70 protein-coding genes and 1 pseudogene (1 of these 71 running past the window's edge) are annotated in these 83,603 nt (G+C 70.6%); 27 read left to right on the top strand and 44 right to left on the bottom strand.

Annotation, left to right across the window (positions count from 1 at the left end):
- The 3 genes from D458_RS0106685 to D458_RS33095 form a co-directional block, all read right to left on the bottom strand.
- Positions 1-868 (bottom strand): aminoglycoside phosphotransferase family protein (locus tag D458_RS0106685; RefSeq protein ID WP_017585951.1); only part of this gene is annotated, 868 nt, incomplete at its 3' end.
- A 133-nt stretch (positions 869-1,001) separates the two neighbouring features.
- A complete protein-coding gene (locus tag D458_RS0106680) occupies positions 1,002-1,196 on the bottom strand; it encodes a DUF397 domain-containing protein (RefSeq protein ID WP_017585950.1) in 195 nt (64 codons plus the stop codon).
- A gap of 15 nt (positions 1,197-1,211) precedes the next feature.
- Positions 1,212-1,691 carry a DUF5753 domain-containing protein gene (locus D458_RS33095; protein ID WP_338036971.1) on the bottom strand — a complete coding sequence of 160 codons (480 nt, stop codon included), beginning with the start codon at positions 1,689-1,691 and terminating at the stop codon, positions 1,212-1,214.
- 90 nt (positions 1,692-1,781) lie between these two features.
- Between D458_RS33095 and D458_RS0106670 the strand changes: the two genes are divergently transcribed.
- Positions 1,782-3,839 (top strand): acyltransferase family protein, encoded by a 2,058-nt coding sequence (locus D458_RS0106670; protein WP_017585948.1) that lies wholly within the window; start codon positions 1,782-1,784, stop codon positions 3,837-3,839.
- 141 nt (positions 3,840-3,980) lie between these two features.
- Here the strand turns inward: D458_RS0106670 and D458_RS0106665 are convergent, their stop codons facing one another.
- The gene (locus tag D458_RS0106665; RefSeq protein WP_017585947.1) at positions 3,981-5,573 is read right to left on the bottom strand and encodes an MFS transporter; all 1,593 of its coding nucleotides are present in this window, start codon (positions 5,571-5,573) and stop codon (positions 3,981-3,983) included.
- Positions 5,574-5,812: 239 nt separating this feature from the next.
- Between D458_RS0106665 and D458_RS0106660 the strand changes: the two genes are divergently transcribed.
- A complete protein-coding gene (locus D458_RS0106660; protein WP_026119057.1) occupies positions 5,813-6,673 on the top strand; it encodes an alpha/beta fold hydrolase in 861 nt (286 codons plus the stop codon).
- A gap of 101 nt (positions 6,674-6,774) precedes the next feature.
- On the opposite strand, the gene D458_RS0106655 is transcribed toward D458_RS0106660, so the two are convergent.
- The 4 genes from D458_RS0106655 to D458_RS33090 all read right to left on the bottom strand — a co-directional run bounded on the left by D458_RS0106655 (position 6,775) and on the right by D458_RS33090 (position 15,329).
- The gene (locus D458_RS0106655; RefSeq protein ID WP_017585945.1) at positions 6,775-11,838 is read right to left on the bottom strand and encodes a DNA repair ATPase; all 5,064 of its coding nucleotides are present in this window, start codon (positions 11,836-11,838) and stop codon (positions 6,775-6,777) included.
- Between the two features lie 11 nt (positions 11,839-11,849).
- Positions 11,850-13,895: a flotillin family protein gene (locus tag D458_RS0106650; protein WP_026119056.1), complete on the bottom strand. Its 2,046-nt coding sequence runs from the start codon at positions 13,893-13,895 to the stop codon at positions 11,850-11,852.
- 234 nt (positions 13,896-14,129) lie between these two features.
- Positions 14,130-14,768 carry an OB-fold-containig protein gene (locus tag D458_RS0106645; protein ID WP_017585943.1) on the bottom strand — a complete coding sequence of 213 codons (639 nt, stop codon included), beginning with the start codon at positions 14,766-14,768 and terminating at the stop codon, positions 14,130-14,132.
- Positions 14,769-14,930: 162 nt separating this feature from the next.
- Positions 14,931-15,329: a nuclear transport factor 2 family protein gene (locus tag D458_RS33090; protein WP_239647903.1), complete on the bottom strand. Its 399-nt coding sequence runs from the start codon at positions 15,327-15,329 to the stop codon at positions 14,931-14,933.
- Between the two features lie 215 nt (positions 15,330-15,544).
- Here D458_RS33090 and D458_RS37395 point away from each other — a divergent pair, with 215 nt between their 5' ends.
- The 3 genes from D458_RS37395 (at position 15,545) to D458_RS37865 (ending at position 21,382) form a co-directional block, all read left to right on the top strand.
- The gene (locus tag D458_RS37395; protein ID WP_017585941.1) at positions 15,545-16,684 is read left to right on the top strand and encodes an AfsR/SARP family transcriptional regulator; all 1,140 of its coding nucleotides are present in this window, start codon (positions 15,545-15,547) and stop codon (positions 16,682-16,684) included.
- Positions 16,573-18,039, top strand: coding sequence for an NB-ARC domain-containing protein (locus D458_RS33085; protein ID WP_338036970.1), 1,467 nt, complete (start codon positions 16,573-16,575; stop codon positions 18,037-18,039). Before D458_RS37395 ends, D458_RS33085 begins: the two co-directional genes overlap by 112 nt.
- Before the next feature lie 457 nt (positions 18,040-18,496).
- Positions 18,497-21,382 carry an AfsR/SARP family transcriptional regulator gene (locus tag D458_RS37865; RefSeq protein ID WP_017585939.1) on the top strand — a complete coding sequence of 962 codons (2,886 nt, stop codon included), beginning with the start codon at positions 18,497-18,499 and terminating at the stop codon, positions 21,380-21,382.
- A gap of 11 nt (positions 21,383-21,393) precedes the next feature.
- Here D458_RS37865 and D458_RS0106625 read toward each other — a convergent pair whose 3' ends face one another.
- Positions 21,394-21,609, bottom strand: coding sequence for a hypothetical protein (locus D458_RS0106625; RefSeq protein WP_017585938.1), 216 nt, complete (start codon positions 21,607-21,609; stop codon positions 21,394-21,396).
- Positions 21,610-21,988: 379 nt separating this feature from the next.
- Between D458_RS0106625 and D458_RS0106620 the strand changes: the two genes are divergently transcribed.
- Positions 21,989-22,555 carry a hypothetical protein gene (locus D458_RS0106620; RefSeq protein WP_017585937.1) on the top strand — a complete coding sequence of 189 codons (567 nt, stop codon included), beginning with the start codon at positions 21,989-21,991 and terminating at the stop codon, positions 22,553-22,555.
- A 112-nt stretch (positions 22,556-22,667) separates the two neighbouring features.
- Here D458_RS0106620 and D458_RS0106615 read toward each other — a convergent pair whose 3' ends face one another.
- A complete protein-coding gene (locus D458_RS0106615; protein ID WP_239647902.1) occupies positions 22,668-25,685 on the bottom strand; it encodes a type 2 lanthipeptide synthetase LanM family protein in 3,018 nt (1,005 codons plus the stop codon).
- Between the two features lie 211 nt (positions 25,686-25,896).
- Between D458_RS0106615 and D458_RS0106610 the strand changes: the two genes are divergently transcribed.
- The 5 genes from D458_RS0106610 (at position 25,897) to D458_RS0106590 (ending at position 31,527) form a co-directional block, all read left to right on the top strand.
- Positions 25,897-26,460, top strand: a complete 564-nt coding sequence (locus D458_RS0106610) for a hypothetical protein (protein ID WP_017585935.1) — start codon at positions 25,897-25,899, stop codon at positions 26,458-26,460.
- 736 nt (positions 26,461-27,196) lie between these two features.
- Positions 27,197-28,552: an MFS transporter gene (locus D458_RS0106605; RefSeq protein ID WP_017585934.1), complete on the top strand. Its 1,356-nt coding sequence runs from the start codon at positions 27,197-27,199 to the stop codon at positions 28,550-28,552.
- A gap of 141 nt (positions 28,553-28,693) precedes the next feature.
- Positions 28,694-29,131 carry a YciI family protein gene (locus D458_RS0106600; protein WP_017585933.1) on the top strand — a complete coding sequence of 146 codons (438 nt, stop codon included), beginning with the start codon at positions 28,694-28,696 and terminating at the stop codon, positions 29,129-29,131.
- A 57-nt stretch (positions 29,132-29,188) separates the two neighbouring features.
- Complete coding sequence (locus tag D458_RS0106595) at positions 29,189-30,442, top strand: RNA polymerase sigma factor (RefSeq protein WP_017585932.1); 1,254 nt, start codon at positions 29,189-29,191, stop codon at positions 30,440-30,442.
- Between the two features lie 98 nt (positions 30,443-30,540).
- A complete protein-coding gene (locus D458_RS0106590) occupies positions 30,541-31,527 on the top strand; it encodes an NAD-dependent epimerase/dehydratase family protein (RefSeq protein ID WP_017585931.1) in 987 nt (328 codons plus the stop codon).
- A 30-nt stretch (positions 31,528-31,557) separates the two neighbouring features.
- Here the strand turns inward: D458_RS0106590 and D458_RS0106585 are convergent.
- The 8 genes and pseudogenes from D458_RS0106585 to dnaK all read right to left on the bottom strand — a co-directional run.
- Positions 31,558-31,974 (bottom strand): annotated as a pseudogene (locus tag D458_RS0106585) (Uma2 family endonuclease); the annotation flags it as partial.
- Between the two features lie 140 nt (positions 31,975-32,114).
- Positions 32,115-33,017 (bottom strand): RNA-guided endonuclease InsQ/TnpB family protein, encoded by a 903-nt coding sequence (locus D458_RS33080; protein WP_239647905.1) that lies wholly within the window; start codon positions 33,015-33,017, stop codon positions 32,115-32,117.
- Positions 33,018-33,022: 5 nt separating this feature from the next.
- Entirely contained in the window at positions 33,023-33,316 is a 294-nt protein-coding gene (locus D458_RS37385) for a hypothetical protein (RefSeq protein WP_017585928.1), read from the bottom strand.
- A gap of 161 nt (positions 33,317-33,477) precedes the next feature.
- On the bottom strand, positions 33,478-36,096 hold the full coding sequence (clpB, locus tag D458_RS0106570) for an ATP-dependent chaperone ClpB (RefSeq protein WP_017585927.1): 2,619 nt from the start codon (positions 36,094-36,096) through the stop codon (positions 33,478-33,480).
- A gap of 82 nt (positions 36,097-36,178) precedes the next feature.
- On the bottom strand, positions 36,179-36,697 hold the full coding sequence (locus tag D458_RS0106565) for a heat shock protein transcriptional repressor HspR (RefSeq protein ID WP_017585926.1): 519 nt from the start codon (positions 36,695-36,697) through the stop codon (positions 36,179-36,181).
- Positions 36,694-37,854 carry a molecular chaperone DnaJ gene (dnaJ, locus tag D458_RS0106560; protein ID WP_017585925.1) on the bottom strand — a complete coding sequence of 387 codons (1,161 nt, stop codon included), beginning with the start codon at positions 37,852-37,854 and terminating at the stop codon, positions 36,694-36,696. Before dnaJ ends, D458_RS0106565 begins: the two co-directional genes overlap by 4 nt.
- Before the next feature lie 140 nt (positions 37,855-37,994).
- A complete protein-coding gene (grpE, locus tag D458_RS0106555; RefSeq protein ID WP_017585924.1) occupies positions 37,995-38,726 on the bottom strand; it encodes a nucleotide exchange factor GrpE in 732 nt (243 codons plus the stop codon).
- Between the two features lie 42 nt (positions 38,727-38,768).
- Positions 38,769-40,631 carry a molecular chaperone DnaK gene (gene dnaK / locus D458_RS0106550; RefSeq protein WP_017585923.1) on the bottom strand — a complete coding sequence of 621 codons (1,863 nt, stop codon included), beginning with the start codon at positions 40,629-40,631 and terminating at the stop codon, positions 38,769-38,771.
- Between the two features lie 562 nt (positions 40,632-41,193).
- On the opposite strand from dnaK, the gene D458_RS0106545 reads away from it, so the two are divergent.
- The gene (locus D458_RS0106545) at positions 41,194-43,413 is read left to right on the top strand and encodes a (Fe-S)-binding protein (RefSeq protein WP_026119055.1); all 2,220 of its coding nucleotides are present in this window, start codon (positions 41,194-41,196) and stop codon (positions 43,411-43,413) included.
- A gap of 90 nt (positions 43,414-43,503) precedes the next feature.
- Here D458_RS0106545 and D458_RS37860 read toward each other — a convergent pair whose 3' ends face one another.
- The gene (locus D458_RS37860; RefSeq protein WP_017585921.1) at positions 43,504-43,857 is read right to left on the bottom strand and encodes a hypothetical protein; all 354 of its coding nucleotides are present in this window, start codon (positions 43,855-43,857) and stop codon (positions 43,504-43,506) included.
- A 111-nt stretch (positions 43,858-43,968) separates the two neighbouring features.
- A complete protein-coding gene (locus D458_RS0106535) occupies positions 43,969-45,195 on the bottom strand; it encodes an alpha/beta hydrolase (protein WP_017585920.1) in 1,227 nt (408 codons plus the stop codon).
- A gap of 74 nt (positions 45,196-45,269) precedes the next feature.
- On the opposite strand from D458_RS0106535, the gene D458_RS0106530 reads away from it, so the two are divergent.
- The gene (locus D458_RS0106530) at positions 45,270-45,869 is read left to right on the top strand and encodes a TetR/AcrR family transcriptional regulator (protein WP_017585919.1); all 600 of its coding nucleotides are present in this window, start codon (positions 45,270-45,272) and stop codon (positions 45,867-45,869) included.
- A gap of 307 nt (positions 45,870-46,176) precedes the next feature.
- On the opposite strand, the gene D458_RS0106525 is transcribed toward D458_RS0106530, so the two are convergent.
- The 3 genes from D458_RS0106525 to D458_RS33070 form a co-directional block, all read right to left on the bottom strand.
- Positions 46,177-46,512 carry a hypothetical protein gene (locus D458_RS0106525; RefSeq protein WP_017585918.1) on the bottom strand — a complete coding sequence of 112 codons (336 nt, stop codon included), beginning with the start codon at positions 46,510-46,512 and terminating at the stop codon, positions 46,177-46,179.
- 128 nt (positions 46,513-46,640) lie between these two features.
- Positions 46,641-47,306 (bottom strand): response regulator, encoded by a 666-nt coding sequence (locus D458_RS0106520; RefSeq protein WP_026119054.1) that lies wholly within the window; start codon positions 47,304-47,306, stop codon positions 46,641-46,643.
- Complete coding sequence (locus D458_RS33070) at positions 47,281-48,663, bottom strand: sensor histidine kinase (protein ID WP_017585916.1); 1,383 nt, start codon at positions 48,661-48,663, stop codon at positions 47,281-47,283. Before D458_RS33070 ends, D458_RS0106520 begins: the two co-directional genes overlap by 26 nt.
- A 113-nt stretch (positions 48,664-48,776) precedes the next feature.
- On the opposite strand from D458_RS33070, the gene D458_RS0106510 reads away from it, so the two are divergent.
- The 4 genes from D458_RS0106510 (at position 48,777) to D458_RS0106495 (ending at position 55,490) form a co-directional block, all read left to right on the top strand.
- A complete protein-coding gene (locus D458_RS0106510; RefSeq protein ID WP_051049608.1) occupies positions 48,777-50,024 on the top strand; it encodes a DUF418 domain-containing protein in 1,248 nt (415 codons plus the stop codon).
- 513 nt (positions 50,025-50,537) lie between these two features.
- Positions 50,538-51,542, top strand: a complete 1,005-nt coding sequence (locus D458_RS0106505; RefSeq protein ID WP_026119053.1) for an ABC transporter ATP-binding protein — start codon at positions 50,538-50,540, stop codon at positions 51,540-51,542.
- 97 nt (positions 51,543-51,639) lie between these two features.
- Positions 51,640-52,491 (top strand): ABC transporter permease, encoded by an 852-nt coding sequence (locus tag D458_RS0106500; RefSeq protein WP_017585913.1) that lies wholly within the window; start codon positions 51,640-51,642, stop codon positions 52,489-52,491.
- A 158-nt stretch (positions 52,492-52,649) separates the two neighbouring features.
- Positions 52,650-55,490 carry a sensor histidine kinase gene (locus D458_RS0106495; RefSeq protein WP_017585912.1) on the top strand — a complete coding sequence of 947 codons (2,841 nt, stop codon included), beginning with the start codon at positions 52,650-52,652 and terminating at the stop codon, positions 55,488-55,490.
- 126 nt (positions 55,491-55,616) lie between these two features.
- Here D458_RS0106495 and D458_RS0106490 read toward each other — a convergent pair whose 3' ends face one another.
- On the bottom strand, positions 55,617-56,375 hold the full coding sequence (locus D458_RS0106490; RefSeq protein WP_017585911.1) for a hypothetical protein: 759 nt from the start codon (positions 56,373-56,375) through the stop codon (positions 55,617-55,619).
- Between the two features lie 148 nt (positions 56,376-56,523).
- A complete protein-coding gene (locus tag D458_RS33065) occupies positions 56,524-56,985 on the bottom strand; it encodes a hypothetical protein (RefSeq protein WP_040702206.1) in 462 nt (153 codons plus the stop codon).
- A 493-nt stretch (positions 56,986-57,478) separates the two neighbouring features.
- Between D458_RS33065 and D458_RS0106480 the strand changes: the two genes are divergently transcribed.
- Both D458_RS0106480 and D458_RS0106475 read left to right on the top strand, forming a co-directional pair.
- Positions 57,479-57,682, top strand: a complete 204-nt coding sequence (locus tag D458_RS0106480) for a hypothetical protein (RefSeq protein ID WP_017585909.1) — start codon at positions 57,479-57,481, stop codon at positions 57,680-57,682.
- A gap of 281 nt (positions 57,683-57,963) precedes the next feature.
- Positions 57,964-58,596, top strand: coding sequence for a helix-turn-helix transcriptional regulator (locus D458_RS0106475; RefSeq protein ID WP_017585908.1), 633 nt, complete (start codon positions 57,964-57,966; stop codon positions 58,594-58,596).
- A gap of 349 nt (positions 58,597-58,945) precedes the next feature.
- On the opposite strand, the gene D458_RS33060 is transcribed toward D458_RS0106475, so the two are convergent.
- The 14 genes from D458_RS33060 to D458_RS0106400 form a co-directional block, all read right to left on the bottom strand.
- A complete protein-coding gene (locus D458_RS33060) occupies positions 58,946-60,754 on the bottom strand; it encodes an ABC transporter ATP-binding protein (protein ID WP_017585907.1) in 1,809 nt (602 codons plus the stop codon).
- Positions 60,751-62,055 (bottom strand): M16 family metallopeptidase, encoded by a 1,305-nt coding sequence (locus D458_RS0106465; protein WP_017585906.1) that lies wholly within the window; start codon positions 62,053-62,055, stop codon positions 60,751-60,753. Before D458_RS0106465 ends, D458_RS33060 begins: the two co-directional genes overlap by 4 nt.
- Complete coding sequence (locus D458_RS0106460) at positions 62,055-63,344, bottom strand: M16 family metallopeptidase (protein ID WP_017585905.1); 1,290 nt, start codon at positions 63,342-63,344, stop codon at positions 62,055-62,057. Before D458_RS0106460 ends, D458_RS0106465 begins: the two co-directional genes overlap by 1 nt.
- Entirely contained in the window at positions 63,341-64,294 is a 954-nt protein-coding gene (locus D458_RS0106455) for an aminoglycoside phosphotransferase/kinase family protein (RefSeq protein ID WP_017585904.1), read from the bottom strand. The genes D458_RS0106460 and D458_RS0106455 overlap by 4 nt, the downstream gene beginning before the upstream one ends.
- Positions 64,288-64,905, bottom strand: coding sequence for a flavoprotein (locus D458_RS0106450; RefSeq protein WP_017585903.1), 618 nt, complete (start codon positions 64,903-64,905; stop codon positions 64,288-64,290). The genes D458_RS0106455 and D458_RS0106450 overlap by 7 nt, the downstream gene beginning before the upstream one ends.
- A complete protein-coding gene (locus D458_RS0106445) occupies positions 64,898-65,893 on the bottom strand; it encodes an LLM class flavin-dependent oxidoreductase (protein ID WP_017585902.1) in 996 nt (331 codons plus the stop codon). Before D458_RS0106445 ends, D458_RS0106450 begins: the two co-directional genes overlap by 8 nt.
- 204 nt (positions 65,894-66,097) lie before the next feature.
- A complete protein-coding gene (locus tag D458_RS0106435) occupies positions 66,098-66,784 on the bottom strand; it encodes an ABC transporter permease (protein ID WP_017585900.1) in 687 nt (228 codons plus the stop codon).
- Complete coding sequence (locus tag D458_RS0106430; protein WP_017585899.1) at positions 66,781-67,644, bottom strand: ABC transporter ATP-binding protein; 864 nt, start codon at positions 67,642-67,644, stop codon at positions 66,781-66,783. The genes D458_RS0106435 and D458_RS0106430 overlap by 4 nt, the downstream gene beginning before the upstream one ends.
- 109 nt (positions 67,645-67,753) lie before the next feature.
- Entirely contained in the window at positions 67,754-67,906 is a 153-nt protein-coding gene (locus D458_RS36915) for an LxmA leader domain family RiPP (RefSeq protein ID WP_017585898.1), read from the bottom strand.
- Positions 67,907-67,976: 70 nt separating this feature from the next.
- Entirely contained in the window at positions 67,977-68,150 is a 174-nt protein-coding gene (locus D458_RS36910; RefSeq protein ID WP_017585897.1) for an LxmA leader domain family RiPP, read from the bottom strand.
- A gap of 25 nt (positions 68,151-68,175) precedes the next feature.
- Positions 68,176-68,328: an LxmA leader domain family RiPP gene (locus tag D458_RS36905; RefSeq protein ID WP_017585896.1), complete on the bottom strand. Its 153-nt coding sequence runs from the start codon at positions 68,326-68,328 to the stop codon at positions 68,176-68,178.
- Positions 68,329-68,395: 67 nt separating this feature from the next.
- A complete protein-coding gene (locus D458_RS0106410) occupies positions 68,396-69,355 on the bottom strand; it encodes a T3SS effector HopA1 family protein (RefSeq protein ID WP_017585895.1) in 960 nt (319 codons plus the stop codon).
- Entirely contained in the window at positions 69,352-70,422 is a 1,071-nt protein-coding gene (lxmK, locus tag D458_RS0106405) for a class V lanthionine synthetase subunit LxmK (protein WP_017585894.1), read from the bottom strand. The genes D458_RS0106410 and lxmK overlap by 4 nt, the downstream gene beginning before the upstream one ends.
- The gene (locus D458_RS0106400) at positions 70,412-71,158 is read right to left on the bottom strand and encodes a class I SAM-dependent methyltransferase (RefSeq protein ID WP_017585893.1); all 747 of its coding nucleotides are present in this window, start codon (positions 71,156-71,158) and stop codon (positions 70,412-70,414) included. Before D458_RS0106400 ends, lxmK begins: the two co-directional genes overlap by 11 nt.
- A gap of 472 nt (positions 71,159-71,630) precedes the next feature.
- Here D458_RS0106400 and D458_RS33055 point away from each other — a divergent pair, with 472 nt between their 5' ends.
- Together D458_RS33055 and D458_RS0106390 are read left to right on the top strand one after the other, a co-directional pair.
- Positions 71,631-72,569, top strand: coding sequence for an ABC transporter ATP-binding protein (locus D458_RS33055; protein WP_017585892.1), 939 nt, complete (start codon positions 71,631-71,633; stop codon positions 72,567-72,569).
- 53 nt (positions 72,570-72,622) lie between these two features.
- Complete coding sequence (locus D458_RS0106390) at positions 72,623-73,540, top strand: ABC transporter permease (RefSeq protein ID WP_017585891.1); 918 nt, start codon at positions 72,623-72,625, stop codon at positions 73,538-73,540.
- 117 nt (positions 73,541-73,657) lie between these two features.
- Here the strand turns inward: D458_RS0106390 and D458_RS0106385 are convergent, their stop codons facing one another.
- Positions 73,658-74,221: a gamma carbonic anhydrase family protein gene (locus D458_RS0106385; RefSeq protein ID WP_017585890.1), complete on the bottom strand. Its 564-nt coding sequence runs from the start codon at positions 74,219-74,221 to the stop codon at positions 73,658-73,660.
- 378 nt (positions 74,222-74,599) lie between these two features.
- On the opposite strand from D458_RS0106385, the gene D458_RS0106380 reads away from it, so the two are divergent.
- On the top strand, positions 74,600-75,886 hold the full coding sequence (locus D458_RS0106380; protein ID WP_026119050.1) for a cell division protein DivIVA: 1,287 nt from the start codon (positions 74,600-74,602) through the stop codon (positions 75,884-75,886).
- 167 nt (positions 75,887-76,053) lie between these two features.
- Entirely contained in the window at positions 76,054-76,503 is a 450-nt protein-coding gene (locus D458_RS0106375) for a GNAT family N-acetyltransferase (protein ID WP_017585888.1), read from the top strand.
- On the opposite strand, the gene D458_RS0106370 is transcribed toward D458_RS0106375, so the two are convergent.
- Positions 76,494-78,242 carry an MDR family MFS transporter gene (locus D458_RS0106370; RefSeq protein WP_017585887.1) on the bottom strand — a complete coding sequence of 583 codons (1,749 nt, stop codon included), beginning with the start codon at positions 78,240-78,242 and terminating at the stop codon, positions 76,494-76,496. The two genes, D458_RS0106375 and D458_RS0106370, sit on opposite strands and share 10 nt — an antisense overlap.
- A 192-nt stretch (positions 78,243-78,434) precedes the next feature.
- Here D458_RS0106370 and D458_RS0106365 point away from each other — a divergent pair, with 192 nt between their 5' ends.
- Entirely contained in the window at positions 78,435-79,049 is a 615-nt protein-coding gene (locus tag D458_RS0106365) for a TetR/AcrR family transcriptional regulator (RefSeq protein ID WP_040702205.1), read from the top strand.
- Between the two features lie 113 nt (positions 79,050-79,162).
- On the opposite strand, the gene D458_RS0106360 is transcribed toward D458_RS0106365, so the two are convergent.
- Entirely contained in the window at positions 79,163-79,483 is a 321-nt protein-coding gene (locus tag D458_RS0106360; protein WP_017585885.1) for a hypothetical protein, read from the bottom strand.
- Between the two features lie 185 nt (positions 79,484-79,668).
- Here D458_RS0106360 and D458_RS0106355 point away from each other — a divergent pair, with 185 nt between their 5' ends.
- A complete protein-coding gene (locus tag D458_RS0106355; protein WP_026119048.1) occupies positions 79,669-80,319 on the top strand; it encodes a class I SAM-dependent methyltransferase in 651 nt (216 codons plus the stop codon).
- A 116-nt stretch (positions 80,320-80,435) separates the two neighbouring features.
- On the opposite strand, the gene D458_RS0106350 is transcribed toward D458_RS0106355, so the two are convergent.
- Positions 80,436-80,816 (bottom strand): RidA family protein, encoded by a 381-nt coding sequence (locus D458_RS0106350; RefSeq protein ID WP_017585883.1) that lies wholly within the window; start codon positions 80,814-80,816, stop codon positions 80,436-80,438.
- Positions 80,817-81,019: 203 nt separating this feature from the next.
- On the opposite strand from D458_RS0106350, the gene D458_RS0106345 reads away from it, so the two are divergent.
- Together D458_RS0106345 and D458_RS0106340 are read left to right on the top strand one after the other, a co-directional pair.
- Positions 81,020-82,618, top strand: coding sequence for an N-acyl-D-amino-acid deacylase family protein (locus tag D458_RS0106345; RefSeq protein WP_017585882.1), 1,599 nt, complete (start codon positions 81,020-81,022; stop codon positions 82,616-82,618).
- Positions 82,615-83,559, top strand: coding sequence for a sugar kinase (locus D458_RS0106340; protein WP_017585881.1), 945 nt, complete (start codon positions 82,615-82,617; stop codon positions 83,557-83,559). Before D458_RS0106345 ends, D458_RS0106340 begins: the two co-directional genes overlap by 4 nt.
- 13 nt (positions 83,560-83,572) lie before the next feature.
- Here the strand turns inward: D458_RS0106340 and D458_RS0106335 are convergent, their stop codons facing one another.
- Positions 83,573-83,603: the 3' end of a hypothetical protein gene (locus D458_RS0106335; protein ID WP_026119047.1), read on the bottom strand. The gene runs 278 nt beyond the window's last position; the window shows 31 of its 309 coding nt (coding positions 279-309); its start codon lies off the right edge, out of view — the gene reads right to left on this strand; its stop codon occupies positions 83,573-83,575.

Raw genomic sequence — 83,603 nt, 5'->3', positions numbered from 1 at the left:
GCCCCGCCCGTCCCGCCGGCCCCCATGCCGGCTTGCCGCCGGGCAGGCCGCGCTCCCCGTTCTGGCCCATCAGCATCAGGAAGAGGCTCTTCAGCGCGGCCAGCCCGCGGGCACGCCGGACCGTCGCCTGGTCGGCCTCCGCGTACACGGCGAAGAAGCGCGCGGCCGCGCCCTCCGGCAGCAGGACCCAGGCGGCAGCCAGGTCCGTGGCCGGATCTCCGACGGACAGGTCGCCGAAGTCGACGATGCCCGCCAGCGTCCCGTCGGCGACGACGACGTTCGCGGGATGCAGGTCGCCGTGCACCCACACGGGCGGACCCTGCCATGCCGGGGCCGCGACGGCGTCCTCCCAGACAGCCCGGACGTCGGCGGCGTCGGAGCCGATCGCGTCGGCGTCGAGGGAGTCGAAGAACTGGTCGAAGCCTTCCGCGCAGTCCTCGGGGTGCGCGCCGCGGCCCGTGACGACCGGTGCGTCGGCGGGCGCCGGTGTGTGCAGCGCCCGCAGGAACGCCGCCAGGGTGTCGGCCGCGTGCTCGCCGCGGGTGATCGAGCCGCGGTCCAGGGGAAGACCCGGCACCCACGTCATGACCGTCCACACCTTGGGGAAACGCGCGGAGGGAGCACCGCTGCGCACCGGGACGGGGACGGGCAGCGGCAGATGCGGGGCGAGCTGCGGAAGCCACCGGCGCTCCTTGAGCTGGAGGCCGGGGTCGGTGTCCATGCGCTGGATCCGCACGGCCAGTTCGTCCCCGAGGCGCCACATCTGGTTGCCCCAACCGCCCTCCACCTCGCGCAGGCGCAGTTCGGCCAGGTCCGGGTGCTGGTCCCGCAGCAGGTCGCGGACGAGCTCCGCGGTGATCTCGGTCATGCGGAGGAACGATACCGGGGTCGGCCGCGACCCGTTTGCCTACGGGTTCTCACCGGTACTGCACTTCAGAGACCTTGAACGTCGACGCCCCCGACCGGTATCGGAGGCCGGGGGCGTGTCCGTTCTGGAGGGCTCAGAACTGGTCGGCGCGGATGGCGCCGAGAGCGGCGGTCCACTCGGCTCCGGCGAAGCTGAGGTGCCCGGCGTCTCTGTTCTGGGTGTCGCGCACCGCAGCGCCGGCGGGGAGGTCGGCGACCTCCACGCAGTTCTGTGTGGTGGAGCCGGAGTAGCTGGACTTGCGGAACGTCAGGTGGGATGTCTCAGGCATGGTGCGCCCTTCACTTCAAAGGGATGCGAGTCGGTCAGTGATCAGCTGGCGTGATTCCGCCACGGACAGGGCCTCGGCCTGCATGTAGTCATACACGTGCTGGTACCGGGTGATCTCCTGCGGTTTCTCCAGGTAGATCTCCTCGGACATGGCTTCAAGGTAGACCACGGGAAGATCCGGCGGCGGAAAGTCCATGATGACGAAGTTCCCGTTCATCGCCGCGTGTGGCCCCCTGCTGATGGGAAGTACCTGGATGCCGATGTTCGGGCGGTTTCCCATCTCCAGCAGGTACTCCAGCTGGCCGGACAACTCCGGGGTTATACGGAGGAGCGCGAGCTCATCGAGCACGGTCCAGAACGTCACCGGGCTCCGCGCCGCTGGAAGGAGTGGCCCGCGGTCGCCGTGAGCGCCACACTCCTGCTCGGACTGGCAGCCGCGGAGACGATCGGTCAGGAGGTCCTCCGGGCAGCCGGACTCCTCTGAACCCCACCCCACCCACACGGGACCCCGTTTTCCTGCGGGTTTCCGTGGACGTCAGCCTTCGTATCCCGGGCCGTCACACGGGGCCGCGAGTCTGGTCTCCTCGTGAATGCGATCAGACCCGACTCGCCCCCCGTCGTCCCCCGCGTCGGCAGCGCCCTTCCTCCGAAGACCGGCCATCGGCAGGAGATCGACGGCCTGCGCGCGGTCGCCGTCCTCCTGGTGGCCGTCTACCACGTGTGGTTCGGACGGGTCTCCGGCGGCGTCGACGTCTTCCTGCTGCTCACGGGATTCCTGGTCACCGGATCGCTGGTGCGGGCCGCCGAACGCGGAAGACTCGACTACGGCGCCTTCCTCGGGCGGCTCGCGGCGCGGCTGGTGCCCACCGCGGCGCTGGTGATCGTGGTGTCCCTGGTGGGCGCGCGCCTACTCCTCCCGGAGGCGCGTTGGCGCGACACGATCTCCGAAGCCCTGGCCGCCGCGTTCTACCACCAGAACTGGCACCTGGCGCTCGGGTCGGTCGACTACCTGGCCCGCGACGACGGCATGAGCCTCTTCCAGCACTTCTGGTCCCTGTCCATCCAGGGACAGTTCTACCTGTTGTGGCCGTTGGTGATCGGCCTGGCCGTGTGGTGGTCGGCCCGGAAGGGGGCGTCCCGGCGCCGGGTCCTGGTCATCGCGCTGGGCGCGGTCTTCGTCCTCTCCCTGGCCTATTCGGTGCTCATGACCCGTGCGGACCAGCCGTGGGCCTACTTCGACACCGGCGCGCGCCTGTGGGAGTTCGCGCTCGGCGGGCTGCTCGCTCTGGTCCTGCCGTACCTGAATCCGCCGCGGGCCGTCCGCCTCCTGCTGGGCTGGCTCGGCCTGGCCGCGCTGGTCCTGTGCGGGGTGCTCCTCCAGGTGTCCACGGTCTTCCCCGGCTACGCGGCCCTGTGGCCGACCCTGGCGGCGGCCGCGATCGTGGTCGCCGGGACCACCGGCTCCCGCTGGAGCGCCGACCGCTGGCTGACCCTGCGCCCGGTGCGCTACCTGGGTTCGATCTCCTACGCCCTGTACCTGTGGCACTGGCCGGTGCTGGTGTTCCACCTGTCGATCACCGGCCGCGATCTGGCCGACCCGCTCGGCGGCGCCGCCGTTCTGGCGCTCTCGGTCGCCCTGGCCGCGGTGACGACACCGCTCTCGGACCGGATCGTGGAGGCCGGCCGCGGCGGGTCGCGGCTGCGCGCTCCGGTGGTCGCCGCGGCCTGCCTGGTGCCCGTGGTGCTGTCCACAGGCCTGTGGACAGCCCGGCTGGACGCCCAGCAGCGCCAGCTGGAGGAGCTGCTCGCCGACCCGACCCGCTACCCGGGCGCGGCCGCGCTGCTCAGCGTCGGTCACGGCGACCACGGCGAGTACCCGGACCCGGTCCACCCGCCTCCGGCCTCGGCGGCCCAGGACGTCCCCGTCACCTACGACGACGGCTGCAACCAGTCCACGGCCGGAGCCGAGGCGATCACCTGCGTCTACGGTTCGGACGACCCGGACCGCACCGTCGCCCTGGTCGGCGGCTCCCACGCCGCACACTGGTTCCCCGCCCTGGAACAGATCGCCGAGCGCCGGAACTGGCAGCTGGTCAACATCACCAAGGGCGCCTGCCTGTTCACCGACGCACCCCAGCTCTACAAGGGCGAGCCCTACACCGCGTGCGCCGAGTGGAACCGCAACGCCATGACCGAACTCCGCGCCCTGCGCCCCGACGCGGTCTTCACCACCGGCACCACCACGAGTCTGGACGCCTCGGCGGGCTTCGGCGAGGAGGTCCTGGTGGACGGCTACGTCGACCGCTGGCACGAGCTGGCGGACCTGGACATCGAGGTCGTCGCGGTCCGCGACACCCCGCGCCTGCCCTTCGACGCCCCCGACTGCCTCTCCGAGTCCACTCCGCGGGAGTGCGCGGTCCCGCCCGCGGAGTCGATGGCCGAGCAGTCACCGCTCGACGGCGTTGGACTCCCCGCCAACACCGTCCCGCTGGACCTCACCGACCTGCTGTGCGAGCCCGACGCCTGCCATCCGGTCGTCGGCAACGTGCTCGTCTACTGGGACGCCGGCCACATCACCACCACCTACATGCGCACCCTCGCCCCGGAACTGGAGAAGCGCCTCCTCGCCGCCACCGAGTGGTAGCCGCCGCCGGGTGGTGACACGAGAGCGGCCGCCGCACCCGTACGGATACGGCGGCCGTGCAGGCGATGTCGAGGGCGGTCCTGACCCGTACGCTCCGGTGCTGTCGTTCCCCTGCTGGGGAGGGCGGCCCGGAGCCCGGCCTCAGACACCGGTCGGCGCGATCTCCCGGCCGGTCTCGCCCGTGTCGGTTTCCGTGCTCCGCCCGGCCGGAGCCCTCTCACCCTCTTCCGCCCGGGGGGTCTGCTTGAGCAGCAGGGCGGCCAGCACCGCCATGATCAGGGCGGTCACGCCGCCGACGGCGGCGGTGACGTGCAGCCCGCTCACGAAGGCCTCCCTGGCCGCGGCGAGCAGTTCCGTTCCGAGCGGGGCTTCCAGGCTCCGAGCGAGGTCCACCGCGGCGCCCAGGGACTCGCGGGCGGTGTGGACGTCCACGCCTTCGGGCGCCCACTCGGAGATCCGGCTGCGGTAGACGCCGAAGCCGATGCTTCCCATGACCGCGATACCCAGGCCGGCGCCGAGCTCGGTCGCGGTCTCGGACAGGGCCGAGGCCGTTCCCGAACGCTCCACCGGCGCCGATCCCACGATGAGGTCGGTTCCCAGAGCAGCCATCGGACCCAGGCCGACGCCCATCAGGGTGGAGGCCGCCACCAGGATCAGCAGACCTCCGGTGGCGTCGACCAGAGTCAGCGCGGACAGGGCTCCCGCGGTCAGCCCCAGGCCTCCCGCGATGACCAGCCCCGGGCGGGTCCTGGCTGCGAGGGCGGGAGCGCTCATCGCCCCGACCATCAGCCCGGCGGCGTTGGGCAGGGACCACAGGCCGGCCTGGAGGGGTGAGAGTCCCTGCACGAGCTGGAGGTACTGCAGCGTGAACAGTTGGGACCCCGCCATGACCATCAGACCCACGGTCAGCAGCGCGGCCGCCGTGCTGAAGGTTCGGTCGCGGAACAGGGTGAGGTCGACGAGCGGGTCGGCGAGGGTGCGCTGGCGGCGGACGAAGACCAGACCCGTGATCAGCCCGAGGGCCAGGAAGGCGAGCGGTGCGGTGCCCGGACCGTGCTCGGCCAGCACCTTGAGGCCGTAGACGAGCGACAGGATCGCGGCGAGGGAGAGCGCCGCGCTGGGCAGGTCCAGGTGTCCGGCGTCGGCGTTCCTGTGCTCGGGCAGCAGGAAGGGGGCCAGGACCAGCAGGAGCAGCATCACCGGCACGCCGAGCAGGAAGACCGATCCCCATTCGAAGCGGCTCAGGAGGAGCCCTCCGAGGAGCGGGCCCAGGGCGCCGCCGACGGCGAAGCACGCCATCCAGACGCTGACGGCGACCGTGCGCTGCGCCTGGTCGCGGAACATCGTCCGGATGAGGGAGAGCGTGGACGGCATCAGGGTCGCGCCCGCGACGCCGAGCAGTGCCCGGGCGAGGATCAGCATCTCGGCGCTGCTGGAGAAGGCGGCCAGAACGGAGGTGGCACCGAACGCGGCGCCTCCGATGAGGAGGAGTCTGCGCCGTCCGATGCGGTCGCCCAGGGTGCCCATGGTGATCAAAAACCCGGCGATGAGGAAGCCGTAGACGTCCAGGATCCACAGCATCTGGGAGGTCGTGGGTCTCAGGTCCGCGGTGAGGGAGGGGATGGCCAGGTGGAGGACGGTCATGTCCATGGCGAGCAGCAGTGTGGGCAGCGCCAGGACGGCGAGACCGGTCCACTCTCGGCGGCCCGCGCGGGGTGGGGAGTTGGCGGCCACGGGGGCCTCCTCATGTTCGGGGGTGATATTGAGGAGGCTAAAAGCTCAACTAATATTGATGTCAATGCGGTGAGGCGCGGGTCACGCCGGGGCGGCGGCCCGGAGGAGGCCCCGCCCCGGGTCCGGCCGGCGACCGGTGGCCCGCAAACGGCAGCAGCCTCCTGGTGAGGGACCCGTGTGGCGTGCGGGGACGGCGGGTAGTGTCCCCGACCACCACACCGCGCGAGACCGGGGGCCCGATGCGATCCGACGAGCGAATGATCCAGGCGGGCGGCGTCGAACTCTGCACGCAGGCCTTCGGGGAGGCCGGGCACCCGCCGATCCTGCTGATCGCCGGGAACGAGACGTCGATGGACTGGTGGGAGGACGGGTTCTGCGAACTCCTCGCCGCCGCGGGGCGCTTCGTCGTGCGCTACGACAGCAGGGACACCGGGCGGTCGACCCGCTTCCCGGTCGGTGAGCCCGGCTACTCCGGAGAGGCCCTCGTCCACGACGCCATCGGTGTACTGGACGGTTGGCGGCTGCCCCGGGCGCACGTCGCGGGGATCTCCTCGGGCGGCGGAATCGCCCAGTACCTCGGTGTGTGGAACGCCGACCGGGTCGCGTCGCTGACCCTGATGTCCACCACGGCGGTGAGCTCCGGGAACCAGCACCAGGAGCTGCCACCGCCGGCCGAGGCGGTCTCGCGGTCGTTCGCCGAACCGCTGCCCGAGCCCGACTGGAACGACCGTGACGCGGTGGTGGAGCACATGGTCGCCACGGAGCGCGTTTTCGCAGGAGGTGCTCCGGTCGACCCGGACCGGATCCGCAGGATCGTGACCCGGGCGATGGAACGCGGCGGCGGCATGGCCTCCGCGGCCAACCACTGGCTGGTCGCCGCGACGCCCCTGGGCGACCGGCTCGGCGAGATCACCGCGCCCACCCTCGTGCTGCACGGGCGGGAGGACCCGCTCTTCCCCTACCCCCATGCCGAAGCCCTCGCGGCCGAGATCCCCGGCGCCCGCCTGCACCCGCTCTCCGGCGTGGGCCACCAGCACCCGCCGCCGGCACTCTGGGACGAGGTGGTCGGGGCCATCGCCGAACACACCGCGCCTCTCTGAGCGCGCGGAGACGGCCGGGACAGCGCGAGGGCCGGACACGCGAAGGGCCGCCGTGCCCTTCACGGGTACGGCGGCCCCCGGCCTTCGAGCGGACCGCGCGGTTACCTCTCGGATCCCCGTTCGATGGCGGTGCCGATCTCGCCGACACGGTCGGCGAGCAGGCCCATCGCACCGATGGCCCTGGTCATGGGGTCGTCGTCGGACCCGCCCAGGGCACGGCCGCGGCAGAAGCCCTCCTTGACCTCGCGCCAGCGCTCCTCCTGCTCGGGGGTCATCACCCCGCGCAGTTCGGCGAGCTTGAGCAGGTTGGCCTCGGCGCCGGAGGTGAGGGTCTGGGCCTCGCCCAGGTAGTGGTCGTCGATGACGGCCTCCACCTCGGCCTCGTTCATGACCGGCACGATCTTCTCCGAGAGCCGGTTCATGTTCCGGTACGAGCCCTGCAGCTGGAACGGCGGTTCGGTCCGGGCGTCCTCGGACTGCGCGGCCGAGGCGATGTAGGCCTGGTTGTTGGCCAGGACCACCTCCTGGACCCGCAGCATCTTCTGGAGCACCGACACGATCCGGTCCACCTCGGCCGCCGAGTAGGGGTGCTTCAACCGATCCGTGCCGACCGAGTCGTCCCCCTGGGCCATCCGCACGAACGTGTACACGTCCTCACGGTCCCGGGTGGACAGCGGCGACAGGGTCTGGTTGGAGGTGAGCGCGTTCTCGATGTAGCTGAGCGCGAACAGCTCCTCCTTGCCGGACAGCACGTCACCCAGGTTGTACACGTCGGCCCGGTTGGCCAGCATGTCCGGGATCCGGAACCGCTTGCCCTGCTCGGTGTAGGGGTTGCCGGCCATGCAGACCGCGAACCGCTTGCCGCGCAGGTCGTAGGTGCGCGTGCGGCCCTCCCACACGCCCTCCATCCGGCGCTGGCCGTCGCAGAGCGAGATGAACTTCTGCAGGAGCTCCGGGTTGGTGTGCTGGATGTCGTCCAGGTACAGCATCGTGTTGCTGCCCATCTCCAGCGCGAAGGAGATCTTCTCGATCTCCTGGCGGGAGGTGGCGTCCGGGGCCTCGGCCGGGTCCAGCGAGGTGACCGCGTGCCCCAGCGCCGGTCCGTTGACCTTGACGAACACCAGCCCGAGACGGCTCGCCACATACTCCATGAGCGTGGTCTTGCCGTAGCCGGGCGGGGAGATGAGCAGCAGCAGACCGCTCTGGTCGGTGCGCTTGTCGTCCCCGGCCGCACCCAGCTGCTTGGCGAGGTTGTCGCCGATCAGCGGCAGGTACGACTCGTCCAGCAGCCGGTTGCGCACGAACCCGCTCATCACCTTGGGCCGGTACTCCTCCAGCCGCAGGCGCTCGCGCTCGTCGGCCACCAGGGCGTTGCGCCGGCGCTGGAAGTCCCGGTAGGCGGGCACCTCGACGGTGCGGAACCGCCGGGTGCGCGGCAGGATCTCGTCCAGCCGCACCTCCAGCGAGCGCTCGCTGATCCGCGGGTGCGAACCCAGCAGCCCGGAGACCCGCTCGCCCACCGCCGCCGAGGACTCGTACCGCTCCACGTCCCCGCCGGTCAGCTCGATCGCCGCGGCCTCGGGCAGGTCGCCCGGGGCGGGCGGCTCCTCCAGCGTGGTGGCGTACGCCTCCAGCCACGCCGTGACCAGCTGGTGCCGGGCAGCCACGTCGCCGCCGAGCCTGCGCAGGTCCTCCTCGAAGGCCTTGCGGGTGGTCTCCCGCGTGCTGCCCAGCGCCCGGTGGAACCGGTCCAGCAGCTGACGGGCGCCGGCACCGGAGACGAACCCGCGCTCGGAGGGCCCGTCCGCGGCCAGTTCCTCGAACAGGTAGTCGCCCACCAGCTCCAGGTCGGTGTCCTGGTACAGGCCGGTCTCGGTGAGGAAGGTGTCCACACCCTCGGCGAGCTCGGCGCGCAGACCGTCGATCGCCGCCGACTTCCGTGCTCCGAACACGCTCCGGGCACGGGCCAGCGAGGACGCCCTGGTCCTCCAGGCCCCCCGCCGCTCCCGCCCGGCGTCGCCCTCGCCCGTGCCGTACGCCCAGAACAGCTGCGCGACCGCCCGGGCCCGCCCGGGATAGCGCAGCAGACCGGCGCCGGCGCGCAGCCGCAGCAGCGAGGAGAGGATGCGGGTGGCGTCGTGGTCGTGCACGCCCCGCTCGTACCCCTCGTCGTACCGGGACTCCGCGACCCCGCGCACCAGGGACTGCAGTGAGTCCCCCTTCTCGGCGTGCAGCTCGGCGTCGCGCAGGGCGTCCAGGCTCAGGCCGTCCGTGCCCTCCTCGGCGGCGGTCAGGATCGACGTGGCCAGGTACTCGGCCCGGTACACCTCCGGGCTCTCCGAGACCAGCAGCCGGTCCCACAGGTGCTTGGTCTCCTGGAACGCCTCGTCCCTGACGGGCGCCCGGAAGTCGGTACCGGTGATGGCCACCGACATGTGACCGTCGTGCGGGGTGAGGGTGAGGTCGATCGGCTGGGTGTTGACCGCGAACCGGTGCTTGCCCAGTCGGATGGTCTCCCCTCCGGCACCGCCCTCGAACAGGTCGGTGCGGTCCTGGAGCGCCCGCCCCGCCTCCTGCCGGGCGGCCAGGATCTGGCCGTCCAGCTCCTCGGCGCGCACGGTGTCGCCGAGCTCGCGCATCTCCTGGGAGGTGCGGCGCAGCCGCGTCACCATCGCGTCCGAGGCGAAGTAGGTGTTGATGTCCTCCAGCGTGGTCAGCGCCGCGACCCGCCGGTGCACACCCTCCAGGACCCGGGCGGCGGAGGACGCCAGCCGGTCGGCCCTGCGGGAGCGCTCGTCGACCAGCGCCTGCTTGCGGGTGGAGAACGCCTCGTAGACGTCCTCGCGTTTGTCCGACAGCTCCTGGAGGAAGTCGTCGAACTCGGCGAAGCGCGACTCCAGGTTCTCCAGCTGGAGCATGATCCGGCCGAGCTGCTCGTCGCAGCGGTCCGGGGTGTCCGCGGCGGCGATCGCCCCGGTGATGGCCTGACCCAGCAGGGCGAACTCGGCGGCGAACTCGGCCCGGCCCTCCAGGGCCAGCAGTTCCCTGCGCCGTGACTCCAGCGTGGCGCGGGCCCGGTTGACCCCGGCCATCACCTCGCTGATCCGCTCCAGGATGCGGGTGCGCACCTGGGCGTCGCCGATGTCGAGGGAGCCGATCACCTCGGTGACGACCTGCAGGCCCTCGGTCTGTTCGGCGATCCGCTCGCCGACCGCGGTGGCGGCGCTGACCGCCTCCAGGGCCTCGGCCTCCTCGACCAGCCGCTCCACCTCGGAGTGGTAGCCGTCGAAGGCGTCGTCCTGTTCGAGGAAGGCCACGGTGCGGCGCCCGGCGGAGGCGATCTCCTCACCGAGGTCCTCCTCCACCGCGTCGATCCGGCCGGTGTCCACGTAGCGCATCTCGCGCAGCGTGGCCGCCTGCCCCTGGGCGCGGCGCAGGTCGGTCAGCCGGGTCACCCACCCCTCGGCCGAACGCGGGGTCTCGCCCCGGGAGCGGCGGATGAGCGCGGTGACCTTCTCCTCGGTCTCACGGAGGTGGCCGGCGGCCTGCCGGGTGAGTTCCTGGACGGTCTCGAACTCGTCCAGGACCCGCTCCGCCGTGGAGCGGACCTCGCCCAGCGGCCCCGCGAGGTCGCCCAGCTCCTCCTCACCGAGCCAGTGGAACCGGTCCAGGACCCGGCGGCAGGAGGCGATGAGCGCCTCGAACACCTCGGTGGAGGGCCGCATGTCCTCGGCGATCCGCGCCACCGACAGGCACTCGGACACACCCTGGACCAGCTCGGCGTTGCCGATCCGCTCCAGCGGCCCGGTGCCGACCGGCTGCGCGGCCGCGTACACGTCGGACACGTACGGGGTCTGCCACACCTGCATGGGGTGCACCCGGGTGGGCTCACCGGAGGTCTCGCGGAAGACCGTCATCGTCCCGTCGTCGAACAGCGAGTAGCCGTGGCAGACGATCGGGTTCGCGACCTCCTTGCGGATGGTGTTGTACGACAGCAGCAGGCTGCGGCCGTCCGCCCTCGAGTGGAAGACGTACAGGACGTCCTCGCCGTTGGGCGAGCGCACGACGCGCTCGAACTCCAGGTCGGTGACGTCGGTGTCGAAGGTCCGCGCCACCCCGGTGGCCAGGTAGTAGCCGCCGGGGAAGATGAGCCCCTGGTCGTCGGGCAGGCGCTGGCAGGACTGGCCGATGCCGTCGAGGCGCTCGACCTCCTTGGTGCGCGTGTTGAAGACCAGGTGGCGCCACGCGGACTCGTTGTACGGCAGGACCTTCAGCAGGATCAGCGCGCCGACCTGCGCGTGGAACACGGACGCGTCGGCCAGGCTCTGCAGCGGCTCGTCGACGGGCTCGCTGTAGATGCCCTCGCCGACCTCGGTGTTGTTCTCGACCTTGATGGTCAGGTCGCCGCCGACCGTCTCCACGAACAGTTCGTCGCGGATCGAGATGTGCGGGTGCCGGCCCGTCACGTGGTTCTCGCGGGTGGCCTCCGTCCACGAGAAGTCGTGCGAGGGCGGGAACACGTGGTCGCGTTCGCCGCGGTCGTCGAGGTAGGCGATCTCGCCGGTGGGCGAGACCGTCCACCGCAGCACCCGCACGTCCTCGGTGCGCGGGCCGATCTGGAACACGGCGAGCAGCCGCTCCTCGACCCGGCGCAGCTGGAGCAGGCGGGCGTCGCGGTAGTAGCGGTAGAGCTGAGCGAACTCCTGCTGGAACCGCTCGTCGGCGAGCAGGCCGGGGACGTCGCCCTCGGCCGCGTCGGTGAACTCGAAGGAGTCACCGCCGTGCTCGTACCGGTGCAGGGAGAACACGTCGGAGACGTGCGTCCGGCTCTGCATGCCGATGTAGACGTTGTAGCCGAAGAGGATCATGTCCCCGTCGGCGTCGGCCCCGACGGAGCGTCCGACGCTCACGATGTCCCGGGGCACGCAGTTGTGTTCGGTCCGGATGCGCTCGGTGCCGCGCAGGGAGAGCTCGGTTCCGCCGAACACCTCCAGACGGCGGTTGTTGAGTTCCTCGGTCCGCCGGGCCAGCTCACCGGTCTGTTCGCGGAGCCGGGCGCGGAGCACCTCGTAGGTGCCCGCGTCCAGCGACCGCGCGTCCTCGGCTTCCGGCCCGGGGCCGTCGGTCTCCCGGGTCTGTGTTTCCTGGGAGTGGGCCTCGGTCACGGAGGACTACCTCACTGCTTCACGGGGGCGAGAGCGTTCACGGGAAGCTGGTCCAGGCCCATGGAGCGGGCCGTGGTGAGCAGGTTGTCGAGCTTGCCCGCCTGGGGGCCGCCCGCCGCGATGAGCTTGAGCAGCAGCGCGGAGACGGTGAGGTTCTTGACGTCCTCGGTGTCGGCCTCGGCCAGGATCTTCTTGATGTCCTCGGCGAAGTTGCCCTCGCCGTTGAGCCAGCCGCTGCCCAGCGCCTGCACGGTGTCGGAGCTGCCGACGAAACCGTCGACGGCCTTGCCCATGCCGATCGAGTTGACCATCCGGTCGAAGAAGGCGCCGTCGCCGCCGACGATGCTGATGTCGGCGCTCTCCAGACCGGCGGCCATCGCCGTGGCCTGGGCCTCGGCGACCTGACGGTGCACGTCGATCCCGGCCAGGCGGACCTCCTTCTCGGCGTCCAGGCGCAGGCGGTACTCCTCGTGCTCGCGGCTGACCTGGTCCAGGGCGGCCATGGCGGCGGCCTTGTCGGTCAGACCGGCGGCCTCGGCGCGCAGCTTCTTCTCGACGGCCTCGGCCTCGACGTCGGCCTTCTCACGGGCCACGACGGCCTCGGCGCGGCCGAGCTTCTCGACGGCCTCGGCGTCCTGCTCGCGGACCTGGACCTCGGCCAGACCGGCGGCCGCGGCCTCGGCCTGCAGGCCCTCGGCGAGACGGATCTTGGCGCGGGTGTCCAGCTCGGCGGCCTGCTGGCGGGCCTCGGCGAGCGTGAGCTCCTCCTGGGCCTTGTGCTTGGCGGCGGCCTCGGCGGCCTCGGCGGCCTTGATGTCCTTGACCAGGTTCTCCTGGGCTTCGGCCTCGGCGTGGATGATGACGGCCTGGCGCTGGCGCTCGGCTTCCTCGACCGTGCGGAGCTTCTTGATCGCCTCTTCCTGCTCGGCGACGGTGCGGTCGACGGCGATCCGCTCGCGGACGACGTCGGCGACCTCGCGCTTCTCGGCCTCGACCTCCTTGTCCTTGGCGATGCGGCTCAGCTCGGTCTCGCGCTCGCGGCCGATGACCTCCAGCAGGCGGTCCTTCTCGATGCGCTCGGTCTCGATCGCGATGACGCGCTCGCGGTTCTTCTCGGCGACGGCGATCTCACGGCGCTGGTTCTCGGACTGGACACCGAGCTGCTCGTCGGTGCGCAGGTTGGCCGTCTGGGCCTTGAGGCGCTCCTCGGCCTGGACCCGGGCGGTCTCGGCCTCCTCCTGCGCGCGGATGATCTCGATCTCGCGCTTGGCCTTGGCGGCCGCCTCCTCGCGGCGCTTCTCCAGCTCGGCGAGGGTCTCGGCGGTCTCCGTGTTCTGGCGGTCGAGTTCCTTCTTGCGGTCGTTCTCGAACTCGTTGGTGCGCTTGTGCTCCTTGGCGGTGCGCTCCGTGATCTTCGAGATGCCCTGCGCGTCGAGGATGTTGTTGGCGTCGTGCTGGTGCAGGGGGGTCTGCTCCAGCTCGTCGATGGCGACGTCCTCGAGGATGTAGCCGTTGAGGTCGGTGCCGATCAGCGACACGATCGCGTGGCGGAACTGCTCGCGGTGGGTGAACAGCTCCTCGAAGTCGAACTGCTTGCCGACCGTCTTGAGGGCCTCGGAGAACTTGGAGTTGAAGAGCTCCTGGAGGGTGTCCTGGTCGCTGGCGCGCTCGGTGCCGATCGCCTTCGCGACCTTCTTGACGTCCTCGGCGGTCTCGTTGACCCGGACGTAGAAGAACACCTTGATGTCCGCGCGGATGTTGTCCTTGCAGGTCAGGCCTTCGCGGCCGCCCCGCTCCAGGGTCAGGCTCTTGAGGGAGATGTCCATGATCTCGGCCTTGTGCAGGACCGGGAGGACGATGGAGCCGGTGAAGGTGACGTGGACGTCCCGCACCTTGGAGATGATCAGGGCCTTGCCCTGCTCGACCTTGCGGAACAGTCTCGTCACCATCAGCAGGAGGGCGATGAGGACGACGATGCCGACGGCCAGGGCGACGCCGACGGTCAGGAAGGCCGCGTCGGCCGCCTCCTGCCCGGTGGAGGATGCACTCAGCAACACGTAGGGGTCTCTTTCTGCGCAGGGAACGGGGGCCGCTCGGCACCGTGGGGGGTCGGGCGGTGGAGGGGCACCGGCCCGAGGGGCGAGGAGCGTTCGTTGTGGGGGTATGACGCGCCCGGAGGGCGAACGGTTCCGGCGGAGACGCAAGGAACGTCCCTGGTCACCGCGGGCGAAGGGGAGCGTGCGTGGTCAGGCGGCCGGGGAGCCCTCCGGAGGCTCTCCGGGCCCCGGGTGCTACTGGCCGGGGTCGAGCGCCGCGTCGAAGGCGGTCACCAGGAAGACGTCGTCGTCCGGGCTGTGGTCGAAGATCAGCGCGGTGCTGCCCAGGGGGAGGACCTCACCGCTGGTGGTGCGTACGGGGATGGAGATCGCGGCGCCGCCCGCGGTGGTGATCTCGGCCTGGCCGAAGTCCTCGCGGGCCTCGCCGATCCGGATCACGCAGGTGCGCCCGACCAGTTCGTGCTTGGAGTCGCTCCTGCGCTTGGGCAGGAAGCGCTGGAAGCCCATGACCACACCGCTGGTGACCGCCCAGGCGGCGACCAGCGCGATGAGCAGGACCACGGCGCCGAGCGCGTACAGCAGCGGTGTGGAGGAGGTGTCGACGAGGCTGGTCAAGATGCTTCCCATCATGCTCACGAACCAGGCGACACAGATCAGCATCGTCAGGGCCACGGTCACGGGAATCCTTCCCAAGCCGGCCTTGCTCAGCACCGCGCTCAGCCCGGCCGCGTCACCGTCGGCGTCGACGCTGTCGAGCATCTCGGTGTCGGCCGCGCCGACGACCACGAAGACCCAGTAGCCCAGCACGACGACGAGCATCGGCGTGAACAGGACCGTGGGGAACCCGAAGGCCGCACCGAGGAAAAGCCCCATCCCGTGCACCCACTCCTACCGTCGCGACCGTGCCGGAACTCTACCGAACGCCCCAGATCAGCCGATGCTTCGGGGCCCGTCCTGACCACTTGTGGACACTGCCCGAGGCTGTCGTCGGGCCGGCGTGCGGGGTAGTCGTGGATCAGGCGTTCCACGGACGGCTCACGCGCGAGGTGTCCGAGAGGAGTCATGGACCCTGTGCCACGAGGAGATCAGCGCGTGTTCGGAAAAACCGAAGAGGTCGGTGAACCCGACCGTGGTCAGGGTGCCGAGGTCGGTGAAGTCGCCCTCCACGACGACGGTCTCCCCGTCCGTGCGCCGTCGACGGATCCGGTGCATGCCCCGGCCGCTGAGGTGTGTGCGGGCGAGCGCGCCCGACTCGGCCTTTCCCCGAGCCGTCCTCCCCAACGGGAGGTGGAAGCTGGCCCCTGTGTCCAGGAGTGACATGCAGCTGTCGAGGTCGCCCAGGTCGAGGTAGTCGTAGAACAGCAGCACGTGCTCGAGTCCGATCCTGGCCACCTGGTCGCTGCGCTGTCGTCGTCCTCCGGCGGTGTCCCGCACGGTGTGCCTCCTCTCGTGATCGCCCTCTGCCTGCCTCCCGTCCCCTGAATGATCGTCCGCGGGCATGTTCATTTCTTATTTCCCGACTATCGTTGTTGCTTTTGGGGTTTTGTGGTCGAATGGTATTTCTTTGTCTGCGAGCCGCTCGTGCGCTGAGTTCCGGGATCCGAGTGTGAGTGTTCCGGGACGGGTGGCCATGAAAGGCGGGGTTCGTCATGGGTGACCTGTTGTCGGAGAAAGTGCTGTTCCGTGCCCTCGGGCCGCTTCTCGTCGAGAGCGGCTCCGGCCCTCTGAAGGTCCCTTCGGGAAGGCAGCAGGCGGTGCTTTCCTCGTTGCTCCTGGAGGCCGGACACGTGGTTTCGACGCACTATCTCCTCGACGTCCTCTGGGAGCACGACCCGCCGGAAACCGCCCGCACCCAGGTGCAGATCTGCGTCTCCCGCCTGCGCCGCCTGATCGTCTCCACGGGCGCGGTCATCGAGACCAGGAGCCCTGGCTACGTGCTGCGCACCCCCGAGGGGACGGTCGACCTCCAGCACCAGCGCCTGCTCGCGCACAGGGCCGACGACCTGCTCGCCCGGGGCGAGGACGAGGACGCGGTCCGGCTTCTGCGCCGCGCGGTCGGGCTGTGGCGCGGGCCCACCCTTTCCGGGGTGGACTGCCGGGCGGTCCAGGCGAAGGCGGTCGAGCTGGACGAGGTGCGGGCGGGCCTGCTGGAGAAGGTGCTCGACGCCGAGCTCCGGCTGGGTCGGCACGCCGAGACGGTGGCCGAGGCCGGCCGCCTGGTGGAGGAGTACCCGTTCCGGGAGGGGATGCGCGCCGGACTGATGTTGGCGCTGTACCGCACCGGGCGGCGGGCGGAGGCCCTGGAGGTCCACAGGGTCGGCCGTGAGCTGTTGCAGAGGGAGCGGGGAGTCGCCCCCGGGGAACGCCTGTGCTCGCTGGAGAGGGACATTCTCGCCGGGGACCCCGGCCTGGCCGCACCGGACCGGACCGGGCGGCGTACGTGGTGGAGGCGGTGGCCGCGGCGCGGCCCGCACCGACCGAGGGCTCCCCGACCGAGGGCTCCCCGGCCGAGGGCTCCCCGGTCGGGGGCCCGGCGCGGAACGGGGCGGGGCCGTCCCGGATCACCTCGGGCGGACCGGTGCCGCGCCAACTGCCCCACGCGATCGCCGACTTCGTGGGGAGGGAGGACGTCCTCGCGGTGGTGGGGGACGCCCTGGTCGGTGACCGCGCCACCGGGGTGGCGGTGCTGGTCGGCAGGCCCGGCGTCGGCAAGAGCTCCACCGCGGTCAGGGCGGCGCACCTGCTCGCCGGACAGAACTATCCCGATGGGCAGCTCTACTGCGACATGAGGGGGACCGGGGGCGAACCGGTGGACTCGGCGGACGCGCTCGGACGGTTCCTGCGCTCCCTGGGAATGGCCGGCCAGGAGGTGCCGGACGACACCGACGAGCGGGCCTCCGTGTACCGGGGGCTGCTGGCCAACCGCAGGGTGCTGGTCGTGTTGGACGACGCGGCTTCCGAGACACAGGTGGTGCCGCTGCTGCCCGGGCACCGGCGCTGCGGAGTGATCGTCACGTCCCGCTCCCGGTTCACCGCTCTTCCCGGTGTCGTCCCGGCCGAGATGGATCCACTGACCGCCGATCAGGCGGTCCGGCTCCTGTGCCGGGTTCTCGGCGAGGAGCGGGTGGCTCGGGAGGAGGGTGCCGCGCGCACACTCGTCCGTATGGTCGGCCGGCTCCCCCTGGCGCTGCGCGTGGCCGCCGCCCGGCTGGCCGCCCGGTCGCACTGGCCGATCGCGGCCATGGTGGAGCGGTTGGCGGACGAGCGCAGCCGTCTGGACGAGCTCACCCACGGGGATCTCACGGTCCGGGCCAGTCTCTCGCTCACGTACGAGAGCCTCGGGGAGGCGGAGAGCCGGGCCTTCGCCCTGCTCGGCATGGTGGCGGGGCGGACGATCCCCTCCTGGACGGTGGGGGCGGTGTTCGACGACCGCCGGACGTGGCCCTCCGACCTGGCCGAGCCGTTGGTCGACGCCTACGTGCTCGATGTCGTCGGCCGGGATCCGGCCGGGGAACCGGTCTACCGGTTCCCCGACCTGGCACGGGCCTACGCACGGGAGAAGCTGTACCAGGCACAGGACGAGTCGGCGCGGTCGCGCGCCCTGGAACGGGTGGCCGGTGGCTGGTCGGCCCTGGTGGAGGCGGCCAACCGGAGGAACGGCGGGGGCGGGCACGACCGTCCCGGCGCCGTCCACGCCCCCTGGAGCCCGCCGGACCTCCTGGTGGAGCGCCTCGTGGCGGACCCGGCGGTCTGGTTCGAGCAGGAGCGCGCCAACCTGTTCCAGACGGTGGAGCACACCGCGCGGGAAGGGCTGCACCGGCAGTGCTGGCGGCTGGTGACGGGGCTTTCCGAGTTCCTGGTCCGGAGCGGGGGCGTCGAGGACCTGCGCGGTGTGTACGAGAGCGCGCTGCCCCTGACGGAAGCCGCTCCCCGGGCCGGTGCGGCGCCGAGGAGCCCCGGGTCCGTCCAGGGACCCGGCCGCGAGATCCCGCGGTCCGTGCACGAGCGGGCTCTGTCGGTGTTCACCGAGCGGGGGGAGGAACAAGGGCGCGCGCTGGTCCTGCGCCACCTCTCCCACCTGGGGACACGGGAGGGGGAAGGGGCGGTCACCGGGTTCCGGAGGGACGCTCACCTCTCCCCCTGAGGCCGGTTCCCGCGGAGGCCGACAGTACGCATCGGATCTCCTCGGAGGTCGGTTCCGTGTGGTCGTGCGGCTGTGGGCCAAGGTAGGGGTCCGCGCTGTCCCCTTCCTATCCCTCCGCTATTCCTACGCTGTTCAAAGGCGGGATCGGCGCCCTCCGGTAGTTGTCTTTGTACGTGGAGTTATTTTTTGGTTGCCGGGCTCGGAGTCCCGGGGTTCTGCTTGGGCCCCTTCTTGTGAAAAGTGGCGGTGAAGGGCGTTCTGTCGAGCTCTCGTCCGGAGAATTTCCCGTTCGGTGATGCGTTCGCGAACGTGAGATGTCATCGCGATTTGTTCGTCTACCTTTGGTTTCTCGCTGGCTGTGGAATTTCCTATTCGCCCGCCAGCGACCCGTGCCGACGCATGGGGTACTTTTATTCGGGAAGCCCGGGCTGGTTCGATCTTGAGTAGGTATGGGGACGTGGCCATCACTTCGGTTCAGAGGTTCCACGGTGACGATGACATCACCTTTCGAGTTCTGGGCCCTCTGGAGGTTCGCGGTCCGGTCGGGCTGATCCGGGTGCCGTCCGGGCGCCAGCAGACGGTGCTCAGCGCGCTTCTGCTGGACCTCAACCGCGTGGTCGCCACCGACCACCTCGTCGACACCCTCTGGGCGCACCAACCGCCCGAGACCGTCCGCACCCAGGTGCAGATCTGTGTGTCCCGCATCCGGGGCCTGCTCCAGCCCACCGGCGTCACCATCGAGACCCGCCCTCCCGGCTACCTGCTGGCGGCCGAGGCCGACACCGTGGACGCCCACGTGTTCCGGGCGCGCGTGCGGGAGGCGACCGACCTGATCCAGGAGGGCTGCCAGGAGGAGGCCGCGGCCGTGTTGCGTTCCTCCGTGAGCCTGTGGCGGGGACCCGCGTTCAGCGGCATCACGGCGGAGGGGCTCAGGGTCCGGGCCACGCACCTGGACGAGGAACGCATGGCGGCCATCGAGTCCTATCTCGGGATCGAGCTGACCCTGGGCCGGCACAACCACCTGATCGGCGAGATCAACACCCTGGTACAGGAGCACCCCCTGCGGGAGGGTCTGCGCGCCCAGCTGATGCTGGCCCTGTACCGGTCGGGGCGCCAGGCCGACGCCCTGGAGGCCTACCGGTCCGGTCGCGAGCTGCTGATCGACGAGCTGGGGCTCGAACCCGGTACCGACCTGCGCGAGCTGGAACAGCGCATCCTCGCGGGCGACGAGTCCCTGAGGGTCGCGCCGCCCTCCGTGGCGCTGGGGAACGCCGGGGGAGCGAGCCGGCAGGCCGAACCGCCCGCGCCCGCCCCGGCAGCCGTCGCCCCCTTCCAGCTGCCCACGGACACCGCGGACTTCGTCGGACGCACGGAGGTCACGCGAGCCGCGGAGCGGACCCTGGTCGAAGACCGCGGGAGGGTCGGTGTCGTCGTCCTGGTGGGGCGGCCCGGCGTGGGCAAGAGCTCCACCGCGGTCCACATCGCGCACCGGCTCGGCCCGGAACACTTCCCGGACGGCCAGCTCTACTGCGACATGCGCGCCATCCGGGACAACCCCCTCACGCCGGCTGACGCGCTCGGGCGCTTCCTGCGCGCTCTGGGGGTCCCCGGCCAGGCCATCCCGGACGACACCGACGAGCGGGCCGCCATGTACCGGGGCCTTCTGGCCACCCGGCGGGTCCTCGTGGTCCTCGACGACGCCGCCACGGAGACCCAGGTCCTCCCCCTCGTCCCTGCGGGCCCCGGGTGCGGAGTCGTCATCACGTCCCGCAGCAACCTCACCGGTGTGCCGGGTGCCTCCCTCGTGCAGATGGAGACACTCAGCGGTGACTCCTCGCTGAAGCTGCTCGAGCGGGTCCTCGGCGAGGAGCGGGTCGCCGCCGAGCCCGATGCTGCCCGTGCCCTGGTCCGGGCGGTCGGCAGACTGCCGCTGGCCCTGCGCATCGTGTCCGCCCGGCTGGCCGCCCGGCGGCACTGGTCGATCGCGTCGATGGTGGAACGCCTGGCCGACGAGAGCCACCGGCTGGACGAGCTCGCCCACGGCGACATGACCGTTCGGGCCAGTCTGTCGATGACCTTCGACGGTCTGGAGGACCAGGGCGCCCGGGCGTTCGGGCTCCTCGGCATGGTGGACGGCCCCACCATCCCGGTCTGGTCGGCGGCGGCCCTCCTGGACGACGGCCGCCCCTTCCCCTCGGACATCGTGGAGCCCCTGGTCGACGCCCACCTGCTCGACATCGTCGGGTCCGGTCTCAACGCCGAACCCGTCTACCGCTTCCACGACCTGGTCCGCGACTACTCCCGCGAACGGCTCCTCCAGGCGGAGGGCGACACCTCCCGCCGACAGGCCCTCCAACGTCTCATGGGGGGCTGGCTGGCGCTCCTGGACGCGGCCAACCGTGGGCTCGTGGGCGGTGACTACCTCCTGGTCCGGGGGGACTCCCCGCGCTGGAACCCGCCGAGGTCCTACGTCGAGCGGGTGACCGCCGACCCCTACGCCTGGCTGGAGGCGGAACGGGCCAACCTGCTGCACACCGTCTCCCAGGCCGTGGACGAGGGGCTGGACCAACACAGCTGGGAACTGACGGTCGGCGTCTCGATGTTCCTCATGCGGCGCGGCTACATGACCGATATCGCCGATCTGTACGACCGGGTCGAACCGCTGGTCCGGCGCGGCGGGGACCGCTTGGGGGCGGCGGCGATCGCGACCCATCTGGCCAGCCTGCTGAAGAGCCGCTACGACGACTCCACCCGCCGCGCCCAGCTGGAATGGGCACTGGGTGAGTACGTGGAGCTCGGCGAGGTGCGCGGTGAGGCGTCGGCCCGCATGCACCTCGCCTTCGCGGACCACCTCGCCGGGGACCACGACACCGCCCTGCGCGGCTGCGAGAAGGCGTTGAAGGGTTTCTCCTCGCTGGGTGACCTGGCCGGCCAGCGGCGCGGTCTGATGCTCTCGGGCTACCTGCGGATGCGGGCGGGGGACGTGGACGAGGGCCGACGCGAACTGGCGGAGGCGCTGTCTCTGGCCAAGGAGTGCGGGGACGTGCGCGCGCAGGCCCAGGTACTGGAGCAGGCGGCCCAGGCCGACACCCTCCTCGGCGACCTCGACCGGGCCGAGGAACGCCTGAACACGGCACTCGACCTGGTCAGGGACCTGGTCGACCCGCTGGGGGAGGCGAAGGTCCTCCTGGAACTGAGCCGCGTCCACCTGGCACGGGGACGGGTGGACGCGGCTCGGGCGGCGCTGGAACGGACCCGGGAACTCGGGGAGCAGCTGCGGCACGAACGCTGGATCCGGGTGGCGGACCGGGCACTGGCGGACCTCTCCGCGCAGAAGATCTGATCCCGGACGTCTTACCCTTCCCACGGGTCGCTGTTGGGGCAGCTGGGGAGAATGTTGCCGACGGTGCCGCAGACGCTCCCCACCACGTCGGGCAGGAGGACCGTGCCGATCCCGGTCGGGAGCGCGTCCACGGCCGAGGCCGAGGCGGGGGACGCCGCCGCGGCGGAGAGCACGAAGGCGGTGGCGAGGGTGGCGACGACGGTGGTGGCCTGCTTGACGATCCGCATGGAGAACTCCTGATGTGGGGGAAGCCTGCTCCCGTGCTTTCGGGATGACCACATCCTGTGGCAGAAGCGTCGAAAAGGTTTATCGTCGAGCTATTCGCCGGATGTCCCGGTCCGCGTTCTTTCCGATAGCCGCCGGGATAGCGGGATAACGGAGCGAAAAGTCCGAGGTGGCGGGGTGTCCGCGGCTCCGCCGGCCGTGCCTGGGATGGCAGGGATCGGTATTTCCCCAGCTCAGGGCGGTATTTCCGGGCCGTTCGAGGGCGGGATAGGGCAGGGATAGCTGTCGGATGTCACCTGCGGCGAGGATCGGGACCAGTCGGAAGCACGAATACGTCCCTTGGTCAGGTAACTACTGGTCGCCCTCGAACGCGGAGTGAAAATGAACGACCTTCCCATGGTGCAGACCCTCGGAGAGTGCCGTGTCGGCGGTCAGCCCGTCCGGCACCGCAGAGCCGTGGAGCTGGCCGCCGCACTCGTGCTCTCGGGCGGATCCGCTCCGCGCGACTGGCTCCTGTCCGTCCTCTTCGAAGGGGAGGCCTCTCCCTCCAGCCTTCCCACGCTGGCGATGAGGGCCCGCAAGCTCGGGGTCGAGATCCAGTACGAACGCGAGATCGGCGCCTACCGGATCGACGAGGACGTCCGCTGCGATGTCGCGGAGTTCCTCTTCCTCCTCTCCCAGGGGTACCTCGCCCAGGCCCTGGAGATGTACAAGGGGCCGTTCATGGCCCGGAGCACGAGCCCGTTCGCCGTCCAGACACGGGCCCAGCTGGAGCGGCACATCGTGCGCTCGGTGGTCGAATGCGACGACATCCGGCTGGTCGAGGCCGCGGACAGGGTGGTCACCTCCCCCGAACTCACCCGGGAGCTCGCGCGCCGGGGAGCGCAACGGGTCTCCGTGTCCGTGACGCGTCGCGCGGTGCCGGCGGCCGCGAAAGCGGTGGGATAGGGACCCGGGTCCGGGTCCGGGGCCGGGCCCCAGGCCCCGGACAGGCGAACGGGCCCACGGATGATCACCGTGGGCCCGGAGAAGGGACAGGGTCTCAGGCTCCGCGACCGGGTCAGGGAGCGCCCAGCATCAGCACGGAGGGGACGCGCTCCGGAAGGGCCAGGCGCAGGAGGTTGTAGCCGATGCCCGAACGGCCGTACATCAGGCCGAGGGAGGCCTGGGTGTCCAGCGGGGCGATCCGCCAGCCGTGCGTCCGGCCGCGCGCGCACAGCGCCGCGACCACACGGCGCAGCCGAACGGTCGCCCCGGTGTCGTTCCGGTGTTCGGCCGCCGCCAGCAGGAACTCCAGGTTCCCCAGGTCTCCGTGGCACAGGCCGTTGTCCCCGGCGGAACGGAAGACGCCGGGGGAGGGGAAGTGCAGGGCGGTGAGCTCGCCCTCGACGACGGCGAGGTCCTCCGTCGCCATGGACCGCGCGGACGGGACGGCAGAGGACTCCAGGAGGGCGATCCTCGACAACCCGATGCCGGTGACGCCCCGGCACCAGGACGGATCCATGGAGGGCGCCCGCCTGAGCAGCCCGTGCTCGTGCCGGAGCAGTTCCTCCAGGGCCTCCTGGTAGCGGGGAGAGGGCGCCGCGGAGTCGAGGCACAGGAGCGCGTGGACGACGCCGGTCGTCCCGGCGACCATACCCGGCCGGAATCCGGAGAGGGGGCCGGTACGGGTCTCGGCCGGTCCTCGCGTGCCGATCCGGTCCAGTGCGCCGAGCTGGTCCAGAAGTCTCGACGCGGCCTGCCGTGCCACGTCCAGGGCCTCGGAACCGGGGTGGACGGCGTGCACCGACAGCGCTGCCAGAACCGTTCCGGCGAGCCCTCCGCCGAGCTCCTCACGGGCGCCCCGGTCGACGCACCGCCGCAGTGCGGTCAGACCGACCTCCATGACGCCCGGCCACTCCCGGGCGCCGTGGACCGCGTAGGCGTGCGCGAGGTGGTACACCGCTCCGCCGATCTGGCCGAGAAGACCCGGATCGGGGGCGTCCGCACCCCCGTGCTCCGTCCGCCGGTCCGCCGAACGGGCCATCTGGAGCACCTGGCGGGCAGTGCTCCGTGCGGAGCGCTCCCCGGCCCTCCCCGCGTCGCGGTCCCCGGTCACCTCGTGGAGCCGGGTCAGGAACAGGCCCACCCCCGCCGAGTCGGAGCACAGGCGGAAGGAGTCCGGCGCGCTCTTGCCGAGGAGCCCGCGGGCGATCTCCAGGGAGGAGGCCACCGACTCCTCCACACCGGCGGGCGGGTCGGTCAGGGCCAGCGTGTGCGCGTCACCGGGGCGGGGTGTCGGCGGCTCGGCGGCGCGCCGCAGAGAGGTGACCCGATCGCTCAGGTCGTGTCCGCTCAGGGAGAGCAGGCGCTGCCGCACCGTCTCCGCCGGCGGTCGGTCGAGGACGTCGGGCAGGAGGTGGCCCCTGCTGTCCTCGAGGTCCGTGGATCCCGCGACCCCGCTGAAATGGGGCAGGTCGCCGTTGCGCAGGTCGGTCATCTCGGAGGGGATCAGGGCCTCCCAGGGCTGGTCGCCGTCCGCGCCCGACGCCACCCGGGCCAGGACCCGGTCCCGGTCCCGCCCGTCCCTGAGGAACTCCGGCCGGTCGCCCTCCGCCAACAGGGCCGTGTACAGCGACTCCGGGTACAGGACCTGCCGCAGCTGCGCGGAGTCCAGGTGGCGCAGGGGTCCCCGCTCGGACAACCAGGTGCTCCGGTCGCCGAAGAGGGACCGGTAGGTGAGGACGAACCCGGCCTCGAAGGCTTCGCTGTGGTCGCTCGGGTCGAACTCGGCGCCGTCGGCGTACGGGCGGTGCCGACCGGGATCGGGTTCGTCGTCGAGTCCCTCGTCGGGGTCCTCCTCGTCGGTCCCCTCGTGGTCGGCGCCCTGATCCCCGGACGCTCCGTCGCGGAGCCCACCGGTTTCCGGACCGGGGTCCGCCGACCGGTCCGGTCCGGTCCACGTCCCCCTGAGGATCTCCTCGGCGTCGACCAGCACCGGGTGGGACCCGGAGGCGATCACGTTCGCCTGGTCCGGAGGACCGCCGCTCAGGGCGTGGGAGAGCGCGTGGACCGCGCCCAGCCGCCAGTAGAAGGCGTCCGCCTCCTCCCGGGGGCAGGGCAGGTGCTCGACGAACTCGGACCATCCGTGGCGCCCGCGCCCCAGGACACGGGGGGCGGTGATGCGGTGGGCGGGGCCGCGGGCGTTGAACCACTCGACGATCCTGCCCCAGGTCTCCTGGGCGTCGAGCGACCACGGCCGGTGCACGAGGCGGGTGTCGCCGAAGGAGGCCACGGCGGTGCGCAGGCCGCCGCGACGGCGGTCGTAACCCGAACCGAAGTCGACCTCGGTGAGCTCGCCGAGGCCGGATCCGTTCAGGGCGTCCAACCCGGTGAGGTCCTCGACCAGGTGTTCGGCGAACTCCGCGCGGGTCCGCGCCCAGCGGTACAGGAGGTCGTCGACGCGGTGCAGCAGCACGACGTACTCCGCCCACAACTCGCGCTGGAAGCCGTCCTCGGGGAGCAGGCGCAGGTAGGCGAGGAAGCGCTCCTCGCTCCGGTCGCCGTCGACCCGCCCGCTGATCTGGGCGACGTTCATCTCCATCATCATGGTCGAGGTCATCGCCAGGCTGAGCTCCTCGACCGGCCAGTCGCGGGCGAGCAGGTGGGGCAGCCGCGCGATCCGGGCGTCGTGCCCGTGCAGGATGAGCTCCACCCTGGCGTGCAGGGCGCGCTGGTAGCCGTGGACCAGGTCCAGGGCGGGCCTGAGGAACCCCATGGAGTCGGCGCGGGCCAGATGGGGCTCGCGGTCGGACGCGGTCTCACGGCCCAACGCCAGGTGCAGGTCGGCCCTGCGCACCCACTCGGGTGTCTCGGCCTCCGGGGGCGGGCCGTCGTTCTCGACGATCCCGCGGAAGTCCTCTGCGGCCAGGCCCAGGGCCGACACGGCACCGCGCACCCCGTTCCGGCCGAATTCCTCCACCCATCTGCGATAGGCGTGCGCGTCCGAGGGGGCGCCCTCGGCACGCGGGTGCACACGGGAGCTGAGGTCCAAGGCGTTGTGCCAGGGAAGCTCGGCCACCGTCCACGTATTTGCCATGATGATCTCCTGCCCTTTCCCGAGCCCTTCCGGCGGGTTCTCCGACGTGGGGCCTTTCTTTGCCACGAATCCTCGCCCCGGCGCTTCACACCGGGCTCACGCGGCGCGGTCGGGGGATAGGCCAGGGATAACCGGGGGATCGCGGCCGGTGCGATGGTCGGGGTCCAGGACCGGTCCAGGTGCGGCTCGGCCCCCGGAAGAGGAGACGGAGATGGCTGAGAGGATCGAGGTCGCGACACTGGGCCGGTGCACCGTCGGCGGGGTCGCGGTGGCGAGCCGGCGGGCGGTCGAGCTGGCGGCGCTGCTGGCGTTGCAGGGCGGGCGCGCCCACCGGGACTGGGCGCTGGTGAGTCTGTTCGAGACCGCCCCGGCGCCGTCGAGCCTGCCGACACTGGCGATGAGGGCTCGGAAGGCGGGGATACCGGTCCGGTACGAGCGCCTCCGCGGCTGCTACCGCCTGGAGAAGGGCGCGGTCTTCGACGTGGTCCGGGTGCTGAAACTCCTGGACCAGGACCGGGTGCGCGAGGCCCTGGACCTCTACAAGGGGCCCTTCCTCCCCAAGAGCGGCAGCCCGTTCGCAGTGCGGACCCGCGCCAACCTGGAGGACCGTATCGTGCGGGCCGTGGTGGAGACGGGGGACGTCTCACTGATGACCAGGGCCGACCGCCTGGTCAAGCATCCCGTGCTGAGCGAGGAGCTGGTGCGCGGGGGCGCTGACACCGCCACGGTGTCGCTGAGCCGGACCTGGCTGTCGGTTCTGAAGGCCGTGGGCTGACCGGGAGCCCCTGACCCGAAGGACACGGGTCACGAAGGACACGGGTCACGAAGGACACGGGCAGGGCCTGAAGGAGCGGCCCTGCCCGTGTCCGCGGTCCGGCTCCGAGCCGAAGCGCCGTCCGGTCCCCCTCCGGTACGGGAACGCCTGAGTGAGCACCTCGGACCACCGTGAGGCGGACCTTCCGGGTGCTCTTCTCAGCGATCTCGGCGCGTGTGCGGCCGGGTGCCCCGGACCGCCGTGAGGCGGACCTTCCGGGCATCCCCGCCAGGTGCTCGCGCCTGTTGGTCATTCGGGGACGCGATGGGCCGGGAAAGCGGTGGGGCAGCGGTGGGCAGGGCTGCACGTGGGTCTCGGGTCGGCGTGGTGGGTGACGGTGCCTCCCCTCCTTCTGGACACCATCCTCGTCGGCCCTCTTCGCATGTCCTTCACACCGCTCGCGGTGTCCGCGAGGTCCCGCCTTCCTCCCCGGCCGCCTGCGGTGACCTGTCCGGATGTGGTCATTTCCGGGGTCGCTCCCACCCTGCGTGACCGGTCGTGAACAGGGCGGAGGCGCCTTCCGGTGGGAGCCGGGAGCGCTGCGGGTCCTGTACCGGAAGGGTTCCGTGACCCGGAGTTGACCACGTCCGGGGAGCCTGGACCCGGCCGGACCGGTTCACACCTTGTGAAAGGGACACCCCCAGTGAACAGTGCACCCCCCGCCCGGGAGACCCCCGGGAAAAAGGCGAGACCCCCGATGGGCCGGGACTTCAACCGGTTCTGGGCGGGCAGCCTGTCCAGCAACCTCGGCGACGGGATGATGCTCGTCGCCCTGCCGCTGGTGGCGGCGATGCTCACCAACGACCCCCTGCTGGTGGCCGGGTTGACCGCGGTCCGGTTCCTGCCCTGGCTGTTGGTCGGCCTGTTCGCCGGCGTGGTGGTGGACCGGGTCGACCGGGTGCGCCTGATGGTGCTGACCAACCTCGGCCGGGGCGGCGCGCTCGTCGTCCTCTCCCTGTTGATCCTCACCGGGAACGCCTCGATCTGGGCGCTGTACGCGGTCATGTTCACCGTGATGGTCTGCGAGGTGTTCTACGACCTCGCCGGGCACGCGATGCTGCCGGACATCGCGCCGGCCGGTGCGATCGACCGGGCCAACAGCCGCCTGGTCGGCGGTCAGACGGTCACGCAGCAGTTCGCCGGCGGTCCCATCGCGGGTTTCCTGTTCGCGGTGGCGGCGTTCCTGCCGCTGGCGGTCAACGCCGGGGCCTACGTCCTGGGCGCGCTGGTCCTGCTCGGCCTGCCGCTCGCGGTGCGCCGCCCCCGGAGCCCCGAGGGTGAGGCGGCCGAACCGGATGGCGGGGCCGGGAAGGGGAACGGGAAGGGCGCGGTGCGCTCGGTCTTCGCCGACATCGGCGAAGGGCTGGCCTTCGTCTTCCGCGGCAGCTCCCTGGGGCCGATCCTGGCGTTCAACGTGGTCATGAACATGGCGTTCGTCGCCCAGTCCGCGGTCATGGTGCTCCTGGTCCGCGAGCACTTCGGGGTGCCCGCCGCCCTCTACGGCGTCTTCCTGGGCACCTCCGCGGTGGGCGCGCTCCTGGGCGCGTCCACGGTGAGCCGGATCGTGGGCCGGATCGGCCGGTTCCGCACGGAGATGGTGCTCTTCACCCTGGCGTCCGTCTCCTGCGTGGCCTTCGGTCTCTCCCCCAACGCCTACGTGGCCGCCGTGGCCTGGACGGTGATCGGCTTCGCGCTGACCTCGTCCAACGTCGTGATGATCAGCGCCATCCAGCTGATCGTCCCCGGCGCGCAGATGGGCCGGGTCATGTCCTGCATCCAGGTGTCCGGTGCGGGGTTCTCCCCGATCGGCGCGCTGCTGGGCGGGATGCTCGGCCGGGTCGAGCTGTACTACGTGCCGGTGGCCGCGGGCGCGGTCGTCTTCGGCGCCCTGCTCCTCTCCGCCTCCGCCCTGCGCCGGGTCACCGCCCAGGCCGACGAACGCGAGGCCGAACAGCTGGCCGCTGCCGCGCGCGGGAGCACGGTCTCCGAGGCCGGTGAGAGCGCCGTCTCCGAAGGGGACGAGGGCGCCGCCGAAGAAGAGAACCGGTCATGACCAGGGTGAACACAGGGATGAGCGGGGCAGGGACAAAGGTGGAAAAAAACTTCGGGAAGGGTGTCGAATCGGCGTCGACCCGTTCGACGTACAGGTGAGAGCGGGGAACAGACCCCGCGCAGCACCCGGAAGAGGACGATCATGCGTTACCTGATGTCGATCATGAGCACCCCCGAGACCGAGGCCCGGGACTGGGGGCCCGCGCCCGAGGTCTACGAGGCGATGGGCGCCTACAACGAGGAGATGGCCAAGGCCGGGGTCCTGCTCACCGGAGAGGGGCTCACACCCACCGCCGAGGGCGCCGAGGTGGTCTTCCGCGACGGTGAGGCCACGGTCGTCGACGGCCCCTTCACCGAGGCCAAGGAGTTCATCGCCGGGTACTGGGTCATCCAGGTGTCCTCGCACGCCGAGGCCGTGGAGTGGGCCAAGCGGTGCCCGCACCCGCCCAAGGGCGACCCGACCGAGATGAAGCTCCAGCTGCGCCGGATCGGTGAGCTGGAGGACATGGAGGGCATGTCCGAGGAGCTCAAGGAGCGCGAGTGGAACCTGCGCGCCCAGCAGGAGAATCTCAACAGCTGAGCCGGGATTCGGCGAAACGCTGTTGCGCGGTGTGGCCCGTGGTGCTGAGATGGTGCCGTGGGCCACACCGGCGTCGAGAGCGAGGTGGAGGCGGTCTGGCGCATCGAGTCGGCCCGCCTCGTCGCCGCGCTCACCAGGATGGTCGGCGACGTCCGACTCGCCGAGGAGTTCGCCCAGGACGCCCTGGTCAGCGCCCTGGAGAAGTGGCCCGAGGAGGGTGTTCCCCGCAGCCCCGGTGCCTGGCTGACCACCGTCGCCCGCCGCCGCGTGCTCGACCGCTGGCGGCGCGACGAACGCTTCCGGGACCGCATGGTGGAACTCGGCCGCGAGATCGCCGAACGCGACGGGCAGGCCGAGTTCGACGCCGTCCTGGAGGAGGACTACGGCGACGACCTCCTCAAACTCATGTTCGTGTGCTGCCACCCGGTGCTGTCCACCCCGGCGCGGACCGCGCTCACCCTGCGACTGCTCGGCGGGCTCACCACCGACGAGATCGCCCGCGCCTTCCTCGTGCCCGAGGCCACCGTCGCCCAGCGCGTGGTGCGGGCCAAACGCACCCTCGCCCGCAAGAAGGTCCGGTTCGAGGTGCCGGTCGGACCGGATCGCGACGCCCGGCTCTCAGATGTCCTCGAAGTCCTGTATCTGGTCTTCAACGAGGGGTACACGGCCACCTCGGGGGAGCGCTGGCTGCGCCCCGAACTGTGCGAGGAGGCCATGCGCCTGGGCCGGATCCTCGCGGAACTGCTGCCCAAGGAGCCCGAGGTGCACGGGCTGCTCGCGCTGATGGAACTCCAGGCCTCCCGGTTCCGCGCCCGAACCGGACCCGACGGCGAACCGATTCCCCTCGCCGAACAGGACCGCTCCCGCTGGGACCGGCTGCTCATCGGCCGGGGCCTGGCCGGGCTGCGCCGCTCCCTGCCGACCGACCCCGCCCGGCCCCGGGGCGTCTACTCCCTCCAGGCGGGCATCGCCGCCGAGCACGCGGTCGCCGTTCGGACCGAGGACACCGACTGGCACGGGATCGCCGCACTCTACGAGGCCCTGGTCCGGCGCACCGGGTCACCCGTGGTCGAGCTCAACCGGGCGGTGGCCGTGTCCATGGCGCTCGGCCCGGGCGCCGCCCTGGGCATCGTCGACGCCCTGCTCGGGGTCAAGTCCCTGGCTGACTACCACCTGCTCCCTGCGGTCCGCGCCGACCTGCTGGAACGCCTGGGCCGCACCGACGAGGCCCGTTCCGAGTACGAACGCGCCGCCGGCCTCACCCGCAACGAGCGTGAACGCGAACTCCTCCTGGAGCGCGCCCGGACCTGAACGGCCAGGAGTGCCCCGCTGCCCTGCGAGCGCAGGGCCGGTTCTGCTGTGGGCAGGCAACCCTGGTGCTCGGTGTCCTCGGACGCCAGACTGTCCGCATGACAAGACTTCTGGTTCTGGGCGGTACCGAGTTCGTGGGGCGCGCGGTCGTGGAGGAGGCGCTCTCCCGAGGCTGGGAGGTCACCGTCTTCCACCGGGGGAGGCACGAGGCCCCCGCGGGGGTGGAGGCCCGCCACGGCGACCGGACCGAGCCGGGTGGCCTGGCCTCGCTGGAGACGGGGGAGTGGGACCACGTCGTCGACACCTGGTCGGGCAAGCCCTCGGCGGTGACCGCCACGGCCCGGCTGCTCGAGGGCCGCGTCGGCCACTACGCCTACGTCTCCAGCCGTTCCGTGTACGTCTTCCCGACCGGACCCGGCCGGGACGAGGAAGCGCCGGTCGTGGAGTCCTCGCTCGACAACGACGGCACCGACTACGCGCGGGCCAAGCGCGGCGGCGAGATGGCCGCCGAGGCGGTCTTCGGCGATCGCGCCCTGTTCATCCGGTCCGGGGCCATCCTCGGCCCGTACGAGAACATCGGCCGCCTGCCCTGGTGGCTGAACCGGATCGCCCGTGGCGGCCCCGTCCTGGCGCCGGGGCCGCGTGATCTGCCGATCCAGTACATCGACGTCCGCGATCAGGCCGTCTGGACCCTCGGCGCCGCCGAGAAGGGCCTGGTCGGGCCGTACAACATGGTCAGCCCGCCCGGCCACACCACCATGGAGGGCCTCCTGACCGCGTGCAAGGAGGCCACCGGCTCCGACGCGGAGCTCCGGTGGACCGCCCCCGAGGTCATCGAGGAAGCGGGGATCAAGCCCTGGACGGAGCTTCCGGTCTGGCTGCCCCCGGGCGAGCTGCACGAGACCCTGTACCAGGGCAACGTCGACAAGGCGCTCGCCACCGGACTGGACTGCCGTCCGGTGGCCGAGACCGTCGCCGACACCTGGAAGTGGCTGCGCTCCCTCGGCGGCGAGGCCCCCCAGCGCCCCGACCGGCCCCAGGTCGGCCTGGACCCCGAGGTCGAGGCCCGCGTCCTGGGCCTGTGACCCCGACCCGTTCGAGCCCTCCCGGGCGGGTCAGCGGCCGTATCGCTTGAGGCCGTCGGTGTTCAGGGTGACCCCGACCCCGGGGATCTCGACGGTGTGCCCGTAGCCGAGCGTGGCGATGCTGCGGTACCTTCCGCCCTCGGGCTCGCTGTGGACCGTGACGCTGTCGTCGTCGCGGTCCACGAGCAGGTAGACGCCGATGCCGCAGGCGGCGTAGGCATGGGCCCTCTCGGCCCGGTCGTGTGCGTTGGTGTCGGAGTCCCATGACGTGACCTCGACGACCACCAGAACCCCTGCCGGGTCAGCCCACTCACCCTGTCCGGCGAAGTGGTCGACCGGTGCGAGGATGCCGTCCGGGCGTGCACGGCCCTTGCGGTAGGAGTCCACCTTCAAGCCCTGGCCGGTGACGTTCAGGTCCAGGTCCGCGCGCTGGACCATGAACTGGCGCTTGACTTCCTCCTCCTCGTGAACGGGGAGGATTCCCACCACACCCCAGCGGGTCTGGTGGGTGCTGTGGGCCTTGCGGCTACAGCTGGTTCCTACTTCGTTGACATGGCATCCCAGAGGTCTCCGTAGGCTGGCACGGTTCACCCGTCAGGGTTAGTCCATCCGCGCTTTTTGGTGTTCTTGGCCGCGTTCACGTCCGCGTGATCTGTGTGTCGGCAGTGGGTGCACCGAAATTTCGCTTGGCTCTCGCGGGATCTCGGGTCCACGTGCTGACACTCGAAGCAGGTCTGCGAGGTGTAGGCGGGGTTGACTTCGACGATCCGGGTGCCGGTGCGGCGGGCCTGGTTCTGACAGGCCACCTTGAAGCCGTACCAGCCCTTGTCCAGGATGGCGCGGTTCAGCCCTGCCTTCTGTCGAACATGCCGCCCCGGCTTGTCGGTGGTGCCCTTGGCCGAGCGGGTCATGTTGGCGGTGTTGAGCTTCTCCAGCACCACGACGGAGTTCTTGGCGCACAGCACATGAGCGGTCTGGGCGTTGAAATCCGTGCGCCGGTCGCGGACCCGGCCGGTGAGCCTGGCCAGCGCGGTTTTGGTCTTGGCCCGGTTGGCCGAACCCTTGCGCTGACGGGACAGGCGGCGCCGCATCCGGACCTCACGCTCGGCTTCTTTGAGGGTGTGGAAGGTGGGGTCGAACAGGTCACCGTCGGAGGTGGCCACCGCGACCATCACGCCCCGGTCCACCCCCACCACCGAGTCGGGTACCTGGTGCTGGTCGGGTGTGTGCTGACCGTCCTCGCACAGCAGGGAGAGGAACCAGTGGGCGCCCTGGCGCGAGAGGGTGGCAGAGCGCACGGTACCGCGTGGCGGGCGGGACCAGCGGAAGCGCACCCACCCGAGCTTGGGGAGTTTCACCTGCCCCCATTTGCGGCCCAGCCGCTCCACCCGGATCTGTTTCGGGTCGGGGAAGCGGAAGGAGGGCTTCCAGCGGCCTTTGGCCCGGAAATTGACCTTGCGGACACCGTGCTCCCGGCAGGCCCGCTCCAGGTCCCTCAGGGTCTGTTGGAGGATGTGGGAGGGAGTAGCTGTGAGCCAGGGCTACGACGTTCGGAGGACAAACGGCTGACACCGCCCTGAAGAACAGGGTCAGCGCCGCCAACAAACCAGATCAACCACATGAGGATCGCGTTGTGGTCGCTGTCGGGCACGGTCCGGGTCTCCATCTGGCCGTTGAGGTACTCGAGCGTGACATCCTCACGGGCAGCAGCCTGGGCGATGACCTCGAACTGTTCGACACTCAGCTTCTCGGCGGCGGGTCTGGGCGAGGAGTGTTCGAGCCCGGTCATGGTGTGCGGCCCGTTCCGGTGTGGGCACGGGTCCCGGAACGCGGCGTCCGGGCACCAGACGACAAGGCTGGCCCCCTCGGCGCCGGGGTTCGTGGCACACCGGTCGTGACACGCCGAGGGACCGTGCCCGGGCGGGCACGGTCCCTCGGCGGTGACCCCGGTCAGACCCCGAGTCGGGGTTCACCGGCCTTCCGGGTGGTCACGGACAGCTTGTCGCGGTCGTCGTCCACGTCCACCAGCACCGTGTCTCCGTCGGTCAGCTCGCCGGAGAGCAGCTCCCGGGCGAGCGGGTCGCCGATCGACGACTGCACCAGGCGGCGCAGCGGGCGGGCCCCGTAGTTCGGGTCGTAGCCGGTCAGGGCCAGCCACTCGCGGGCCCCCGCCGTGACGTCCAGGGTGAGCTGGCGGTCGGCCAGGCGCCGGGCCAGCTTGTCCACCTGCAGGTCCACGATCCGGGTCAGGTCCTCGGTGGACAGCGCGTCGAACATGATCACGTCGTCCAGGCGGTTGAGGAACTCCGGCTTGAACGTGGCGCGCACGACGTCCATCACGCGTTCCCGGCGGGTGGCCTCCTCCAGGGACGGGTCCACGAGGAACTGCGAGCCCAGGTTCGAGGTGAGGACGAGGATGGTGTTGCGGAAGTCCACCTGTCGGCCCTGGCCGTCGGTGAGGCGCCCGTCGTCGAGCACCTGGAGCAGGGTGTCGAACACCTCCAGGTGGGCCTTCTCGACCTCGTCCAGCAGCACCACGGTGTACGGTCGCCGCCGCACGGCCTCGGTGAGCTGGCCGCCCTCCTCGTAGCCCACGTACCCGGGGGGAGCGCCCACCAGGCGGGACACCGAGTGCTTCTCCGAGTACTCGCTCATGTCCACGCGCACGATCGCGCGCTCGTCGTCGAACAGGAACTCGGCCAGCGCCTTGGCCAGCTCAGTCTTGCCCACGCCGGTGGGACCGAGGAACAGGAACGAACCCGTCGGCCGGTCCGGGTCGGAGATGCCCGCCCGGGCCCGGCGCACCGCGTCCGACACCGCCTGCACGGCGTCCTTCTGCCCGATCAGCCGCTGCCCCAGCTCGCTCTCCATGCGCAGCAGCTTGGAGGTCTCCCCCTCCATGAGCCGGCCCACGGGGATGCCGGTCCAGGCGGAGACGACGTCGGCGATCTCGTCGGCGCCCACCTCGTCCTTGACCATGCTGTCCCCGGGGACCGCCTCGGCGTGCTCCTCGGCCTGGGAGGCCTCCTCGATCTGCCTCTCCAGCTGCGGGATGTCCCCGTACATCAGCCGGGAGGCCTCCTCGAAGCGGCCCTCGCGCTCGGCCAGCTCGGCCTTGGTGCGCAGTTCGTCCAGCTGCCCCTTGAGGTCGCCGACCCGGTTCAGCCCGGCCTTCTCCTGCTCCCACCGGGCCACCAGCCCGTTGAGCTGCTCCTGGCGGTCGGCGAGGTCGGCGCGCAGCCGTTCCAGCCGCTGCCGGCTCGCGGGGTCGGACTCCTTGTCGAGCGCCATCTCCTCCATCTTGAGGCGGTCGACCGTGCGGCGCAGCTCGTCGATCACCAGCGGGCTGGAGTCGATCTCCATGCGCAGGCGGGACGCGGCCTCGTCGATGAGGTCGATCGCCTTGTCCGGCAGGAACCGGGCGGTGATGTAGCGGTCGGAGAGGGTGGCCGCGGCCACCAGCGCGGAGTCCGAGATCTGCACCTTGTGGTGCGCCTCGTAGCGGCCCTTGAGGCCGCGCAGGATCGCGATGGTGTCGGTGGCCGAGGGCTCGCCGACGAACACCTGCTGGAAGCGGCGCTCCAGCGCGGGGTCCTTCTCGATCTTCTCCCGGTACTCGTCCAGGGTGGTCGCGCCGACCATGCGCAGCTCACCGCGGGCCAGCATCGGCTTGAGCATGTTGCCCGCGTCCATGGCGCCCTCGGCCGCGCCCGCGCCCACCATGGTGTGGAGTTCGTCGATGAACGTGATGACCTGGCCCTCGGACTGCTTGATCTCCGCGAGCACCGCCTTCAGCCGTTCCTCGAACTCACCGCGGTACTTGGCGCCGGCGACCATCGCGGACAGGTCGAGGCTGATCAGGCGCTTGCCGAGCAGCGACTGCGGCACGTCCCCGGCCACGATGCGCTGGGCGAGCCCCTCCACCACGGCGGTCTTGCCGACCCCGGGCTCACCGATGAGCACGGGGTTGTTCTTGGTGCGGCGGCTGAGGACCTGGATGACCCGGCGGATCTCGCCGTCCCGGCCGATGACCGGGTCGACCTTGCCCTCGCGGGCGCGCTCGGTGAGGTCCACTCCGAACTTCTCCAGCGACTGGTAGGTGTCCTCGGGGTTCTCCGAGGTCACCTTGCCGGTACCGCGCACCCGCTCGAAGGCCTCCAGGAGCGCGTCCGGGTCGGCCCCGGCCCCCTTGAGCAGCCGGGCGGCCTCACCGCCGTCGGCGGCCAGCCCCACCAGCAGGTGCTCGGTGGAGACGTACTCGTCCTCCATCTGCTTGGCGCGCTGGGCCGCGGTGTTGATGGAGACGATGAGCTGGCGTGAGGAGCTCGGCGAGCTGACCGTCGAACCGGCCGCCTTGGGCAGGTCGCCGATCGCGGCCTCGACCTTGTCCTTGAGCTGGTCGGGGCTGGCACCGACCTCCTTGAGCAGCGGCCGGGTGATGCCCTGGGCCTGGTCCAGGAGGGCGTCCAGCAGGTGCAGCGGCTCGGTCTGCGGGCTGCCGTCGGCGGTGGCCTGACGGATGGCGGCGGCCAGCGCCTCCTGGCTCTTCTGCGTGAGCTTGTAGTTCATGTCCGGCTACTCCTTCCACATATGGCGTTACTCAGAGTGACTCCGCCGGGCCGGGGTGCACGGTCGCGGAGTGCGGGGCCCGTCAGTCCCGGGTGGGCCCACCCGTACCGGGCTCCCCCGGGCCGCTCGGACCCGCCGGACCCGCCGGGCCGCCCTGGCCTCTGCCCTGGTCGGGGCGTTCGCCCTCGGCCTCGGCGGTGTTGAAGATCGTGACGCGGGTGCGGCGGACCAGCTCCCCGCGGACCGGCCCGCCCTCGGGGCGGCCCCGCCGGGACACCGCCCGGCGGGCCGCCTCGAGTTCGTTGGCCAGGTGGAACACCTGCTCGCGCAGCTGCTCCACCTCGTGCTGCAACTCCAGGATCCGTTTGATCCCGGCGAGGTTGATGCCCTCCTCCTGCGACAGGCGCTGCACCTCGCGCAGCGTCCGTACGTCGCGCATGGAGTAGCGGCGTCCCCGGCCGGACGTGCGGCCCGGAGACACGATCCCCAACCGGTCGTACTGCCGCAGCGTCTGCGGATGCATCCCGGCCAGCTCAGCGGCCACCGAGATCACGTAGACCGGTGCGTCGGCGCCGAAGGCAGGATCGTTCACGTTGTTCACGCGCCCTTCGCCCGCGCTTCGAGCCCGTCGCGCGGGTCGTAGTCGGAGGTCGCCGCGCGGAACTTCTCCAGAGCCTCGCGGGCGTCGCCGTTGAGTGTCTTGGGCACATCCACCTCGAAGGTGACCAGCATGTTGCCCACGGTGCCGTCCTTGCGGGTGGCACCCTTGCCGCGGACCCGCAGCGTGTGCCCGTTCTGCGTGCCCGGCGGGACCTTCACGGTCACCGGGAAGCCGCTGAGGGTGGGAACCCGGACCTCGGCGCCCAGGGCCGCCTCGGGGAAGGTCACCGGGACCGTGATGGTCACGTTGTCGCCGCTCCTGCCGAACACCGGGTGTCCCTTCACGTGGACGACGACGTACAGGTCACCGTTGGGGCCGCCGTTCTCGCCGGGGGCGCCCTTGCCCTTGATGCGGATGCGCTGACCGTCGCTCACCCCGGCGGGGATGCGGGTCTGTATGGTGCGGGTGCTCTTGCCGCGTCCGCTGCCGGTGCAGGTGGGGCAGGGGTCGTCGACCACGAGGCCGCGTCCCTTGCACTCGCTGCACGGGTCGGACAGCGAGAAGCCGCCCAGGTTGGTGCTCTCGTGCCCGGTGCCGCTGCACTTCGGACACATGCGCGGGGCCGTGCCGGCGCGTGCTCCCGTGCCCTTGCAGGTGGGACACGGGGCCTCGCTGCTCAGCTGGAACGAACGGGTCACCCCGTCCGCGGCCTCGCGGAAGCTCAGTGTGGTCTCGGTCTCGACGTCGGCCCCGCGCCTGCTGCGGGTGGTCGTGCCGCCTCGGCCGCGGTTGCCGAACAGACCGCCGAAGAGGTCGCTCAGGCGTTCGCCGCCAGCGGCTCCGCCGCCTCCGCCTCCCTGCCCGAAGATGTCACTCATGTCGAACCCGCCGGGGCCGGCGCCACCGGGACGGTACGCTCCGCCGAACATGGAGCGCGCCTCGTCGTACTCCTTGCGGCGCTTGTCGTCCGACAGGACGTTGTACGCCTCGGAGATCTCCTTGAAGCGGTTCTCGGCCCCGGGGTCGTCGGTGTTGGCGTCCGGGTGGTTCTCCCGGGCCAGCTTGCGGTAGGACGTCTTGATCTCGTCCTTGGAGGCGGTCTTTGAGACTCCCAGGACCTTGTAGTAGTCCTTCTCCAGGTAGTCCTTGGTGCTCATCGACTGGTGCCTTCTCCCGCTGGTGCCGGTTGCGTCCGATGTTTCCACGTGGCCCCGGACCGCGTGGGTCCGGGGCGACCCGGGGCCGTGACCGACGCTCTCACGTCGGCCACGGCCGGGTCTACGGGTGCGACCCGCTGCTACTTCTGGTCCTCGCCGCTGTCGCCGGCGGCCTCGGTGGAGTCCGCGGAGTCGTCGGAGGACTCGTCGTCCCCCGCGCCCTCCAGCGGCTCACCGACCACCACGCGGGCGGGGCGCAGGACGCGCTCGCCCATCCGGTACCCCGGCTGGAACACCTCGATCACCGTCTGGACGGAGATGTTCGGGACCGGGACCAGGGTGAGGGCCTCGTGGACGTTCGGGTTGAACTCGTCGCCCTGCTCGCCGTACTTCTCCAGGCCCAGCTTGGTGGCCGTGGCCTCCAGGGCCTCACCCACCGCCTTGAACCCGCCGTTGAGCTCGTCGTGGTCACGGGCCCGGCCGATGTCGTCCAGGATCGGCAGGAGTTCGCCGACGACCTGGGAGGTGGCGACCTCACGGACGGCCACGCGGTCGCGCTCGACACGCTTGCGGTAGTTGGAGTACTCCGCCTGGATCCGCTTGATGTCGTTGGTGAGCTCGATGACCCGCTCGTCCGCGTTGATCGCCTCGGTCACCACGGATTCCGGGGTGTCCGGAATCTCGAGGACGTCCTCGATCTCGGCCTCGACGACCTCGGGCTCCTCCTCGGTGGCCTCGGCCTCCTCGGCGGACCCGCCCTCCGGTTCCCGGACCTCACCGGTCTCGGGGTCGACCTTGCGGTTGTCGCGGATCACCGGACCCTGGTTCTCGTCACCGTCACCGGTGTCGGGACTGTTCTTGTCCGACGCCATGTCCGACGTTCCCTCCTTCCTCGGCTCTCACCAACTCGCGGGTCAGGAACCCTGGTTGCCCTTGCCGTTGTCCTCGTCGACGATCTCGGCGTCGACCACGTCCGCGTCCTCGGTGGAGGCGTCGGCGCCGGCCTCCTCGGAGCCGGGCTGGGCGGCACCCTCACCCTGCTGGCCCTGGCTGTAGATCGCGGAACCGATCTTCTGGCTGGCCAGCGCGACCTTCTCGCTCGCGGAGCGGATGGCCTCGACGTCGGTGCCCTCGAGAGCGGTCTTCAGCTCGGCGACGGCGGCCTCGGTCTCGGAGCGCACGTCCGCCGGGATCTTGTCCTCGTTGTCCTTGATGACCTTCTCGGTCTGGTAGACGAGGGACTCGGCGTTGTTGCGGACCTCGGCCTCCTCGCGGCGCTTGCGGTCCTCCTCGGCGTACTGCTCGGCGTCGCGGACCATCTGGTCGATGTCGTCCTTGGACATCGCCGAACCACCGGAGATGGTGACGGACTGCTCCTTGCCGGTGCCCAGGTCCTTCGCGGTGACGCTGACGATGCCGTTGGCGTCGATGTCGAAGGCGACCTCGATCTGCGGGACGCCGCGCGGCGCCGGGGGCAGACCGGTCAGGTCGAAGACGCCCAGCTTCTTGTTGTACTGGGCGATGTCACGCTCGCCCTGGTACACCTGGATCTGCACGGACGGCTGGTTGTCGTCGGCCGTCGTGAAGATCTCGGAGCGCTTGGTCGGGATGGTGGTGTTGCGCTCGATGAGCTTGGTGAACACCCCGCCCTTGGTCTCGATGCCCAGCGAGAGCGGGGTGACGTCCAGCAGCAGGACGTCCTTGACCTCGCCCTTGAGCACACCGGCCTGGAGCGCGGCGCCGATGGCCACGACCTCGTCGGGGTTGACGCCCTTGTTGGGCTCCTTGCCGCCGGTCATCTCCTTGACGAGCTCGGCGATGACGGGCATACGGGTCGAGCCGCCGACCAGGACCACGTGGTCGATCTCGCTGAGCTGGATCCCGGCGTCCTTGATGACCTGCTGGAACGGGGTCTTGGTCCGCTCGACCAGGTCGGCGGTCAGGCGCTGGAACTCGGCGCGGGTGAGCTTCTCGTCCAGGTGCAGCGGGCCCTCGGCCGAGGCCGTGATGTAGGGCAGGTTGATCTGCGACTCGCTGGAGCTGGAGAGCTCGATCTTGGCCTTCTCGGCGGACTCGCGCAGGCGCTGGAGCGCCATCTTGTCCTTGGACAGGTCGACGCCGTTGGAGTTCTTGAACTTCTCGACCAGCCAGTTGACGACGGCCTGGTCCCAGTCGTCACCACCGAGGTGGTTGTCGCCGTTGGTCGCCTTGACCTCCACGACGCCGTCGCCGACCTCGAGGAGGGAGACGTCGAAGGTGCCGCCACCGAGGTCGTAGACGAGGATCGTGGCCTCGTCCTCCTTCTCCAGGTGGTAGGCGAGCGCGGCCGAGGTGGGCTCGTTGATGATGCGCAGGACGTTGAGGCCCGCGATCGTGCCGGCCTCCTTGGTGGCCTGGCGCTGGGAGTCGCTGAAGTAGGCCGGGACGGTGATGACCGCGTCCGTGACGTCCTCGCCCAGGTAGGCCTCGGCGTCGCGCTTGAGCTTCTGCAGGATGAAGGCGCTGATCTGCTGCGGGTTGAAGCTCTTGTCGTCGATCTGCACCGACCAGTCGGTGCCGATGTGACGCTTCACCGAGCGGATGGTCCGGTCGACGTTGGTGACGGCCTGACGCTTGGCCACCTCACCGACGAGCACCTCACCGTTCTTGGCGAAGGCCACGACCGAAGGGGTGGTGCGGGAGCCCTCGGCATTGGTGATGACCGTCGGCTCGCCACCCTCAAGGACCGCGACACACGAGTTCGTCGTACCGAGGTCGATTCCGACCGCACGTGCCATGGTTGTTTCCTCCGTCAAAGTTGAGTCGTTCAGACGTAAGTTTGCTTCGTCGGGTGGGGGCTGTCAAGTCAGTTGAGTCGACCCGACTCAAGTCACTTCCTACGCCCTGACAACGGGCGGCCGAGCGGGGATGTTCCCGACCTGGGGTGATTTCACGAGGGAAATGGGGGAACCCCGGGTCAACTCGGGGACATCCTTGACCCGGAAACCAGGGGAGCCGGCGCGCTCTCGGGGTCGGTTCGGGGTCGGCGCGTCGTGACACGACTGGTGCTCCCACCGATGCCCTGGCGGTCCCTCTTCGCTCCGTTGTCCGCTTACATAGAGGTGAGTGGTGTGTTCGGCGGCGACTCGGGTGTACCCGCGTGATTCTGTTGCGCTGGGGCTGACTACGGTTGGCAGTCGCGCGCTCGCGCGGAAGGGCCCCGCAGCCCGGCCGTGCGGGGCTCGGTCCGGTGAGGCCGAGGGTCGATGGCAGTCGTGCTATTACTCGCTAGTAACATGTATATGGACCACCGGTGTGTGGCGCACCGGATGACACAAGCAGGATGGGAGGCCACGGACGATGCATCCTCTGTACTTGACGCTGGGCATCATCACCTCGGTCTTCGCCGTGGTCGCGCTTGCCTTGTTCGCCCTGGGTGGATACCAGATCTGGCGAACGGTGAGTGTGGGCCGCCCGGTGGAGCCGGAGCGCACGGAGTCTCTGGGCAAGCGGCTCACGATGACGCTCATCGAGATCCTCGGACACACGAGGATGCTCAAGCGGCCGTGGGTCGGCGTGGCCCACTGGTTCGTGATGGTCTCGTTCCCGCTGCTGTTCTTCACGGTCGTCGAGGCCCAGGGCGAGGTCTTCAACCCGCACTTCAAGCTGCCGCTGATCTACGACTGGGCCGTCTACGGCCTGGCCATCGAGATCATCGCCGCGGCCAGCCTCCTGGGCATCATCGGCCTCACGGTCTACCGCCTGCTGAACGGCCCCGGCCGCAAGGGCAAGCAGTCCCGCTTCTACAACTCCAGGACGTGGACCGCTTACTACGTCGAGGCCTACCTGTGGGCCCTGCTGATCTCGATCTTCGTGATCCGCGGCCTCAAGGTCGGCATCGAGGACTTCCCGTTCCCGGTCTGGGCGACCCCGGTCTCGCACGCCTTCGGCGCGATCATGCCGACCGACGCCGCCGTGGCCGAGCCCGCCATCGCGCTGGTCGCCGCGTTCAAGCTGGTCATCAGCTACGCGTTCTTCGTGGTGCTGTACTTCAACCTCACCATGGGTATCGGCTGGCACCGCTTCGTGGCGCCGTTCAACATCTTCTTCAAGCGCAACGCCGACGGCACGCCGACCCTGGGCGGCGCCAAGCAGATGATGGACGCCTCCGGGAAGAAGCCCCTCGACTTCGAGGAGGCCGACCCGGACGAGGACCCCTTCGGTGCGGGCAAGCTCGAGGACTTCACCTGGAAGGGCCTCCTCGACTTCAGCAGCTGCACCGAGTGCGGTCGCTGCCAGTCGCAGTGCCCCGCCTGGAACACCGGTAAGCCGCTCTCGCCGAAGAAGGTCATCCTCGACCTTCAGAAGCACACCTACGAGAAGGCCCCGTACCTCCTCAAGGGCATCACCGAGGAGACCCTCGCCGAGGCCCCCGACAACAGCCACGCGGGCGTCGACGTCCTCGCCCTCCTCAACAGGCCGCTGGTCGGCACCGAGGAGGAGGGTGGCGTCATCCACCCCGACGAGCTGTGGGCCTGCACCAACTGCGGTGCGTGCGTCGAGCAGTGCCCGGTCGACATCGAGCACATCGACCACATCCTGGACATGCGCCGCTACCAGGTCATGGTCGAGTCCAACTTCCCGTCCGAGGCCAACACCCTGCTCAAGAACCTTGAGAACAAGGGCAACCCGTGGGGCATGGCCGAGGACCGGCGCATGGACTGGATCGGGGAACTCGCCTCCCAGGAGAACCCGGTCGAGGTCACGGTCGTCGAGGACAAGATGCCCGAGGACACCGAGTACCTCTTCTGGGTCGGCTGCGCCGGCGCCCTGGAGGACCGCGCCAAGAAGACCACGAAGGCCATCGCCGAGCTGCTGGACATCGCGGGCGTCAAGTTCGCCGTCCTGGGCGGCATGGAGGCCTGCACCGGTGACCCGGCTCGCCGCCTGGGCATGGAGTACGTCTTCCAGATGCTGGCCCAGCAGAACGTGGAGACGCTCAACGAGGCCGGCGTCACGAAGATCGTGGCCAGCTGCCCGCACTGCTTCAACACGCTGGCCAAGGAGTACCCGCAGCTGGGTGGCACCTACGAGGTCATCCACCACAGCCAGCTGCTGGCCAAGCTGGTCGAGGAGGGTCAGCTGACCCCGGTGAACTCGATCGACGAGAACATCACCTACCACGACCCGTGCTTCCTGGGCCGCCACAACAAGGTGTACACGCCTCCGCGCGACATCATGGCGCAGGTGCCCGGCATCAAGACCCAGGAGATGCACCGCCACAAGGAGCGGGGCTTCTGCTGCGGCGCCGGCGGTGCCCGCATGTGGATGGAGGAGCGGATCGGCAAGCGCATCAACACCGAGCGTGTCGACGAGGCGCTGACCACCAACCCGGACACCGTCTCCACCGCGTGCCCGTTCTGCCAGGTCATGCTCGGTGACGCGATCAACGAGAAGAAGTCCGCGGGCGAGGCCAAGGAGTCGCTGGAGGTCGTCGACGTCTCCCAGCTGCTGCTCCGTTCGGTCAAGGGTGAGAACCCGGCCGAGGGCGGCGAGCAGAAGGAGACCGCCGACGCCTAGGCGCACTCACCCGTGAGGTGAGGTACGCGAGGGGCGGGACGCCGAGAGGTGTCCCGCCCCTTTCGTGTGTCCGACGGGGTGCCGGTCCGCTCAGAGGACGACCACCTCCGTGTCCACCGGGCCGTAGACAGCCGGACCGACGGTCGGGCAGCTGATGGTGGTGGTTCCGCTGCCCTCGACGGTCGCGGAACGGGCCGGGAAGCCGCCGTCGTGGAAGTAGGAGAGGCATCGGCCGGTGACGTACCAGCTGATGTCCGGGGTCTGCGTCTCGCAGGTGTAGTCGATGCCCGGGAAGATGACGATGGGGCTGGGTGTGGCGACGCAGGAGATGCGGTCGTCCTCGGCCGCGTGGGCGGTGCCGGGGGCGGCGGCGACGGCCAGGGTCGCGACCGCGGCTGCGGCCAGGGCGGCGAGGGGGCGTGTGGTGGAGCGGACAGAACGCATGGTTCTCCTCGGGGTTCGGGGGTGGGCTGTTCCCTGACCAGAGTCGTCCCCGCCGCTATCCGCGCGGTTTCCCCGCCCTTTCCGAAGGCGCCCCCGGTACGGCCCACGGGGTCAGTGGTGCTCGCGGAGAAACGCGTCGACGGAGTGCCGGGTGATCTGGCTGGCGAGGCCGCCCCAGTTGAGGTCGTACATGTGCTCCGCCCACGGCAGTTCGACGTGGCGGTACGGGACGCCCTGCTCGGCGAGTTCGGCGGCCATGCGCCGGTTGTCCTCGGGGCTGAGGAAGAGGTCGTGGCCGGCGGTGAGCAGCAGGGTCGGCGGGGTGTCCGGTCCGACCAGGCGGATCGGTGACATCGCGGCGTACTCCTCCGGTACCTCCTCGACGGAGCCGCCCATCATCCGCTCCTCCAGTTCGACGAGTTCGTCGTTGACCGGGGAAGCGAGCAGGCGCCGGGGGAAGGCGGCGGCGTCGGCGGTCACATCGGTCCCGGCGTACCAGGCGATCACCGCGTCGACCTCGGGGACCTCGGTGTCGCAGCTGGGCCGGTGGTCGTCGCCGTAGGTGGCGAGCAGGGCCAGCAGGGCCCCGGCCGACTGGCCGCTGACGGCGATGCGCTCGGGGTCGCCGCCGTGTCCGGCCGCGTTCTCCCGCACCCAGCCGAGGGCGCAGCGGACGTCGCGCACCGGCGCCGCCCAGTCGTCTTCGGGGAAGTAGCGGTAGTCCACGTCGAACACCACGCGCCGCTGCGGGTCGGCGTCTCCGCCGCCGGAGGGCCCGGTGGCGGGGTCCCCGCCGTCGGCCAGCCAGGTGTCCCAACGGGGGAGCAGGCTCTGGGGCAGGTCGTCCGCACCGCCGTGGATGTTCACCACCACGGGCAGGGGTTCGTCGGACGGCTCGGCGGGTTCCCAGACGTCGAGGACCAGCGGTACGCCGTCCGCTTCCGCGTACTCCACGGTGAGCGGTTCGCGGTCGGCCGAGGTGGCCGTTCCGGCGGTGTACTCGGTCAGGCTGAGCGTCGCCCCCTCGGCGCGGGCGGCCGACCACAGGGACGCGGCGGGGACCAGGGAGGTGGTCAGCAGGACCGCGTTGAGTCCGGCGAGGGCGAGGGAGGCCCTGCGGCGGAAGCGGTACGCGTACAGCGCCAGGACCAGGCCGAGGACGGCCGGGAGGGTGAGGAACAGGGAGAACTCCAGGGCCAGCAGCGCGTACTGCCACGCGCTCCAGGACACGGGCGGCAGCAGGACCAGCGCGGTGGCCGCGACGCCGGGCAGGGCGAGCAGTCCGGAGAGGACGAGGAGCGCGGTGCGGGGGCGGGGAGCGAACTCGGGCTCGGGCATGGGGGGACCTCTTTTCGATACGGTCGTACCGATACGACTGTATCAAAACGCGGGGGGTGTGCCAGAATGAGCGGGTGCCGAAGGTCGTAGACAGGGAAACCCGCCGAGGTCAGGTCGCCGAGGCGATCCACCGCATCGCCGCCCGGGACGGGCTGGAAGGGGTCAGCGTCCGGCTGGTCGCCGCGGAGGCGGGACTGTCCGTGGGCGCGGTCCAGCGCGAGTTCGCCTCCAAGGACGAACTCCTGCGCTTCGCGCTGGCGGCCAGCGTCGACGAGGTGTTCGCGCGGTTCGGCCGCTTCCGCATCGGCCCCGAGGGCCTCACCTTCACCGAAGGCCTGCGGCAGGTGCTCCTGGACCTGCTGCCCACCGACGAACGGCGCCGCGCGCAGGCGCGCATCTGGGCCGCCTTCTACGCGCGCGCCGCCGTCGATCCGGGCTTCGCCGACGTGCTGGCCGAGCTGGACGTCCGGACCAGGGAACATCTGCGCAGGGCCTTCGAGTACGCCCGTGAACAGGGTGGACTCGCCCCCGGCCACGATCCCGCGGCGCTGGCGGAACTGCTGATCGTGTTCGTGGACGGCCTCTGGCTCACCTGCGCCCGCCTCCCGGAGGACGCGGATCTGGCCCCCCAGCAGGCGGCGATCGAATCGGTGGTCCGCGCGATCACCGGCTGAGAGCGACCGTGTGAAGGCGGTGAGAGGGTCGCCGCCGACGGTGGAGGGGTCCGTGAGAAGCGAACCTGCGAAAGGAACCCCGTGCGCCTTCCCCGAACCCCGAAGACCGGCTTACTCCTGGCGACGACCGCCCTGCTCCTCCTGTTGTCCCCTCTGCCGGTCCTGACCTGTGCTTCGGCGCCCTCCTCTGCAGCAGGGTGACCGTCGTGGAGTGACCGGTGGGGACGGGGCCAGGCGTGCCGATGGCGGGGAGGGCCGGGAGATCCGGCCCCGCGGTCCGCGACGGGGGCCTGCCCGGCCCCGGAGTTCAGCTCAGGACGCTGAGCTGGTGGGAGCGCACCGCCGAGCCGCCGAGCACGTTGCTCGGGCAGGTCATCACGGCTGTCCCGCTTCCCTGGACGATGTCGGAGGAAGCCCCGGTGAAACCCCACGGCAGGGTGCACAGCCCGACGACCCGCCAGCGCAGGTCCTCGCTCTCCGTCTCGCAGGTGTAGGAGACGGACCTGAGCAGGAGGCCGGGGGTGGCGACGCAGTCGTAGCGGTCGTCCTCGGCGGCGGCGGTGCCGGGCGCGAGTGCGAGGGCCAACGAGGCGGCCAGGGCGGTGGCCGCGGCGAGGGTTCGGGCAGGCAGGGGCTTGCGCATGGGGATCTCCGTGAACGGGGGTACGGGGTGCTCCGGACAGCAACCATGGTGCGCGTCCCGGCTATCGCGCGGCTATTGCGCGGCTTTGTCGAACCGGTGCGCCCCTCACCCCGTCCGGCTCGCCCGGGTCACGACCCCTCGAAGGTGTCCGCCCAGGTGGCCAGCCCGTAGCGGTAGGCGTACACGGCGGCCTGCACCCGGCTCTCCACACCGATCTTGGTGAGGATCCGGGTCACGTGGATCTTCGCGGTCCCCGGCGCGATCCCGAGGTCCTCCGCGATCCGCGCGTTGCTGTGGCCCATCGCGACCAACCGCAGCACCTCGCGTTCCCGTTCGGTCAGGTCCGCTGCCCGGGTCGGCGGTGTCCGGGGCGAGGTCTGCGCGAACCGGTTCACCAGCCGCGGCGTCACCTTCGGGTCGATCACCCCCTGCCCCTTGTACGCGGCACGGACCGCCTCGACGTAGAGTTCCGGCTCGCTCTCCTTCAGCAGGAACCCGACCGCCCCGGCCTGGAGGGCCCCGAACAGGTACTCGTCGATGTCGAAGGTGGTCAGCATGACCGTCGGCGGGACCGGGTCCATCCGGGCCAGCTCCCGCATCGCGGTTACCCCGTCCATCCCCGGCATCCGGATGTCGGTGAACACCACGTCCGGTCGCAGCCGCCGCGCCATCGTCACGAGTTCGCGGCCGTGTGCGGCGACACCCACCACCTCCACGTCCGGCACCGACCCGAAGAGCAGCCTCAGCCCCTCACGCGCGGCGGGCTGGTCATCCGCCAGCAGCACCCTGATCACGCTCCGACACCTCCCCGTTCGTCGATCCGCCGAGAAGGGTTCCCTCCGCCGGCGGCGGTTCCGAACGGCCCCCGTCGGCGTTCGGCGCCCCCACGTCGGCCGTCGGCCCCGCTGCGGTGCCGCCCGGCCCGTGCCCGTCCTCGTCCGGCCGCCACCCGTCGAGGGACTCGGAGACCGGCAGCCACGCCCGGACCCGCCAGCCCCGCCCCGGACGGAACCCGGCCTCCAGACGGCCGCCCAGACCCTCGGCGCGCTCGCGCATCCCCCGCAGTCCTGTTCCGGTCGCCTCCGGGTTCCCGAGCGGTGGGGAGCCGTCGTCCTCCACCGTCACCACGAGCTCCCGCACGTCTCCGGCAGCCCTGTTGCGTCGGTGCAGGTGTACGTGCACATGGCGGGCGGAGGAGTGGCGCAGGACGTTGCCCAGGGCTTCCTGCACGATGCGGTAGGCGTCCGCCTCCACCCGGGCGGGCACCCCGTTGCTCACCCCGTGCGGCATGACCAGGACCGCCTCCACCCCGGTTCCGTCCAGCGCCGACACCAGGAGTGAGACGTCGTCCAGGCGTACGCCCGGCGGAGCGGGTTCGTCGAGTCTGTCCTCGCGCAGCAGCCGCAGCAGTTCCCGGACCTCACGGACCGCTCGGCCCGACGCCTCCGAGATCGCCGCCAGCACCGCGTCCGGGTCCGAGTCCGGCCTCTTCAGCGACTCCCGGCCGCCCACGGCGAGCAGCCGGATGGCGCTCAGGTGGTGTCCGGCGATGTCGTGCACCTCGCGGGCGATCCGGGCCCGCTCCCGCGCACGCTCCCGTTGGGCGCGGTCGCGGACCTCGTGCCGCCGCTGCTCCGCCCGTTCGGCCCGCAGCCGCATCAGGTAAGCGAACAAGGCGGGCAGGGCTCCCATGAGGCCGAGGACCAGCTGCTGGGTGAGGGTCCCCCAGGCCAGCATCCGGCCGTGGGTCGTGATGTTGAAGAGCAGCAGGATCCACACCGCCGACAGCGGGGTGACCAGGGCGACCTGCGCCCCGTGCCGGACCGCGGACCAGGCGGCGAAGGCGGCCACCCAGATGGTGAACGGGTCGCTGACGTCCAGCACGACATGCTGGAAGAGGACCGCCGAACCCACGGCCAGCGCGGAGGGGAGCGGGTACCGGCGGCGCCACACCAGCGGTAGGCAGCACAGGACCTGGACCAGGCCCGTGACCCAGGTGGGGAGCGTGTTCGTGCCGTGGGGCCAGGCGAAGACCAGCGCGACCGCCAACAGCGCGGTCAGCACCGAGTCCGACACAGTCACCGGCAGCCGTCGCCACCGCTGCCGGATCGCCCTGACGAGCACCTTCCCGCCCTGCCCCGATGTCTTCATACGTTCCATGGTGCGGCAAGGCCTCACTCCGCTCGTCTGCCGAACGGCATACGGGTCGGGCTCTGCCTTTCGGCAGACGCGCCCGGACGGGGCCGGGCCGCAGGCTGCCCGGTATGGACACCTCACCGACGCCCCCGAACAGGGAACTGCCTCTCCGGCGACCATCCGAACCCGCACCGGCCCCTCCCGCACGGCCCGCCGCTCCCCTCCCGCCACCCCGGCTCCTGCTCCTGGACGTCCTGCGCGGCGTGGCCGTACTCGGCACCCTGGCCGCCAACGTCTGGCTCTTCCACCCGGGGAGCCCGGACGGGTCCGGGGCCCTCCGCTCTCTGCTGGACCCCCTGGTCAACGGCAAGTTCCTGGCGATGCTCGCGATGATGTTCGGCGTGGGTCTCGCGGTCCAGCACCGTACCGCCGCCGCCTACGGGCGGTCCTGGCCCGGCCGGTACCGGTGGCGCCAGGTCTTGCTGCTGGTCGAGGGCGCGCTGCACACCCTGCTGCTGTTCGCGTGGGACGTCCTCATGGGGTACGCGGTCACCGGTCTGGTGGTGATCTGGCTGTTGCGGAGGTCGGAGCGGGTCCGTTCGGTGGTGATGTGGTCGGCCCTGGCGGTGCACACGGTGTTCTTCACAGGTGTCTCGGTGCTGTTCGCCCTGACCGAACCGGGGCGGCCGACCCCGCAGGGGCAGCGCGGGATCGAGGAGGGCGAAACCGTCTTCCTGGAGGGCGGATACCTCGAACAGGTGGCCACGCGCTGGGAGGGCTTCCTCGGTACCCGGATCGAGATCCTCGTCAGCTTCCCCGCCTTCCTCTTCCTGTTCCTGCTGGGTGTACGGCTCTACCGTTCGGGCGTCTTCGGCGACGACCAGCGCGGGCGCGAACTCCGGAAGCCTCTGATGCGCTGGGGTATCGGCCTGGGGCTGCCGCTCTGCGTGCTGGGCTCGCAGGTCCATGAGCTCGGCCAGCTCCACAGGTACGGGTTCGCCATCGTGCTGATGCTGGGCTACGTCGGACTGGCCGGGTGGCTGCTGGACCGGGTCCGAAGGCGCGGGCAGGTGGTCCGGTCCCTGAGCGCGGTGGGACGGACCGCCCTGACCTGTTACGTCCTCCAGAACCTGCTGGGATCGGTGATCTTCTACGGCTGGGGGCTGGGCCTCGCCTCGTACCTGGAGGCCAGGGGCGTCGGGGGGACCGCCCTGGAGGGCTGGGTGCTCGGGGCCTGGCTGGTGATCGCCCTCGTGCTGGTTCTCGGCGCGCGGTTGTGGTTGCGCCGGTTCGACCGCGGGCCTTTGGAGACGGCCGGGGCGCGATTGGTGTCTTTGGTCCCTGAACGCCGGTCCGCTCCGGAGCGGACCCCGTGACCGGCTCGGTTTACCCGGCAACCGATTTCCGTTTTCAGTCCCGCGGGAAAGCCTTTTCCGCTCCCTTCGGGGGTTTGTGAAAGAGGGTTGCCTGAGGCCTTTGGGGTCAGTGTTACCACTGGTCAAAGCGGTTTTTTCTGGCCTCGTGTCGAGGTGGAGCCATCCCCCTCAGGACGATGTTTCCTGAGAAGAAACCAACTCAGCGTCAAGGTGCGTATTCGATCCGTCGGAGAATGGTGCATTTCCCCGGCATGTCCGAGAAAAGTCGTGTAGAACATTGATAACCGCCAAGGGGCCGCGCCCGACGTGAGTAGTGAGGGGACGGGCGCGACCCCGGCCGGCGGCAGCGACCGCGCTCGCACGTGAGGTGACGAAGGGGCACGTACGGGCGCGGTCGCACCCCTTCGTGCCCCCGGGATGACATTTGTCAGCACCACCACCGGGTGAAGCGCACGGGCGACGGGTGACAGCGGCGTCTGTCGGCAGAGGCCCCGCTCACGGGACCCTGGGGGTATGACGACGACAGCGAACACCGGACCGGCCGCAGCGACACAGGACCCCACTTCGAACGCGGGACCGTCGGTGGTCGTCCGCGACCTGCACCAGCGCTACGGCGACTTCGAGGCGGTCAGGGGCGTCTCCTTCGAGATCCGCCCCGGCGAGCTCTTCGCGCTCCTCGGCACCAACGGCGCCGGGAAGACCACCACCATCGAGACGCTGGAGGGCTTCCGGCGGCCCAGCTCCGGATCCGCCCGGGTCTTCGGCCAGGACCCCTTCGGCCAGCCCGCCGTGATCCGTGACCGGGTCAACGCCGTCCTCCAGGGCAGCGGTCTGCTGGAGGACCTCAGCGTCGAGGAGAGCCTCCGACTCACCAGCGACCTCGCCGCCTCCCCGCGCGACGTCGACGAGGTCCTCCGGCTGATCAACCTCGTGGACAAGCGCAAGCTCCGCATCCGCCAGCTCTCCGGCGGGCAGAAGCGCCGCCTCGACCTGGGGTCGGCACTGATGACCCGCCCCGAGGTCCTCTACCTCGACGAGCCGACCACCGGGATGGACCCCGAGGCCCGGCACGAGACCTGGAAGATCATCAACGAGCTCAAGGAGAGCGGGGTCGCGATCCTGCTCACCACGCACTACCTGGAGGAGGCGGAGCGCCTCGCCGACCGGCTCGCCATCATGCACCGCGGTGAGATCCGCGTGGAGGGCACCCTGTCCGGGGTCCTCGCCGGGTGGGGCGACCGGGTGAGCTTCCTGCTCCCCAGCGACGTGCGCACCGCCGACCTGCCCGACGTGGACGGGGCCGCGATCGAGGTGGAGAGCCGCGACCAGGACCTGTGGGCGACCTACACGGTCACCGGCGGCGACGTCACCGCGCGGGCCCACCACGCCGTCGCCGCGCTGATCGCCTGGTCCGCCGAGCAGGGGATCGTCCTCCAGAACCTCCAGGTGCGCGGAGCCTCCCTGGAGGACGTGTTCCTCCAGGTCGCCGACGGCGCCGCCGACCTGATCACGGAGTGAGGGGCGGGTCCGCCGACCCGCCCGGCCCCAGCACCTCTTACCCGCCGGGACCACGCGCCTTCGCGCGACCCCGGCCCCAGAACCCAGGAGAGACACGATGAGCACGACCACCACCCGATCCCCGGCCGCGCAGGCCTCCGCGCGGACCGCACCCGGCCTGCTGAAGCAGACACTGCGCCTGGCCCGGACCGAGTTCACCCTCTTCGTGCGCTACAAGACCGCTCTGATGTACCTGGTGCTCCCTCTGGTCCTCTTCCTCCCGCTGATGTCGACACCCAGCGTGGAGGTCCTCGGGGAGTTCACCAACCGCGACCTCACCTTCGCCGCAGCCCTCGTCAGCATCGGACTGATGCTGGGGATCGGCCACGCCTCCAACGTGTTCGCCGCCCGCCGTGAGTCACTGGTCCTCAAACGGCTCCGGGTGAGCGGGGTCCCGCAGCTGGCGATCTTCGGCGGTATGACGCTGGTCGTCGTCCTCTTCACCCTGGCACTCGCCGTGCTGATCCTCGGCGCGATCGTCGCCCTCTCGGGCACCATGCCGGCCGACCCGGTGCTGCTGATGGTCGCGGTGCTGCTGAGTGCCGTCGCCATGACCCTGGTGGGTCTGCTGATCACCCCCCTGGTGCGCAACGCCGAGTCCGCCCAGATGTTCTCGGTCGTCCCGATGATGGCGCTCCTGCTCACCGGCGGGGTCTTCTTCCCGCTCGACCTGCTGCCCGACCCGGTCCGCACGGTCGTCCAGTTCCTCCCGGTCGCCCCGGCGTCCGAGATGGCCCAGGCCGGCTACAGCGGTTACGACGTGTTCGGCGGGTACGAGGGCGCCGAGGCGCTGGGCACCGCGGCCCTGTGGGCCAACGCGCTGCCCTCCATCGGCGTGATGCTCGCCTGGATCGTGATCCTGTCGCTGCTGGTCCGCCGCTACTTCAAGTGGGACCCCCGCCAGCCCTAGGGCCAACGGCGATCCGGCCCGTGCCCGGTGGAGTGAGTGAGCCGGGAGCGCCCAGGACGGGGCCTCCCGGCCTTTCCGTGCGGAGATCGGGCCTTCGGTGAGAACAGGCCTGTGGACAACGCTCCGGACGCCTTCCGGCGCTCTAACGTGGAGACGACATGGGCGGGACCGAGGAGGCGGACACGGTGGAACACGGTGAGCGCGCGGCAGCCGCGGCGCCGACGGTACCCGGGTCGGGGGCAGGGCCCGGTTCGGCGCCCGTCGCCGATCCCGACACCGGGGGCACGGAGGAGCTCACCCCGCCGGCGATGAGCAAGGGGTTCGCGCGGAGGATCCGCAGAGCCCGGCAGTTCTGCCTGGTGAGCATGGCGGTGTTCGCGTTCCTGATCCCGTTCCTGGCCGGGGCCAACCTCATGACGGATTTGGCCCTCGCCTCGGACATCCTGGCCGACCGGCCCCGGTACCTCATGGTGCTCGCCCTGGTCCGATCCCTGGTCATGTTCGTCGCCTCGATCCTGTGCGCGCTGGCCGCCTTCCGGATGATCCGGGAACGGTTGGACGGCCGGCAGAGCCCGGAGCGGCGGCTCTACTGGTACGCGGCCTCCCTCTTCCTCGTCCTGTGCCTCTTCACGTGGTACACCCCCAACGTCTTCTCCCTCTGCGCCACCGCCTGGGTGCTGGGCACCTTTCTGACACCCAGGGAGCGGATCCCGCACCTCACCGTCGTTCTGGTGGGCCTGCCGTGGCTGAACGCCCTCCTCTCCCCGCTGGAGACCCCGGTGCTCCCCGCTCGGAACAGCGGCGGAAGCACCTTGGCGGCGTTCGACCCCAACCTGCTGGGGCTCACCCTGATCATGGCCGTGTGGTCGGCCTTCCTGTGGATGGGGTGCCTGTACACCGTCTGGCTGTGGGACGGGATCCGGCAGGTGACCGACGGACAGCAGGCCCGCGCGCAGCTGGCGGTGGACGGGGAGCGGCTCCGCTTCACCAACGACATGAGGGAACTGCTGGGGCACAGGCTCGACGCGCTGAAACTCGGTGCCCGGCGGGCCGGAGAGCTCGTGCGGGCCGACCCGCGGGGGGCCGAGGCGGAGATCGGCCAGGTCCACGACCTGGCGCGGACGACGCTGAGACAGGTGCGCTCCATGGTCCGGGGGTACCGGGACATCGACCTCGGGGCGGAGGTGAGCTCGGTCCGCGCGGTCCTGGAGGCCAACGGGACCGCCGCCGCCGTCACCGGTCTGGCGGGTCTGACCCTACCGGCGGACACAGCGGCCCTGGCCGCCTGGGTGGTGCGGGAGGGCGGGACCAACGTCCTGCGGCACAGCCGCGCCCAGAGGTGCCGCATCTCCTTCACGGTGGTGGGCGACCCGGGAGAGGGGTACCGGGAACTGGTCGTGGAGGTGGCCAACGACAGGGCCCGGGACGACGAACCGGAGGGGGCGGAGTCCGGCAGCGGCCTGGCCGGGCTGACCGAGCGGATCTCCGAGGGAGGCGGCGCACTGTCGGCGGACCGGACCAACGACGGCGGCTTCCTGCTCAGAGCCGTCCTCCCCCTGCCCGACGGTCCGCTTCCCCCGGGAGCCGGGGGGAACGGGACCGGCGGGCCCCCGAGCGCCGTGCCCGGACAGCCGGGAGGCGGAACCTCCGTGCCCGCCTCCCCCTCCCAGAGCTCTTCCGGGGCCCGTGCCGCACGACGGTCCGGTGCTGACCGGCCGGGTGCGGGCCCCGCAGAGGGCACCTCGGTGGTTCGGGCGAACGCGGTCCCGGTCGGCGCCGTGCCCGGGGATCCCGGCGCCGGTTCCGACCCGGCCACGGACCGGCCCGACGACCGCCGGGTCCGGATCGCCCGGCGCATCATCACGGCCATGATCGGCTTCAACGGCCTGGTGGTGGTCGCACTGGCCCTCTCGGACCTCGTCGCCGGCCCCGGACTGAACCTGCCGCCGTGGCGTTCGGCGGTCGGTGTCGCCATCTCCGTGGTGGTCGCCGTCCTGCTGATCGGCCTGCTCCGGGAGCGGCTGGACGGCAACCGGCAGCCGAGCCCGAAGCTCCTCTGGTCCTCCGTGGGGCTGCTGCTGTTGTGCGCGGTGTTCCTGAACACCCCGCCCGCGGCACTGATCATGATCGGGTCCTGGTGGGGGACCGGGATCTTCTTCGCCTCACGCCGGGACGGCGTCCTCATCACCGTCCTCCTGCTGCTCTCGCCCCTGCCGCTGCTTCCGACCTTCTCCACCTTCTTCGAGCGGGCCGGGGGGATCAGCCCTCTCGCCTACGGCCTGCTCTGGCTCGCCGCCGTGGTCTTCGCCCTGTTCTTCGTCCTCAGCACGTTCGGCACGGTCTGGCTGTGGGACATCAGCCGTGAGGCGGTCGCCGGAGAGCGGGCCCGGGCCCAGTTGGCGGTGACCCAGGAGCGGCTCCGCTTCGCCCGCGACATGCACGACCTGCTCGGGCACAGCCTCTCCGCGCTCGCGGTCAAGGCCCAGCTCGCCGGGCGGCTCGTGGACCGGGCCCCGGAGCGGGCGTCCACGGAGATCGCCGAGGTCCAGGCGCTGGCCCGGCAGGCGCTCCAGCAGGTGCGGTCCGCCGTCATCGGATACCGGGAGGTCGACCTGGAGGGCGAGGTGGAGGCGGTCACCGCGGTCCTCGACTCCGGGGGGACCCGGACCGTGGTCACCGGCCTCGACGGTCTGGAACTGCCGCCGAAGGTGGCCGGGCTGGCCGCCTGGGTGGTGCGTGAAGGCGGCACGAACGTCATGCGGCACAGCGACGCCGAAGAGTGCCAGATCAGCTTCACGCTCACCAGGGAGATCGGCGACCGGCTGAGGCAGCTGGTCGTGGAGATCCACAACGACAGCGCCCGGGAGGAGAAGGGCGGACGGGGTGACGGCAACGGGCTGGCCGGGCTCTCCGAGCGCGTCGCCATGAGCGGTGGAACCCTTTCCAGGGCCCGGACCAAGGACGGCGGATTCCTGCTCCGCGCGATCATCCCGCTCTGAGCCCTCGCTCTGGGCCCCGGCCCTGTTCCGCGGCGCCCTGGACCGGGGCGCCGCGGAACGTCCGGGGGGCCTGCGCCGGGAGTGTCACTGTCGGAGGAACGGCGCCCGGGTGGCCGGGGTGCCCGGCTAGATCGTGCCGACCGAATCGAAGGCGGCGTCGATGCCCGTGGTGGCCTCGTCGCCGCCGCCGGTGTTGAGACCGAGCATGAACGCCCCCCGGTCCTCGGTGAGCTCGACCACCAGGAAGCGGCCGTAGCCGCTCTCGCCGTCGTCGGAGTTGCTGCCCATGGTGGCGCCGAAGGCGGGCAGGCCGTCCAGGTCGGTCTGGCCGGAGGGTTCGACCCACACGTCGCCGCTGTCGGTGACCAGGCCGCCGACCATGTCCATGGCCAGTCGCGCCCCGGAGACCGCGACGGGCTCCAGGGGACCCAGGTCCTCGGTACCGGTGACGATGATCGCGTCCGGGTCGTCCGCTGACCCGTACACCGCGTACGAGGAGTACTCCGCCGGGACCTGGTCGTCGCCGAGCCGGGCCCAGCCCTCGCCGGGCAGGTCGTAGGCGAGTCCCGATCCGGAGTCGGTCACGGTGCCCTCTCCGCCGGCGGCGGGCTCCGATCCTGTGCTCGTCTCGGCCTCCTCCGACCCGTCGTTCGCGCCGGAGCCAGCGGCCGAGTCGTCCCCGGACAGAGGTCCGCCGCTGGAGAGGAACCAGCCGAGTCCGCCCGCCGTGATCAGGAGGAAGAGGAAGGTCACCACGATGGCGACGGCGAAGGTGACCCGGCGTGCGTTGTCGGGCTCGCCGTCGTCGAAGCGGGGGCGACCGGGGCGGCGGGCGGCGGGGGCGCGCTCTTCCTCGCGTTCCGGCCTGTCGGATCCTGCTTGCATCTCGGCTCCTGAGGGGCGGCTGGCCGTTCTGGGGGCGGTGGGGTCCAGAAGGAGTACTACCCAGTACGGGTGCACGCCGAGCGGGGAGGAAGTGGCCGGATCAGGCCGTTCCACGGCGGGGCCGGGGCGGAGGCCGGACGGAAGGGACTCAGATGTGCCAGGCGCGCCAGGGCATGAACCGGGGCGGGAACGGTCCGCACAGTGAGTGGGCGGCCCGGGTGCTGTCCGCGAGCGCGTTGTGGAGAGGGAGGCCGGCGGTCGTCGGGTCGTGGCCGTTCCGGGCCGGGGGCACGGGGCCGACGATCCTGACCCCGGGGGCGGCGGGGCCGTCGTCGGCGGGGTCGGGGACGCGCCGGGCCTCCTCGTCGGGGACGCGCGGGGCCCCTTCGTCGGGGCGCGCCGTGCCGGGGGCCGTGTCACCGGGGGGAGGGGGTTGCGGGGGGTCGTCCGGCAGGGACCTGGAAGTGAGGCCGAGGACGCGGTCGATCTCGGCGGGGCTGAGCGGGTGGTCGGTGTCGGCCACGGCGATGAGGACCTCAGCGTAGAGCTCGATCTCGTCCAGGGCGACGTGGTCGTGGAGCCGGTCGCGCACACCAGGGCTGTGGGCCACCGCTCACCTCCCGGGACAACGGCGTCGCAGGACAGGACGGTAACCCCGGCGCCGGGGCGGTGTGGGCGCGGGCGCGACGGAACCGATCCCACAGGGAGAGAGGACTTCCAGGGTACGTCCGAGAGGGCCTGGGGCGCATGACTCTTGTGGACCAGTGGGCAGCTCACCCGGGTTAGCCACGCGGTGCGGGATCCGCAGTCCGGAGTGACCCTCCCGCGGAATCCGGTAGATCCTTCCGAGTGGTCATCGGCCTCCCCCGGCGCGGGACCAACGTCCGCGCTCCACGCGATGTCAGGTGCCCCCACCGCTTCCGGGCCCTGTCAAGCCTCGAGTGAGGAACTGAACACTCTGCGTTCGTGTGACGGCGGTGTGAACGGGCCGGGGAACCGTTGGATACGAAACGGAGGGATGACCAGGCAGGGGTTTCGGGAGCCGCTACCTCGACTCATGGGATCCCCTCCCCACAGATGAACCGAAGAAGAGGTGAGGAACCATGTTCGAGAAGAAGAGCACCGCTCACAAGTCCCTGATCGTCCTGTCCGTCGTCCTGCTTGCCGCCAGCTCCGCTGTCGCTTTCCTCGACCCGTTCACCGGTGCCCGGCTGGGGGGCTCGTTGGTCGGGGCCGCTTCCCTTCTCGGATTCGCCATCCTGAGCGTTTCCGGCCAGCGCGGCAAGGTCCAGCAGTCGGCCTCGTGACGGAACCGGAGTGATTGGTGGAAAAGTAGGCACCGCCACCGGTGCGAGCACCCGACTAGCACCGAAGGAACCCCTCCGCTAGGAGGGGTTCCTTCGGTGCTAGTCGGGTGCTCGCTCCTTCCCATGCCCGCCCCGATTTCGGTGCGCGCCGCGTGATGGTCGTGCGACCGGCGTTTGGAATCTTTCCCGTACATCGCCCGAGCTGGGAGACCACACGGATGAGCACTGAGAACCCGAATGAAAAGGACACGATCCGCATCGGCCTGTGTCTCGGAGGGGCCTTGCTGACCCGCCGAATCCGGTCCGTACTGGAGGCCAAGGGGTGGCACACCACCGAACTGGTGGAGGGGTCGGATGATCTGGACACCGACGCACTCGACCGGTTCGACGCCGTCATGCTCGGCAGCGGCGTCGCCCTGAGCATGTCCCTGCCCGAGGGACAACCGTTCGAGGAGCGGAGGCCGAAGTCCGTAGTCCTCCTCAACGGGGAATCCGACCCCCGTTTCGCGGAGGTCACCCAGTGGGGGGCCAACGCGATCGTCGACCGTGACGACCTGGACGGCAACATCGCGCACGCAGTGGAGCAGGCGCTCGGCGGGGCCGTATGGATCTCTCCGACCTTCGCCGCCCGTTGGATGGCGAACATGCGCCCGGTCCTACGCGCACACTTCGGTTCCACCGAACCACTGTTCGGGGAGCAGCTGACCCGGCGCGAACGCGAGGTCCTGGACCTCCTCGTCCAGGGGATGTCCAACGCCCAGATCGCGGGCCAGCTGATCCTCAGCATGGGCGCGGTGAAGTTCCACGTCTCGAACCTGCTCCGCAAGTTCGGTTGCCAGCGCCGTTCCCAGCTGATCGCCCAACGCCAGGGCGGCCCCGTCCGGAACGGGGAGCGCACCCTGGCCGCGGTCTGACGCCTTTCCGCGGGGGACGCCGTACATTGGCGGGCGAACTAGCTCGCCCGGACACCGCGATTTCCCGTTTCTCCGGCCCGCCCCGTAACGACACTCGCGCACGCGTATCCCGCGTGCGCGTTGTCATGTCCGCCTGTTCCACCCGCTCCGCCCACCCTGTTCCGGCCGTCTTGCTGGCCCTGGCCGCCCGGTCACCCGGACCCGGAGTGTGCGACACCGGGCCGCACACTGTCGGTCCGGACGCCACCGGATCGTGTGTTGACGGTCCGGGGAACACCGAAGGGCGCCCGGTGGGGGAACGAGAAGCTCGTTCCCCCACCGGGCGCCCTTCGTCGGGCACGCTGAGGGCTCACCGGCCGGTGGCGGTCTCCAGGGCGGGGGTGCTGGACGCCGGGGAGGCGAACTGATGGGACGACAGCTCGATGTAGAGATCATCCACGGCAAGAAGCTCCTCATGGGTGCCCGCGGAACGGATACAGCCGCGTTCCAGGACGAGGATCTGATCCGCGTCGCGCACGGTGGACAGGCGGTGGGCGATGACCATCACGGTGGTGACGGCGGAGACGGCTTCGATGGTCTCCTGCAGGGCCTGCTCGTTGATCGAGTCCAGCTGCGAGGTCGCCTCGTCCAGGAGGAGGAGCCGCGGTTTGCGCAGCAGCGCCCGGGCGATGGCCACGCGCTGGCGCTCGCCACCGGACAGGGTGACGCCGCGATGCCCGACCTCGGTTTCCAGACCCTGCTCCAGTCGGCTGACCAGCGTGCCCAGACGCGTGCGCTCGATGACGTCGTGCAGCTCGTCCTCGGAGGCCTCCGAGGCCGCCATGAGCAGGTTCTCCCGCAGGGTGCCGGAGAGCACGGGTGCTTCCTGCTCGACGTAGCCGATGCTGTTCCGCAGCTCGGCTAGGGGCCACTCGGCCACGTCCCGGCCGTCGAGGCGAACACTCCCGGCCTGGGGGTCGTAGAACCTCTCCACGAGCGAGAAGATCGTGCTCTTGCCCGCAGCGGAGGGGCCGACGACGGCGGTCATACTGCCGACCGGGGCATCGAAGGTGAGCTCGTCGAAGACCGGCGGTCCGCCGGGGTCGTACCCGAAGCGCACGTTGCGGAAGGACACCGACACCGGACGCGGGTGCCGGGCCAGCTCCGCGCTGGCCAGGGAGACCTGCGTGGACGCGCTCTCCTCGTACTCGTAGGCCTCCACCTCACGGATCCGGTGCAGCGCGGCCAGGCCGGCCTGCAGACCGCTCACCGCGCTGGTCACCTGGGTGGCCGGGCCGGTCAGGTAGAAGAGGTAGAGCAGGAACGCGACCAAAACGGCCAGGTCCAGTCCGCCCGCCGCGGCGCGTGCGCCGCCCACGCCGAGGATCACCAGGAACGAGACCTGCACCAGAAGACCGGTGGACATGCTTCCCGCGGAGAACCAGATGGCCGCCCGCTTGCCCTCGTCCAGGGCCTTCCCGGAAGCCGCGTTGACGGTCGCGATCTCGCGGCCCTCGGAGCCGCTGGCCTTGATCGTTCGCAGCGAGGTGATGGAGCGCTCCAGGGTGCCGCCCATCTCGCCGAGCGCTTCCTGGACGAGCAGGCTGGCCCGCTTGATCCTGGGCACGATCGCGGCGAAGGCGATACCGACGACGACCACCACCGCCAGGACCAGGCCCAGCAGGGCCAGGTCCAGGTAGGCCATGAGGACCAGGATGCCCGCCAGCTGGAACAGGCCGATGACCAGGTCGACCAGGTTCCTGGTCGTGGCGGTGCGGAGCTGGTTGCTATCCGAGACCACGCGGGAGAGCAGGTCACCAGGGCTGCTCCGATCGAGCACCGTCATGCGCAGTCGCATGATTCGCTCGACCATCTGCCGGCGGACACCGAAGACGATGTTCTCCGCCGTGCGCTCGGTCAGGTAGTTGCCGATGGCGGCGAGAACGGTCGCGAACAGCAGCAGGGCGGCCAACAGGACCACCAGGCCCAGATTCGGTCCGCCAGAGGCCATGTCCTCCAAGAAGAACTTCGCCACCAACGGCTGTGCGAGGGTGAGCAGCGCCGCGACGATGGTGATCAGCCCCCCGGTCCACAAGGTCAGACTGTAGGGGCGGGCGTACTGGAGCAGGTGTCTCAACCCGGGCCGTTCGACTCGCGGGTCCGGTGCTTCGGTGTTCATAGGGCCACCTTCTCGATCAGTTCGTTGTCGGGCGTGGGGTTCGGGATCAGAGCCGGGGAACCGAGGAGCGAGGCGTCGCCGCAGACCACGCCGGTGAAGCGCTCGGGGGCGAAGTACTCCCGCGCCACGTCCACGACCTCGTCGTAGGTCACCCGGGAGAGCAGGGCCCCGAACTCGGTCAGCTCCATGGGGTCCGCACCGTTCAGGGCCAGATCGATCAACGCCGAGGCCACCTCGGCCTGCGAAGTGAGCCGGGTCCGCATGCACCCGGCAGCGAAGCGCCGAGCGGCCTGGAAGTCCTCCTCGCTGGGCGGGTGGTCTGCCATACCGCGCAGCTCCTGCGCGATACCGGCGAGGACCTCGTGGGCGGTGGTGATCGACGTCTCGGCCTCGACCGCGATCAGATTCGCCCCGGGGAAGGAGTCGATGAACGCGTTGGCGCCGTACACGTAGCCGTTCTCGTTGCGCAGGTTGCGGGTGAGCCGGGTCGAGACCGCGCCACCGCTGAGCGTGTTCAGGGCCAGGAAGAGCGGCGCGTAGAGCTCGTGGTCGTGCGGAACGGCCTCCGCGCGCAGCCGGACATGGGCGCGAGAGGAGCCCGGGACGTCCATCACGGTGGGCGGGCCCGGGCGCAGCGCGGGCACCTCGGGGACCACCCACCCCGGAGTGGAGCCCTCCCAACCGCCGAAGTGTTCCTCGACGTGCCGGAACACCTCGGCCGGATCGAGGCTGCCACCGACGACCAGGAGCAGGGCTTCCTGCGGACCGAGGCCGCCGGAGGAGGCGACGGAACTGTCCTCGTTCGGGGCGGTGGCTTCGTACCGGGCTGTGCCGGCCCGATTGCCCGCGGCGTGCTCCCCGTAGAGGTGCTGGTAGAGGCCGTCGACCGCGAGAACGTGCGGGTAGGCGGCCGAGGCGCACGCCTGTGCGGCGAAGGTTTCGTACTCCCGGGCGGTGGCCTCGGCGGAGACCACGGAGTACGTGACCGCGCCGGACAGGTAGCGCAGCAGTCGGGGCAGGTCGTCCGCGCCGCAGCTTCCGCTGAGGACGGTGGCCCAGGGCGAGGCGCTGCCGCCCAGGATCACGGCTGACTGCTCCAGGTCGGGGAGGCTGACCGAGGGGTCGCCCTCGTGCAGGGTCACCAGGTGTGCGCGCAGCTGCGCCTCGAAGAGCGCACGGGGGGTCTCGCTCAGTTCGGGGACGACCAGCCGTACCTCCGCCAACGGAGCGTCTCCATGGGGCATGCAGATGGTGCGCAGGCCGTTGGCCAGGGAGCGCTCGTGCAGGTCCGACAGGCGCATCAGGGGGTGTCCTTTCCCTCGGGGGAGAGGTGCAGCAGCGCGCGCCCCTCCCGGGTCAGCCACCGGGCTGCGTCCGCGACATCCTGCTCGGTGGCCTCGGTGAAACCGCGGTGGATGGTGCGGGGCAGGTCGCCGTCGCCGAAGAGGAGCGCGCCGCGGCCCACCACGCGGGTGCGGGCCCCCAACTGGTCGGTTTTACGGTGGAAGGAAGCGAGCCTGCGGGCTCGGGCGCGGGCCAGGTCGAGGCTGTGGACCCCGTGCTCGGCCAGGCGTCGGATCTCGGTGTCCACGAGGTCGAGGACGAGGTCGCCGCTGACCTCCTCCGGGTGGATCGCGGAGAGGATCCACATGTCGGGGTCCCTCGCGTCGAGGAAGTCGAACAGCCCGCTGCGGGCGGAGACGCTGACCGGCTCGCCGGTCCGCTCGCGCGCCACACGTGCGAGCAGGGGGTCGGGCCCGCTGGTGAGGATGTCCGCCACCAGGGACAGCGCGAAGTGCGGGGTGAGGGACAGCGACGCGTCCGGGGCCCGGTACCCGAGGGCGAACCCGGGACGGGTGGCCAGGGGGTCGTACGCGGTGCCGGTACGCAGGCGGTCGGGCACCGGTTCCCACGCGACTCCGGTGTCCGGCGCGGGCAGGGCGGGAAGCGAACCGAAGTGGGTCTCGGCGAGGTCGAGCGCTCGCTCGGGGTCGATGTCCCCGCTGATGGTGAGGACGGCGTTGGACGGTGTGTAGAACCGGTGGAAGAAGTCGAGGCAGTCGGACAGGCCGGCCTCGGCGAGGGCTCCGGTGTCCCCGTAACCGTCGTGGGCGTTGGGGTAGGCGTCGAACAGCACGGGGGAGATGAGTGGCCACGGGAAGCGCCCGTAGGGGCGTCGCGACTTGGCTTCGATCTCCTCACCGATCACGTTGATCTGCGTACGCAGGCCCACCTCGGTGACGCGGGGCTCCCTGATGCGTCGGGCCTCCAGAGACATGACGTCGTCGAGGTGGTCCGACGGGACGATCGTGTAGTAGTCGGTGTAGTCCTGTCGGGTGGACGCGTTGCAGAACCCGCCCATGGCCTCGACCCAGGTGAAGTGGTCGGACTCGCCGGAGCCCGCGCCCTGGAACATGAGGTGCTCCACCAGGTGAGCCATACCGGGATAGGCGACGGGGTCCGAACGGAAACCGACCCCGTAGTGCAGGGCGACCCCCGCGGCGGTGACCGACCCGACCGGGACCGTGCGGACACGGAGGCCGTTGTCCAGAGTGCGGGCGGGGTTGTGTTCCGTTGCTGTCGCGGTCATGGCCGTCGGTCCTTCGGTCGCAGGGGCTGCTTCAGGAGCGCGCTGTCGGCAGCATCGATGGCGTCCGCCAGGAGCGCGAGATGGGTGCGGACGGACTCGTGCCACCCCACGTAGGTCGCGAAATCGTGGACGTGGACGAACATGCGCAGCACGGCGGTCCGGGCGACCGCGTCCAGGTCCGCGGTGGCTCCGTAACCCGTGAGAAGAGCGTTGATCAGCGACTGCTGTTCCTGGCTGTCGCCCGCGGAGACCTCCCGGTGTTCGACGAGCTCACCCGCTATCCAGCCCAGGTCGAACTCGGCGGGACCGGTGGTCAGCTCCTCTCCGGTGAGCAGTACCGCCGAAGAACCGCCGGTCCCCGGTTCCACAGAGGGGATGAGCAGGCCGAGGCCCGGTGCTCCGTGCAGGAGGACACCGGACAGTCGTACGTTCTCGCCCTGCAGGTCGGCGCACCAGAGCCGGGCCGTGCGCATTCGGGATTCGCCCAGGAAACGGACGGCCTCCTCGCGCAGGCGCCCGGACGCCCGGTGCCGCGCGCTTCCGCCCAGCCACCGCGTCAACCGGGCCGGCCCTTGGGGCGAAGGGAGGACGGGCGGTCCGGGAACGACGTGCGCATGCAGTTCGGCCAGGGCGGCCCCGGCCGACTGCAGCAGATCCGCGGTGCCGGAGGTGCCCTCCTCCTGCAGAAGCAGCTGTTTGGCCACTGAACTGGGGCCCGGGGCGGGAAAGACCCGCCAGGTCTCGTGGGTGTGCACGGCCTGGTGCGGCTGGAAGGTGACGGGTCCCTGGATCGAGGCCAGGAGGGGGCGGATCCGGTCCGGCAGCGCACCGATCGGCAGGGGCCGGTCGATCCCGCTGCTGCGGACCCAGAAGAACCCGTCCGTGACGGTGTGCACCACGGTGGTGTGCACGTAACCGGTACCGAAGTCGTCGACGATCTTGGTCAGCACGGCTCGGGCACCTCCGCCAGCTCGGTGCGCAGCCTTTCGACCTCGACGATGACCTCCTGGAGCGGGGCTGCGACGGCGGCGTCGAACTTGCCGGTGTGCGCGCTGAGCCCTGGGACAGGGGTGACCAGGGTCACGTTGGTGCGCTCTTCGAGTGCTCGGACGTGCCTGCGGTAGATCTCGGAGTCCGCCGCGCCGGGCGGTAGGGAGGGGGCGAGGCCGATCACGGCCGACGTGCACTGCAACCCGAGGGTCGCGGGCGTGTCACCCAGCCCCACCGCGAACCGCGCGAGGAAGTCGAAGGTCGCGGGATAGACGATGACGGCGTCGGGCCAGGTGGCCAGGTCCACGTGCAGGGGGCCCGCGGCCGGGTCGTCGGACCAGACGTCCAGCTCCACCGGCCGCTTCTCCATGGCGTTGAGCGCGACGTGCGACACGAACTTCGTTGCGCTCCTGGTCAGCACCAGGCGTCGGTCGATGTGGGGGTAGCCCATCTCCAGCCAGGTGCTCCAGGAGGGCAGATGCGCCGCGGCCATGGAGCCGGTGCCGATGATCAGCAGGCGTTCGGCTCCGAACTCGGGGAAGAGGTCCGGAGAGGGGACCGACTCAGACACGGGTCTCCTCCCACGCTGACACGATGTCCCGGACGTCCGCGACGGCGGCCCGGACGCCCTCGGTGTTGACCACCCCCGCGGGGTTGAGGACGATCTCGCTGACACCGGCCTGCTCGTACTCCAGAAGGCCCTTGGCGATCTCCTCCGGTGACCCGTACAGGTAGACGCCCTTGTCGAGGATGGCCGCGGCGCCCTCCTGCGGGCGGTCCGGGTAGGCGGGGACCCCGGCCTGGCGCAGCATGTCCGTGTAGTGCGGAAGACCGAGGTGGCTTCCGGCTCCCAGCATGGCGAGCTTGCGGGGGTCGCGCGCGGGGCGGGCGACGGCCGCGTGGACCATGGTGGCGACCCGGGGGGTCCGGTCGCGCCCGGCCTGCTCGGCTCCCTCCGCGAGCTTGGGGATGATCGTGTCGCGCACGTAGTTCGCCGGGGTCAGCCAGCTGATGGCGACGTCGGCGGCCCCGCCGGCCTTGCGTGCCATCCCGGGCCGCAGGACGCCCATGCCGACCTCGACCCGGGGCTCCGGGGTGAGGGGCTGCAGGCTTATCCCCTCGCCCAGGTGAAAGGCCTCATTGGTGCGTTCGGCGACCGGACCGCCGTCCAGGAGGTCGCGGACCGCGCGGGCGTACTCCGCCGAGGTGCGCGCGGGCGTCGCGTAGGGCTCGCCGCGCAATGAGGCCACCAGGCCCGGTGTGGCGGGGCCGTAGCCGACCACGATCGGCTTCCCGGTCAGCCTGCCGAGGCTGCGGGCCTGCACGGCCGCGTCGAACGGGTGCCGGAGTGGAACGAGGGTCACCCCGATCCCGGTGGGGATCCGGTAGCCGCGACCGGCGAGGTAGGCGAGCACCTGGTGGGTCTCCGCGTTCAGGGACTGCCCCGTCCACAGGCGGTACAGCGGGGTCTCCTGGACCAGCTTGGCCAGCGGCTCGACCTGTTGGGGGCGCTGGGGCTGTTGGGGCTGGATCACGCTCAGCAGTGCACGGGCTGACATGTGGTTTCTTCCTTCCTATGGGGTGGGGTGCCGCGGTCAGCCGAACGTCCGGTTCTGGGCGTTCTCCTGGCAGCGGGCCAGGTCCGAGCCCGACGCGCGCCGGGTCATCCGTCGGAGCAGGGGGACGGCCACCGCCAGCGCCAACGCCGTCCAGGCGCCGGTGAGCAGCAGCGCGAGCAGGGGGTTCCAGTGGTTGCCGTTGATTTATCCAAGAGGCACGCCTGCGGTGAGGCCCGCGTCGATCCCGTTCACGATCCATTCGAAGGGCAGGAAACGGAGGGCGTACTGGAGGGGTGCGGGGAAGTAGGCGATCGCTCCGGTGCCCGCGGCGGCGGCCACCGCGTACACGCCCAGGGAGGTGTAGCCGATCAGGTCGCCCCCGTCCGGGAGCACCGCTCCCAGAACCAGGCCGAGGGCGATGAAGAACAGGAAGCCGAGGGTGAGGAAGCCCAGGGCCGTCAGCCAGGAGGCGAACGAGGTGTGGGGCGTCATCCCGCCGACCGTGAAGGCCGTGAGCAGCAGAGCGGTCAGGGACACCAGACTCATGCAGAGTACGTGCAGGCACTTCTCCACGACGTAGGCGGCCAGTCCGCCGGGGAGCAGGCGCAGATGCAGCAGGGTTCCGCTCTCCCTCGCCGAGATCACGCTCTGCGCCACGGAGAAGGTCCCGCCCTGGGCCAGCACCAGCATCATGAACGTCATGGCCAGGGTGGAGGGTGAGGTCAGGAACTGATCCGAGTCCGCGTCGGGCGAGGCCAGCAGGCAGGTCGTCACGTAGATGGCGACGAACAGCAGCTGGAAGTTCAGCAGGATGCGGTTGGGGTCGCCCAGGATGATGCGGGTCTCGGTCCGGAAGCGGTCGGCCCCCGCTCGGAGAATTCGGGTGTTCATGCTGTCGAGGCCTCCTTCCGGGACTGGACGTGCGCCAGGTAGCAGTCCTCGAGGTTCTGGCGACGGACTTCCAGGCCGGGCACGTTGGAACCCAGCCGGTTCCGCAGCCCGGTGATCAGGGCTGAGGGGTCCGAGGTGAGTTCCCGGTGGCTTCGGCCCCCCTCCGTCCAGCGGACGGAGGTGTCGCCGGCGCCGTGCAAGCCCGAGAATTCCTCGCGCGTTCCGGTGAAGGTGACCCGTCCGCCGGTGAGGATGGCGATCCGATCGGACAGACGGTCGGCCTCGGCCATGTCGTGCGTGGTGAAGAGTGTCGTGACGCCTTCCTCGGCGGCGACCCAGGACACGACGTCGTGGAAGGCGCGCCGGGCTTCGGGGTCCAGGCCGACGGTGGGCTCGTCCATGAAAAGGATTTCCGGCCGGCCCACGAGGGCCAGTGCCAGGTCCATGCGTCGCCGCTGGCCACCGGACAGGTGACGGATCTTCTGGCCGAGGAAGTCGGTGAGTACGATCCGTTCCGCGAGTTCTTCGAGGTCGACGGGCTTCTCGTGGTACAGGGACGTGTGACGGAGCAGGGACTCGACGGTCCAGTCCCGTTGGTCCCGCCAGGTCTGGAGGACGACGCCGATTCGGCCGCGCCAGGCGTCGTCGGCTGATTCCGGGTCGCGGCCGAGGACTCTCACCGTGCCGGAGCCGCGCCCGCGCAGGCCTTCGAGGATCTCCATCGTGGTGCTCTTTCCGGCACCGTTGGGGCCGAGAAGGGCGAGGGTCTCGCCCTGGCGGACGTCGAGGTCCACACCGTGCAGGATCTCGCGCTGTCCGTAGGACGTTCGGAGGTCTCTGACCTCGATTCGGGGGGACATCCGTGCTCCTTCCTTCGGTGTCCGCGGGGGACCGCGGGGTTGCCAGAGCCTCTCGGCGTCGGCAACCCCGGCGGTTCATCCCGTCATTTGATCGGTGCGATCAGGGTGCTCAGCAGCCCCAGTGTTGGGTCGCGACGATCGAGCCGACGCTGAGGGCGATGCTGGCCGGGGTGGCCTCGGGCTCCTCGACGTCCTGGTCCTTGGTGATCTCGGCCGGGTCGGTGTAGTTGTCGACGCCTTCGAACGGGGTCTTCTCAGCCATGGGGTTTCCTTCTTTCTTGAGTGAATTGCTGGGGTGAATGACTGGTCGGTGGTCTGGTCGCGGTGCCGGATCAGCAGCCGATGCGAACCGTGGCCGTCACCGAGATCGGCGGAATCGTGATCGTGATCGGGCCGGGGACGACGGTGGTGACGACGACCCCCGGCTCCTCGACGTCCTGGTCCTTGGTGATCTCGGCCGGGTCGGTGTAGTTGTCGGCGCCGTTCATCAGGGTTTCGGTGCTCATGGTGTTCTCCTTCGGGTGGAGTTGGTCAGCAGCCCCAGTGTTGGGTCGCGACGATCGAGCCGACGCTGAGGGCGATGCTGGCCGGGGTGGCCTCGGGCTCCTCGACGTCCTGGTCCTTGGTGATCTCGGCCGGGTCGGTGTAGTTGTCGACGCCTTCGAAGGGGGTCTTCTCGCCCATGGGCGTTCCTTTCGGTTGTTTTCTGCATCGGACGCGCCGGGATTGGGCGCCCGAAGTCTGTACGGCCTCAGAGGCCGATGTCGGGGGAGTGGTAGCTCCGGTGCGGGCTTTCTGGCGGAACACCGCTGTCGGCGAGCGCCCGGGCCACCTCGTCCTCGCGGTCGGAACCGTTCTCCTGTGCACGGATCAGCGCCTCGGCGATGATCCGGGAACGGTGCTGGCCGAAGCTCAGGTTGTTCTTGTCGACCTGCGATCCGTCCGGTTCCCAGGCCCACCCGATGCCGGGGGCCAGACGGGCCACGTAGAGCGAGCCCCCGTCCCCCAGGCCTTCGGTTCCGGCCATCCCCTCGACCAGGCCCGGAACGGCCAGCCACGAGGACTGGCCGAGATAGACGACGATCGCGTCGTGCCTCGGATAGGAGGAGCGCGAGGACAGGACCTTGGCCTGGTAGCCGACCCCCGACCCCTCCAGGAGGGTGAGGAGGCGCCCCCAGACCCGGGGGGCCCAGGTGTGCTCGGGGACGCTGAAGTAGAGGCGGAGGATCTCCTGGTCCTGCAGGGAATGCCCGCCCGAACCGTGCACCAGAAGGAACCCGGGGGAGCGCTTGGGCAGGACCGAGGGCACGCGGACCTCGGCGGTCTCCGGACCCATCATCGTGACCAGGTCCCAGGGCACCCGGACCCGGACCCCGCCCAGCAGTGCCAGTGCCTCGTCCGGGGAGTCGGAGCCGGCCACACCGTGTGCGGTCATGACGCTGGTGGAATGGGGGACCGCGGACCGGAGGTCCTTGACCAGGCGCGGGTCGGTGATGGCCGGGGAGCGCTTGCCCTTGCGGGCGGGCTGCCCGGTGTGGAAGGCGGTGTAGAGGGTGTGCGCGAGGCTCCGCTGCAGGAACCTGGGCACATCGCCCTCGAACCTGTGCTCGCCCACCTTCCCGAACCGGAGGTCGGGTGCGAAGGTGACGGTTCGCAGTGCGTCGCGCAGCCTCTCCGACAGGGCCGGGCGTGTTCTCAGCTCCGTGGTCACGGTCGTCCTCCCAGTCCGATGGCGGTGGTGTAGTCCTCAGGCTTCAGCAGGGCCTGGCGGCCCACTCCCGCGGCGGCCTTCTGCAGCGGGGTCAGGTACGAGCTCTGTTGCGAGGCGGCGAGTACCCGGGTGAACAGGTGGTGTCCGACGTGGGCCGTGGCGCGGACGGGCAGCTGGAGGTCCTTACCGGCCTCCGGCCGCGCTGCCAGGTAGGCGGCCCAGAACTCCTCGACGTTGCTGCGCAGGAGCTCGAAGCGACGAGTGCCGCCGGCGACCGGGTCGTCCTCCGCGGTGCTCATGGCGAGGACGCCGCGGTGCAGCCACTCACCGGCGAAGGCGCCGATATCGGCGGCCGGGTCGCCCGGCCTGGCCTCCTCCCAGTCGGTGAGATAGAGGATGTCGCCGTCGCTGAGGAACTGGTCCAGGCGCAGATCGCCGTGGATGAGGGAGGAACGGATCCGCTTCGGTCCACCGATGGGGGAACCCAGAGCGGTCGCCACCTCCTGGTCGTCGTGGAGCAGACGCCACAGGTCCAGCTCCCCGGCGCTCGCCGACGCGTACGTCTCCAGGTCGATGGAGGTGAGCGGGCGGGCCGGCTCGGGTCCGTCGAAGGCGCCGTCGGACCCGAACCCCTCAGGCACGTCCAGGGAGTGCAGTGCGGCCAGGACACGACCGGCGTCGGCGGCCAGTTCCTCCGTGAAGAGGTCGTCCTTGGCCAGTTCGGCGCCGTTGACCACGTCTTCGAGCAGTTCGAAGGCGACGAGGCCGGTCTCGGTGTCCACCGCGTGGCACTTTGGGGTCGGGAGGTCGTCGCGGCCGCTGATCAGCTCATCCACAGCGGCGATGCGCCTGAGGCGGGAGCGCACGTCCGCGGTCGGACCGGTGACGCGCTTGACGAAGACCTCCCGGCCCGACTCGGTGCTGCCGGCCCAGATGTCGTTGCGTCCGAGGTAGGAGGTGAGGGTCTCCTCCACGAACGGGCCGAAATCGATCCGTTCGAGCAGGGCGTTGACCTCCGGTGCGTCCTCCAGCGGAATGGGATCGAAGGAGGTGCGGTTACTCGTCATCGCCGGCCACCTCGTAGACGGAGACGAAGTGGCCGGTGTGGTGGGTGACGGGTTCCTCGCGCCAGCCGGCGTAGCGGCCGCGCAGCCGGAGTCCGACGAGACGGGCCATCAGGTCGAGTTCGGAGGGCCACACGTAGCGGCTGAGCTCGACGACCCGGCCCGGCGATTGGTCGGAGCCGAGGAAGGTCTGGACGACGACGGCGACCTGGGAGGTGCGGTCGACGTAGGTCGTGTAGATACCGACCTGGCCGTCCTGGAGGTGCCGGGCATCGGTCTTGGTGCCGTCGGCGAGGCCGTGGTAGACCAGCGGGTCGTAGGTCTCCAGGATGACCACACCGTGGTCGGCCGTCCGCTCTCGCATCAGCCGGAGGGTGTTGAGCTGCTTCTCCGCGTCGGGGACCATACAGAAGGTGTTGAGCGGATTGACGGTGACGTCGAACTTGCCTTCGGGCAGTTCTTCGGAGAAGTCGCCGAGAGTGCTCTGGACCCGGCCTTCGGGGTCGTTCTCCTTGAGCTTGCGGAGCATTTCCTCGGAAGCCTCGACACCGTGGACCTTCAGGCCGCGGTCCGCCATCGGCAGAGCCACCCGGCCGGTGCCCACACCCAGTTCGAGAACGCTTCCCTGGGGTGCCAGCTTGCTGATGTACTCCGCCGCGTAGTCGGCTTCGGGGGTCGTCGGGTAGATCATGTCGTAGATCCCGGCGAGCGAATCACCGTAAGTATTCACCGTCTGCATCGTTCTCTGGGCTGATGCCCTGTCCCCTATCTCTTCGTTCCTGCCTGCTTCGTTCGATCTGGTTCCCATCTTGTCGGAATTTGCTGCATATGTGCGCTAGCCCTTTTTCTTCTGTTGGCCAATCCAAAGTCGAGGCCGGTGTTGGCTGGAATTCCTGTTGTCGTGTGAAGAGGTTGCTTCGGAGGGCTTCGTGGTTCCTGTATTGGCAGATCATGGCAGGTTTGACCGGGGGTGATTGGTCGCCTCCTGGTCTTGTGTCCAGGGCGAATGCTGGTCGAACGGCTAGTGCGCGAAACCGTTTTCGATGGTATTTGTGCGGCCGATCACAAGAAAGAGTTCATTTTTCCTGGGTGGCTTGTTTTCGGTTGATTTTGTCATTTCCGTGGGTAATCATTGGGTCATGATCACAGCGCGCAGGAAAAACGAAACGAACGATGTCTCGGCAGGTGGAAAGGGCGTCTCCGGCCCCGTCGTGGAAGTACGCGATCTACGTCAGCGCTACGGCGACTTCGAGGCCGTCAAGGGCGTGTCCTTCGAGATCGCTCCCGGAGAGCTGTTCGGGCTGCTGGGCACCAACGGCGCCGGCAAGACGACCACCATCGAGACCCTGGAGGGTTTCCGCAAACCCAGCGGTGGAACCGTCCGGGTCTTCGGGGTCGACCCCTACAAGCAGCCGCGTGAGCTGCGCGAGCGGGCCAACGCCGTCCTGCAGAGCAGCGGCCTGTTCGAGGACCTCAGCGTCCAGGAGGCCCTCGACCTCTCCATCCGGCTGGCGTCCCGCCCCCGCCCCCTCGACGAGCTGTTGGAGGTCGTGGGGCTCACACACAAGCGCTCCACACTGGTCCGACAGCTCTCCGGTGGTGAGAAGCGCCGCCTCGACCTCGCGTCGGCCCTGGTGACCAGGCCCCAGGTGCTCTACCTCGACGAGCCGACCACCGGGATGGACCCCGAAGGCCGTCGGGATACTTGGCGCATCATCGACGACCTCAAGAAGCAGGGTGTGGCGATCCTGCTCACCACTCACTACCTGGACGAGGTCGAGCAGCTGGCCGACCGCTTGGCGATCATGCACCGGGGCGAGGTCCGGGTGGAGGGCACCATTCAGTCCGTGCTCGCCGAACGCGGCGACGAGATCGCCTTCCGGGTGCCGGACAGCGTCCGCCGCGACGACCTGCCGTCCCTGGAAGGGCGCGAGCCAGACTTCGCGGTGCGTGACGGCCACCCTCGGGCCAGCTACACCGTCCTCGGTGAAGAGAGGAGCTACCGGGCGCACCGCGCGGTCCGCCAGCTCATGGATTGGTCCGATGAGCAGGGGGTTGAGCTCGCCGGGCTCCAGGTGCGCGGCGCGACCCTCGAAGACGTCTTCCTCCGGATCGCCGACGGCAGCACTGACAACAGCACCGCCGAGTAGAGAACCCGAACCCTCCCAGCGCTCGCCCCTCAGACAGGATTGGCACGATTCAGATGGCACACACTCTGACCTCGACGAAGAACACCCCCGACCTTCAGCCGGATGCCGCGGCGGAGTCCGCGCCCACCGTCCCCATCGCCCCCGCTGAGTCGGCCGCCCCGGCCTACGCCCCTCGGAGCTCTTTCAGCCAGGCACTGACGCTGCTGCGGACCGAGTTCACCCTCTTTGTCCGCTACAAGACCGCACTGCTCTACCTGATCCTGCCCGCGGCTTTCATGATCCCCTTCTTCACGATGGAGAACGAGGAGGTCGCCCCCGGCGTCACCATCATCGGCTACCTCATGTCCGGAAGCCTGATGGCGGTCTCCATCGCCCTCGGCCTCATGCACCCGTCCAACGTCCTCACCACCCGGCGCGAGAACCTGGTGCTCAAGCGCCTGCGTGTGGGCGGTGTCTCCCCGGCCGCCATCCACGGCTCGATGATCGGGCTCATCGTTGTGCTGTCACTGGCAATGGGACTGGTGTACGGCGCGGTGCTGGTCTACATGTCCGGCAGCACGCCCTCCAACCTCGCCATGATGCTCCTGGCTCTGTTCCTGAGCGCGGTCTCCCTGACCCTGATGGGAACCCTGATTACGCCGCTGGTCCGCAACGGTGAGATCGCCCAGATGGCCGCGATGGTGCCGGTACTCCTGACCCTGGCCATGGGCGGTGTGATGGTGCCCCTGGAGGCGGTGCCGGACTCCGTCGCCGCGGTCCTGCGCCTCCTGCCGATCGCTCCCGCTGTGGACATGCTCCGCTCCGGGTTCCACGGCATGGACTTCTTCGGGCACCCCGAGGACGCCCAGGCGGTCGGCACCCTGGAGCTGTGGACCCTCGCCCTGCCCGGTATCGGTGTCCAGCTGGTGTGGATCGCGGTGCTCGGCTACCTGGTGCACCGCTACTTCCGCTGGGACCCCCGCAAGGCCTGAGACCGTTCCGATGACCGGACCCGACACCGCCCCACGACCTCTTCGCACACGGAACCCGGTACACGGCACCGTCCGCGCACCGGGTTCCGTCGTGTCCGGGAGGGCCGCCCCGGCGGGTCACCGCCAGACGACGTCCTGGTGCTGGACGGCGTAGGCCGCGTAGGCGGTGGGAGTGTGCTCCAGCACGAGGCGGTCGTCGTCGTTCAGCTCGCGGACGACCTTGCCGGGGACCCCGGCCCAGAGGGTGTCCGGCGGGACGACCTTGCCCGGTGCGACCAGCGAACCGGCGGCGACCAGCGCGCCCCTGCCGACCCGGGCGCCGCCCAGGACGATGGCGCCGATGCCGATGAGGGCTCCCTCCTCCACGACGGCGCCGTGCACCATCGCCTTGTGGCCCAGGCTCACGTTGTCGTGCAGGATCGCGGGCTGCCCGGGATCGGAGTGGAGTCCGCACTGGTCCTGGATGTTGACCTTGTCACCGACCACGATGTCCTCGGTGTCGGCACGCAGCACCGACCCGTACCAGACACTGCTCCCGGCGCCCAGCCGGACACGTCCCACCACGACCGCCCCGGGGGCGATCCAGGCGGTGGGGTGGATCTCCGGCTCACCGAAGGGAGCCCCGCCGACCCGCGGTCCCGGATCCCGCTCCGCCGCAGGTCCGTCCGTCGCGCTGCCCATGTCAAGGTCCTCCCGAACGTAGGTCCCCCGGGGCTGGAGAGCAGGAAGTTGACCGCTCGGCCCCCGTGCGGGGATGATCGCGCATACCTTAGTAAGAACGTGACCGGGGTCCGCACGGCGATGTACCTGTCAGGGCTCTTGACGCCGCGGCGCAGCGCGTGCCTACCTTGGTCGTTTGGACGGTGCCCACGGCGTTACGCTCCGCTCTCGGCCGGTGCCCCTCATCGCGCCGAACCGGAGTACGAAAAAGGACACACCCGGGCAAATCTCGCTGAACAGGCTCGATGGGTGTTCTGATGACAAATGGACACGGGGCAAATCACACCGTCTGCGACGCGCAGTCAACGGTGTTAAGGACATGAAAGGCACATGAGCGATATGTTGCCGGGCGGCGGACTGCAGCAAGACAGGTTCCCGACAGTGCGCAAGGGCGGCTACGACAAGGCGCACGTCGACGACTACTACGTCCGAATGGACAACCAGTTCAAGGACCTCCGCGAGCGTCTCCAGCGGATGGACGACGAACTGGAGCAGTACAAGCGCGACCTCGCGATCGCCCGCGAGAAGGCTCAGGTCAAGCCTGAGCACGAGCAGATCAGCGAGCGCATGGCGGAGATCCTCCGTATCGCCGAGGAAGAGGCCAAGGAGCGTCGCTCCCGGGTCGAGACCGAGGTGAAGGAGCTCCAGAAGAAGGCCCAGGAGGAGGTCGCCAAGCACCGCAAGGACGGCGAGGAGCACGCCGAGCGCATCGTCTCCTCCGCGCGCGCCGAGGCCAACGAGATGGTCGCCGGAGCCAAGAAGGAAGCGGACCAGCTCCGTGACCAGGCCAAGCAGGAGGGCGACCGCCGTCTGAGCGAGGCCGAGGCCCGGGCCAAGAAGATCCATGACACGGCCGACCGCCGTCTGGCCACGCTGACGGCCACGCACGCCGAGGCGCTGCGCCGCCTGAAGGACATGCACTCCACGCTGGCCGACCTGGTCGCGGCCGAGGACAAGGCCGGTGCCCTGGAGGCGGGCCTGTCCCGCGAGGACGCGGTGCCCGCTCCGGCCGAGACCCCCAAGGGTCAGCAGAACCCCGGCCAGCAGAACCCGGGGCAGCAGGGCAAGGGCCAGCAGAACCCCGGCCAGCAGAACCCCGCGCAGCAGGGCAAGGGCCAGCAGAACCCGGGTCAGCAGGGCTCGGAGCAGCCCAAGCCGGCGGCCGAGCCCGAGGCCAAGGCGCCGGAGAACAAGCCGCAGGAGAACAAGGCTCCGGAGGCCAAGGCCCCCGAGGCGCCCAAGCCCGCGGCGCAGCCGGTGAAGGAGGAGGCCACCACCAGGCTTCCCCCGCTCCAGCAGGAGCCGGACGAGGCGACGGTGCGCATCAAGCCCGTCCCGCAGGCCAAGCCGGAGGGCGCGAAGCCGACGGGGCCCCAGCAGGAGGAGGGCAAGGGCGGCGGCCCCGAGCCCGCCGCTCAGCAGCCCCCGCAGGGCAACCGTTTCACCGGGCCGGCCCCGGGCGGCCGACCCCAGGGACACCAGCAGCCGAGCGGTCCGCAGCAGCCCCCGGCGGGCCCGCCCGAGGACGCAGGGGACCCGGGTATCACCGGTGTCTACCGCCGTCCCGAGGGGCAGCAGCAGCCGCCCACGGGCGACGAGGGAGTCCGGGTCATCCGCAAGCCCTGACCGGTGCCGAACCGGACTCGGTCCGGTGCGACGCGGGGGCGGGACCAACGGGTCCCGCCCTTGGGGCGTGTCCGGCGGGCATTGCGCGGAACACCCGTGGCGTTTTGTGGCCAGTTGTAGGGTGAAGTCCGCCTTGTCGCAGGCTGTCGGCTACGATGCCGACAGCCATGATTATCCGCGCGGCCATTCGGTCCGACCTCGGTGCGATCCTGCGTCTCCTGCGCGAACTCGGTGACACCACCCACACGCAGAGCGCGCACGTTCGCATGTCCTCCGCCGCCGTACGCGCCTGGACCCGTATGGAGAACGACCCCGACCGCACCGTCCTCGTGGCGGAGCGCCGGGGACAGATCATCGGGACCCTGGACCTGCTGGTGGTGGCCAACCTGACCCACGACGCCCAGCCCTGGGCGGTGGTCGACAACCTCGTCGTCGACCCCGACACCAGGCTCCAGGGCATCGGCAGGGCCCTCATGGAGGACGCCCTGGACCGCGCCACGCGCGCGGGCTGTTACAAGGTCGAGCTGCTCTCCCACGAGAGCCGCCAGGGTGCGCACGTCTTCTACGCCTCCCTGGGCTTCGACAACTCGGCCGAGGGCTTCCGCCGCTACCTGTGAGCCGCTGACCCGTTCTCCGCCGCCGTTCCGGGCCTCGCGGCCCCGGCGCCCTTCTTCGGGCCGCCGCCGCGCAGCGGAACGCCCTTCATGAACGAGACCGCGACCAGGCCCAGCACCGCGATGGGGACACCGGCCACGAACACACCCTGCATCGCGTGGTCGAAGGCGCCCACCACCACCTCGCGCACGGGTCCGGGCAGCGAGTGCACCAGTTCCGGGGACCCCTGGGCGGACTGCGCGGCCTCCTCCAGACCGATCGAGAGCGCCTCGGCGCCCGAGTCGGTGCCGTTCTCGGTGTCCAGGGCGACGGCCTCCTGGGCAGCGGCCGCCGCGGAGGCGAGCTCGGCGTTGAGCCTGCTCACCATCACCGCACCGAAGGCGGCCACACCCATGGCCCCGCCCAGGTTGCGGAAGAAGGTGACCGAGGCGGTCCCGGAGGCCATGTCCCTGACCGGCAGCGAGCTCTGGGTGGCCAGCAGCAGGATCTGCATGTTGAGCCCGAAGCCGAGGCCCACCAGCATCTGTCCCACGACGACCGTGGTCAGCCCGGGGTCGACCCGGGTCATGCTCAGCACGGTGAAGCCGATCACGCACAGCACCATGCCGACGACGGTGTAGGCCTTCCACCGGCCGGTGCCGCTGATCGCGAAACCGGAGCCGATCGAGGTGAGCAGGAACGAGGCGACCAGCGGCAGGGTCATCAGCCCGGAGACGGTCGGGCTCATGCCGTGCACCATCTGCAGGTACTGGGGCATGTAGATGATCAGGCCGAACATCATCATGCCCACGGTGACCGAGCCCGCGGAGGCCAGCACGAAGGTGCGGTCGCGGAACAGGCGGGTGGGGATGATCGGTTCCTTCGCCCGGCGCTCGACCAGGACCGCGGTGACGGTCAGCAGCACGGAGGCGGCGCCCATGGCGTAGACGGCCGGGGAGTTCCACGGGATCTGCGTGCCGCCCAGGCTGAGAAGGACGATCACCGTGCTGGCGGCGCTGAAGATCAGTCCGGCGCCCAGCCAGTCGACGGTCGGCTTGTGGCGCGGGACGAACGGCATCCTGAACATGAACTGGATGACGCCGAACGCCACCACGGCGAGCGGGACGGTGATGAGGAAGCACCAGCGCCAGCCGAGCGGACTGTCGACGAGGAAGCCGCCGACCAGTGGTCCGAGCACGGTCGAGACACCGAAGACCATGCCGATCAGGCCGCTGTAGCGGCCGCGTTCGCGGGGCGAGACGACGTCGCCGAGGATGATGTTGGGCAGTGTGGCCAGACCGCCGACGCCCAGGCCCTGGAGGGCGCGGGCGGTGATCAGCCAGTTGATGTCCTGGGCGAAGCCCGCCGCGAGCGAGGCGACGATGAAGATGCCGAGGGCGATCTGGAAGAGCAGCTTGCGGCCCCAGATGTCCGACAGCTTGCCCCACACCGGGGTGGAGGCGGTCATGGTCAGCAGGGCGGCGGTCGCCACCCAGGCCAGCCGGTCCTGTCCGCCGAGCTCTCCCATGATCGTCGGCAGGGCGGTGCCGATGATCGAGTTGGTGAGCATCGAGGTGAGCATCGCCAGGACGAGGCCGACCATGATGCGGCGCACGACCGGGCGCGGGGGGTACTCGGGTGCGGCTTCGACCGGTACCGCGGCGGGCGGGGGGTCCTGCGCGGGCCGGGAGGCGGACGGGTCGGAGCCGGGGCCGGGGGAAGGGTCCCGTTCCGTGGACGTCCCGCGTACTGACTGTTCCATGAGGCCCCCGATTCCGGACGCACGAAAGCCCCACGGCACACGCACCGGGGGCAAGCATCCACCTCAGGTATATGTAAACGCTGTTGACCTGTCAAATCGGTATCTCTGGGACCGTTCCGGTATGCGTGCGGTGTACCGAGGTGTCACCCTGGTGTTCCGAAAGCCAGACCACAGCCACCAAGGGGTGTGCAGATGGAGCGTCCGGACGAGACCGGAGGCGGTGCCGAGGCGCCGACGCGCGGTCGTGAGGCGACCCGGGAACGCATCCTCGCCAGTGCGAAGGCGCTGTTCACCAGCGAGGGGTACGGTGCGGTCTCCTCACGCAAGATCGCCTCGCACGCCGGGGTGAACGTCGCGCTGATCAACCGCTACTTCGGTTCCAAGGCCGGGTTGCTCACCGAGATCCTGCGCGAGGACGGCGTCTTCCCCCGGCTCATCGAGGACGGCGCGCCCGAGGACCTGGCGGAGCGGCTGGCCGAGCACTCGGTCGGCCGCCTGCACGGTGAGGGCACCCCGCTGCAGCTGTCGCTGGACGACTCGGCGGGCGATCCCGACCTCCAGTCGGTCTACCAGGGGCGGCTCAAGAACGCGCTGATCGACCCGCTCGCCGTCTACCTGGGCGGACCGCACGCGCGCGTGCACGCCTCGCTGGTCGCCGCCGTCCTGCTGGGTGTGGGCCGTGTCCGGCGGGTGGAGGGCGCGACCGCTCTGCGCGCGCACGACCGCGAACAGCTCACGGGGCGGGTGCTGGCCCTGCTGGAGCTGTGCCTGAAGGACTTCGACGCCTCCGAGCCGGACCAGGACTGAGCCGGAGCCCGGCCGGGTCCGCGCCGGGTCCTACCCGCATCGCAGAAGCCCCCGCCCCTCTCAGGCAGAAGAGGGGCGGGGGCGGCCCCGGGGCGCCGCGCGGAGCGGAGCCACTAGAGGGGGAAGGCGGTGGCGGCGATGGCCACCGCGACGACCGGCAGGATGAACGCCCAGTACTGCATCGGCACGAAGAAGAACGTGTGCGAGTTGCGGTACTCCACCGGCTGGCCGGTGGCGGGGTGGAAGCCCTGCTTGGGGGCGTTCAGCTTCTGGCCGACGAAGTAGACGGCCACGGCGGCGAGAACGCAGCCCACGGCCCCGCCCAGGCCGGACGCCTGGGAGCCCATGAGGCTCCCGGCGACGATGCCGCAGGGAACGGCGATGGCCGCCGCGATGAGCAGGACGAGAATGCCCCAGCCGCGCCAGATGATCATTGTGGGTCCTCTGAGTTGCTGTGATCGGGGGATTGCGAACGGTCAATGGGATACATGTGGCTGATGTGTGGTTCTGGGAATTACCTGAGGCCCCGACCCGACTTCTCACTCTTTTGCCGTTCCGGCAAGGGAACTCGCTTCTCGTCCGATCGCTGAGCAGAGTGGGGGCGGAGGTGGTCGACGACATGACCCAGGAACACGATTCCCGGCCCGATGAATGGGGCGAGGAGTACTGGAACGAGAAGTACCGGTCCGGCGACCGGATCTGGAGCGGGCGGCCCAACCGGCACCTGGTCGCCGAGACGGAGGGGCTGGTGCCCGGCCGCGCGCTGGACGTCGGCGCGGGGGAGGGAGCGGACGCCCTCTGGCTGGCGGCGCGGGGATGGCAGGTGACCGCGGTCGACATCTCGTCCGTGGCGCTGGACCGGGCCGCGGCGCACGCCGCGGAGGCCGGGGAGGGTGTGGAGAACCGGATCACCTGGCTGCGGGCGGACGTGACCCGCTGGTCCCCGCCGAAACCCCCGTTCGACCTGGTCACCGTGCAGTTCATGCACCTGTACCCGAACCCCCGGGCACGGTTGTTCGCGGACCTGGCCGCCTCGGTGGCGCCGGGCGGGGAGCTCCTGGTGGTCGCGCACCATCCCAAGGACCTGGAGACGGGTGTGCCGCGCCCGCCGGCCCCGGAGCTGTTCTACGAGGGGGACGCGGTGACCGCGGCGCTGAGCGAGGGGGAGTGGGACGTGCTCGTCGACGACGTGCGGACCGCGGAACAGACCCTGGGTGAGACCTCCTACACCGTGCACGACCTGGTGGTCCGGGCCCGCCGCCGCGGGTAGCCACAGCGGGTCGGGGAGAACAGGGGACCGGCCGCCCCCGGGGAGCAGATTTCCGGGGCGGCCGGTCGATTCGCGGCCGAACGGGGAACGATGTCCGGTGACGGCCCGGAGAGGAGTCAGTCGCGGAGCTTGGCTACGACGTCGATCTCCACGAGGATGTTCGCCAGGTCCGAGCCCACGGTGGTCCGTACCGGGTAGGGGGCGGTGAAGTGCTGTTCGTAGACGGCGTCGAACTCCGGGAAGTCCGCCTTGAGGTTCTCCAGGCGGACGGTGGACTTGACGACGTCGTCCAGGGTCAGGCCGTGCTCGGCGAGCACGGCCGCGATGTCGGCGAGCACCTGGGTGGTCTGCTCCCCCACCGTCGGCGCGACCTGCCCGGTCTCGGGGTCCTGGGGGCCGAACCCGGCCGTGTACAGGAAACCGCCGACCACGACACCCTGGCTGTAGGCACCGGCCGGGGCGGGGGCCTTGTCGGTCCGGACCGCCTTCTTGGACATGTGTCTCCTTCGGGCGGGTGTCGCGTGCACATGCGCGCGCCGGCGCTCGTGCCGAATCCCGTGTCGAATCGCGGGCGGTACGCGGACACATTTATTGGCAACAAAGTTACCAATTTTCTTTCGTGCAGCGTATCTTGGGCCACACCGACACGCCTACGGCGGAATCGCCGAACAGGGTGCCGGGGACCCGGATCGGAGGAACAGTGCAGCCCGAGACCGTACTCGCCGGAGGGCGGGTGATCGACGGCAGCGGCGGCCCCTCCCGCCTCGCCGACCTCGTCCTGCGCGGCGGCCGCATCAGTCACATCGTTCCGCCCGGGAGCGCCAGGACCACCGGAAACGTCATCGACGTGACCGGGCTCGCCGTCTCCCCCGGGTTCGTCGACATGCACGCCCACTCCGACCTCGCCCTGCTCGCCGACCCCGCACACGAGGCCAAGGTCTGCCAGGGGGTCACCCTGGAGGTCCTGGGCCAGGACGGGCTCGGCTACGCCCCCGTCACCGACGCGACCGCCGAGCCCGTTCGTGAGCAGATCGCCGCCTGGAACGGGACCCCCGAACTCGACCACTCCTGGCGCAGCGTCGGCGAGTACCTGGACCTGATCGACCGGGGCTCACCCACCAACGCCGCCTACCTCGTCCCCCAGGGCAACGTCCGCATGGCGGTCGTGGGCAACGAGGACCGCCCCGCCACGGCCGCCGAGATCGGCCGCATGCGCGCGATGGTCGCCCAGGGCATGGCCGACGGGGCGCACGGGCTCTCCGCGGGCCTCACCTACACCCCCGGCATGTACGCCGGCGACGACGAGATCGTCGCCCTCCTCGAACCGGTGCGCGCGGCGGGCGGCTACTACTGTCCCCACCACCGCAACTACGGATCGAGGGTCGTGGAGTCCTACCAGGAGTGCCTGGACGTGGCCCGCCGCGCCCACGTCCCCCTCCACCTCGCCCACTGCCACGTGAACTTCCCGCAGAACCGGGGGCGTGCGCCCGAGGTGCTCGACGCGATCGACGAGGCCACCGTCCGCTACGGCCTCGACGTCACCCTCGACAGCTACCCCTACCGGGCCAGTGCCACCTACCTCGGCGCCCCGCTGCCCTCCTGGGCCCAGGAGGGCGGGACCGCCGCCGCGCTCCACCGTCTGCGCGACCCCGGCACCCGCGCCCGCATCCTGCACGAGATCGAGGTGGAGGGCACCGACGGCAACCACGGCGTCCCCATGGACTGGTCCGCCCTCGTGGTCACAGGGACCGCCGACCCCTCGCTCTCCTGGGCGGTCGGCTCGTCCGTCGCGGACCTCGCCGAACAGCGCGGCGAGGCCCCCGGGCGGACCTACGCCGACCTGCTGGTCGCCGACGAACTCCGCAGCGGTTGCCTCCTCCGGGTCGGCAACGAGGAGAACATCCGCACGATCATGCGGCACAGCGCGCACACCGCGGGCAGCGACGGCATCCTCGTCGGCGACCGCCCGCACCCGCGCGGCTGGGGCACCTTCCCCCGCTACCTCGGCCACTACGTGCGCGAGCTCGGACTGCTCAGCCTGGAGGAGTGCGTCCGCCACCTCACCTCCCGGCCCGCCCAGCGGCTCGGCCTCACCGACCGCGGGACCATCCAGCTCGGTGCCGTCGCCGACCTGGTCGTCTTCGACCCCGACACCGTCGACGCCCGCGCCACCTACGAGGAGCCGCGCCGCACCCCGGTGGGCATCGAGCACGTCCTGATCAACGGTGAGTTCACCGTCCGGGACGGGCGGCGCACCGACCGCCTGCCCGGCCGGTCCCTCCGGAGGAACGCCCGATGAGCCGGATCGACGCGGTCTGCGTCGGCGAGACCATGGCGGTGCTCACCGCGGCCGAGGCCCTGACCGAGGGCACCCGACTGAGCGTGGGCACCGGAGGCGCCGAGTCGAACGTGGCCATGGCGCTGGCCCGTCTCGGCCACCGGGCCGCCTGGGTGAGCCGGGTGGGCGACGACCCCTTCGGACGTATCGTCACCGACGCCGTCGCCCGCTGCGGTGTGGACGTGCGCGGCGTGGAAGTGGACCCCGTGCTCCCCACCGGTCTGTACGTGAAGGACACGGCAGCCGGCGGGGCGGGGGTCCTGTACTACCGGAAGGGCTCGGCGGCCTCGGTGATGTCCGCCGCCGACGGGGAAAAGGTGTGGTCCCGGGGCGCCCGGGTGGTGCACCTGTCCGGGATCACCCCCGCGCTGTCCGCCCGGGCCGCCGCCCTGAGCGAGCACCTGCTCGACCGGCGCTCCGGCGACGGCGCCCTGCGCTCCTTCGACGTCAACCACCGGCCGGCCCTGTGGACGGCGAGGGAGGCGGGGCCGGTGCTCCTGGACCTGGCCCGCCGCGCCGACCTGGTGTTCGTCGGACGCGACGAGGCCGAACGCCTGTGGGGCACCCCCGCGGCGGAGGACGTCCGGGCGGTTCTGCCCGAGGTGCCGTCCCTGGTGGTCAAGGACGCAGGGCACGGGGCGACGTGCTTCGGCGGGGCGGCCCCCGTGTTCGTGCCCGCCCCGCCGGTGGACGTGGTGGAGGAGGTCGGCGCCGGTGACGCCTTCGCCGCCGGGTTCCTGTCGGGCCTGCTGGACGGCTTCCCCTCGGACCGCCGCCTCAGCATGGGACACGCGGCCGCGGGCGAGGTCCTGCGCTCCCACGGGGACACCCTCGACCGGGTACCGGACGAGATCCGGAGGATTCGCGCCACCGCGTCCGCGCCCTCGGGAACGCCGCGGTGACCGCCGCGGACGGCTAGCCGATGACGATGGCCCCGGCCAGGACC

Source organism: Nocardiopsis ganjiahuensis DSM 45031 (assembly GCF_000341085.1).
GTDB classification, from domain to species: Bacteria; Actinomycetota; Actinomycetes; order Streptosporangiales; family Streptosporangiaceae; genus Nocardiopsis; species Nocardiopsis ganjiahuensis.
This window is presented reverse-complemented; position numbering and strand designations above follow the sequence as displayed.

Excerpts from the sequence above, each read along its gene's own strand:
- D458_RS0106590 (WP_017585931.1), top strand. The coding sequence starts at position 30,541 with ATGACAAGACTTCTGGTTCTGGGCGGTACCGAGTTCGTGGGGCGCGCG.
- D458_RS37860 (WP_017585921.1), bottom strand. The coding sequence starts at position 43,857 with ATGCGTTCTGTCCGCTCCACCACACGCCCCCTCGCCGCCCTGGCCGCA.
- D458_RS0106535 (WP_017585920.1), bottom strand. The coding sequence starts at position 45,195 with ATGCCCGAGCCCGAGTTCGCTCCCCGCCCCCGCACCGCGCTCCTCGTC.
- D458_RS33060 (WP_017585907.1), bottom strand. The coding sequence starts at position 60,754 with ATGAACACCGAAGCACCGGACCCGCGAGTCGAACGGCCCGGGTTGAGA.
- D458_RS37395 (WP_017585941.1), top strand. The coding sequence starts at position 15,545 with ATGGGTGACCTGTTGTCGGAGAAAGTGCTGTTCCGTGCCCTCGGGCCG.
- dnaK (WP_017585923.1), bottom strand. The coding sequence starts at position 40,631 with ATGGCACGTGCGGTCGGAATCGACCTCGGTACGACGAACTCGTGTGTC.
- D458_RS0106480 (WP_017585909.1), top strand. The coding sequence starts at position 57,479 with ATGTTCGAGAAGAAGAGCACCGCTCACAAGTCCCTGATCGTCCTGTCC.
- D458_RS0106370 (WP_017585887.1), bottom strand. The coding sequence starts at position 78,242 with ATGGAACAGTCAGTACGCGGGACGTCCACGGAACGGGACCCTTCCCCC.
- lxmK (WP_017585894.1), bottom strand. The coding sequence starts at position 70,422 with ATGACGAGTAACCGCACCTCCTTCGATCCCATTCCGCTGGAGGACGCA.
- D458_RS0106490 (WP_017585911.1), bottom strand. The coding sequence starts at position 56,375 with ATGCAAGCAGGATCCGACAGGCCGGAACGCGAGGAAGAGCGCGCCCCC.
- D458_RS0106495 (WP_017585912.1), top strand. The coding sequence starts at position 52,650 with ATGGGCGGGACCGAGGAGGCGGACACGGTGGAACACGGTGAGCGCGCG.
- D458_RS0106385 (WP_017585890.1), bottom strand. The coding sequence starts at position 74,221 with ATGGGCAGCGCGACGGACGGACCTGCGGCGGAGCGGGATCCGGGACCG.
- D458_RS33070 (WP_017585916.1), bottom strand. The coding sequence starts at position 48,663 with ATGAAGACATCGGGGCAGGGCGGGAAGGTGCTCGTCAGGGCGATCCGG.
- D458_RS0106615 (WP_239647902.1), bottom strand. The coding sequence starts at position 25,685 with ATGGCAAATACGTGGACGGTGGCCGAGCTTCCCTGGCACAACGCCTTG.
- D458_RS0106645 (WP_017585943.1), bottom strand. The coding sequence starts at position 14,768 with ATGGGGCTTTTCCTCGGTGCGGCCTTCGGGTTCCCCACGGTCCTGTTC.
- D458_RS0106350 (WP_017585883.1), bottom strand. The coding sequence starts at position 80,816 with ATGTCCAAGAAGGCGGTCCGGACCGACAAGGCCCCCGCCCCGGCCGGT.
- D458_RS0106660 (WP_026119057.1), top strand. The coding sequence starts at position 5,813 with ATGCGATCCGACGAGCGAATGATCCAGGCGGGCGGCGTCGAACTCTGC.
- D458_RS0106545 (WP_026119055.1), top strand. The coding sequence starts at position 41,194 with ATGCATCCTCTGTACTTGACGCTGGGCATCATCACCTCGGTCTTCGCC.
- D458_RS0106445 (WP_017585902.1), bottom strand. The coding sequence starts at position 65,893 with ATGTCAGCCCGTGCACTGCTGAGCGTGATCCAGCCCCAACAGCCCCAG.
- D458_RS0106610 (WP_017585935.1), top strand. The coding sequence starts at position 25,897 with ATGGCTGAGAGGATCGAGGTCGCGACACTGGGCCGGTGCACCGTCGGC.
- D458_RS0106365 (WP_040702205.1), top strand. The coding sequence starts at position 78,435 with ATGGAGCGTCCGGACGAGACCGGAGGCGGTGCCGAGGCGCCGACGCGC.
- D458_RS0106505 (WP_026119053.1), top strand. The coding sequence starts at position 50,538 with ATGACGACGACAGCGAACACCGGACCGGCCGCAGCGACACAGGACCCC.
- D458_RS0106605 (WP_017585934.1), top strand. The coding sequence starts at position 27,197 with ATGGGCCGGGACTTCAACCGGTTCTGGGCGGGCAGCCTGTCCAGCAAC.
- D458_RS0106460 (WP_017585905.1), bottom strand. The coding sequence starts at position 63,344 with ATGACCGCGACAGCAACGGAACACAACCCCGCCCGCACTCTGGACAAC.
- D458_RS0106390 (WP_017585891.1), top strand. The coding sequence starts at position 72,623 with ATGGCACACACTCTGACCTCGACGAAGAACACCCCCGACCTTCAGCCG.
- D458_RS37385 (WP_017585928.1), bottom strand. The coding sequence starts at position 33,316 with ATGACCGGGCTCGAACACTCCTCGCCCAGACCCGCCGCCGAGAAGCTG.
- D458_RS0106360 (WP_017585885.1), bottom strand. The coding sequence starts at position 79,483 with ATGATCATCTGGCGCGGCTGGGGCATTCTCGTCCTGCTCATCGCGGCG.
- D458_RS36905 (WP_017585896.1), bottom strand. The coding sequence starts at position 68,328 with ATGGGCGAGAAGACCCCCTTCGAAGGCGTCGACAACTACACCGACCCG.
- D458_RS0106500 (WP_017585913.1), top strand. The coding sequence starts at position 51,640 with ATGAGCACGACCACCACCCGATCCCCGGCCGCGCAGGCCTCCGCGCGG.
- D458_RS0106600 (WP_017585933.1), top strand. The coding sequence starts at position 28,694 with ATGCGTTACCTGATGTCGATCATGAGCACCCCCGAGACCGAGGCCCGG.
- D458_RS0106380 (WP_026119050.1), top strand. The coding sequence starts at position 74,600 with ATGTTGCCGGGCGGCGGACTGCAGCAAGACAGGTTCCCGACAGTGCGC.
- clpB (WP_017585927.1), bottom strand. The coding sequence starts at position 36,096 with ATGAACTACAAGCTCACGCAGAAGAGCCAGGAGGCGCTGGCCGCCGCC.
- D458_RS0106625 (WP_017585938.1), bottom strand. The coding sequence starts at position 21,609 with ATGCGGATCGTCAAGCAGGCCACCACCGTCGTCGCCACCCTCGCCACC.
- D458_RS0106435 (WP_017585900.1), bottom strand. The coding sequence starts at position 66,784 with ATGAACACCCGAATTCTCCGAGCGGGGGCCGACCGCTTCCGGACCGAG.
- D458_RS36915 (WP_017585898.1), bottom strand. The coding sequence starts at position 67,906 with ATGGCTGAGAAGACCCCGTTCGAAGGCGTCGACAACTACACCGACCCG.
- grpE (WP_017585924.1), bottom strand. The coding sequence starts at position 38,726 with ATGGCGTCGGACAAGAACAGTCCCGACACCGGTGACGGTGACGAGAAC.
- D458_RS0106340 (WP_017585881.1), top strand. The coding sequence starts at position 82,615 with ATGAGCCGGATCGACGCGGTCTGCGTCGGCGAGACCATGGCGGTGCTC.
- D458_RS0106620 (WP_017585937.1), top strand. The coding sequence starts at position 21,989 with ATGAACGACCTTCCCATGGTGCAGACCCTCGGAGAGTGCCGTGTCGGC.
- D458_RS0106430 (WP_017585899.1), bottom strand. The coding sequence starts at position 67,644 with ATGTCCCCCCGAATCGAGGTCAGAGACCTCCGAACGTCCTACGGACAG.
- D458_RS36910 (WP_017585897.1), bottom strand. The coding sequence starts at position 68,150 with ATGAGCACCGAAACCCTGATGAACGGCGCCGACAACTACACCGACCCG.
- D458_RS0106680 (WP_017585950.1), bottom strand. The coding sequence starts at position 1,196 with ATGCCTGAGACATCCCACCTGACGTTCCGCAAGTCCAGCTACTCCGGC.
- D458_RS0106400 (WP_017585893.1), bottom strand. The coding sequence starts at position 71,158 with ATGCAGACGGTGAATACTTACGGTGATTCGCTCGCCGGGATCTACGAC.
- D458_RS0106465 (WP_017585906.1), bottom strand. The coding sequence starts at position 62,055 with ATGCGCCTGTCGGACCTGCACGAGCGCTCCCTGGCCAACGGCCTGCGC.
- D458_RS0106375 (WP_017585888.1), top strand. The coding sequence starts at position 76,054 with ATGATTATCCGCGCGGCCATTCGGTCCGACCTCGGTGCGATCCTGCGT.
- D458_RS0106510 (WP_051049608.1), top strand. The coding sequence starts at position 48,777 with ATGGACACCTCACCGACGCCCCCGAACAGGGAACTGCCTCTCCGGCGA.
- D458_RS0106525 (WP_017585918.1), bottom strand. The coding sequence starts at position 46,512 with ATGCGCAAGCCCCTGCCTGCCCGAACCCTCGCCGCGGCCACCGCCCTG.
- D458_RS0106355 (WP_026119048.1), top strand. The coding sequence starts at position 79,669 with ATGACCCAGGAACACGATTCCCGGCCCGATGAATGGGGCGAGGAGTAC.
- dnaJ (WP_017585925.1), bottom strand. The coding sequence starts at position 37,854 with ATGAGCACCAAGGACTACCTGGAGAAGGACTACTACAAGGTCCTGGGA.